The organism is Glaciecola punicea (genome assembly GCF_001756615.1).
GTDB lineage: Bacteria > Pseudomonadota > Gammaproteobacteria > Enterobacterales > Alteromonadaceae > Glaciecola > Glaciecola punicea.
In genome coordinates this window covers 1-115,343 of sequence record NZ_LZXY01000003.1, presented here as the reverse complement: position 1 = coordinate 115,343, position 115,343 = coordinate 1, and the positions used below count along the sequence as shown (strand labels likewise).

Annotated in this window: 93 protein-coding genes and 1 tRNA gene (1 of these 94 running past the window's edge); 37 read left to right on the top strand and 57 right to left on the bottom strand. The window is 43.3% G+C overall.

Annotation, left to right across the window (positions count from 1 at the left end; all coding sequences use genetic code 11):
• Nucleotides 1-778, top strand: partial view of a carbon-nitrogen hydrolase family protein gene (locus BAE46_RS04700; RefSeq protein ID WP_006007110.1) — the 3' portion only. The gene continues 98 nt to the left of window position 1, outside the view; the window shows 778 of its 876 coding nt (coding positions 99-876); its start codon lies beyond the left edge, outside the window; the stop codon is at nucleotides 776-778.
• A gap of 115 nt (nucleotides 779-893) precedes the next feature.
• On the opposite strand, the gene BAE46_RS04695 is transcribed toward BAE46_RS04700, so the two are convergent.
• The 3 genes from BAE46_RS04695 to efp all read right to left on the bottom strand — a co-directional run bounded on the left by BAE46_RS04695 (nucleotide 894) and on the right by efp (nucleotide 4,135).
• Entirely contained in the window at nucleotides 894-2,318 is a 1,425-nt protein-coding gene (locus BAE46_RS04695; protein ID WP_070111878.1) for a nicotinate-nucleotide adenylyltransferase, read from the bottom strand.
• 197 nt (nucleotides 2,319-2,515) lie between these two features.
• On the bottom strand, nucleotides 2,516-3,526 hold the full coding sequence (epmA, locus tag BAE46_RS04690) for an elongation factor P--(R)-beta-lysine ligase (protein ID WP_070111877.1): 1,011 nt from the start codon (nucleotides 3,524-3,526) through the stop codon (nucleotides 2,516-2,518).
• A gap of 39 nt (nucleotides 3,527-3,565) precedes the next feature.
• Entirely contained in the window at nucleotides 3,566-4,135 is a 570-nt protein-coding gene (gene efp, locus BAE46_RS04685) for an elongation factor P (RefSeq protein WP_006007117.1), read from the bottom strand.
• A 35-nt stretch (nucleotides 4,136-4,170) separates the two neighbouring features.
• On the opposite strand from efp, the gene epmB reads away from it, so the two are divergent.
• Nucleotides 4,171-5,274, top strand: coding sequence for an EF-P beta-lysylation protein EpmB (epmB, locus tag BAE46_RS04680; RefSeq protein ID WP_006007119.1), 1,104 nt, complete (start codon nucleotides 4,171-4,173; stop codon nucleotides 5,272-5,274).
• A gap of 69 nt (nucleotides 5,275-5,343) precedes the next feature.
• On the opposite strand, the gene BAE46_RS14740 is transcribed toward epmB, so the two are convergent.
• Nucleotides 5,344-5,511 (bottom strand): hypothetical protein, encoded by a 168-nt coding sequence (locus BAE46_RS14740; protein ID WP_006007121.1) that lies wholly within the window; start codon nucleotides 5,509-5,511, stop codon nucleotides 5,344-5,346.
• A 90-nt stretch (nucleotides 5,512-5,601) separates the two neighbouring features.
• Between BAE46_RS14740 and BAE46_RS04675 the strand changes: the two genes are divergently transcribed.
• On the top strand, nucleotides 5,602-5,910 hold the full coding sequence (locus BAE46_RS04675; protein ID WP_006007123.1) for a hypothetical protein: 309 nt from the start codon (nucleotides 5,602-5,604) through the stop codon (nucleotides 5,908-5,910).
• Nucleotides 5,911-5,943: 33 nt separating this feature from the next.
• Here BAE46_RS04675 and BAE46_RS04670 read toward each other — a convergent pair whose 3' ends face one another.
• On the bottom strand, nucleotides 5,944-6,813 hold the full coding sequence (locus BAE46_RS04670; RefSeq protein ID WP_006007126.1) for a TraB/GumN family protein: 870 nt from the start codon (nucleotides 6,811-6,813) through the stop codon (nucleotides 5,944-5,946).
• A gap of 362 nt (nucleotides 6,814-7,175) precedes the next feature.
• Between BAE46_RS04670 and BAE46_RS04665 the strand changes: the two genes are divergently transcribed.
• Nucleotides 7,176-7,544, top strand: coding sequence for an acyl-CoA thioesterase (locus BAE46_RS04665; protein ID WP_006007128.1), 369 nt, complete (start codon nucleotides 7,176-7,178; stop codon nucleotides 7,542-7,544).
• Between the two features lie 139 nt (nucleotides 7,545-7,683).
• On the opposite strand, the gene upp is transcribed toward BAE46_RS04665, so the two are convergent.
• From upp to nudF, 7 genes are all read right to left on the bottom strand, one after another.
• Nucleotides 7,684-8,310, bottom strand: coding sequence for a uracil phosphoribosyltransferase (gene upp / locus BAE46_RS04660; RefSeq protein WP_006007129.1), 627 nt, complete (start codon nucleotides 8,308-8,310; stop codon nucleotides 7,684-7,686).
• Between the two features lie 9 nt (nucleotides 8,311-8,319).
• Nucleotides 8,320-9,600 (bottom strand): YfiM family lipoprotein, encoded by a 1,281-nt coding sequence (locus BAE46_RS04655; RefSeq protein WP_070111876.1) that lies wholly within the window; start codon nucleotides 9,598-9,600, stop codon nucleotides 8,320-8,322.
• 410 nt (nucleotides 9,601-10,010) lie between these two features.
• Nucleotides 10,011-10,400: a sodium:calcium antiporter gene (locus BAE46_RS04645; protein WP_051987351.1), complete on the bottom strand. Its 390-nt coding sequence runs from the start codon at nucleotides 10,398-10,400 to the stop codon at nucleotides 10,011-10,013.
• A 46-nt stretch (nucleotides 10,401-10,446) separates the two neighbouring features.
• The gene (parE, locus tag BAE46_RS04640; RefSeq protein ID WP_006007133.1) at nucleotides 10,447-12,336 is read right to left on the bottom strand and encodes a DNA topoisomerase IV subunit B; all 1,890 of its coding nucleotides are present in this window, start codon (nucleotides 12,334-12,336) and stop codon (nucleotides 10,447-10,449) included.
• A gap of 101 nt (nucleotides 12,337-12,437) precedes the next feature.
• Complete coding sequence (locus BAE46_RS04635) at nucleotides 12,438-13,022, bottom strand: YqiA/YcfP family alpha/beta fold hydrolase (RefSeq protein ID WP_040521100.1); 585 nt, start codon at nucleotides 13,020-13,022, stop codon at nucleotides 12,438-12,440.
• A 39-nt stretch (nucleotides 13,023-13,061) separates the two neighbouring features.
• A complete protein-coding gene (locus BAE46_RS04630) occupies nucleotides 13,062-13,421 on the bottom strand; it encodes a DUF1249 domain-containing protein (RefSeq protein ID WP_006007137.1) in 360 nt (119 codons plus the stop codon).
• 152 nt (nucleotides 13,422-13,573) lie between these two features.
• Nucleotides 13,574-14,203 (bottom strand): ADP-ribose diphosphatase, encoded by a 630-nt coding sequence (gene nudF / locus BAE46_RS04625; protein WP_070111875.1) that lies wholly within the window; start codon nucleotides 14,201-14,203, stop codon nucleotides 13,574-13,576.
• 327 nt (nucleotides 14,204-14,530) lie between these two features.
• On the opposite strand from nudF, the gene tolC reads away from it, so the two are divergent.
• Nucleotides 14,531-15,940: an outer membrane channel protein TolC gene (tolC, locus tag BAE46_RS04620; RefSeq protein WP_040521077.1), complete on the top strand. Its 1,410-nt coding sequence runs from the start codon at nucleotides 14,531-14,533 to the stop codon at nucleotides 15,938-15,940.
• Nucleotides 15,941-16,102: 162 nt separating this feature from the next.
• A complete protein-coding gene (gene nei, locus BAE46_RS04615) occupies nucleotides 16,103-16,930 on the top strand; it encodes an endonuclease VIII (RefSeq protein WP_070111874.1) in 828 nt (275 codons plus the stop codon).
• A gap of 46 nt (nucleotides 16,931-16,976) precedes the next feature.
• On the opposite strand, the gene BAE46_RS04610 is transcribed toward nei, so the two are convergent.
• Nucleotides 16,977-17,783, bottom strand: coding sequence for an ion transporter (locus BAE46_RS04610; protein ID WP_006007145.1), 807 nt, complete (start codon nucleotides 17,781-17,783; stop codon nucleotides 16,977-16,979).
• Nucleotides 17,784-18,536: 753 nt separating this feature from the next.
• On the opposite strand from BAE46_RS04610, the gene BAE46_RS04605 reads away from it, so the two are divergent.
• The 6 genes from BAE46_RS04605 (at nucleotide 18,537) to BAE46_RS04580 (ending at nucleotide 29,699) form a co-directional block, all read left to right on the top strand.
• Nucleotides 18,537-20,291: a DEAD/DEAH box helicase gene (locus BAE46_RS04605; RefSeq protein ID WP_070111873.1), complete on the top strand. Its 1,755-nt coding sequence runs from the start codon at nucleotides 18,537-18,539 to the stop codon at nucleotides 20,289-20,291.
• Nucleotides 20,292-20,422: 131 nt separating this feature from the next.
• Nucleotides 20,423-21,847, top strand: coding sequence for a siroheme synthase CysG (gene cysG, locus BAE46_RS04600; protein WP_070111872.1), 1,425 nt, complete (start codon nucleotides 20,423-20,425; stop codon nucleotides 21,845-21,847).
• 232 nt (nucleotides 21,848-22,079) lie between these two features.
• On the top strand, nucleotides 22,080-25,460 hold the full coding sequence (locus tag BAE46_RS04595) for an amidohydrolase family protein (RefSeq protein ID WP_006007156.1): 3,381 nt from the start codon (nucleotides 22,080-22,082) through the stop codon (nucleotides 25,458-25,460).
• 415 nt (nucleotides 25,461-25,875) lie between these two features.
• A complete protein-coding gene (locus BAE46_RS04590) occupies nucleotides 25,876-27,243 on the top strand; it encodes an HlyD family secretion protein (RefSeq protein ID WP_070111871.1) in 1,368 nt (455 codons plus the stop codon).
• On the top strand, nucleotides 27,240-29,459 hold the full coding sequence (locus BAE46_RS04585; RefSeq protein WP_070111870.1) for a peptidase domain-containing ABC transporter: 2,220 nt from the start codon (nucleotides 27,240-27,242) through the stop codon (nucleotides 29,457-29,459). Before BAE46_RS04590 ends, BAE46_RS04585 begins: the two co-directional genes overlap by 4 nt.
• Before the next feature lie 24 nt (nucleotides 29,460-29,483).
• Nucleotides 29,484-29,699, top strand: coding sequence for a response regulator transcription factor (locus BAE46_RS04580; RefSeq protein WP_006007163.1), 216 nt, complete (start codon nucleotides 29,484-29,486; stop codon nucleotides 29,697-29,699).
• 54 nt (nucleotides 29,700-29,753) lie between these two features.
• Here the strand turns inward: BAE46_RS04580 and BAE46_RS04575 are convergent, their stop codons facing one another.
• Both BAE46_RS04575 and BAE46_RS04570 read right to left on the bottom strand, forming a co-directional pair.
• Entirely contained in the window at nucleotides 29,754-33,788 is a 4,035-nt protein-coding gene (locus BAE46_RS04575) for a translocation/assembly module TamB domain-containing protein (RefSeq protein WP_070111869.1), read from the bottom strand.
• A 2-nt stretch (nucleotides 33,789-33,790) separates the two neighbouring features.
• Nucleotides 33,791-35,605 carry an autotransporter assembly complex protein TamA gene (locus BAE46_RS04570; RefSeq protein WP_040521078.1) on the bottom strand — a complete coding sequence of 605 codons (1,815 nt, stop codon included), beginning with the start codon at nucleotides 35,603-35,605 and terminating at the stop codon, nucleotides 33,791-33,793.
• Nucleotides 35,606-35,671: 66 nt separating this feature from the next.
• On the opposite strand from BAE46_RS04570, the gene BAE46_RS04565 reads away from it, so the two are divergent.
• Together BAE46_RS04565 and BAE46_RS04560 are read left to right on the top strand one after the other, a co-directional pair.
• Entirely contained in the window at nucleotides 35,672-35,905 is a 234-nt protein-coding gene (locus tag BAE46_RS04565) for a hypothetical protein (RefSeq protein ID WP_070111868.1), read from the top strand.
• A gap of 351 nt (nucleotides 35,906-36,256) precedes the next feature.
• The gene (locus BAE46_RS04560; RefSeq protein ID WP_083256795.1) at nucleotides 36,257-37,732 is read left to right on the top strand and encodes a capsule assembly Wzi family protein; all 1,476 of its coding nucleotides are present in this window, start codon (nucleotides 36,257-36,259) and stop codon (nucleotides 37,730-37,732) included.
• A gap of 119 nt (nucleotides 37,733-37,851) precedes the next feature.
• Here the strand turns inward: BAE46_RS04560 and hslU are convergent, their stop codons facing one another.
• The 4 genes from hslU to BAE46_RS04540 form a co-directional block, all read right to left on the bottom strand.
• Nucleotides 37,852-39,180 (bottom strand): ATP-dependent protease ATPase subunit HslU, encoded by a 1,329-nt coding sequence (hslU, locus tag BAE46_RS04555; protein ID WP_006007177.1) that lies wholly within the window; start codon nucleotides 39,178-39,180, stop codon nucleotides 37,852-37,854.
• A gap of 55 nt (nucleotides 39,181-39,235) precedes the next feature.
• Nucleotides 39,236-39,760, bottom strand: a complete 525-nt coding sequence (gene hslV / locus BAE46_RS04550) for an ATP-dependent protease subunit HslV (protein WP_006007179.1) — start codon at nucleotides 39,758-39,760, stop codon at nucleotides 39,236-39,238.
• A gap of 228 nt (nucleotides 39,761-39,988) precedes the next feature.
• Nucleotides 39,989-40,615 (bottom strand): SPOR domain-containing protein, encoded by a 627-nt coding sequence (locus tag BAE46_RS04545; protein ID WP_070111867.1) that lies wholly within the window; start codon nucleotides 40,613-40,615, stop codon nucleotides 39,989-39,991.
• 93 nt (nucleotides 40,616-40,708) lie between these two features.
• Nucleotides 40,709-43,006: a primosomal protein N' gene (locus BAE46_RS04540; protein WP_070111866.1), complete on the bottom strand. Its 2,298-nt coding sequence runs from the start codon at nucleotides 43,004-43,006 to the stop codon at nucleotides 40,709-40,711.
• Between the two features lie 330 nt (nucleotides 43,007-43,336).
• Here BAE46_RS04540 and rpmE point away from each other — a divergent pair, with 330 nt between their 5' ends.
• Nucleotides 43,337-43,549, top strand: a complete 213-nt coding sequence (gene rpmE / locus BAE46_RS04535) for a 50S ribosomal protein L31 (protein ID WP_006007185.1) — start codon at nucleotides 43,337-43,339, stop codon at nucleotides 43,547-43,549.
• Nucleotides 43,550-43,878: 329 nt separating this feature from the next.
• Here rpmE and ahpF read toward each other — a convergent pair whose 3' ends face one another.
• The 3 genes from ahpF to BAE46_RS04520 form a co-directional block, all read right to left on the bottom strand.
• The gene (ahpF, locus tag BAE46_RS04530; protein ID WP_006007187.1) at nucleotides 43,879-45,483 is read right to left on the bottom strand and encodes an alkyl hydroperoxide reductase subunit F; all 1,605 of its coding nucleotides are present in this window, start codon (nucleotides 45,481-45,483) and stop codon (nucleotides 43,879-43,881) included.
• A gap of 363 nt (nucleotides 45,484-45,846) precedes the next feature.
• A complete protein-coding gene (gene ahpC, locus BAE46_RS04525) occupies nucleotides 45,847-46,410 on the bottom strand; it encodes an alkyl hydroperoxide reductase subunit C (protein ID WP_006007189.1) in 564 nt (187 codons plus the stop codon).
• Between the two features lie 223 nt (nucleotides 46,411-46,633).
• Nucleotides 46,634-48,136 (bottom strand): CYTH domain-containing protein, encoded by a 1,503-nt coding sequence (locus tag BAE46_RS04520; RefSeq protein ID WP_070111963.1) that lies wholly within the window; start codon nucleotides 48,134-48,136, stop codon nucleotides 46,634-46,636.
• A gap of 133 nt (nucleotides 48,137-48,269) precedes the next feature.
• On the opposite strand from BAE46_RS04520, the gene BAE46_RS04515 reads away from it, so the two are divergent.
• Nucleotides 48,270-48,920 (top strand): TIGR04211 family SH3 domain-containing protein, encoded by a 651-nt coding sequence (locus BAE46_RS04515; RefSeq protein WP_070111865.1) that lies wholly within the window; start codon nucleotides 48,270-48,272, stop codon nucleotides 48,918-48,920.
• A 68-nt stretch (nucleotides 48,921-48,988) separates the two neighbouring features.
• Here BAE46_RS04515 and putA read toward each other — a convergent pair whose 3' ends face one another.
• Complete coding sequence (gene putA, locus BAE46_RS04510) at nucleotides 48,989-52,798, bottom strand: bifunctional proline dehydrogenase/L-glutamate gamma-semialdehyde dehydrogenase PutA (RefSeq protein ID WP_040521080.1); 3,810 nt, start codon at nucleotides 52,796-52,798, stop codon at nucleotides 48,989-48,991.
• Nucleotides 52,799-53,051: 253 nt separating this feature from the next.
• Between putA and ftsB the strand changes: the two genes are divergently transcribed.
• The 6 genes from ftsB to BAE46_RS04480 are packed head-to-tail and all read left to right on the top strand — an operon-like array spanning nucleotide 53,052 to nucleotide 57,286.
• Nucleotides 53,052-53,333 carry a cell division protein FtsB gene (gene ftsB, locus BAE46_RS04505; RefSeq protein WP_006007199.1) on the top strand — a complete coding sequence of 94 codons (282 nt, stop codon included), beginning with the start codon at nucleotides 53,052-53,054 and terminating at the stop codon, nucleotides 53,331-53,333.
• A gap of 5 nt (nucleotides 53,334-53,338) precedes the next feature.
• Nucleotides 53,339-54,097 carry a 2-C-methyl-D-erythritol 4-phosphate cytidylyltransferase gene (gene ispD / locus BAE46_RS04500; RefSeq protein WP_006007201.1) on the top strand — a complete coding sequence of 253 codons (759 nt, stop codon included), beginning with the start codon at nucleotides 53,339-53,341 and terminating at the stop codon, nucleotides 54,095-54,097.
• A 57-nt stretch (nucleotides 54,098-54,154) separates the two neighbouring features.
• Nucleotides 54,155-54,631 carry a 2-C-methyl-D-erythritol 2,4-cyclodiphosphate synthase gene (ispF, locus tag BAE46_RS04495; protein ID WP_006007203.1) on the top strand — a complete coding sequence of 159 codons (477 nt, stop codon included), beginning with the start codon at nucleotides 54,155-54,157 and terminating at the stop codon, nucleotides 54,629-54,631.
• Complete coding sequence (truD, locus tag BAE46_RS04490; RefSeq protein ID WP_006007206.1) at nucleotides 54,625-55,722, top strand: tRNA pseudouridine(13) synthase TruD; 1,098 nt, start codon at nucleotides 54,625-54,627, stop codon at nucleotides 55,720-55,722. Before ispF ends, truD begins: the two co-directional genes overlap by 7 nt.
• Before the next feature lie 13 nt (nucleotides 55,723-55,735).
• The gene (locus BAE46_RS04485; protein ID WP_040521082.1) at nucleotides 55,736-56,374 is read left to right on the top strand and encodes a protein-L-isoaspartate(D-aspartate) O-methyltransferase; all 639 of its coding nucleotides are present in this window, start codon (nucleotides 55,736-55,738) and stop codon (nucleotides 56,372-56,374) included.
• 33 nt (nucleotides 56,375-56,407) lie between these two features.
• Nucleotides 56,408-57,286 (top strand): peptidoglycan DD-metalloendopeptidase family protein, encoded by an 879-nt coding sequence (locus BAE46_RS04480; RefSeq protein WP_244884983.1) that lies wholly within the window; start codon nucleotides 56,408-56,410, stop codon nucleotides 57,284-57,286.
• A 27-nt stretch (nucleotides 57,287-57,313) separates the two neighbouring features.
• Here the strand turns inward: BAE46_RS04480 and folA are convergent, their stop codons facing one another.
• From folA to rplU, 4 genes are all read right to left on the bottom strand, one after another.
• Nucleotides 57,314-57,811, bottom strand: a complete 498-nt coding sequence (folA, locus tag BAE46_RS04475) for a type 3 dihydrofolate reductase (protein ID WP_006007214.1) — start codon at nucleotides 57,809-57,811, stop codon at nucleotides 57,314-57,316.
• 67 nt (nucleotides 57,812-57,878) lie between these two features.
• Entirely contained in the window at nucleotides 57,879-59,054 is a 1,176-nt protein-coding gene (gene cgtA, locus BAE46_RS04470; protein WP_006007216.1) for an Obg family GTPase CgtA, read from the bottom strand.
• 216 nt (nucleotides 59,055-59,270) lie between these two features.
• Entirely contained in the window at nucleotides 59,271-59,528 is a 258-nt protein-coding gene (gene rpmA / locus BAE46_RS04465; RefSeq protein ID WP_006007218.1) for a 50S ribosomal protein L27, read from the bottom strand.
• A gap of 81 nt (nucleotides 59,529-59,609) precedes the next feature.
• Nucleotides 59,610-59,921, bottom strand: coding sequence for a 50S ribosomal protein L21 (rplU, locus tag BAE46_RS04460; RefSeq protein ID WP_006007220.1), 312 nt, complete (start codon nucleotides 59,919-59,921; stop codon nucleotides 59,610-59,612).
• Between the two features lie 233 nt (nucleotides 59,922-60,154).
• On the opposite strand from rplU, the gene ispB reads away from it, so the two are divergent.
• On the top strand, nucleotides 60,155-61,126 hold the full coding sequence (ispB, locus tag BAE46_RS04455; RefSeq protein ID WP_006007223.1) for an octaprenyl diphosphate synthase: 972 nt from the start codon (nucleotides 60,155-60,157) through the stop codon (nucleotides 61,124-61,126).
• A gap of 32 nt (nucleotides 61,127-61,158) precedes the next feature.
• Here ispB and pepQ read toward each other — a convergent pair whose 3' ends face one another.
• Nucleotides 61,159-62,487, bottom strand: coding sequence for a Xaa-Pro dipeptidase (gene pepQ / locus BAE46_RS04450; RefSeq protein ID WP_070111864.1), 1,329 nt, complete (start codon nucleotides 62,485-62,487; stop codon nucleotides 61,159-61,161).
• A 109-nt stretch (nucleotides 62,488-62,596) separates the two neighbouring features.
• Complete coding sequence (locus BAE46_RS04445; protein WP_070111863.1) at nucleotides 62,597-64,567, bottom strand: transglycosylase SLT domain-containing protein; 1,971 nt, start codon at nucleotides 64,565-64,567, stop codon at nucleotides 62,597-62,599.
• A gap of 4 nt (nucleotides 64,568-64,571) precedes the next feature.
• Between BAE46_RS04445 and BAE46_RS04440 the strand changes: the two genes are divergently transcribed.
• The 3 genes from BAE46_RS04440 (at nucleotide 64,572) to fadA (ending at nucleotide 68,428) form a co-directional block, all read left to right on the top strand.
• Nucleotides 64,572-64,787, top strand: a complete 216-nt coding sequence (locus BAE46_RS04440; protein WP_070111862.1) for a hypothetical protein — start codon at nucleotides 64,572-64,574, stop codon at nucleotides 64,785-64,787.
• A 291-nt stretch (nucleotides 64,788-65,078) separates the two neighbouring features.
• Complete coding sequence (fadB, locus tag BAE46_RS04435; protein WP_070111861.1) at nucleotides 65,079-67,229, top strand: fatty acid oxidation complex subunit alpha FadB; 2,151 nt, start codon at nucleotides 65,079-65,081, stop codon at nucleotides 67,227-67,229.
• Nucleotides 67,230-67,264: 35 nt separating this feature from the next.
• Nucleotides 67,265-68,428, top strand: a complete 1,164-nt coding sequence (gene fadA, locus BAE46_RS04430) for an acetyl-CoA C-acyltransferase FadA (protein WP_070111860.1) — start codon at nucleotides 67,265-67,267, stop codon at nucleotides 68,426-68,428.
• 76 nt (nucleotides 68,429-68,504) lie between these two features.
• Here the strand turns inward: fadA and cspE are convergent, their stop codons facing one another.
• The 9 genes from cspE to orn form a co-directional block, all read right to left on the bottom strand.
• A complete protein-coding gene (gene cspE / locus BAE46_RS04425) occupies nucleotides 68,505-68,714 on the bottom strand; it encodes a transcription antiterminator/RNA stability regulator CspE (protein WP_006007234.1) in 210 nt (69 codons plus the stop codon).
• Nucleotides 68,715-69,032: 318 nt separating this feature from the next.
• Complete coding sequence (ilvN, locus tag BAE46_RS04420) at nucleotides 69,033-69,530, bottom strand: acetolactate synthase small subunit (RefSeq protein ID WP_006007237.1); 498 nt, start codon at nucleotides 69,528-69,530, stop codon at nucleotides 69,033-69,035.
• Nucleotides 69,530-71,248, bottom strand: a complete 1,719-nt coding sequence (locus BAE46_RS04415; protein ID WP_040521083.1) for an acetolactate synthase 3 large subunit — start codon at nucleotides 71,246-71,248, stop codon at nucleotides 69,530-69,532. Before BAE46_RS04415 ends, ilvN begins: the two co-directional genes overlap by 1 nt.
• Before the next feature lie 185 nt (nucleotides 71,249-71,433).
• Complete coding sequence (locus BAE46_RS04410) at nucleotides 71,434-71,823, bottom strand: MaoP family protein (RefSeq protein WP_006007241.1); 390 nt, start codon at nucleotides 71,821-71,823, stop codon at nucleotides 71,434-71,436.
• Nucleotides 71,824-72,015: 192 nt separating this feature from the next.
• Nucleotides 72,016-72,426: a DUF4442 domain-containing protein gene (locus BAE46_RS04405; RefSeq protein WP_238528984.1), complete on the bottom strand. Its 411-nt coding sequence runs from the start codon at nucleotides 72,424-72,426 to the stop codon at nucleotides 72,016-72,018.
• Between the two features lie 87 nt (nucleotides 72,427-72,513).
• Nucleotides 72,514-74,742 (bottom strand): DNA helicase RecQ, encoded by a 2,229-nt coding sequence (recQ, locus tag BAE46_RS04400; protein ID WP_006007246.1) that lies wholly within the window; start codon nucleotides 74,740-74,742, stop codon nucleotides 72,514-72,516.
• Between the two features lie 240 nt (nucleotides 74,743-74,982).
• Complete coding sequence (locus BAE46_RS04395) at nucleotides 74,983-75,564, bottom strand: acyl carrier protein phosphodiesterase (RefSeq protein ID WP_006007248.1); 582 nt, start codon at nucleotides 75,562-75,564, stop codon at nucleotides 74,983-74,985.
• Nucleotides 75,565-75,632: 68 nt separating this feature from the next.
• Nucleotides 75,633-75,708: transfer RNA gene (locus tag BAE46_RS04390), tRNA-Gly, on the bottom strand.
• A gap of 121 nt (nucleotides 75,709-75,829) precedes the next feature.
• Nucleotides 75,830-76,375, bottom strand: coding sequence for an oligoribonuclease (gene orn, locus BAE46_RS04385; protein WP_006007249.1), 546 nt, complete (start codon nucleotides 76,373-76,375; stop codon nucleotides 75,830-75,832).
• A gap of 104 nt (nucleotides 76,376-76,479) precedes the next feature.
• Between orn and rsgA the strand changes: the two genes are divergently transcribed.
• The 3 genes from rsgA to BAE46_RS04370 all read left to right on the top strand — a co-directional run bounded on the left by rsgA (nucleotide 76,480) and on the right by BAE46_RS04370 (nucleotide 79,368).
• Complete coding sequence (gene rsgA, locus BAE46_RS04380; protein ID WP_070111859.1) at nucleotides 76,480-77,529, top strand: small ribosomal subunit biogenesis GTPase RsgA; 1,050 nt, start codon at nucleotides 76,480-76,482, stop codon at nucleotides 77,527-77,529.
• Nucleotides 77,530-77,607: 78 nt separating this feature from the next.
• Nucleotides 77,608-78,468, top strand: coding sequence for an archaetidylserine decarboxylase (gene asd / locus BAE46_RS04375; protein ID WP_070111858.1), 861 nt, complete (start codon nucleotides 77,608-77,610; stop codon nucleotides 78,466-78,468).
• A 9-nt stretch (nucleotides 78,469-78,477) separates the two neighbouring features.
• Nucleotides 78,478-79,368: a DMT family transporter gene (locus BAE46_RS04370; RefSeq protein WP_070111857.1), complete on the top strand. Its 891-nt coding sequence runs from the start codon at nucleotides 78,478-78,480 to the stop codon at nucleotides 79,366-79,368.
• Nucleotides 79,369-79,386: 18 nt separating this feature from the next.
• Here BAE46_RS04370 and BAE46_RS04365 read toward each other — a convergent pair whose 3' ends face one another.
• The 3 genes from BAE46_RS04365 to typA form a co-directional block, all read right to left on the bottom strand.
• Complete coding sequence (locus BAE46_RS04365) at nucleotides 79,387-79,797, bottom strand: MerC domain-containing protein (protein WP_040521109.1); 411 nt, start codon at nucleotides 79,795-79,797, stop codon at nucleotides 79,387-79,389.
• A 789-nt stretch (nucleotides 79,798-80,586) separates the two neighbouring features.
• Nucleotides 80,587-81,711, bottom strand: coding sequence for a MalY/PatB family protein (locus BAE46_RS04360; RefSeq protein WP_006007264.1), 1,125 nt, complete (start codon nucleotides 81,709-81,711; stop codon nucleotides 80,587-80,589).
• Between the two features lie 288 nt (nucleotides 81,712-81,999).
• Nucleotides 82,000-83,823, bottom strand: a complete 1,824-nt coding sequence (gene typA, locus BAE46_RS04355) for a translational GTPase TypA (RefSeq protein WP_006007268.1) — start codon at nucleotides 83,821-83,823, stop codon at nucleotides 82,000-82,002.
• A 492-nt stretch (nucleotides 83,824-84,315) separates the two neighbouring features.
• On the opposite strand from typA, the gene glnA reads away from it, so the two are divergent.
• From glnA to BAE46_RS04330, 5 genes are all read left to right on the top strand, one after another.
• Nucleotides 84,316-85,725, top strand: coding sequence for a glutamate--ammonia ligase (gene glnA, locus BAE46_RS04350; protein ID WP_070111855.1), 1,410 nt, complete (start codon nucleotides 84,316-84,318; stop codon nucleotides 85,723-85,725).
• Nucleotides 85,726-85,943: 218 nt separating this feature from the next.
• Nucleotides 85,944-86,396 carry a hypothetical protein gene (locus BAE46_RS04345; RefSeq protein WP_070111960.1) on the top strand — a complete coding sequence of 151 codons (453 nt, stop codon included), beginning with the start codon at nucleotides 85,944-85,946 and terminating at the stop codon, nucleotides 86,394-86,396.
• Nucleotides 86,397-86,538: 142 nt separating this feature from the next.
• Nucleotides 86,539-87,654, top strand: a complete 1,116-nt coding sequence (gene glnL / locus BAE46_RS04340) for a nitrogen regulation protein NR(II) (RefSeq protein ID WP_006007273.1) — start codon at nucleotides 86,539-86,541, stop codon at nucleotides 87,652-87,654.
• A complete protein-coding gene (gene glnG, locus BAE46_RS04335; protein ID WP_006007275.1) occupies nucleotides 87,651-89,057 on the top strand; it encodes a nitrogen regulation protein NR(I) in 1,407 nt (468 codons plus the stop codon). Before glnL ends, glnG begins: the two co-directional genes overlap by 4 nt.
• Nucleotides 89,058-89,161: 104 nt before the next feature.
• Nucleotides 89,162-89,965 (top strand): peptidylprolyl isomerase, encoded by an 804-nt coding sequence (locus tag BAE46_RS04330; protein WP_083256793.1) that lies wholly within the window; start codon nucleotides 89,162-89,164, stop codon nucleotides 89,963-89,965.
• A gap of 2 nt (nucleotides 89,966-89,967) precedes the next feature.
• Here BAE46_RS04330 and panP read toward each other — a convergent pair whose 3' ends face one another.
• The 4 genes from panP to BAE46_RS04310 all read right to left on the bottom strand — a co-directional run bounded on the left by panP (nucleotide 89,968) and on the right by BAE46_RS04310 (nucleotide 94,604).
• On the bottom strand, nucleotides 89,968-91,590 hold the full coding sequence (panP, locus tag BAE46_RS04325; RefSeq protein ID WP_006007279.1) for a pyridoxal-dependent aspartate 1-decarboxylase PanP: 1,623 nt from the start codon (nucleotides 91,588-91,590) through the stop codon (nucleotides 89,968-89,970).
• A 497-nt stretch (nucleotides 91,591-92,087) separates the two neighbouring features.
• Entirely contained in the window at nucleotides 92,088-92,840 is a 753-nt protein-coding gene (trmB, locus tag BAE46_RS04320) for a tRNA (guanine(46)-N(7))-methyltransferase TrmB (protein WP_006007284.1), read from the bottom strand.
• Nucleotides 92,841-92,862: 22 nt separating this feature from the next.
• The gene (locus BAE46_RS04315) at nucleotides 92,863-93,642 is read right to left on the bottom strand and encodes an ABC transporter permease (protein ID WP_070111853.1); all 780 of its coding nucleotides are present in this window, start codon (nucleotides 93,640-93,642) and stop codon (nucleotides 92,863-92,865) included.
• Nucleotides 93,642-94,604 carry an ABC transporter ATP-binding protein gene (locus BAE46_RS04310; protein ID WP_006007288.1) on the bottom strand — a complete coding sequence of 321 codons (963 nt, stop codon included), beginning with the start codon at nucleotides 94,602-94,604 and terminating at the stop codon, nucleotides 93,642-93,644. Before BAE46_RS04310 ends, BAE46_RS04315 begins: the two co-directional genes overlap by 1 nt.
• A 346-nt stretch (nucleotides 94,605-94,950) precedes the next feature.
• Between BAE46_RS04310 and BAE46_RS04305 the strand changes: the two genes are divergently transcribed.
• A complete protein-coding gene (locus BAE46_RS04305; protein WP_006007289.1) occupies nucleotides 94,951-95,427 on the top strand; it encodes a hypothetical protein in 477 nt (158 codons plus the stop codon).
• A 29-nt stretch (nucleotides 95,428-95,456) separates the two neighbouring features.
• Here BAE46_RS04305 and BAE46_RS04300 read toward each other — a convergent pair whose 3' ends face one another.
• On the bottom strand, nucleotides 95,457-96,527 hold the full coding sequence (locus BAE46_RS04300) for a CNNM domain-containing protein (RefSeq protein WP_070111852.1): 1,071 nt from the start codon (nucleotides 96,525-96,527) through the stop codon (nucleotides 95,457-95,459).
• Nucleotides 96,528-97,103: 576 nt separating this feature from the next.
• On the opposite strand from BAE46_RS04300, the gene BAE46_RS04295 reads away from it, so the two are divergent.
• Entirely contained in the window at nucleotides 97,104-97,541 is a 438-nt protein-coding gene (locus BAE46_RS04295; protein ID WP_006007295.1) for a DUF2721 domain-containing protein, read from the top strand.
• Between the two features lie 6 nt (nucleotides 97,542-97,547).
• Here the strand turns inward: BAE46_RS04295 and BAE46_RS04290 are convergent, their stop codons facing one another.
• The 11 genes from BAE46_RS04290 to rplK form a co-directional block, all read right to left on the bottom strand.
• Nucleotides 97,548-97,796: a DUF3297 family protein gene (locus BAE46_RS04290; RefSeq protein ID WP_006007297.1), complete on the bottom strand. Its 249-nt coding sequence runs from the start codon at nucleotides 97,794-97,796 to the stop codon at nucleotides 97,548-97,550.
• Nucleotides 97,797-97,986: 190 nt separating this feature from the next.
• On the bottom strand, nucleotides 97,987-99,168 hold the full coding sequence (gene tuf, locus BAE46_RS04285; RefSeq protein ID WP_070111851.1) for an elongation factor Tu: 1,182 nt from the start codon (nucleotides 99,166-99,168) through the stop codon (nucleotides 97,987-97,989).
• A gap of 58 nt (nucleotides 99,169-99,226) precedes the next feature.
• Nucleotides 99,227-101,329, bottom strand: a complete 2,103-nt coding sequence (gene fusA / locus BAE46_RS04280) for an elongation factor G (protein WP_070111850.1) — start codon at nucleotides 101,327-101,329, stop codon at nucleotides 99,227-99,229.
• 156 nt (nucleotides 101,330-101,485) lie between these two features.
• Nucleotides 101,486-101,956, bottom strand: coding sequence for a 30S ribosomal protein S7 (rpsG, locus tag BAE46_RS04275; RefSeq protein ID WP_006002739.1), 471 nt, complete (start codon nucleotides 101,954-101,956; stop codon nucleotides 101,486-101,488).
• A 73-nt stretch (nucleotides 101,957-102,029) separates the two neighbouring features.
• The gene (gene rpsL / locus BAE46_RS04270; RefSeq protein WP_006002740.1) at nucleotides 102,030-102,404 is read right to left on the bottom strand and encodes a 30S ribosomal protein S12; all 375 of its coding nucleotides are present in this window, start codon (nucleotides 102,402-102,404) and stop codon (nucleotides 102,030-102,032) included.
• 489 nt (nucleotides 102,405-102,893) lie between these two features.
• Nucleotides 102,894-107,102: a DNA-directed RNA polymerase subunit beta' gene (rpoC, locus tag BAE46_RS04265; RefSeq protein ID WP_006002741.1), complete on the bottom strand. Its 4,209-nt coding sequence runs from the start codon at nucleotides 107,100-107,102 to the stop codon at nucleotides 102,894-102,896.
• Nucleotides 107,103-107,224: 122 nt separating this feature from the next.
• Complete coding sequence (gene rpoB, locus BAE46_RS04260; protein WP_070111849.1) at nucleotides 107,225-111,253, bottom strand: DNA-directed RNA polymerase subunit beta; 4,029 nt, start codon at nucleotides 111,251-111,253, stop codon at nucleotides 107,225-107,227.
• Nucleotides 111,254-111,591: 338 nt separating this feature from the next.
• A complete protein-coding gene (gene rplL, locus BAE46_RS04255) occupies nucleotides 111,592-111,966 on the bottom strand; it encodes a 50S ribosomal protein L7/L12 (RefSeq protein ID WP_006002745.1) in 375 nt (124 codons plus the stop codon).
• A 53-nt stretch (nucleotides 111,967-112,019) separates the two neighbouring features.
• Nucleotides 112,020-112,538 (bottom strand): 50S ribosomal protein L10, encoded by a 519-nt coding sequence (gene rplJ / locus BAE46_RS04250; protein ID WP_070111848.1) that lies wholly within the window; start codon nucleotides 112,536-112,538, stop codon nucleotides 112,020-112,022.
• Between the two features lie 331 nt (nucleotides 112,539-112,869).
• The gene (gene rplA / locus BAE46_RS04245; RefSeq protein ID WP_006002749.1) at nucleotides 112,870-113,568 is read right to left on the bottom strand and encodes a 50S ribosomal protein L1; all 699 of its coding nucleotides are present in this window, start codon (nucleotides 113,566-113,568) and stop codon (nucleotides 112,870-112,872) included.
• 4 nt (nucleotides 113,569-113,572) lie between these two features.
• Entirely contained in the window at nucleotides 113,573-114,001 is a 429-nt protein-coding gene (gene rplK, locus BAE46_RS04240; RefSeq protein WP_006002750.1) for a 50S ribosomal protein L11, read from the bottom strand.
• A 750-nt stretch (nucleotides 114,002-114,751) separates the two neighbouring features.
• Here rplK and BAE46_RS04235 point away from each other — a divergent pair.
• Nucleotides 114,752-115,255 (top strand): fasciclin domain-containing protein, encoded by a 504-nt coding sequence (locus BAE46_RS04235; RefSeq protein ID WP_006002754.1) that lies wholly within the window; start codon nucleotides 114,752-114,754, stop codon nucleotides 115,253-115,255.
• Nucleotides 115,256-115,343: the final 88 nt, after the last annotated feature.

Genomic DNA, 115,343 nt, shown 5'->3' with positions numbered 1-115,343 from the left:
CGATAAAAACAATGACAGCCAACATAAGCTTGTGGTACTTCCAGAGTGTTTTTCAGTCTTTGGTATATCCGGCCTTCGAATGCTGGAACATGCTGAAACACAGGGCAGTGGTTATATTCAAACTAAGCTAAGTGAGCTAGCCAAACAATTACAATGCTATATAGTAGCAGGCACTACCCCAATTATAGACGCCGACATTACTCGCGACCCCTATAAATACTACGCTGCGAGTTTAGCCTATAGCCCCTCAGGAAAATGTATAGCGCGCTACAACAAAATCCATTTATTCGATGTTGAAGTAGAAGATGAAACCAAGTCGTATAAAGAATCTAGATATACCCTTGCTGGTGAGCATCTATCACTGTTTAAAACGCCCTTTGCTGAAGTCGCCCAGAGCATATGCTATGATTTGCGTTTTCCCGATATGTTTTCGGCCTATTGCCGCTATACACTCACCCAAAAGGCACCCGACATTATCGTTGTACCAAGCGCTTTTACCCATAAAACAGGCAGTGCTCACTGGCATGCTTTACTCAAAGCGCGCAGCATTGAAAATCAATGTTATATTGTGGCGCCAAACCAAGTAGGCACACATGCGGATAAACGCCAAACATTCGGGAATAGCTGTATTTATTCACCCTGGGGCGAATGCTTAGACATAATTGAACACGGGGAAGGATTTGCAATGGCCACATATAATAAGGTTGTAGTAGAGTCTGTTAGAAGGAAAATGCCAGTACAGTCTCATAAGCAAAGATCATATAAAGTTAAACGCTAGTTGTGAGTCATAAAGGAAGACTTACACTATTTTCAAAGAAGCTAGCTAGAACTCAAACGCAAGTTTTCTAAGCCTCGCGCCATTATTATTTTAGATAAACTACATCATAAAAAAACTATGCACGTTTCTTTTTAAAACCAAAGAAACCATGCTCAACTATCTTTTCAGCGACAAGTTTAGGCACCATTTCTTCCCAGTCACCTCTGCCCGCTTTTAGACTTTTCAAAACGTCGCGTGAATAAATTTCAAATAACGCGAGATTACTTGCTTCAAGACCCGTCAAGAAATTGTTTTCTAGTAAATGACGATATAAAAAGCGCAGGTGCTCAGCTACTTTTAAGTTTGAAAAGTCACGCACCTCGTTTTCTAGGTTAATTTCTGGGTAAATAAACATGCGCGTGTCGTCTTCAAATAATTTGCCCAAGCCTTCCATAATGCCACCTGGAACACCACGATACGAATCTTCGTCAAAAATTTGTTTGAGGTTTTTCATACCTACCACAATGCCAATTTCCATTTTAGTGTACTGACGGAAGTAGGCACGCAGCGAAAAGTAACGAGTGTAATCTGAAATCATTACATTGTAGCCTAAAGAATTTAGCAACTGTACGCGCTGTACTAAGTCTTCTTCTGGTACGTGGTTGTCGTTACCTTTAGCATCGTTAAGTGAAATTTCGGCAATAGCAACGGTGTTTTCGTCAGTAACGCCTTGTTGTTTAAAGAAGGCTTTTTTACCCTGCTCTATCATATCTATGTTGAGGTTGGTAACGGGCCTGAACGAGCCGCGAATGGTAATCACGTTCTTTTTGTATAACATTTCTGCCGGCACACAAATGCTGCCATCGGGTCTGAACATTATGGCACGTGTTTTCCAACTGCGGATTAAATGAAGGTTAATTGCGCGATTATCGAGATCTTCAAAGTATGGACCGATAAATTCGATTGAATCAATTTCAATTCTGTCCGCTTCTATGCCATCGGTAAGCGAATCAATCATCATTTTGGGGTTCTCAAAATAATAGTAGGCAGCATAAATTAAATTTACGCCCAATATACCAAGCGCATGCTGCTGTGCTTCGGCATTGTCATCGCGCATACGCACGTGTACTTTAATATTTGAAGGCTCTGCGCCAGGATACATTTGAACACGAATACCACACCACGCATGACACTCGTTTTGACGGCCAAAGCTTTTTGCCGCTACTGTGGCAGCATAAGCAAAATAGCGTGAAGATTTTGAGCGCACATCTTTGACTCTTTCAAGCACCAAGTCGAGTTCTTGCTCCATCATAGCTTTGACACGGCTTTTGCTTACATATCGGCCATCGTTTTGCACGCCGTATATAGCGTCCGAAAACTTCATGTCATAGGCAGACATGGTTTTTGCTATGGTACCGGCAGCAGCACCCGCTAAGAAAAATTGCCGAGCGACTTCTTGCCCTGCGCCTATTTCAACAATAGTACCGTACTTTTTGTCGTCAAGATTTAAACGCAGTGCTTTTTGCGAAGTAGAACGAGAACTGACGTCTTTATGCTCCATAGGGTCTCCTGAAAATATCCAAGGTTTTATAAAATGTTTATCGCTTTGTCTTGTCGCGAAAGGCCGGCATTTTACCTTAATTTATCACTGAAATGCTTATCTCATTTAGATAAATTCTATTTAAACAACCAAACGGCATCAAAAAAGAGCCCGTGTGTCAAAAAACTAGCTTGTCTGAGGTTTTTATACGCTTAATATTAGCAGTTACGCTGACTAAAACTCATCACCTCTTCTATGGTGTTTTTTTGTAACGCCAACATTAGCAGGCGGTCAACGCCAAGCGCAACGCCCGCGCACTGCGGTAAACCACTAAAAAGCGCTGCCATAAAATGCATATCAATAGGCTTTATAGAAAGCCCCAAGACGCTTCGTTTTTGGTTATCTTGTGCAAACCGCAGATGCTGGCTTTGTGCATCGGTTAATTCGTCAAACCCATTGGCAAGCTCTATGCCTTTGTAATAAACCTCGAAGCGATTGGCCGTTCGTCCATTTTCATGTAGGGTTGCTAACGACGCTTGGCTAGCCGGAAAATCAACCACCACCGTGGGGTAGTCGATACCAATAAGTGATTCTATATGCGTACTAAACAAAACTTGTAATATACTGTCTTTTAGCAGTACGCTTGCGTGTGTATTTTCATCATCTGCCAAATTAGCCCGCAAACTGCCAACGTAGTCTTGTAATCCTAACTTAGCGCATATTTCAAACAATGAGGGCAAGTCTACCTCTAAGGGGTTAAAAGCTAAATGCCTCTCAAACAATACGCTGTAGCTTGACTGGTTCACTGCGTCGACCTTTAATGTAGCCATTAATAAAGATCCCACTTCATCAATTAAGTGCTGCAGCGAAAACCCTATTCTATACCACTCCAACATAGTAAATTCTGGGTTATGAATGCGCCCAACTTCGTCGTCGCGAAATGCTTTACACAACTGAAAAATATCGCCGCTGCCGGCAGCCAACAAACGCTTCATTGCATATTCGGGCGATGTTTGTAAGTAAAGCTTGCTTGAAGTAAATGCACCGCCCTGGGTATGCAAAGTGTGCATGGCCTCAAGATAAGGGTCGGTAATAGTGTGGCTTGATAACGCGGGGGTTTCGACTTCAAGCACCTTACGTTGGGCAAAAAACACTCTTATCTGATGCAAAAGCGCCGCACGTTTGCGCAGCGTTTCGATGCTTGCGCTTGGCTGCCAAGACTGATTCATTGATAGCTTACACTACATTGATAGGCATATTTAAGCAGACTATTTTTGCGCACGCGAGGCATATTCTCCGCTGCGAGTGTCTACTTTAACCACTTCGCCTTTTTGCACGAATAGAGGAACACGCACAACCGCTCCCGTCGACAATGTGGCCGGTTTGCCGCCTGTACCTGCGGTGTCTCCTTTTAAGCCCGGATCAGTTTCTACAATTTCTATTTCAACAAAGTTTGGTGGCGTGACCACAATTGGGCTACCATTGAACAAAGTAAGCGTACAAACATCGTTTTCAACTAGCCACTTTACGTTATCGCCTACCGCTTTTTGGTCGGCGGCTATTTGCTCAAAGGTTTCGTTATTCATGAAATGCCAAAATTCACCATCAGTGTACAAATATGCTAAGTCGGTATCCATTACGTCGGCGGCTTCTACTGTTTCGCCCGAGCGCCATGTCTTTTCGAGTGTTTTGCCAGAAACAAGCTTACGTATTTTGGTGCGGTTGAATGCTTGGCCTTTACCCGGCTTAACATATTCGTTTTCTAAAATGTTGCATGGCTCGCCATCCATCATTATTTTTAAGCCAGCTTTAAACTCGTTTGTACTGTAATTAGCCATTCAATCCTCTAATACCTTGGGTCAATAATATAAACATGCTGATAATACCTAAAAAAACACCGCCTGTAGAGACTCATTGGCAAAAAGAATTAGCAAACTCTTTCACCACGTTGGATTCATTGCTGGAATATTTGCGGATAGACCCTAGTTCACTGCCACCGGCTTTATCGAACGATGCGTTTTCGAATAACAACAATATAAACATTATTCCCACTCAAAACGATATCAGTATCATTGAGCAGCACAACAACGCGCGCCGTCTTTTCCCAATGCGGGTACCTAAGCCCTTTGCAGACCTTATGCAACAATCAAATTGGTATGATCCTTTACTTCAACAAGTTGTGCCCCAACAGGCTGAATTTGTCGATAAGCTTGGCTTTGTAGCCGACCCATTGCAAGAACAAAACGGCACCACAGCGGGCCTAATCCACAAATACAAAAGTCGTGTTTTACTGCTTGTTAGAGGCGGTTGTGCAATCAACTGTCGCTACTGTTTTAGACGTCATTTTCCCTATCAAGACAACCAGCTTGGACAAGCTCAATACCAGTCGGTATTAGAATATATAAATAATGATACCAATATAAATGAGGTCATTTTTTCCGGCGGCGACCCCCTAATGGCGAACGACAAGCAACTAGCGAAGCTTGCACAAAAAGTAGACAATATTACGCATATTAAAAGACTGCGAATTCACACCAGACTGCCTGTAGTGATTCCTTCTCGCGTGAATAATGAGCTATTAGCATGGCTTACTAATTTACGTATAAAGCCGATTATAGTGCTACACATAAATCATAAAAACGAAATAGGTGAAGCACTAATAGAAAAAACAAAAATGCTGAAACAGGCCGGTGTAACCTTACTTAATCAGTCGGTATTGCTAAAAAATATTAATGATAGCGCTGAAGAAATTTGTGAGCTGAGCGAGGCTTTGTTTGAAGCGAATATTTTACCGTACTATTTACATATGTTTGATCCGGTAAAAGGTGCAGCGCATTTTGATGTGAGTAAACCCGATGCTCAAAAAATTATGGCTAAGGTAATAACGCGCTTACCGGGATTTTTGGTGCCCAAGCTAGTGCAAGAACTGCCAAGACAACCCGGTAAGACACCAATCGATTTAGGACTTGAGCCTTAACGTAAATGCGTATCTAAAGACAAACATAAATGAACGACTATAAACACATTAAAACTTCGGCTTATACTGCTAAGCATAAGTATTTATTGAACTCCCTACGCTAGACGTATTTGACACAGGCGCCGACTGCAGCAATGCTAAAACCGCCTGCTCTTCCTGCTTTTGTTTATTGTTTGCCATTACGGCAGACCTTATTGCAAGTGCTTGAGCAACGCCAGATGTACCTTGCATATCCATTGCGCCTCCTTTTTTCATATTTGCTTGTAGCAAAAACTAAATACAGGCACAATTGTCCGCATTAGAAATATCGGCAACTTTGGGAGATTCATGAGTAAAATAATAGAGGCGTTAAACGAAAACTTACGCGTTATTTATCGCAAATCGGTAGACGCCGACGCAGCCCTTAATACCCTGCAGGCAAAAGGCAAAGGCAAGTTTGATAGCGTTTTTGTTGATGGCTCAGGTTTTACAACACGTAATAAACGCTTTGGTCCTTACGTGGAAGAACTTGCTGGGGAAGTAGCCCAGTTAGTTGACGCTGACCCCAGCACCTTGAATAAAGAACTTCCAGCCATCGTGAAAAAAATCGAGCTTTTGCTGACAACCTTAACGCAGTTTAAAAAGACGGTATCGTAAAATTTGTTATTGCCTAAAACACATTAGCCACTGCTACAGTTTTTCAACAGTATAGCCTTTATTGGTTAATTGCGTAAGCACACCGTCTTCACCGGGTAAGTGCAGTGCGCCTACAAGTATAAACTCGGTACCTTCATCACCAAACATCGCTTCAATTTTAGTCATCCAGCTGTTGTTTCGCTGCACCAGCAGTGCATCGTAAACGTCAGGATAGCCCTCAAAGCTGTCTATACCTAGGGCTGTTAAGGTTTCCATGTCTCCAGAGCGCCAGCTTTCATGCAGAGGCTTTACGACAGCATCAAAATTTTCGATTTCGTCTAAGGTGTAATTAATTAAGGCATTTGGCTCTTCATCGTCAAAGCTATCAATGATTGCTAGTTGCTGGTCTGGCGTTTCAAACCAGCCAATGGTTTTATTGTCTGCTTCGGCTTTTTCAAAATAATATTTGTCTACTCCTTGGGCAACAAAACCGCGCGCTTGATATTCCATAATAGTAATAGTGAACATTACGCCCGTGGGATTTAAGGCATTTAACTGCATGGGATCAAGCTGTCTCGATTTTGCATATTCGACAAAGCGCGCATACGTTGTCGCATTAAGACCCGACTGTAAAGTACTGCCATCTTGGTACAATAAAACACCCAAGCTCTTACGCTGAAACTCCGGCGTCTTTAATGCGTTAATATCGGTTTCAAAATAAAGCTCATCGGCCTGCTCATAGGCTTTTTCAAAGGCCTCAGGAAGCGGATAATCACCCTCTGTAAGTAAGTGAAAGGTGCCGCCAATATAAATTGTTTCACCGTCTTTGCTGACTTTGAATACAGGCGCGGAGACCACCGAGGTACTAAGTACTAATACGAATGAACACAAACAGACAAGCGTAGGTAAGAAAGACTTGGTCATTAACGATCCTTTTAGTTTCGATATAAAAATAAGCATTTGTACAAAATCTACGTAAAGTTAATGGTGCTGGGAGCATTTAAACTAAATTAGAGTATTAAAGGTTAGCACATACTAGTTAGCTTAAAACCTTGTACCGAAGATCAGTATTAACTATTTACGCCAGGATAACGAGCAATTAAACACCACTCTACCATTGAGGCTAAAACGACAGCGTCTAGAGTTTCACAAGACTTTGTTGTGTCATTATCAAAAGACCTTATAATATTGCTTTATTCCTACGCTTTTAACCTAAAGGCTTACACGCCATCAAAAAATCTGACAGTTTACAGCCTTCTGGTAGGCTTACTACACGCACGCTAGCAATGCCTGCTGACACCAACGCAGCAGGCGATATATTTGGTGGCTGGGTTTTATCTCAAATGGACATTGCCGCGGGTATCTGCGCCGGACAAAGAGCACAAAGCCGCGTAGTTACCGTTGCGCTAGATAGCATGAGCTTTATAAGGCCCGTAAAAGTGGGTGACATTTTGGGCATATATACACATGTTTGCGAGCTCGGCCGAACTTCTATGGCGATACATGTTGAAGCATGGGTAAGACGCGACAGAATTGGCCTAAGGGAAAAAGTCACTGAAGGTAAATTCAAATTTGTATCTATAGATAAACACGGTAACTCAACCCCAATTCCTCACGAGGATGAATTACCTGACTATGTTCGCGACGGTGTTTGACAAGACCTTATACGCTACACATTACAGCCAAGAATAGTGGCTTACGCAAGGGTTCATAATGCAGTGATAGGCAATATAGCGACCAGCATTATTGCCTAATGCTTACGCAGAACACGCATTGCCATACTAATCGCTATTACTAGGTGCCAAATATCTTATCACCAGCATCGCCTAGACCGGGTAATATGTAGCCTTTTTCATCTAAACAGTCGTCTACAGAGGCCAAATAAATATCAACGTCGGGGTGCGCATCTGTGACGGTTTTAATACCCTCTGGGGCTGCAACGAGGAATAAGCCTAAAATATGCTTACAGCCTTTGTCTTTTAACAAGCTAATAGTTGCGTTTAGCGTGCCGCCTGTTGCCAGCATAGGATCGATAATAAGCGCTATGCGTTGGTCAATATCGTTGGCGACCTTGTCAAAATATGCTACCGGCTGAAGGGTTTCTTCATCGCGATATAATCCAACCACGCTAATTTTAGCGTTAGGTAATAGCTTTAGTACACCGTCTAACATACCCAAGCCAGCTCTTAAAATGGGCACAACGGTAATTTTCTTACCTTTAATTTGCTCAATATTAATGGGCGTACCTGTCCAGCCTTTAATAGACTTTGTTTCGACGTGTAGATCTCGGGTGGCTTCGTAGGTGAGTAAGTTAGCAAGCTCACTGGCAAGTTCGCGAAAATCTTTACTGCTAACGCCATAGGCTCGCATTAGCCCTATTTTGTGCTGTATAAGCGGGTGTTTTATTTCATGTACAGGCATTGTAATGTCCTATTGAGAGATCGGTAAGTTAGAAATTCGCACGTTTATGTCATCCACAACCTTTTGGTACAGTGGCGTGTCTACCCCCCCATACTTTTCGGTAAACTGAGTTTTATTGAGTCCTTCATCTAAGTCATTAATAGACACCATAAACAAGCTTTCGTTTGCTGCACTGCCCATTACTTGCTGCAGGTGTTTTGCACGCTGGGTGTTTACCGCTAAATCAGCGAAATGCGCGCCAGATAAATCGGCGGCTAAGTCTATAAAACTATAGCCTGAACCGCCTTTCCCACGATCCATTAGCTCTTTAAACTCCCCAACAGCGATACTCACGCCTTTTTCAGAAAGTAGCTTAATTGCCGCAGAGTAAATAAAGTGCAGGCTCAAGTCTTGCCTATTTGCTAGCACCGGCTTTGGCGATGCGCTTGGAATGTTGTCAATGGCAAAGCTTAAGTCACCTATTATGGTGGTAAAACGACCACTACCTGCGTAGATCGCAAGGGCTAAAATAGCCGCTTCGTTTTCAAGCGGGGCAGAGCTTTGCTGACTTAGGGCAGCTGCTTCTTGCATGACCGCGTGCAAATAAATACTTAAAGAGGTTAAGCCTGCATTGTCAGAATCATTTGCCACATACATACCGTCTAGCAGACGTAAATAATGTGCAATTCTTATTTTCAAAATTCGAGAGTCTGCTCGGCTGCTGCCTGTTTCTATGTTTTTAAATTCTTTAAGTAGGGCGTCCAACGGCGCAAGGGTGACCTGCATAGCACTGTTTTCTACTACCACTGATTCAACACTGGCGATGGCTTTCGTAGCCACTTGAGAAGAAGTATATGCGTTGGTAAAAGACTCAGCAAGTCCCAAGGCAAAGCCGCCAGGCAGTTTCAGATCGCCCACACGTACGGTCTCTATCTGCAGTGCGTTGCCTTCGCGCACAAGTGCTTCAATATTAAGATAAAGTGGAAAAAGACCAGTTTGAATCTCATAGGACAGCGCAATATTCACTTTGTCGTTATTAAACGTAACGTGAGCATCAACTTGGCTGCGCGCGCGGTTAATAAAACCTGCTAGGCTATTTGCTTGGGCCGCACTAACATTAATTTGCTGCGACTCGTAGCGGCTTCGTAAACTTTGTTTTAGCTCGTCTATAAGAGGCTGCACTGTGTCTGCATTATTCACCTGTGCTGACGAACTTACTTCTACAGAAGAGGATATGTCAAACACCAATACCATTAATACTATCGTTATTAGCAGTAGTAAAGCCACTAGCCCTTTAATTGTTTTTCGCATTGCTTCCCTTTCGCTAAGCTTGCTTTAACCGTGCTCTTTTGCGTAAACACAGGTACATAGCTCATATTTATGTATTACCCTAGTGATCGGGATACGGTTGAGTATATCAATGCTTGAGCACTTGTTTAAGCATTACTAGGCAAAATCAAACACAGTGTAAACAATATAAGACTCACGGCCGCTGAAAAGTAATTCTTACATGCTAGCTTACTGGGCTAACACTCCGCTTTATTTTCTAGGAGCTTTTATTTTTAAACGCTTTTAGAAAGGTAAACAATACATAAACACCTAGTATTGGCAGTAAACCAAACAAAATACCCTTTTGTAAATTTTCTACATATGTAAATTCGAGCGACACCGAAATTAAAAACCATGTGTAAAAGACATAAAGCAATAAGAAAAAGCCACCTTCAACTCTGCTCAATTTTTCCGAGTTGGCCGTCTTGTACAAATAGCACCAGCACTAAGCTCAGTCCGACCATAATAGGCAGGTCTTGACGCACCAGCTGGTTAGCGATGGCCAGAGGAAGAATGATTGAAGAAATGCCTAGTATAACGAGCACGTTAACGATGTTGCTGCCTATTACGTTAGCAATGGCTAGTTCGGCTTCGCCATCGAAAGCGGCCTTTACACTGACTGCCAATTCTGGCGCGCTAGTGCCAAATGCCACAATGGTGAGTCCAATAACCAAACTTGGCACACCAAAAAAAGTGGCTAATCGACTCGCGCCTTTTACCAACACCTCTGCACCCAAAATAAGTAGCACCAGTCCAGATAACAGGGTTAACCAAATTATCACTTCAAATTTCCTTCGAAAAAGAAAAAACTTAATTAAGGCAGTATGGCTACACTAAAGCCAAATTACCCTTACTTTCTAACCAAGCCTTACGATCGGGCGCGCGCTTTTTAGACAGTAACATATCCATTAGTTCAAGCATGCCTTGGGCATCTTCACTAGTGAGCCTAACCAGCCTTCGAGTGTTAGGGTCCATAGTAGTTTCGCGCAACTGCAGCGGGTTCATTTCACCCAATCCTTTGAAGCGCTGAACGTTTACTTTACCGCGCTTTTTTTCGGCTTCTATACGATCTAATATGCCTTGCTTTTCACTTTCATCAAGGGCGTAATACACATCTTTACCCACGTCTATGCGAAACAAGGGCGGCATCGCCACATATACATGCCCCGTGTCGACTAACTTTCTAAAATGTTTGACGAATAACGCACACAGCAGTGTGGCAATGTGCAAGCCGTCTGAATCAGCGTCGGCCAGTATGCATATTTTGCCATAGCGAAGGCCACTTAAATCTTCAGAGTCGGGATCTATGCCCAAGGCTACCGATATATCGTGTATCTCTTGCGACGCCAGCACTTGCGACGAGTCAACCTCCCAACTATTCAGTATTTTACCGCGCAGCGGCATAATCGCCTGAAACTCTCTATCGCGGGCTTGTTTGGCTGAACCACCGGCTGAATCACCTTCCACTAAAAATAGTTCAGAGCGGTCGTTGTCTTGCGTTGAACAGTCGGTGAGTTTACCCGGCAGTGCAGGACCTGATGTGATTTTTTTGCGCGCGACTTTTTTACTTTGACGCAGTCTTCGCTGTGCGTTATTTATGCACATTTCAGCGAGTAAATCTGCTACGTCAGTATGCTGGTTTAACCATAGGCTGAAGGCGTCTTTAACAATCCCTGACACAAAAGCAGAGGCTTGTCGTGACGACAAACGCTCTTTGGTTTGGCCAGCAAACTGCGGATCTTGCATTTTGGTTGACAATATATAGCAGCAGCGGTCCCATATGTCGTCGGCAGTAATTTTAACACCTCGTGGCAGCAAGTTTCTAAACTCACAAAACTCGCGCATGGCGTCTAATAAACCTTGGCGTAAACCGTTTACATGGGTGCCGCCTTGCGCGGTTGGTATTAAGTTAACGTAGCTTTCAGTGACCATGTCACCGCCCTCTGGCAGCCACATTATAGCCCACTGAGCAGCCTCACCATTACCTGAATAACTGCCTACAAAAGGCACGTCACCCGGCACCGTAATATACTCTTTTAAGCCTTGTAATAAATAATCTTGAAGACCGTCTTCATAATGCCATTCGTAAGACTCTTTACCAATTTTGTCTTCAAACTTTATGCGTAAACCGGGACACAGCACCGCTTTTGCACGCAATATATGCAGTAGCTTACCGACGGAGAATTTGGACGTATCGAAATAGATGGGATTGGGCCAGAAGTGGACGCGGGTTCCGGTGTTGCGCTTTCCGCAGGTGTCAATAACGGCAAGTTCCTCTTTTTTGTCACCGTTTTCAAAGGCTATTTGGTGCACCTGCCCGCCTCGACGAATGGTAACTTCAACGCGTGTTGACAGCGCATTTACCACTGAAATACCCACGCCGTGTAAACCGCCGGCAAACTCATAGTGTTTATTTGAAAACTTACCTCCCGCGTGCAGTTTAGTCATAATAAGTTCAACGCCGCTCATGCCCTCTTCAGCGTGAATGTCTACGGGCATGCCACGGCCATCATCAACCACTTCTAATGACTGATCTTCGTGCAGAATAACCTTTATGTTGGAGGCATGACCGCCAAGCGCTTCATCAACGCTGTTATCAATAACCTCTTGGCTCAGGTGGTTAGGCCGAGTGGTATCGGTATACATGCCGGGGCGGCGCTTCACTGGGTCAAGGCCGTTTAAAACCTCAATAGCATCTGAATTATATTGTTGTGACATGATTTGCACTCGTGTGGGGCTTGGTCAAATAAACACCTGTATATAAATCCAATAGTAACAAGCGAATAGGGATTGAGCAACCACGCTGTCTCGCTCTTTTTTTACGCAAATAAAAACTTAAAAACACTTGGCAGGTGGACTTCATAGCCAACAAAACTGTGATTCCCGCCTTGTTCAATAACCAGATCACTAGCCGCATACTTTTTTGCTGCTAATGTATAGTCAAGCGTTTCGTCATGGGTTTGCAATAACACTTTATAGCGTGCAGGCGCGGCTAATTCATTTACATACAACTGCTTTAATTTAACAATATGCTGAGGCACAATAGCAAATGCTTTATTAGTATAGGGATTTACATGTTGCCCTAAGTAATTGCCTAGCAGCTTGAAAGGTTCAACAGCTGGATTAACTAATACCGCTTTTGGGCTATTACCAAGTGCATACTTTTCAACGCAGTACGTCGCCAAAAACCCACCCATCGAACTACCAATGAAACCGGTATGACTTAACGCCAGTGTGGCTAGCAAGTTATCTATAAGCTCTATGGCTTTATTTATGTCACCGGGTAATTCCGGCACATGTACATTAAGATTTGGAAAATGTTTGTTAGCAAAAGAAATGGTCTGCTGCGCTTTTAGCGAATGCGGGCTCGACAAAAATCCGTGTAAATAAACTAAGTGGTGCATATATGGCTTTGTTTGACTAATTGACGCCATAAACTAAAACTAATTGGCAGTAGACGCAAGCCTTTGAGACAGACAAAAATGTAACCATTCTGCTAAAAACACATTCACCATATGTTTCTCATTGCGCTGGTGCATATTTAGATTTGGGTATTCGTACACCGGTTTTAAGCGCGACGTTCGCTGGGCTTCAAGAACCTCGGCTACTTTTGCATCGTGATATAGGCGAACTACCATTTTAGGCTGCAAGAATGCAGGCGTGCTATTGCTTAGTTGGGCCATTTTTAAGGTGCTTGTATAACGGCTCGAATCGACGATTTGTATGCGATATTTAGTATCACGACCAACTTCAAACTCATAGTGCAAGTCACGCGTGTCGCAGTCGGGCAACAATTTTAGCATGCACGAATAATTATGCTCACAGGTTGCGAGAATAGTCGGCAGATGAGGTACATATTTTTTGCGTAAAATGTGTGAATTACCTTTTTATGTTAGTGTAATGAACGCTGGCAAAATGCATTAAGTTTCAGTTGCTGCTAGGGTATTTACCTTCTTCACTCTGTCGCTAGCCACTGCTGGCGAACTTTCTGTTTATTCAGCATAAGCCACTGAATGGCGATAATAGCGGTGCTATTGTCTATTTTACCTTCTTGCAACCACGCTACCGCTTGTTCAAAAGGCACTGTGAGAACCTTTATATCTTCAGATTCGCTGTCTAATCCATGAATGCCCTTTGCGGTGCTGGCGTCTACATAGCCTAAATAGACATGGATTCGTTCAGTGCAGGCGCCGGGTGAGGCTAAATAAGAGCTTACTTTTATAAGCTGACTTACGAGTATGCCCGCTTCTTCTTGGGCTTCACGAATGCATACCTCTTGCGGTTGTTCGCCATGTTCAATAATGCCGGCAACCACCTCAATTAACCAAGGCCGGTCACTCGTTTCCATTGCCGGAAATCTGAATTGTTCAAGTAGTACGAGCTCGTCACGAATTGGATCGTAAGGTAATACCGCAGCGGCATGACGTCTTTCGAACACTTCACGCACGACTATTTTACTTTGTGATCCATCAAATAACTTATGCTTCAGATGGTAACGATTTAGCTCAAAAAAACCCTTATACAGTGATTCTTTTTTGATAAGCGTTACATCGGCTTTTGTGAACTTAGGGTAGGCTGTCGTCATGAGAAGGGGTCCAAATAATCTAATTCCTGTAAGCAAGTAGTTTACCCATCCACTGCAAATAAGCTAGTCACCCGTTACAAATATGCTTAGGTGAAGTGAGCACGCAAATATACACTTACTGCTGATGCGCCATAAAAACAGTCGCTTGAAACCCCATAGTTTATTCCAGACCCTATTTAATAACAGATGTTTAATCTGCAAATACATTACATTCTGTTACACTTAACCATCACTTGATATAAGCATTTTATACGCATTCAAGCGTGGGTGACTTACACTACACGCAATATTCGCGTTAACCCCTACAATACCGCAGAGCACCCATCAATGAAAAAAACGTTCATTTCCCTAGTTATCGGACTCACTCTTTCAAGCTCAGCCTTTGCTGATGACTTAGCCACTGTTTATGAGCTGGCGCAAGCTAATGATCCTATTGTAAATAGGGCCAAAGCACAAAAAGATGCTGCTTACGAGGGTATTGACATTAGTCGCGCTAATTTGCTACCACAAATAACAGGCAGTATTAGCTATTCAGATGGGACCCGAGAAACCGAAATTAATCAACCTGTTTTTGACGCCAACAACAATCCCGTAGTCGATGAGAATGGGGGAAGAGTCGTTATTAATGCCATTGCAGAAGTTGAGACTACTGGAATCAACTATGGTATTGACCTAAATATGTCTTTATATGACCACGCAAATTGGTTAGGTATGGACCGCGCAGAACTTATCGCTCAGCAAAGTGACGCGGTGTTAGGGGCAACCTTGCAATCCTTAATGTTGCGTACCGTTAATGCCTACCTTGCTGTACTGCGTGAACAAGACAACGTTGAGTTTGTAAAAGCCGAACTAGAAGCCATTGAAAGACAGTTAGAGCAGACCAAACAACGATTCGAAGTAGGCTTAACCGCCATAACCGACGTGCACGAGGCGCAAGCCAACTTTGACAATACAGTTGCACGCCAAATACGCGCTGAGAACTTGCTTGAGGAGCGCCTCGAGCAATTAAGAGAGATTACCGGTAAATACCATGACCAAATTGCCGTGCTTGATACGCAAATATTTACTGCTGTGCAGCCCGACCCTAGCACTGCTAGCGCCTGGTTAGACCTGGCAAAAGAGTCAAACCTGAATTTATTGGCACAGCGCTTTCTAAAAGACGTGGCCAAAGAAGAAATTGCCTTAGCCAAAAGTGGTCACTATCCTACCTTAAGATTCGGCGCTTCGTTTGATGTGAACGACTCTGAAACCGTTTTTAATGGCGGCCAAGCTAGTCAACCCGGCGCATTGAACCGCAGCTCAATCGGCCTTACCTTGAACATTCCTATCTACCAAGGCGGAAGAGTGTCAGCAAGCACTCGGCAAGCCCGCGCCAATTATGTCATAGCAAGTGAAAACTTAGAGCTTACGTATCGCCAAATGGTCCGCCAAGTGCGCAGCTCATTCAATGATGTTAACGCCTCAATAGCGACTATTCGCGCGCTCGAACAGTCGGTCGTTTCAGCCAACAGTGCATTACAAGCAACCGAAGCGGGTTTTGATGTAGGTACACGAACCATTGTTGATGTCCTTAACAGCACGCGAAACCTGTTTGATGCCCGCCGTAACTTAGCCGATGCTCGTTATAACTTTATTGCCGCTATTGTTAGCTTAAAGGAAGCGTCAGGTACTTTAACGCAGCAAGACTTGATGGATATTAACAGGGTATTAAAGCCAGCGCCTGCTGCTCAATCTTAGGCTATAGCACATAAAGAGACCCTCTTAGCGAGTGTCTCTTTGTTTATTCTGATTCGCTTAGTGTTTGCTTCTTAGTAATGTCTTGTGTTACCCGTAAACATTTTTTAGTTAATACTTATTCGCAACATTCGCTCTAGCAAATCAAAATAGGTAGACATAAAAATGCCTGAAGGCCCTGAAATTAGAATTGCCGCCGACAAAATAGCTAAAATTATAGAAAATCAAGTTATTGAAGACATAGACGTAGGTCTGCCGCGACTAAGCGCAGCTGCACTTAGTCTTAAAGGTAATGTAGTCACGAAGGTTGAAACACGCGGCAAAGCGATGCTGATTCACTTTGCAAATGGGCTCACGATATATTCTCATAACCAGTTGTATGGCGTGTGGCGCACCTGTAAACGAGGTAATCTGCCACAGACTAAGCGCTCGCTGCGCTTAGCTTTGCACACAAGCACACATAGCGCGCTGTTATATAGCGCCTCAGACATTGCAGTGTATGAACGAGCCGATTTGATAAACCATCCATTTTTACAAAAAATTGGCCCCGACATCCTGCAAAAAGATATAGACTGGCAGACGATCGCCCTGCGGCTAAAAGCCAAGCGATTTTGTAAGCGAAGACTGTCTATTTTGTATCTGGACCAGGCCTTTATTGCCGGTATTGGCAACTACTTGCGCACCGAGATTTTATTTGCGGCCGGTGTTCATCCAGACTTAAAGCCTAAAGAGCTCAGCCAAGAGCAAATTGAAACATTGTCAAAGCAAACCCTTATTATTTCCAAACGTGCATATAGCACCAAAGGCTATACACTCCCTGACGAGCTAAGAAAGCAGCTTAAAGAGACAAAAGGAAGCTACGAAAGCGTGCGCTTTATGGCGTTTAACCGCGAAGGGCTGCCCTGCCGTGAATGCGTGTCTAATATTGTGAAAGGGCTAAGAAATGGCCGGCGTATATACTGGTGTGAAATTTGCCAGGCTGTGCTGAATTAGCCATAGCGAATTAGCTACTGCAATAAGTGAAACGCCGATATTCTTTCTATGGCATCTTATCAGGCTTACCCTTAGTCAACTGTTCAACCTGCTGACTTAACAGTTCAATCTGTTTCTGCAGATCTAGCATGCTCGGCTGACCTTCATTTCGCTCTTTGGTGTGCTCCTCATCCATGACCCCTACCACTATCCCAATCACCATATTTAAAAATGCGAAGGCAGTGAAAAATATAAATGTCATGTAGAATATCCAGCTAAAACGATATACTTCCATCGTTTCATACTGAATATCGGTCCAGTCTTCAAAGGTCATTACCCTAAATAAAGTGAGCATTGAAATAGCAATATCGCCCCACAGTACCTGGTTGATGTCACTAAACCAGTAGCTACCAACAGCCGCATATATATAGAATATTATAAACATCAGTAGCACCACGTAGCCCAAACGTGGCAGCGCTTTAAGCAAGGAGTTTATAAGGATCCGCAGTTCAGGGATAATCGAAATCATTCTTAGCACTCTGAAAATTCGAATTAATCTGGCAAGTAATGCCATCTCAGATTCATCAACAGGAATTAAACTGATGACAACGACCAAGGTGTCGAAAATATTCCAACCCGATTTAAAGAAATTCTTTTTTTCTTCTTCACCAATAAATCTGACCAGTATTTCACATAAAAAGAAAATGGTGATGAACACATCTAGGTACTCAAGGATAAAAATTGCCGCGTCTGATAAATCGTAAGTTTTAGCCCCTATTTCTAAGGCCGAAATAATGATCACCGCCACTACTACAAGTTCAAATATTTTGTTACTACGCAGTTTTAAAAATGCAGTTTGTATGGTTTTTATCAAGTGCTTTACTCTTAGTCTCGTTTTAACATAGCCATGAAGAGACTATGTTAACTGTGTTATTAATCTGTTTACACTAAAAAGGCTCACGTTTAGTCAACTTAACGTTAACACGTGAGCCCTGTTCAGAAAGTTGTTGCTAGTTTAAATATTTGTTCTTTAATTCAGCAATTGCCATATTAGCGCCCATTTTCTGCAACGCAACCATAAGAAGTGGTACCCCTTCATGTTCAGGATACCCTAACTCTTTTGCACGACTCAGCTCTTTTTCGGCTGATTCGAAATCATTTAGTTCTAGGTACCGTTTACCTCGTTCAAATCGCGCAAGATTTGAACGCGAGACTTGCAGTACTGCATTTTCAAGGGCAACAACCGCGGCCTGGTTGTTTGTGGCTGTCGCAAACTCGGCGGCTTCTTGAATATTTTCTTGTGATGTTTTCTTTTAGCAAGCAGCTATGAAAAAACAATACAAACCAGGGCAACTAACTTACATAAACGTAATGACAATCGGAAAGTATGTGTGTTTGAGCAAAGATTTTGCATACTTATTTGTGCCTTATTATCCCTGATAACCATTAAAAATTAAAAAAAATCGTAATTACTTGTACTGTAACTAATTGTGGGACATTTAACCACAATTTTGCGAATTAGTTTGATGGTATCTGCTATCACTTTCGAGTATACTACATGGTCAATTAAGGGCGCTCGTGTATTCACTGCTTTGCCTTTTTGTTCTTTCATTATTCAGGATATACCATGACCGACAGTGTCGACATCACATTTAAAGATTTAAACTTGCCGAGTGCCCTTCTGCAAGCGGTTGAAAAGGTAGGCTACGAGAAGCCTTCACCCATTCAGGCAAAAAGCATTCCACTGCTTCTAGAAGGCCACGATTTACTAGGTCAAGCACAAACAGGAACGGGCAAAACAGCTGCGTTTGCCCTACCTATGTTAGCTAACATCGACCCTGACGAAGCTTACACACAACTATTAGTATTAGCTCCCACACGCGAACTTGCGATTCAGGTGGCAGAGGCCTTTCAGGTGTATGCAAGCTTTTCTAAGAAAATCCGCGTATTGCCAGTATACGGTGGCTCATCATACGATAACCAAATTCGTCAATTAAAGCGCGGCGTTCAGGTAGTGGTAGGCACACCAGGTCGTATTATTGACCATATAAAACGTAAAACGCTTAAACTCGATAAACTGCGCTTTTTAGTGCTTGATGAAGCCGACGAAATGTTGCGCATGGGTTTTATCGACGACGTCGAACTAATCCTAAGCCATGCACCAGCGACACGTCAAACGGCTTTGTTTTCTGCGACAATGCCCGACCAGATAAAAAAGATTTCGCAAAAATATCTTAATAATCCAAAGCACGTTAAAATTGAGTCGAAAGTGTCTACTGCAAGCACCATTCGCCAGCGCTACGTGCAAGTAGCAGGTCATCATAAGCTTGAAACCCTCACCCGAATTCTAGAAATAGAAGAGTTTGAAGGCGTTATTGTTTTTGTGCGCACAAAAACAGCTACGCTTGAACTTGCTGAAAAACTATCTGCCCGCGGTTACGACGTTGAAGCTCTTAACGGTGATATCGCACAAGCCGCGCGCGAACGCACCGTTGAAAGACTCAAGCAAGGTAAAATAGATATTTTAGTGGCAACCGACGTTGCCGCCCGTGGCCTTGATGTTGAACGTGTAAGCCATGTTATTAACTACGATGTGCCTCATGACACAGAGTCTTATGTACATAGAGTTGGCCGTACCGGTCGTGCTGGCCGCAAAGGTGATGCAATACTATTCATCTCTCACCGCGAAAAGCGTATGCTATTCGCAATAGAGCGAGCCACTAAGCAAGAAATTACCATGATGGAAATTCCGTCTATTGGTGAGCTTAATGAATCTCGTTTAGGTCGCTTTAAGAAAAGTGTGATAGACGCATTAGCCCATGAATCAATTGAGTCATATATGCCCGTCATTGAAGCTATTATCAGAGAATCTGAAGCTTCACCGGAAATGGTTATGGCGGCGCTAGCAAAAGTAGCTCAAGGCAATGAACCTTTGTTACTCAGCGAACAAGACCGACCTGACGTGCATGCTAAACCCTCATTTAAAGATCGTCCTGAAAGAAGTGACAGAGGCGGGCGCAACGAACGCAGTCGCAGCCCAAGTCGAAGTGGTCGCGACGGCCCCAGTGAAGGCGGGCGTGAACGCAAACCATCGCGTCCACGCTCAAATCCTGAAGCAGGCATGAAACGCTTTAGAATTGAAGTTGGCTATACACACGGCGCAAAACCCGGCAACATAGTGGGTGCGATTGCTAACGAAGGCGATATGAGCAGTAAAAATATCGGCGCGATTGACATACACGACAGCTTCACACTCGTAGATTTGCCAGACAGTATGCCTGAAAAAACAAAAGAAACGCTTATGAAAACACGCGTTGCAGGACAACGTCTTAACATGCGTGAGTGGAGTGAAGAAGCCCCTAATAAGCGACCTAAAAATTAGCTAGTTAGCCAAACTACGCTTATATTGTGAGTCTAGTAATTTAGTATATCAAAAAGGAATAAAAATCTGATTTTTATTCCTTTTTTTGTTTCTGGTTTATGGCACACTTCTTAGCTATTAAAAGAGGCCATATGAAATATTTTCCGATATTTGTTGATGCACAACACATCCACTGCCTAGTGGTAGGCGCAGGAGAAGTGGCTGCGCGTAAATGCGAGCTGCTGTTAAAAACACCGGCCAAAATAACCATTGTGGCGCCTTGGGTAAGCAACACCGTTGAAAAGTTAGCACATTCAGCAAATGTAACGCTTATAAGGCGTGAATATGAGAAAAGCGATTTGGACAACAAACAAATGGTTTTTGTGGCTACTGACAGTGAATCAACTAACCAGCAAATACATGATCAAGCTCATGCCTTACACATATTGGTAAACGTAGTAGACAATACGCCGCTGTGTAAATTTATTACGCCTTCAATTGTTGACCGCTCACCTATTATAATCGCCATGTCTAGCGGTGGTGTAGCGCCGGTATTATTGCGCTATTTACGACAAAAACTCGAATCGGTGATACCACATAACATCAAACGACTAGGCACATTTTCAGAAAAATTCAGAAATACGGTTAAAACCTCACTGAGTAGCGTAACCGACAGACGCTATTTTTGGGAAGACGTGCTTGACGGTGATATTGGCGAAAACGTGCTGCAAGGCAATAAACAGCAGGCTGAACAGCAACTCAATAGCGCGCTCGAAAAATATGTCGGCGGTGACAAACCTGCAGGCCAAGTGTACCTAGTTGGCGCCGGGCCCGGCGATCCTGATTTACTCACTTTTAGAGCGCTGCGCTTAATGCAAAAAGCCGATGTGGTAGTTTACGACCGGCTAGTGTCACCAGAAATTTTAGAGTTAGTGCGCCGCGATGCTGAGAAGATTTATGTGGGCAAAGAGCAAAGTAATCACACTATACCTCAGCAAGAAATAAACCAGTTGCTTGCCAATTTAGCCAAAAAAGGCAACAGGGTGGTACGTCTAAAAGGTGGCGACCCGTTCGTGTTCGGCCGTGGCGGTGAAGAAATAGAAACCTTAATTGAGCAAGGCATTGAGTTTCAAGTGGTTCCGGGTATTACCGCTGCCACGGGTGCTGCAAGCTACGCGGGGATCCCTCTGACGCATAGAGAGCATGCGCAATCGGTTACTTTTACTACCGGGCACCTGCGCAATAACACCATTAATTTGGACTGGGCCTGCATGGTAAAACCCAACCATACTTTAGTGTTTTATATGGGGCTTACCGCCTTGCCTATTATTTGTGAAAAGTTAATAGAATATGGCATGCCTGCTAGCACCCCAATTGGCTTAATTCAAAGCGCCACACGTGTCGACCAAAAAGTAGTAACGGGCACACTTATCGACATTATGAGCAATAAGGATACGGCGAGCCTTCAGCCGCCTACCCTCATTATTGTTGGCGGCGTGGTAAGTTTACATAAAAAGTTAAACTGGTTTGGTGACAAAAGCTTCGACGAAAGCAGCACTCAAAGCACCCACGCCTAAGCCCTGTCATTAAAAACATACTCGTAGGTAAAAAGGCACTCATAAATGGGTAAACAAATATGCAACCGTTGCCGTTAAGCTAACATAAAGTCTTAATGTCGCTTATTAAAACGGGTGTAAATAGTATTAGATAAAGAGATAGCGCGCATAATGTAATGAGAAGGCTTGCCAAAGCTAGGCTATACAATTATGGTAATTAACAGATTAAGACCATAACAAGACCACTTTATCCATGATTAAACGACAAACCCATAATTTGCTAGCGATATTATTTGGCTTAAGTTGTAGCTTTGCTAGCACTTCTTTATATGCATTTAGCATTAATCCAAAATTAAGCAATGAGACTCAATTCACAAAAGAATCACTTGAAAAAGATCCACTAAAGCAATGGAATGTTTTAGCACCGCCCATGGACTTGAAAAAAGTTAACATCAGCACAGATGAAACCACATGGTCAAGCTTAGACATTTCACCCGATGGCAAACACATGGTATTTGACATGCTAGGCGATATTTTCATTGTGGATGCGAAAGGCGGTAAGGCTATTGCGCTTACCCAAGACTTTGCGTGGAATATTCAACCCTCCATTAGCCCAGACGGTACTAAAATAGCGTTCATATCAGATAGAGACGGTTTGTCAAACGCATGGATAATGGATATAAACGGCGCGAACTTAACGCAAGTCACCAAAGAAAAAATCAATCTTATTCACGCGCCCAAGTGGAGCCCCGATTCACAGTACATAGTGGTCACAAAAGGCATTGTTTCATCGCGTTCAATCCCAGCGGGTGAAATATGGCTATTTCATCATACCGGTGGCACGGGCATAGCCATAAAAGAGCGCGAAAACGGCCGAGTAGAACAACAAAATATCGCCGACCCTGCTTTTTCCCCAAACGGCCAATACATTTATTATACCCAAAATATAAGCCCTGGCTCTCAATTCGCATATAACCGCGACCCATTAACGTCTATCTTTGCAATAGTGCGCTACAATCGTGAAACAGGTACCGAAGAACGCTATATTTCAGGTACCGGCGGCGCAGTTGTGCCCACACCGTCGCCCGATGGTAAGCACGTCGCATTTATAAGACGCGTAAAAAACAAAACCGTTTTATTCCTCAAAGACATTGAAACAGGCCTAGAGGAACCGCTATTTTTTGATTTAGAACGCGACATGCAAGAAGGCTTTGGCTCTGAAGGCTACTTTGCCTATTTTGATTGGACACCAAATTCAGAAAATATCGTGTTTTGGACAGGCGGCAAATTCCATTCTATTAATGTGCAAAGCCAAGACCTCACCACCTTAAATGTAGAAGTGGAGACCACCATAAGCTATGCAGAATCACTTCGCTTTGAAGTAGATGTTGCCCCCGACAATTTTGACGTGAAAGCGGTGCGCTGGGCGCAGAAATCACCCGATGGGGAGTCAATTTTATTTCAAGCCTTGGGCAAACTGTATCTACACGATATTAAATCGGGCAAGGCTGAGCGCTTAACTAAGCAAGACGCTAAGCAAGACGATCATGACGAATATTATCCGCGCTACTCACACGACGGCAGGCGCATTGTGTACACCACTTGGAACGATGAAACATTAGGCGCAATCAGAGTCGTTTCAGCCCGCGGTGGCAAGGGTAAAGTCGTTAGCACGAGTCCCGGCCATTACATAGAGCCTAGCTTTTCCACCGACGGCAAAATGATAGCCTATCGCAAAATTACCGGCGGCTTTTTGCTCAATCCTAAATATTCAAATGATCCTGGTTTATACGTGCTCAACATTGACGAAAAAACCACGAAGCGCGTGTCTAGAAGCGGCTTTGAACCTCACTTTAGCGGCGACAACACCCGTGTTTACTTTACTGAAAGCGTGTTTGATGCCTACCGAGAAACCCGATTTTCAAGCGTTAATTTGAACGGAAAAGACAAACAGGTACATTTAAACGGCGACGACAAAGTGAGCGAGTATCGCTTATCCCCTAGCGGTGAATGGGTAGCGTTTGTGCATCAGTTTAAAACCTATGTTGCACCTTTTCAAACTAACGGTAAGACCTTTAATATTGCACCTGATATGAGTGCGTTACCGGTTAAGCAACTCTCGGCTCATGCGGGTAATTATATGACATGGCGAGACGATAATTCTACTGTAGGGTGGTCACATGCAGCCACATACTATGAACGCAGTCTTAACGAAGCCTTTGATTTTGTTGCTGGCGCAAATCTACAAAGCATGCCTAAGCCGGTCGATAAGGGCTTAAATGTAAGTTTTAGCCAAGCCAGTGATAAGCCAAATACTGTTACCGCTATAGTAGGCGGCAAGCTTGTAACCATGCGCGATGTTAACAATCAACAAGAAGTGATTGAGGACTCAGTAGTATTAATTGAAGGGAATCGCATAAGCGCGGTAGGTAAGCAAGGCGATGTAAGTATTCCCCAAGGTGCCTTGCTAATTGACGCCACCGGTAAGACAGTTATTCCAGGCTTAGTCGACGCTCACGCACATGGCTCACAGGGCACTGCGCAAATAATACCTCAACAAAACTGGGGACAGTATTCTAGCGTGTCTTTTGGTGTAACCACTATTCATGATCCCTCAAACGACACCCGCGAAATAATGGCCGCGGCAGAATTACAGCGCGCTGGGCTGCGCGTTGCACCGCGCATATATTCAACCGGCACCATTTTATATGGCGCTGAAGCCTTAGGTTTTAAAGCTGTTATCAATGACTATGAAGATGCTTACTTCCACGTAGAACGTTTACGTGATATGGGTACAATTTCAGTCAAAAGCTATAATCAGCCACGCCGCGACCAACGCCAGCAGCTACTAGTAGCGGCTGACAAACTGGGCATGATGGTAATGCCAGAAGGCGGTGGTAAATTGCAGCAAAACATGAGCATGATGGTAGACGGCCACACCGGACTTGAACACAATATACCCATTGCACGAGGCTATAACGATTTAACCCAGCTGTGGAAAGCCACGCAGTTCAGCTACACGCCTACGTTTGTAGTGTCTTTTGGCGGCCTAATGGGGGAAGAATACTTTTATGACAAAACTGAGGTGTGGAAAAATGAACGCTTATTACGCTACACTCCCGCATTCTTAATTGACCGACGTGCAATAAGACGTCCCACCGCGCCTGAAAATCAGTATAACCACATAGAAGTAGCCAAATACGCTAAAGTCCTGCGTGATGAGGGCGTACGCGTCATGATTGGCGCCCACGGACAGCGCGAGGGCTTAGGCGCCCATTGGGAAATGTGGATTATGGCACAAGGCGGATTCACACCCTTTGAAGCCCTACGTGGCGCCACTATAGACGGCGCTACCCATTTAGGCATGGATAAAGACATTGGCAGTATTGAAGTGGGTAAGCTAGCCGATATGGTAATTATAGACGGTGACGTGCTAAGCGATATCCGAAGGAGTGAATACGTTAGCCACACAATCCTTAACGGACGAGTGTTTGAAAGTGCCACAATGAATCAAGTGGGCAGCAAAAAACAACGAAAAGAGTTCTTCTTTGAAAATAACAATACCTTGTTTATGCCCGAGCAAACTTCTACGATGATGGAAGAAAAGTCTCAGCACTTCCACTGGGTACATTAGCATTAGGTCCACTAGCGGTGGGTACGTCATTGAATGTAGTAACACTGTTTTAGCAAGAACGTTTATAAGCTTAACCATACTAGAAGCTGGCGCTGTCTTTTTCGCCAGCTTTTTTATGCGTCTGCTTTGTATCCGTCTTTTGCCTCCGCTGGGTTTATATTAGGCGGTTTTGTATGTAGCTGTTTTGTATGTAGCTGATTATCACTAAAACCTATCGACTAATGTCATTAAACCAGCACAACCTGCCTCAATGTTCAGCCATAAAATGAAGACTATCTACTTCACAGAACAAAATTAACATACATTTGTCCCATATCTGACAGCCATCACGCACCTTATCTCCTAGGCTACAAATTAATCAATGACGGCGATAGCTTGTACACCCTTCGCCGAATAGCTTATGAAAAGGATTTTGATGAAGCAACCTACTTCTGCTGAAACGAGCAAACATGAAGACCTAGATAACAGCAAAAATCCCGGTCCCCATCAGCGTCAAAACAAAAAGCCAGCACCTTCTATGTTTAGGCAAGACGCTATAGATGCAAGCTTTTTACAGCAATACGGTGATGTATGTATGCTGCCTAAGCTTAGTCAAGTGATGCTGTCTATATGCAGCCTTACCCTGCTGATAGCCATTGTTATATACCTTAGCACGCAGTCCTTTTTTGAAACCATTAATGTCACTGGCTGGATAAATACTAAAACACCCAATATTGAAGTACGTAGCCAAGAATCGGCTGGCATTGTAAAGCAAGTATTGGTCAGCAACGGCTCGTTAGTTGAGGCCGGCGAAACTATTGCCATAATTGCCCGCTCAATGGGACAAGCACTTGGCGATGTCGGCGTTGAAGCTAAGCGCACACTAATTTTACAAGAACAAAGTAATCGCTTGGCTATTTTACAGCAAAATAGCGCATCTGCGATGCTTTCACTGCAAGGGCTTGTTTTACGCTATGCCCAAACGGGCGAACAACTGGCCAAAATAGAACACCATCAGCATAAACATCAAATTCAGCTAGATACTGCTAAACAAAGATGGCAGATGGTAAAAAATTTAGTGGCTCAAGGCTTGATTTCTTTAACGCAGTTAGAGCAAAGCGAAATACAAATGCTGTCGCTGCATCAACAAGACTTTGAGCTGTTTATGCGCGCTCAAACGATCCAAACAAACCACTATGATTTACGCGAACAGCAGCTCACTAATAAGCAGCAGCAAACACAAATTGATCACGAAATAAATTTACTCAATATTCAAACCCAGCAGCAATTAGATGCACTGCTAAGCGATACCCAAATTACCGTCACCGCGCCCAGTAGCGGGCTTGTTGACAACTTGCAAATTGCTGTGGGGAAAAGTGTTTCTTTTGACCAAGTAATCACGCAAATTGCGCCTGTATACCCAAACTACTTTGTACAGCTTGCTATTGCTTCGCATCAGGTCGCTTTTTTACAGCTTGACCAGCAGGTGCAGATCAAAGTAGATGGCTTTTCTTATCAAAAATTTGGCAGTTTAAGCGGTACTGTTTCGCACATATCTGAGCAGGTTATTGCGCCTCAAGACATAGACGGAGTAACGATTAATACCAACCAAGCGCTATATTTAGTCAATGTCGAGCTTGACTATACACCGCCATTATCTAGCATTGACAGCATATCGCTGCGCTCAGGCATGAGCATAAGTGCCTCGATTAATAAACAAGAAAGCACTATTTTGACTTGGCTACTGAAACCCTTATCTGACATTGCTCGCCCTGAATTTACGGCTAAGAACGTAGTCATATGAACGCCAGTGCCAGTGATAGCGGCAATACTAGCGCGCAGTGGTTTTCTAAACTACGCTTTACGTGGCCAAGAAGCGTCTCTCTCGTCATGCAAAGTGAAGCAAGTGAGTGCGGCATTGCCTGCTTAAGCATGGTTAGCTCCTATTTTGGCAAGCATATACTGCTTAGAGAGTTACGCGCCATCATGCCCGCTAGTCAGCAAGGCTTAAGCATGCACCAGCTAATTAACTATGCACAAACCTTAGGTATGTCCTGCAGGGCATTAAAACTAGATCTAAAGGAACTAAGTCAACTGCAGCGACCGGCTATTTTACACTGGGATTTTTCGCATTTTGTGGTGCTCACAAAAGTTAGCAGGCGCTATGTTTACATTAGCGATCCAGCCATTGGAGAACGTAAGCTCAGCTGGTCACAAATTAGTAAGAGCTTCACCGGCGTTGCCTTGGAGCTAAGGCCAGACCATAAATTTGCGCCTAATGCAAAACCTAACACCTTGTCTTTGTGGGACTTTGCTAAGCCCATACAGGGCATAAAAAAGCAGCTTGGCTTTTTGTTTGGGCTGTCATTACTGATTCAAGTGTTCGCCTTAGCAGCGCCGTTTTATATGCAAACCGTGGTAGATAAAGTATTAACGACTTCGTCACAGTCTCTGCTTTTGGTGCTAGCCTTGGGTTTTGCATTATTGCTAGTCATAGAAAGTGCGACTACTTGGCTGCGCGAAGTCGTCTTGCTACGCTTTTCCAACGCGTTTAACTTACATATCTCAAGCAGTGTATTGGCACATTTATTAAGCTTGCCTTTGGCCTATTTTCAAGGCCGTCATATGGGCGATATTGTCAGCCGATTTGGCTCACTTCAGCCAGTGCGCGATACCTTAACCCAAGGTTTAGTAACAGCATTAATTGACGGACTGCTGAGCATTGCCACTTTAGTCGTGATGTTCATGTACTCACCCACGTTGGCCTTTATCGTTATCGCAGTCGTCGTGCTATACAGCCTTGGCCGCTGGGCCTTATTTCATCCCATTAAACAACTCAATCAACAAATTTTGCAAAGCGATGCGCAGCAGCAAAGTTTTTTTATGCAGTCTATAAGAGCAGCTCGTACTATAAAACTAGCTAACACAAGCGCCCCCACCCACGCAAAATGGCTTAACTTTTTTATTAGCAACATTAATCAGCGCATTAAATTGGGGCAGTGGAATATCGGCTTTTCTATTGGCAATAAGGTGCTTTTTGGCATTGAAAATATTGTCGTGGTTTACGTAGCAGCAACACAGGTGATGGCAAACGAATTTACAATAGGCATGCTTTTTGCGTTTATGAGCTATAAATCGCGTTTTGTGGGTTCATCTATTAGCCTAATTGAAATGTGGATAGACTATAAAATATTGAGCGTGCATTTAAACCGTATTGAAGACATTGTGCATCAAGCTCCCGAGATCCCTAATGATCATCTAAGCGCAATCTCAGCGCATGCACAAGCACAGTTAAGTAAACTACGTGCTGCGAAACAAAGTGGCGCAACTATAAATGTTAGCAATATTGGCTTTCGCTATCACAGCAACCAGCCTTGGCTGTTTGAACATTTATCTATTCATATCAATTCTGGCGACTTTATTGCGATTGTGGGCGCAAGTGGCTGTGGTAAAACCTCACTGTTGAACTGTTTACTGGGCTTAATGGCCACCGACAAAGGCCATATTTCTTTCAATGGTGCAGCATTTTCTCCAAAAAGCAGAACGCATCAGAGTATTGCCGCCGTCATGCAAGACGATCAGTTACTTAGCGGCAGTGTAATAGAAAATATTTCACAATTTGCTGAAAAAGTCGACATTGGCCGCGTAGTCGAAGTAGCCAAACTTGCTTGTATAGACAGCGATATTATGGCCATGACTATGCAGTATCAAACCTTAATTGGCGACATGGGCGACAGCTTAAGCGGCGGTCAAAAACAACGTATCTTATTAGCAAGAGCGCTGTATCAACAGCCCGATTTACTGGTGCTAGATGAGGCAACTAGCCACCTAGATCTTGTAACAGAGGCGCAAATATGTGCCCACCTAAAGACCCTACACACCACTATTGTAATGGTGGCGCATAGACCACACACTATCGCCACCGCCAATAAAGTGTTCGCGTTATCGAATAATGGTTTAGCCGAAATTAACTATGCCATCGATAATTTACCCCTCATCAATAACCCAACGTCAACCTAAACTACACGTAAAAGGAAGAGTACTATGCTCAGTAATATAGAAGTATTGTCAATTAGAGAGAAGCAAATTGCATTAAAGATTGTGGATGGTTTGCCCAATAAGTTAATTGCCTGTGACCTATTCATAAGCGAGCGCACAGTGAAGTTTCATTGCGCCAATATTTACCGCAAACTCGACATTCGAAATCGCCATGCACTTGTGGCTAGGTACTACCGTGAACTGCTAAGTAAAAGCGCTTAACACGCTATTGCAACATGTTAAAGTCAACACTACCTTGCTGCGGTTTTAACGTTATTATTCTCGGGTTGTCCACTCGTAAAACACATCAACAGCGCTAGTTGCACCACTTTTCGCCTCTAAATACATTTGAGGCAGCAGTTGGTAGCGCAAAATAACTTGGGTAGCCTGGTCGAATAGTCCAACGCCATAAATCACTTGAACATTGTCTGATATCCTACCCGTTAACTGCACCTGTGTATTGGTGCCCTGCCCTGCGGTTTGCACATTTAGCGAATCAAACCCTAAACTTTTACCAAACCTGTTTACACCGTTCTCGCTGTTGCCAACGCCAAAGTTAACCAGCATGTTTACCAGCATGACATCTTGGACCTGACCCTCACCGCCGCTAATATCGGTGCCTTGCAGTAAATAAGACAGCTGTCTGGCTTGGATCATAACGGGCTCAGAGAACAGCTCAACTTTGGGCACCACCGGATTACCGCTTATGCGAATGCCGGCCACAACGTTGTCAGCGGTGTTTAAAGGATTGCGAACTGCGGTTATATCAAACTGCGGTAAACTGGGCGCACCGCTGAAAAAGATCGCACCTTTTTGAATTTGCAAGTTCTGCCCATAAGCTTCATAGCTACCGTTTAGTACATTTAACGAACCATACACATACGTTTCAAGTGGTGAAAACTCATTCGTTTCTGGGTTTTGTTTTTGCCTCACCTGCACGCGTAAATCACCCGCTAAACTGGCTTTTAAATCGAGTGCGTTTATAGTTACCCGCTTAAGTTTTGGCGGGTCAATTATGAAGCGTACGTCTATGTCTAGGCCAATAGGCAAAATAGGCGGTTCTTGCACTTTACCGATAATAATGGTGTCGCGGCTGGGTGATTTTGCGGTTTCTGGTAATTCATCAATTTTTATTTGCGCGTTTGGAATAGTCACCTCGCCTTGTAAGCTAAAGTTACTGGGGTCTAAGGCAATTTTCAAGGAAGGAGATGCCAACACTTCATTGCCAGCAAACGCAAGCTGCATGCCTACTCCGTCAATTTCACCTACAAACGAAAAAGGCTTGTCTTGATCAAATAAAGTTAACACACCCGAGTAATTTGCAGTGCCTGCGCCTAGCTCAAATTCTCCTTCAATGTTAGCTTTTTTATTAGAAACAATAATGGTTTGATTAAAGTTGGTCAGCGGATACGGATAATTATCAGCCACCAGTTCTACATCACTTATGCGCAATTCGCCGTTTAAATCTGGCTCAAGCACTGGGCCGTCGTACAATAAGTTGCCCGCCAATGTACCTGTTAACTTTTCTATGTTGGGAATAAAACGCTGCAGCGGCGATAGCATGAAGTTGTCAATGCTCAAGTGCCCTGTGTGTGTCGTGTTATTCAGGTCTAAACTTAATGTTGAATTAAGACCAATGGCCCCCGTTGATTTGGTGCCTGCAAACACATTAGTTTTTAGGATTTGATCCTTTAAGTTTGCGTTAGCCACTACCGCTACCAACTCTATATTGTGTTTACTACTCGTAATATTGGCCTGAGTCATTAGCATGTAGGCCTCAAGATCGATGCCTTTAAGCGGCGAGTAGTCGAGCTCTATGTCGGTGGTAAATGCCAAGCTGGTGCCTTGTTTAACGATGTCTGGGAAATAATGCAGCAGTGGCACTTTCAGATTATATGCCAGCTTAGCGTTAATTTGGGTAAGTTCACTCGAGTACTGCAGTTGTTCAATGCATAATGCCTTGTTACTGTTATTTGAAAATGTACTAGCGGATATCGTATTTGGCGCGCTGTTGCTATTTGCAGCGCCATTGCTTAGCACCCTAGACAACCAGCAGTGTGGCCTAAGACTAGCGCTATGTTGACTAATGCGAATATTACTTGGCTTCTCTAGTGTGAAAGTATCAAAAGCAGCGCTAAATTCGCCTTTGTCCCAGCTTCCTAACCAGCGCCAATTGTCTTCATTCACGATGGCTGCGCCGCTAAATTCATGAGTAAGTGAGTAATTTGGGTGCATCAAGCTAACACTAAGGGTATGTGATAATAGATTTCCTTGTAAGCGTGCGCTTACCTGTTGCGCTAGCATCGACTCAAGCCAAATTTCTTGTGACACAACGCTAACATCACTTTGCCAGTTATCTGCCGCGTCTATGCTAATGTCTATTTGCGCTTGTTGAATGCCAATCTCGCCAAACTGGAACTTTTCAATGCTCGCATTTGCGGCAATAACTGGCTTGTCCGCCTGACCCATTACCTGAATTTTGCCTAACACAGCGCCTTTAGCGCTAGGGTGTAAACTGGATAAATCACGTAGATCAAGATCAAACAGAAGGTCCGTCGTAGTGCGCGCAGCCCACCTTGAGTCTACATTGCTGCTTGACGTGCTTGATTGACTCGCTGCGCTTGATTGGTTCGATGCGCTTAAGCGGCTCGTGTGTAAACCCTCGGGCAGCTGAAATTGACCATTTCCTTTAATAACATTGTCACCTTGGCTAAGATTAAGCGCGTTAACCTCAATCAAGCCAGCTTTACTAATGGCGACATCACACAGCAAGGATAAATTGTAGCCTAGCAGCATACCCTGCACTTTGCGACAGTTTAGGCTGCCCCATAGCTGTGTGGGGGTTATATTTGCGTTAACACTTATATTGCCGTTAAGTTGACTGTCAACTTGCGGCACTAAAGGCTTCAACTGCAGCTTTTCAAACCCAAGTTCACTCGCTATAGATACGCCATCTACTTCCCCAAATTGGCTTAACTTAGCTTCAAAGCTAGCGGTCAAAATACCTATGTCACCGCTTGTCGTTAACTGATTAATTCTAATATCTTTGTCGCTTAACGACACTACGCCATTTAGCTTTATATCACTGGCCTGGCCACTGTCAATATTCGCTGAAACGATAACTTCATAAGCGGAAATATTACCTGTTATTGACGCTGTTACGCTTGAAATAGGCACGCTCAACGTGGGTACCCAAGCACTTATCACGTCCTGGTAACGCTTAGCAGCCAGTTCAATTTTAAGAGGTAAATTAGGATCTGAAACATTGAACTGAGCAATTAAGGTGAGTATGTTATCTCTAACTTTTGCTGAGTATATACTGACGCTAGCTTCGCTAACATTGCCCGTAAGATTCACAACTAAAGGCTCTGCCTGTTTTGAACTGTATTGACTGTTGGGTAGTAAGCGTACGCTTATGTCGTGTGAAAATGCATCAGCAAGGTCGACTGTGGCATCTACATTAATACTCGACGCTATTTGCTCGATGGGTTTACTGACTAAATTAAGACTAAGCGTTTGGCTCTTTGCACTTGCACTTATTTGGGTTTGTCCCGTGCACCTTGCTTCGATTTTTGTATCACTGGGCTGCAAGCAAAAATTCGCTATAGTGAATTTTTGTACTTCTGCATTGATGGGAACGAATATATTTGGCAGCACTATTGGCGTGTATTGTGCACTTTTAATTACATCAATCCAGTGCTGCGGCTTTTTGCTCTGCTGTGGACGTTTCGCATTAGTCGCATTTGCTGATTCGGCGCTAAGCATAAGCGTAAGGTCTTCTACATTGAGTTCGTTAAGCACCAATTGTTTATGCATAAACGCAGCCGCGCTTAGATTTTTTAGTTTCGCTACCAATACCTTTTCTGCTTCAATTTTTTGGGCATAAACTGTCAACTCAGTCAAATGGAGCCGACTCAAATAGGCGGCAACAGGCAGTTCTATATATGCGCTAAACGGCGTTGAAGGTTCACTTTGCGCTGTATTTTCAATCAGCACAACTTCTAGCTTAACCGCACTTATATTATCGATACACGCTTTCACCGAAAATAAACAATGAAGTCCAAGCTCAAGCTCAAGCGCATCTCCCGTAATGTTAATTTGGGGGCTAGCGTATATGACTTTGCCTATGCTCACCTGCGAATAAAAGCTACCAGAAACATTCTCAATCGTTAGTCCTTGCTGATCATTTGCAAACCCAATGAGTGCTTTGACGCCAAAGGGCGAAAGGATGAGCATTATCACCAAGCTCAACAGGGCTAATACGGCTAAAAATGCGTAACTGAGGTATTTAGTAACACTGACTACTTTCATGTTTATAAGCCCGGACCAATTATTACGTGCAGCCGCCAACTGCGTTCAAAGCTTGACTCACCGCGCGCGACATATACTTGCACATCACCTATAGGCGAGAGCCACTGAGCGCCAACGCCGACGCCTGTTGATATATCACTGGCAAACTTACTGTTGGCACTTCCAGCGTCTATGAAAACGGCCGCTCGCCATTTTTCAGCCACCCTGTAAGCGTACTCTGCGCTTGCCACCGCTAAGTACTTGCCTCCTACTAACTCCTTTTCAAGTTTACCGTCTATTTCGACCATTTCAAATTCAGACACTTCGTTATATCCAAAACCACGAATACTTTGGTCACCACCGGCAAAAAACCGCTGGGTTGAGGGCACCCGCGTGAAATCACTGGTGGCAATAGCACCAGCATCGGCTCTGAGCGTAAAGCGGTGCTTATCAAACTGCCTGATCCACTTTGTCTTTGCCATCACTTTTAAAAAATCGATATCTGAAAGCACACTCTCACTCGCGCCCTGCACGGTAATCTGCTGACGATCGCCCCAGTTCACAAAAATATCACCGTCTTTACGGGTTCGGTTATATGTAAAACCGGGCATAACTAAGCGCGTGGTTCGCTTATCTTGCAAGCCTTGTATAAACGATTCTTGCTCTACCTTCACAAAGCCTATTTTATCCCAGTCGTTGTCTTGTTCTGCGCCCCACTGCCTCAACACTTCAAAGCTGACGTTATCACTTTGGGTCTGGTTTTCATCTGTCCTTTTAAGGCTAATTCGATAGTTTAAAAAGTCATTTAATGGATTAGCCTTAGGGACTCTGTATTCAAGACTCAATGCTTTTCTAGGGTTCGATAAATACACGTTAGCGCCAAGCGAGTGACCTTCTAAATTTACCCATGGGCGTCGCCAGTCGAAACTAATTCTAGCTTTTGTATCAGTTGAGAAACCAAGTCCTAATTGATACGAATCTTTGGGTTTGGGCTGCAGTATTAATTCAATTGGCACCATTTTATCAACACTTCTACTGGCGTTTGCTCGTGCAATCGCATTATCGAAGTAACCAGTGCTGGCTAAATCTATTGAATATTGACCAATTTTGGACTGATCAAAAAACGCACCTTTAGTGAAAGGCTTTACATTTTTAGCAATTGTTTCGCCACGAGTTTCTTGCAGAAATTCGACATCGCCAAAACGATAGCGCTCGCCTAAATTAAACAACCAATGCACGGTTGCCTCGCTGGCACTGCCGTTAGCATTTGGCAGAATAATGAGCTTATGTAATAAAAATTTAAAATCGAAATAACCATATAACAAAGCAAATGTACTTAACTGTCCTTTTAAGCTCTCATACAAATCGTGATTTAGTGGTTTGCCTTGCATAGCGCGAACCTGCTCAATTACACTCAATAGTTTTTGCGGCATATTTTGTGTTTGCTCGTTTGAAGAGCGCATAAAGTCGGCCTGAAGTATTACTCTATTTACGACCGTAATTTGCTTAAGCGTAATATTCAGCGTAAGCGTAAAGTCACCATTTTTGGCATATTGAACAGGCATTACATCAATATCAGCGTTGTAGTAGCCAAATGCTTGGATCGCTTTCTGCGCTTTGTTAGTGGCTTTGTTCTCAAAGTCGTCAACATCAAATTCAGACACAGGCAAATCAAGCTGTTTTATAAATAATGTGATGTTTTCTCTTATGTCCGAGGAATCGACGCCATTAATAGCAACGTCAATCGCCCGGCTTTTGAGGGGCACTAAGCTTAACGTCAGCAAGATCAGCAAGCTTAGGCTTAGGCTCAAAACCCGTTTTTGTGTAAGAGAATCCACTAACTTCCTTTTTATTTATGTAAAATAACATTCAAGCCTTTTGGTCAGTTACGTGAAAGGCTCTCCTTGGCTAGTATAATAATCACTGCAAGGACGCAGATAACAGCACAAGGATGTGTAATTCAATTAATCATTACTCGCGTTTCACATTTTAACACTTTTGCTCAACATCCACTATGGAGAGTAATTATTAAAACGCAAACAACGCAATTATCGTTAATCGACACCAAGCAAGTAAACGGCGCTTGGGGCGGCGGTTGGAGCGGTCCAGGCCCCATACAAAGCTTCACCGAAGATTGATATTATGTTAGGTCAGGAAACCTCAGTAGAAGTTCAATTTATTGCAGCAGAAATTGAACTTCAGGGCAACATTGCCATTATTATCGACACCCGCAATTGAAAATAGCAGGTCTTTGCCCAGTCGCAGGCAAAATGTGTCAATTCTGTTAGTGCTGTTAGTGCTGTTAAGTTTCATAACTTCAGCTAAAATGGCCGGCACGCTCATTATGAGAAATAAACTGACATACCAAATACTGTCACAATCTTGTCCAGTATTATCGGGGTAAAGTAATGCACTGTTGAGCATATTTGGGATATAATTTAAGGAACTACTTTTTACGTTTTTCTGCAAGCACTTTTCAAGGACATAGTTTGATTCTCAATCGTTTTTCATTGTTAGCGGCCCTTATTCTCGCCTGTATGTTATTGAACCCAAAAGCACAGGCTTCTGCTTACATTGGCACCCAAGACAAACAGCTTCATTATGATCTGCAAACCTTGGTTGAATGGGGTTATTTAGACACCACCGTAAATACTTTTCCTGTGCCGTGGAAAGGCGTGGCGATTGCTTTGTCTGATTTATCTACAGATGGAATGTCCTTTCGCCCTTTGCAGGCCTACTTGCGCCTAAATCACTATTTATATCTAAACAAACAGCAGCAAAATCGTCGTTTCATTAGCCTGCAAGGCGCTAGCGACACCGTACGATTCCGTAGCTTAGACGACGGTGTAGAGGGTACAAACAAAATTACCGCTTCGAGTGAATTTTATTTTGGCCGTTTCTCGGGTCAGTTAGCAATGTCACATACTAACAGTGGCTCAAGCAAAACTTACTTAGACAACAGCTTTATTGCCTATCAGTTTGGCGACTGGAATTTACGCTTAGGCTCTATCGACCAGTGGTGGGGACCGGCGCAATCATCAAGCTTAATACTAAGCAACAATGCACGCCCCATTAAAGCTCTTGCACTTTCTCGCTCGGTTAACACAGCCTCACAAAATCCATTCTTTAGCTGGATAGGTCCTTGGTACTTCACCACGCAGATAGGTCAACTTGAAAAGGACCGTGCAGTGCCAAACGCAAAAATATTTATGAATAGATTAAACGCCCGGCCTATTAAAGGCTTAGAGCTTGGCTTATCTTGGGTGGCGATGTGGGGCGGCGACGGTGTGAATAATGGCTTTGAGGATTTTTTAGACGTGGTTACCTTTCAAACACTTTGCGTAAACGGCAGTGAGCAATGCGATGAATCGCTGCGCGGCAAGTCTGGCAATCACATTGGGAGCTTTGATATAAGCTACACGGCACAATTATTCGAGCGCCCGGTCACTTTTTATGTTCAGCGCGCAGGTGAAGACGTCTCAAATCACTTTAAAGTGAGCGACAATGCCAACCTAATTGGCATTTCAACTTACTTTAAAGGTGCAAAAGTGTTTCTAGAAACCAGTGATACAACGGTTTCGTGCAGTACGAATGCGCAAGTAAACGACTGTTTTTATGAAGATAGCCAGTATACCGATGGCTATCGGCTATATAAGCGAGCCATAGGCAGCACCTTTGACAGCGACGCGAAACAAATCACCCTAGGCACAAATTTTCGCTTCCAAAGCGGCGATACTGTGGAGTTATACCTCAGAAGCGTAACGCTTAATGAAGATGCTAGTAAACCCTCACCCGTAATTACCACCGGCAATACCGAAGAAGTGCTTGAACTATCAGGCTTTTATCAAAAACCTGTTGGAAACTGGTTGCTTAAAGTGGGGGGGTCCGTCGCTAAGCGTTCATTTGCTATGCAAAGCGATAGCGTTGATAGTGTTGTTTATGCAAAAGCTCAGTTTGCTTTTTAGTGAAGTATCTGCTTACGTTGCTTATCCTAAGCTGCTTTAATTTTGTTAAGTCTCACATAAAAAAGCCTGTGTTAGTTTTGCTAAACACAGACTTGTAAGGCATCAGTTAACACACTAGCTTACAAAATAAAGCGTGATAAATCCTCGTTGTCTACCAGCGCTTGTAAGTGCTCATTTACGTAGCTTTCATCAATAATATATGATTCACCCGACTTGTCAGAGGCTTCAAAGGAAATATCTTCCATCAAGCGTTCTAGCACGGTATGCAGCCGCCTAGCCCCAATATTTTCAGTTCTTTCATTCACTTGCCAAGCAGCCTCTGCAATACGCTTTATGCCCGACTCATCGAAAGTAACCCCGACGCCTTCAGTGGCTAGCAGTGCTTTGTACTGCTCAGTTAACGACGCTTTTGGCTCGGTTAGTATTCTCACAAAATCACCGGTTGTTAAGGCTGACAACTCTACGCGAATAGGTAAACGGCCCTGCAATTCAGGAATAAGGTCAGAGGGCTTTGACATTTGAAACGCTCCCGAGGCAATAAACAAGATATGGTCAGTTTTAACCATACCATGCTTAGTCGACACCGTAGAGCCTTCCACTAAGGGCAATAAATCACGCTGTACGCCTTCGCGTGATATATCGGCGCCGCTGTTGTTGCCGCTCTTACATATTTTGTCAATTTCATCTATAAATACAATGCCGGTTTGCTCTAAAGATTCAATGGCATTTTCTTTTAAGTCTTCATTATTAATGAGCTTAGCAGACTCTTCTTCTACTAAGAGTTTAAAGGCGTCTTTAATTTTAAGCCTTTTTTTCTTCTTTTTATCACCCGACAGGTTTTGAAACATCCCCTGAAGCTGGTTGGTCATTTCTTCCATGCCAGGAGGCGCCATTATTTCCACGCCCACTTGAGGCAACGATACGCTTATCTCTATTTCCTTGTCATCAAGCGTGCCTTCGCGCAACTTCTTACGAAATACCTGCCGAGCGCCTCTGTCTTCAGCGGGCGCTTTTTCACCTGACGGACTCTCTGCTGGCGGAATTAAAATATCTAAAATACGCTCTTCTGCCGCCTCTTCGGCGCGATGTCTAACTTTTACAGCGGCACTTTCCTTGGTCATTTTTACCGCAATGTCGGCTAAATCACGAATAATAGATTCTACTTCTTTGCCTACATACCCCACTTCGGTAAATTTAGTTGCTTCTACTTTAATAAAGGGCGCGTTAGCTAACTTAGCTAGACGCCGTGCAATTTCCGTTTTACCTACGCCCGTAGGGCCAATCATTAAAATATTTTTAGGCGTGACTTCTTGACGAAGCTCTGGCTCAAGCTGCATTCTTCTCCAGCGGTTACGCAGCGCAATTGATACAGCCCGTTTGGCATCGGCTTGACCTATAATATGCTTGTCAAGCGCGTGTACAATTTCTCTAGGCGTCATTTCAGACATCAGTATTCCTTATAGGCAGACTTGTCAGCGCGATAAAAGCGCGACTCAGTAGCATTTAGTAATCGAGGGTTTCTATGGTGTGGTTGCCATTAGTAAATACGCAAATATCGCCTGCTATCGACAGCGCTTTGTGGGCGATGTCCATTGCGCCCAGCTCAGTGTTGTTTAATAGAGCAATTGCCGCAGCTTGAGCAAATGGGCCGCCCGAACCTATTGCAATGAGGTCATTTTCGGGCTGAATAACATCGCCGTTTCCCGTAATTATCAACGAGGCCGAATGATCAGCCACCGCTAACAAGGCTTCCAAGCGGCGAAGCGCGCGGTCAGTACGCCAATCTTTAGCGAGCTCAACCGCTGCTTTCGTAAGATGACCCTGATGTTTTTCAAGTTTGCTTTCAAAACGTTCAAATAAGGTAAATGCATCGGCGGTGCCGCCAGCAAAGCCCGCCAGTACTTTGTCATGATATAAGCGACGGACTTTACGCGCGTTACCTTTCATTACTGTATTGCCAAGCGATACTTGCCCGTCACCGGCTACTACAACTTGATTGCCTCGGCGCACTGAAACAATAGTGGTCATTCTTATCTCCTGTGGAAAGCGCAAATAAGGGCGCAGCCCTCTTTTTCAAAATGATGTGTTCACATAGAAAACCTAAGCCTAAAAATGCTTTTGACGTAATCCAAGCAACATAAACGTAGTAAAGAGGTGGGGGAATTGTTTATATTTTCAAGCCGTTTACCACAAGATATTATGATTTGTGTGTATTGACTTGGTGTAAAACGATTACAACAAGATAACCAAGCTTTACTACCAAATTTTACATTCGTTTATATTTGCGCTGCGAAGCTGATGACGTTGCCTTTCTGCTTCACGTTTACGCTCATACGGCCCAAGCACTACTCTGAACCAAATGCCATTGCGACCATCGCTTTTGATTATCCTTGATTCCAGTCCTTGAAATGCGATTTTCGCTCGCAAGGTTTCGGCTCGCTCTATCGTCCTAAATGAACCACACTGTAATATAGAGTCTTGAGAGCTTTGCTTTGGTCCTGTGGCATCTACTTCCACCGAGTAATCGGGTAGGGAATCTATATACGCCCACTCTTCCTCACCCAGCACGGGCAGTTTTTCAAGCTCTAGGGGCTCATCTTCTATCACAGTCTCCAGCGTGTTTTCATTCATTTGGGCTGCGTTTAAATCATTGCCATCATTGTTTTGCCTATCCACAAGGGGTTCACTTACACCCCCAGCGCCTACATCGCTTGTCGTGCCAAGTCGATAGAGTCCAAAAATAAACAGACCCACCACGCATAGAGCAGCACCAACCTTTAACCAAGGCACAGGGGCATTAGTTGACGAACTGCTGTTACGAGCACTGCGTTTCGCCGCCTGCTTTTTTGCTTGAGATCTTTGTACGTAATCTTTTTGAGCCATAATATGATGCTACTTTTTTATGATTGTGAATACGCGATAATGTAATCGTGGTCGCACAGTATAGGAAATTTACAGGAAGATTGCTGTAGTATTTTAACTAAAATCACTGGGCATTACGTCTATGCTCCAGCGCATTCTCGCCGCTAACTTGTGTTCTCCTAAAGCCTGCTTTGCCTGTGTCATAGCACGGTTTAAATACTGACGAGAACTACTTTGCACCACAGTGATGAAGCGATACCGCGTTTGCTTCTTTTCAACGCCAGCGGGAAAAGGACCCACATAGCTTAGCTGGCTAAATTGCGCCAATAGCTGGTTTGCATACTGCATAAACAGCATGATAAGCGCGGTGTCGCTGTGCTCGACACGCAAAGCTATTTGCCATGCTAAAGGCGGTAAATTAGCGCGATTTCGCTCTTGTAACAGTAGCCGAGAAAACTGTTCGTAGCCATTATTGACTAAATCTTGCAGTAAAGGATGGCCCACCTGATAGCTTTGTAACCATACCTCGCCTGGTTTATTCGCCCTGCCCGCGCGACCGCTAAACTGGGTAACAAGCTGCGCCAGTTTTTCAGGTGCCCTAAAGTCGCTGCTAAACAAAAAAGCGTCAACGTTTAAGATAATAGCCAAGGTCACATTGGGAAAGTGATGACCTTTAGACAAAATTTGCGTGCCAACGAGCAACTGGTGTTTATTTTGCCCAATGGCGCTCAACAGTTCGTTTAACTTTCGTTTACCCCTGGTGGAATCGCTATCAATGCGCACGCATGAATAGTTGGCAAAGCGCTTGGCTAACATATCCTGAATTTGCTCTGTACCGATCCCCTGAGTGGTGATATTACTTGAATGACACGTGCGGCATTTGTACACATAATCTTGATATTGACCGCATCTATGACACTGCAAATTATGTGAACTCAAATGCACCGTGTATGGATTATCGCAGTCTTTACAACTTTCAACATGACCACACTGTTTACATATAAGCGCCGGCGCGTAACCTCTTCTATTAACATAAACAAGCACTTGGTTGCCTTGGCTTAACTGCTGTTCAATTCGCACCAGCATGCTGGGCGCAAGACCAGCCTCAACCGGCACACCTGTTAGATCAAGTAGATGCTGGGTAGGTAAACTGGCGCTGCCAGCGCGTTTTTTCAAGCTCAAGTGCCTAAATTTATGGCTAAGCGCATTATGTAAACTTTCAAGGCTAGGTGTGGCGCTACCTAACACTAAACTTATGTTCGCCTGCTTAGCCCGGTAAGCCGCTACGTCTCTGGCATGATAACGCAGAGTGTCTTGCTGCTTAAAAGATTCATCGTGCTCTTCATCCACAATAATCATACCCGGCTTTGCTAAAGGCAAGAACACCGCAGAACGCGTGCCGATAACAATGCCTATTTGGTTATATTTTGCCTGCTGCCACACAGTTAAGCGCTCAAGATCGGTCAGTGCTGAATGCCAAACCGCAACAATATTACCGAAGCGTTGTTCAAAACGGCGCAACGTTTGTGGTGTTAATCCAATTTCCGGGACTAAAATTAGCACCTGCTTACCTTGCAGCAGCACTTCTTCAATAACCTGTAAGTAAACCTCTGTTTTACCGCTGCCGGTGACCCCTTCGAGCAAGAACGCCGTAAACTCAGTGGCTTGATTTATGCTAGCAATAGCTATGGCTTGTTCCGGATTAGCACGTTTTTTCTCAGCTAAAACAGCTTGTGTTGGCCACAAACCTAGTTCAGGCGGGGTTTCTTCAATATACGCGTGGCACTTGTCTATCAGCCCTTTTACAATAGTTGGGGAGTAATCAGCCTTCGCTTGAGAAAGCGCCAGTGGCTGTTCTTTTAGTGCTTGAAATAACGCAAACTGACGTTTACTTTTATGCAGTTTTTTGATGTCTTCTTCGCTGACTTGATGCGCGCATAATTGTGCAAGTAGAGGCAGTTCTGCACTGATAGTTTTTAATTCTTCATTGGTATCAGCTTTTGTGTCTTCATTGATGACTTTTTTTGCCAGCGCCTTTGTACTGCTTACCTTTCTCAATAAAACAGGCAGCATACTGGCATATACTTCGCCCACGGGGTAAATATAAAAGTCAGCTAGCCAGTTCGCCAGTTTTATCATACTTGTTGAAAAAACAGGTGTTTCATCTATCAAACTAGTGAGGGGCTTTATTTTTGCGAGATCGTAATCGCTCTTATCTGCGCTACTAACGACTACTCCCACAAGGCTTTTCTTACCAAAAGGCACCACAACTCTACAGCCATTTTGAAAGGCGTGTAAATTTTTCGCAGAGCACGAATACTCAAACAATCTATCCAGCGGCACAGGTAGCGCCACCTGCACAAAGGCAAGCTCAGCAGCAGATTTCGATGTTTCTGTTTGGCTTAGTAACATAAAGATAGAATTAAAAACGAACCTGTTAACACGCTTTCGCGGATAAATTTACTGTTGTATTATAGCCTGACTACATCACTAGTACAGTGTAAATTATGATGCTTACAAACTATCATATTTTTATGTCATTAGGCACGCACTTCAAATAATTTTTGTGTCGCTTATTTATTTGCCTCATAAAGATAATCCTTGCTCCACAGGTTTAATTTGTATAGTATTCGTGCTCAAATTTTCAAGTATAGAATAATCTGTGCTTACATTTAATTAACATCGCTTGGTGTGCAACTTCGGGTTGTATAGCGAGGCGGCCTTAAATAAGAAAGGTATCCCATGAAAGCTAATATTCATCCTACGTACGAAGTAATGACAGCAACGTGTTCTTGTGGCAACATCATGAAAATACGCTCTACTTTAGGTAAAGATATTAATTTAGACGTCTGTTCAGAGTGCCATCCATTCTATACTGGTAAGCAGCGTACCTCTGATACTGGTGGTCGTGTTGACCGCTTCAAGAAGCGTTTTGGTGCGATTAGCAAGAAGTAAATATACGGCGTGCCGTCTACTTTGTCGCAATAAAAAAGCCGCACATTCTGCGGTTTTTTTATACGCGCTATATTATTCAATATTTCAACGCAAATATAGCAAGGCCATACTTCTTCTTCGCAACATGATAAAAAGTTCAGTTCATCAAGCCCTTAGCGTAGCAAATTTTAAGATGAATGAAATACTTTTTGTGTAACTAAAAAAGTTTACTTAATAATGCTTAAGTAAATGAATAATTACGCATTAGCAGTTGTGTTGAAGTGGGAGGTTTACAAACAAAAAACGCCGCTATCTCTAAGATAGCGGCGTTTACTATAAGCCTAAACGTACTAGGCTGCTTGCTCGTCTAGTTCCTCTACCTCAACTGGGGCGGGATTCATCAACAAATAATCAAATGCGGCTAAAGATGCTTTAGTACCTTCACCTATTGCCACCACAATTTGCTTGTAGGGAACAGTCGTTACATCGCCACAGGCAAATATGCCAGATTCACTCGTTGCGCCTTTTTCGTTAATAAGTACCTCGCCGTGCTTGGTTAAATCTACCACGCCTTGGAGCACTTTTGAATTTGGCACAAGCCCAATTTGCACGAATATACCGTGTAGTTTCTGCTGGTGCACTTCGTTGGTCGCACGGTCGATGTATTCAATGGCGGTTACTTTACCATTTTCAGCAATAACCTGTTTAGTCGCCGCGTTTTTCACAACCGATACATTTGTGCGCTTGTAAAGTTGGTCAATTAATACTTTGTCAGCCTTTAATTCAGGCATAAACTCATACACTGTGACCGATTTAACAATGCCTGCCAAATCAAGAGCGGCTTCTACGCCAGAGTTACCGCCGCCAATTACCGCCACATCTTTACCCTTATAGAACGGACCATCACAGTGGGGACAATAGGCTACGCCGTTGCCAATATTTTCTTTTTCACCAGGTACTCCCAACTCACGCCAGTTGGCCCCTGTGGCAATAATGATGCTGCGGGTTTTGAATACCTCGCCGTTGCTTAAGGTAAGGGTTTTAATCATTCCTTTTTCAATTTTGTCTACCCGCATGTGCTCTTTTTTGGTGATTTCATGCTGATCTAAGTGATTTACTAATGAACCTGTTAATTCTGGCCCTGTGGTGTACTTCACTGAAATTAAGTTTTCAATACCCATAGTGTCTTTGACTTGACCACCAAAACGGTCAGCCACAATAGTCACCTTAAGGCCTTTACGCGCTGCGTATATCGCTGCTGATATGCCAGCAGGTCCTCCGCCTATGACGGTAACGTCTTGCATCGGCATTTTAGGCGCGTCAATGTCAGAACCAACGGCTAATATTTCTGGCTGTGCGGCGCTGAGCTTTTCGATAATTCCCGCGATTTCTACTTTACCACTGGCAAATACTTTACCGTTCATAAACACCGTGGGCACGCCTTGAATTTTGTTTTGCTCAACAAGATCAGGATATACGCCGCCATCAATCATTTCAGCTTCAATATTTGGGTTTAACAAAGCAAACTGATTCATTGCTTGCACTACATCGGGGCAAGCATGACAGCTAAGGCTGATATAAACTTGAAATTTGAGCTTGTCTTTTACTTTTTTGACCATGTTTTGAATGCTCTCATCGAGCTTAAGTTTACTGCCGCCGGCTTGCAAAATAGCCAGTATTAAAGAATTGAACTCATGACCACCGGGTACGCCAGAAAAAGTGATGCCAGTATCTTTGCCGTTAGCCTGGACGGCAAAGCTCACTGCGCTTCGAAGTACGCCGCTGCGATCTTCTTCCACTACTGAGATTTTACTTGAGGTGGTGGCTAGCTGATTCAGCATTTCCATTAGTTCGCTGCGCTTTTCGTGCTGGCCTGTTTGTACAACAAACGTAATGTCGTTTTTTAAGTCTTTCATATAACCCTGTAGGGCTGTCAAAATGTCTTGTGTTAGCATGTTGTAAAACTCCTGTGGTAATTACTAAACAGCGAAACGTTTAATGCTTTCGCCTGTAAATGTGTATGCCTTAACTGCTATTTTTTGTAAAAACTCGCTTTGAATAGTAAAGATCATCTGAGTTTTTATATTTCAGCAGTATTAATGCTGAATAAAATATGTCGAGAAATAAAAAGATGTTGTCGTTTTTGTCGTTATTGTCGTTATTGTCTGTAATGACGCTATAACTTTCGCCATCTACAGACACAACAGCAGATTTTTATTTCCTGAGCTTATAATTGTTAGCGCTGACTTACCCGTAACCTTAAAAAAGAATACTCGCAGGGGAACCTGCGAGCGTCTAATGAATATCTCTAGATACGCTTAGATTTTTCCGACTAGATCTAAGCTCGGTGTTAAGGTTGCTTGACCCTGTTCCCATGCGGCTGGACATACTTCTCCGTCGTTGTTGGCAACATACTGAGCGGCTTTTACTTTGCGAAGCATATCTTTGGCGCTGCGTCCTATGCCTAAGTCATGAATTTCAGCTACTTTTACAATACCGTCTGGGTTAGCTAAGAAAGTACCACGAAGAGCACGACCTTCTTCTTCAATTAATACGTCAAAAGCACGAGACAAGACAAATACGTTGTCTGACAACAGTGGATATTTTACTTTGCTAATGGCATCAGAGGTGTCATGCCAAGCTTTGTGTACAAAATGCGAATCAGTAGATACGCCATATACCTCGACACCAAGTTCATTTAATTCGCTGTGAATTTTGGCCATATCTTCTAGCTCAGTAGGGCATACAAAGGTAAAATCTGCTGGGTAAAACAAGAAAATTGACCACTTGCCTTTAACGTCCTCGCTTGTGATAGTCTTGAATTCGCCATCGTGAAAAGCGTCTACAGAAAAATCGGGGATCATTTGGTTAATTATTGACATTACTAGTTTCCTTTTTGGTTAAAATTAACAACATATGAGTAAATATATAAAGCGGTAATAAATGTGCATTGCGTTGTGTTTGAATCAACCTGCAGTTTGCTAAAACGCTTTTTCATATGTCTTTACGTTGAGCGTGAATATACAGATGTTTTTGTACGTAATAAAATGAAAAGAAACGATGCGCTTAATCTAAAAAAACGATTAACGCCTTCATTAAATTATGCTACCAGTATGTGTCGGCATCCATAGCCACTTCACGAGTCTGCTCCATCACCTTCACTACACTGTTAACTTTATCGTTAATCCAAGATGAAAAGTCTGCTTTGTCTTCTGTATCAAGATCGCTAAGTGCATCTTGGAGAAGATTAAGACACTTAAGCTCTCTTACGCCTGTGGCTAAATCAAGCCAAGGGGCTCTAAAATGACCACGACTATCCATGAATAGATCAGCCAGTAAAAAGCCCTTGAGAAGCGAATGTCGAAGCAGCGCATCGAGCGCTAAATACTGCTTACTGTCTATACTTGTATCTTTTGGGAGCGACTGCTGCACCGTTTGCCACGACTGTGACAGCCAGCCCTTAGCGTGCTTTTTCACGTTAACATCATGATGGCCTGAGTTTTGCGCCCGCCATGGCTTGTCGAGCAGTACACGCGAAGCAGCGAGCTGGACACCGGTGCTAAGCACCGACATATTTAATTCATTTGGTTTGTGGGCATTAAGTAAACCTTCTCGACGTCCCATTAAATAGTTCATAAGATTTTGATTGCGCGGAATTTTGCGACTAAACGGCCCTTTTTTGGACCGCAGTTGGTGAATACTTTCTAGTTGCTCCTGCCAAGCCCAAGCTTGTGCAAGCGTTAACAGCTGTTTATGTAGATCAAGTAACTCTTTACACTGCAGTATAGGCAAGTATAGCGCGATCCCTTGCAGCAACAACTGTACGCTTTCATAAATTTCACGCAGCGCTTTTCGGTTGCGGCTTTGTGAGTATATCTGCTGATGATGCTGCCAGTGATTCAGCGCAAGTTCTACTGTTTTACAAAAGGCCCGCTCGCAGCTGTCATTCATATCCAATGGTAAAAACAACGGTAAGGATGTAATTTCAGGAATGCGCCCATGCAGCAGTTGATAGCCCCGAGCTGCTTTGGTAACGTTGCTGAGCCTGCATGGTACATGCTTAATAAGCTGCTGGGCTATATCGAATAATGCCGTAGGATCCCCTCTCACCAACTCAAGTTCTATTTCACAAATAGGCAAGCTGTCTTTACCTTTTTTCACTTCGCCCAAGTCAAACACTAGCTCAAGGCTGTATTTATCCGTACTTATATCAAATGTGGTGCGTTCAAAGTGAGTTGAAAAAAGCCCTTGAAGCTTGTCGTTCACGGCTTTAATATCAATGTCTTGGGTCCAAATTTGGGGATCAAACTTGCTCAGATCTGGGATCGCAGAGTCTAAGTCAACGTTATATTCTGGGCGCTGATGCAAACCGCCTTCTGCCGTACCTTTCGTTTTTATAGTTTGTTCATACTGTTGATTGCGCGAGCGCACTCTGCAGCCCATTTTTCTTTTGCCAAAAAACTCATCTGGGGTATCATAGTATTCATTGTATAAATGCGCGTGGCTTTGTTCTATTTGAATATTTTGTTTGCGTAAGGTGGGGAGCACTTTAGCTTCAAAAAGCGATAGGGCGTTTTGATTTGATATAAGTTTAAGTTCTATTTCCATAAAATATACTACAGGCTTGCGCATAAGCGACTATAATCAGTATATAAAATCATAGCACATTCATTAGCTTGTTATTAACATTACCTGAGCTTACTCTTTTTAAATATTACACCATTGGAATAAATACGCATCTATGCAAAAGCCTGCCTATCTTGCAATTTTAGTTTGTCTTACTTTACTATATAGCGTAAGTGGCGAAAGCCAAGCGCAAACAGACGCCGTTAGCAATGAAGCCGAAAAGCGAAACCAACCCAGCGACCAAAATGGCGACTTTAGATGGGTTTCTGACAAGCTATTTACCTATTTGCGCGCAGGTCCAGGCACCAACTACCGCTTACTAGGTTCAATTACCGCTGGTACTAAAGTGCAACTACTACAGACAAACAGCGAAGACGGTTTTGCTGAAATTATTGATGATAGACAGCGTACCGGCTGGATAGAGCTAAAGTTTGTCAGCCCTAGTCAATCAGCCAAAGAGCAGCTTGAAGATGTTGCAGCTTCGTTAACACAACAAAACACAAAAGTGACGAACCTGCAGGCAGAGTTAAGCGCTAATGCGCTTAACCTTGAATCGCTTAATACACAAAAGAATAAGTTCAACAGACAAGTGACACGGCAGCTAGAAGAAATTGCGCGTTTAAACGAAACCATAGAAAAACGGGGGCGATCAAACAGCATTGAGTGGTTCACCCGCGGTGCAATACTCGGGGTTGTTGCCTTGCTTATTGGCTATATCCTTGGCTTATTTGGACGTAAGCGTAAGTCAAGCGGCCGACTAATATAATAAAAATGCCCGTTTAAAAAATATTAAACAGGCATTTTAAAGCTTCATTTGACCATCAAAGTTTCAAGCTACTCGTCGTCTTCCGTCATGGTCATTAGCGACGTATTACCGCCTGAGGCAGTAGTGTCTACGCTAACTGTTTTTTCAGTGAGTAAGCGACCAATCATATTGTCGTTATGCTCAGCAGTAATAACCGGTAGTATTGCACCATCTCTTAAGGCCATCTTTTGCACAAAACGAGAGGTTCTAGACGTACTGCTATCTACTACCATGCCCGCAATATCTTTGTGTTCAAGTAAGGCTTCAAGGTGCTTCAAACGTGCCACTTGGAATACGCCTTTTGGCGCCCCCGTGCTCTCAAATTTATCTTTATACGTAAGCGCTTCTTCATAAAACAAGTCAGACACTACCGCAACCACCACATTTCCGGTAGCAAGTGCGGTTACAATAGACAGGGTCCAATACTCAAAGGCCACTTCTTTGTCGGCGAAGGTGACCAAAATACCTCTTGGCTCTAAATGTAGAGTGTTGCTTTCACCCGTTGGCCCAGGCAGCACCTGTGGCTTCTTCAAGCGCTTTTCAACAGACAGTAGCTGGGAACGGGCGCTTGCTAAGGTAGAGTTTAAATCTTCCGCAAGCTCCTCAACAATGTCGACCGTTGCAATTTTGGCCAACAGTTGGCGAACCGCCGACAATCTTGACGTTAAGGTGCTTAATCGCCATTCTTGCACTACTTTATTAGCTCGCGTCATCATGTCAGCTACTTCGCTATGCGACTTTTCATCGCTCATTAAGGCCGGATCATGGGTAAAGCCGTCAGCAAACTCTTCACCAACGCCGACTAAATTAGGCGTAACTTTTTCCATCATTAAGCGCGGCAAGTAGTTCGGTCCGCCTGCCTTAGGGCCGGTGCCGGACAGGCCGCGTCCGCCAAAGGGTTGTACGCCAACTATTGCTCCAATCATGTTGCGGTTGATATACACATTACCCGCACCTGACAGTTGCGCTAACTCGTAGGCCCGCTCTTCAATGCGCGTGTGAATTCCCATTGTTAAGCCATAGCCAGTGGCATTTATTTGGTCCATGACTTTCAGTAAGTCACCGCCTTTATAACGCACAATATGTATGCAAGGTCCAAATACTTCTTTTGTTAATACGCTCAAATCACTAATTTCAAATAAATGCGGTGCAAAGAAAGTACCGTCTAAACTCGCGTCTAATTCGCATTTATATAAAAGCTTGCCTTTTTGCTGCATAAAAACTTCGTGCTCGGTAAGCGCTTTTAAAGCTTTTTCATCAATAACAGGACCAAGATCAGTCGACAACCACTGTGGGTCGCCTATACTGAGCTCTTTCATCGCCCCAATAATCATTTCAATAATGTCATCGGCAACTACGTCCTGTAAAAATAAAACACGCAGAGCCGAGCAGCGCTGGCCAGCGCTTCTAAAGCCCGACGTCACCACATCATCTACCACCTGCTCTGGCAGCGCTGTAGAGTCAACTATCATGCAGTTTTGCCCGCCAGTTTCAGCAATAAGCGGCACTTGCGTAGAAGCACGTTGGGCCAAGGTGCGTGATATTAACGTGCCTGTTTGGGTGGAGCCTGTGAATATTACACCTGCAATACGTTCGTCAGGCAGTAAGGTGTTGCCAACCTGCGGACCGGTAGAAATGACCATTTGCAGCGCCTCTTTTGGCAAGCCAACGGCATACATTAACTCAGCCGCACGCATAGCGATTAAGCTAGTTTGTTCTGCTGGTTTAGCCACGACGGTGTTGCCAGTTGCCAACGCCGCCACTACCTGGCCTAAAAAGATTGCCAAGGGGAAGTTCCAAGGGCTTATACATAAAATAACGCCGCGTGGTGTGAGCCTATTATCAGGGTCTATTTTTTGTGCTTCAACGGCATAGTAGCGCGCAAAATCGACCGCTTCGCGTACTTCATCCACGCTGTCTTCGGTAATTTTACCGGCTTCTTTTATGCATAAACCAATCAGCTCGTCCATGTGGCGCTCTAAAATATCAGCCACACGCATGAGTATCTCACAGCGATGGGTGACTGGCGTGTTCGACCAACTGGCAAAAGCATCATGCGCAATAGCAAGTTTGGCTAGCATTTGCTCAGGGCTATCAAAATGGTGGTGGCCCACAATTTCAGACAACTTAGCGGGGTTGCGCACAATATAGTCTGCGCTATCGCTTATTTGAAGACTGCTGGTATGTAAATCAAACCATTTAGCGATGTTAGCTGACATATCCGTTAACTTATTAATGTCGTAAACATCGAAACCTTTAGAGTTTAAGCGGCTATCGCCATACAGGTTAATCGGCATTGTTATTTGAGTGTTGACTCTTTTAGCCAGTCTTTGGGTAAATTCTACGGGGTCACTTAATAATTCTTCAACTGCTTTCTTTTCGTCCACTATGGCATTAACAAACGAAGAGTTCGCCCCGTTTTCAAGTAATCTTCTGACCAAATAGGCGAGTAAGTCTTCGTGCTGACCCACTGGTGCATAAACACGGCATTGAATCCCTTCTTCCTTTACGATTTGGTCATATAATGTGTCGCCCATACCGTGCAAGCATTGAAACTCAAAACCTTCTTTGTCGTCTCCAGCAAGTTCAATAATGACCGAGGCGGTATAGGCATTATGTGTTGCAAACTGCGGATAAATAGAGTCGCGGTAAGCAAGTAAGCGGTTGGCACATGCATGATAAGACACGTCGGTGGATGCTTTTCGGGTAAACACTGGAAAATCTTCATATCCGCCTTGCTGGGTGTGTTTAATTTCGGTATCCCAATAAGCACCTTTTACTAGGCGCACCATCATCTTTTTATTGACTCGGGTGGTAATCTCACGTATCCACTCAATCACAAAAATAGCGCGTTTTTGGTATGACTGAACCGCCAAGCCAAAGCCCTGCCAGTCGTCAAGGTCGGGATCACTAAACACTTTTTCAATAATATCTAATGATATTTCCAAACGCTCCGACTCTTCCGCGTCGACCGTTAAGCCGATGTTATGTTTTTTAGCCTGTAGGCACAGCTTCTTTAAGCGATCGCAAATTTCCGGCACTACCTTTTCGTACTTCACATAATCGTAGCGCGGATGAATGGCTGAAAGTTTCACCGAAATACCAGGACTACGACGAGGACCTTTGCCTGCACCTGCTTTTCCGATGACTTCTATGGCATCACTGTAGGCCTTGAAATAGCGGTCTGCGTCGGCAAAAGTCCGAGCGCCTTCGCCTAACATGTCGTAAGAATATACATAGCCCGCTTTTTCTTTGTCTTGTGCGCGCTTTACAGCGTCTTCTATGGTTTCACCCATCACAAACTGCTTGCCCATTACTTTCATAGCAATGTTCATAGCACGGCGAATTACAGGCTCGCCCATACGGCCTAGCGTTTTCTTTAACAAGCCAAACTGCGCTTTTTTACGCACGTTGGTATAGTTCACCATGTTTCCGGTAAACATGAGTCCCCACGCAGCTGCATTGACGAACATCGAGTCGCTGTTGCCTAAGTGACTCGACCACTGACCGTTAGCTAACTTGTCTCTTATAAGTTGGTCTTGCGTGTGCTTGTCTGGCACGCGCAACAAAGCTTCAGCCAAACACATTAGCACGACGCCTTCTTCTGAAGATAGTGAATACTCTTGAAGCAGCGCATCTACCCCGCCGTGACCTTCTTGTTCTTTACGGATCCGCAATACCAAGGTACGAGCACGCTCCCATGCACGACTTCTTGCCCTCATACTTACCTCAGCTTCTGGTAAAATATGCTCCACAACCTGAGCTTCATTAATCCGATAAAAGTCTCGGATTTTTTGCCTAGTAGTCGAATGGGTCGCAAGACTTGTGTTTATGAGCATGTAGCACCTCTAAATAATGGTAAAAGTCGTATTTAAAACAATGTGAACGTGTTAAATTTCGCCGTACAATAATCGTTATCAATGTAATAAGCTACCTAAGTCGAATATTTTTTACAAGTAGCTAACTAGTCTCTGTCAACTTACGGAAACTGTATACATCGCATGCTATTATTATGGCGTATAGAAGCGTCAAAATAAGTGTTTTTTGTTTACACGGCACAGGCACTTATCTTTGGTTTAAGCAGAGGCATATATGAAAAAAAAATGGATTGCGCTGTTGTTAATTGTCATGCTTAGCGCATTGCAATACAGGCTCTGGTTTGGCAAAAACAGTGTCTATGACTTTCAATTTAAGCAAGACCAAATTACCACGATAAGCGAACAAAATGCGAATTTACGGCAGCGTAATCAACTCCTTAGAGCCGACATAGAAGATTTACAATTGGGCTTAGAATCCATGGAAGAGCGCGCGCGTAACGAATTAGGCCTGATTAAAGAAGGCGAAACTTTCTACCGTATATTGCCCAAAGAGTGACTGCCTTGCCATCTACCTCTATATTCCCTGTGATTATCCCCGCGGCAGGAATTGGCAGCAGAGTGGCTGCCGCTACTGCAAAGCAATATGTCAGCATTGGCGGAAAAACAATATTAGAGCACACCGTGCAGATCTTTTTATCACATAATCAAATTGGTAAAATTATTGTAATGTTGCACCCTGAAGATTACACTTTCACCACTTTATCAATTGCTAATCACCCACAGGTTATGGCGGTTATTGGTGGCTGTGAGCGCGTAGACTCTGTGCTACAAGGCTTACGCTGTATTGTTAACTTCCAAGACCCAACACAATTTGTGTTAGTTCATGACGCTGCAAGACCTTGCGTCAACGCGCAAGACATAACACGACTTATTGAAAGGTGCACGGCTATTGCACCAAGCGATAATGTCTGTGGCGCAATACTGGCGTGTCCCGTTACCGATACTATTAAAAAAGCCGCTTCTACAAAAATATCTTCAGGACATTCACAACACTTTTCTATAATAGATAATACGATAGAGCGTTCTTTGCTGTGGCATGCACAAACGCCGCAGATGTTTCGCATGAATGAATTGATACACGCAATTGAAACAGGTTTAGCTAAGGGCACAAAGCTAAGCGATGAAGCCTCTGCTATGGAAAATTGTGGAAAAAGCGTGTTATTAGTAGAGGGGCCTTCTAGCAATATAAAAATTACGAAACCCAGCGATATAGCACTTGCTACATTTTACTTAAGCGCCATTAACAAGAGCAATAAATAATACGCGCTTTATATATGAACGTTAAAACAACGGTTATGCCATACAGGACAAGCAACAATGATACGAGTAGGACACGGTTACGATGTACATAAATTTGGCGGTGAAGGCCCCATCACTTTATGCGGTGAAAAAATTGACCATACCCACGGCCTTATTGCGCACTCCGACGGTGACGTGGCAATACATGCTTTGTGTGATGCACTATTAGGTGCTCTAGCCCTTGGTGACATAGGTAAGCATTTTCCTGACACCAGCGCTGACTTTAAAGATGCTGACTCAATGCACCTACTGACGCATGTATACGGCCTGATTAATGACAAAGGTTATACGCTGGGAAACGCAGATATTACCATCGCCGCGCAGGTGCCTAAACTTGCCCCTTATATACTTAATATGCGCAGCAACATAGCCAAACAGCTAAAGATAAGCGTTGATAACATAAGTGTAAAGGCAACCACCACCGAAAAACTTGGTTTTGTGGGGCGTGAAGAAGGTATTGAAGCACACGCAATGGTCTTGGTTTGCGCATGCTGAATTTACAGGTAGACCCTTGGACACACTTACACGGTGGTGCGCTTTTTAACGCCACTATAAAAACGCAACTAAGCGACTTCAAAGTCTTTGAAACATTAAGCTTTGAGCCCAATAGCAGCGGTGAGCATACACTTATTCACATTGAAAAAACCGGCTTAAATACTGCGTTTGTGGCCGAAGCGCTGGCTAAATTTGGCAAATTACCCTTACGTAATGTTAGCTACGCTGGTCGCAAAGATAAATACGCCATCACCTCACAGTGGTTTGGCATTTATCATGGCGGCAAAGCTAAAACCGATTGGTTAACATTTGAAATGCCCGGCGTTCGCATTATCGAGACGGTGCAAAATGAACGAAAGCTGCGCACCGGCGCAATAAAATCTAATAAATTTGAGATTGTAATGCGCGATATTGACACGCTAGACCAAGCTGCCCTGTTGAGCCGAATAGAGGCCATAAAGGTGCGCGGCGTGCCAAACTACTATGGCAACCAGCGTTTCGGCGAGCTTATTAAATCCGATGGCAGCGTGATACTGGGCGGCAATTTACAACTGGCAGAAAAACTAGTAAACGGTGAAGAAATCCGTAACCGTAATAAACGATCAATGGCAATTTCAGCCCTTAGAAGTTGGCTTTTTAATCACTTTGTCAGCAATCGCATCAGCCAACTTGCCTACCAGGCATTGCTTGACGGTGATGCCTTGTCGTTAAGCGGCAGCAATAGTTTTTTTATTCACGCGCAAAATGATGAAGCACTCCTAGCGGCAACGACCGACAGACTTAAACGAGGCGATGTGTTAGTTACCGCGCCTTTATGGGGAGAAGGTGAACTAGATAGTCAAGGCCAAGCAAGAACCTTTGAACAATCAGCAGCAGATGAGTATTCACAGGTTTGTGATACTTTGGTGCGCTTGCAATTATCTCAACAAAGACGACCGGTATTGCTCTTTGTTGAAGATTTTTCGGTACAAATAAGCGATAATTCAGCCGTACTTTCATTTAGCCTGCCGTCGGGTTGTTTCGCCACCTCGGTACTGCGAGAAATAGCGAACGTTAAAGTAGGTTCGCATGCGCACGTTATAACATCTTAATATAGCTGGAAGCATCAGTATGACATCACGTAAAGGCTTACAGTTGGCCGGGGTATTAAAGCAAGAGGGCATTACCAATGAAGCGGTGATGGCAACTATCGCTAGCGTTCCCAGAGAAATATTTTTACCGGCAGCGCTGGCGCACAAGGCGTATGAAAACATCGCCCTACCGATAGGGCAAGGACAAACCATTTCCCAACCTTATATTGTCGCCAAAATGACAGAGCTGCTCTTAAGCGGTATTGGGCCTGCGGCAAAAGTATTAGAAGTGGGCACAGGTTCAGGCTATCAGACCTCGATTTTAGCCAAAATATTTGCGCAAGTATGCAGTGTCGAGCGTATTAAAGCGCTACAGTTTCAAGCAAAGCGCCGTTTAAACCAGCTTGATTTACATAACGTAAAATTGAAACACGGTGATGGTTGGCAAGGCTGGGCGAGTAAATCTCCCTTTGATGGCATTATAGTCACCGCGGCAGCCGCCAATATACCTGAGCAGCTTATAAATCAATTGGCCGACGGCGGTCGCTTAATTATCCCCGTAGGCGGCAAGCAGCAGCAGTTGCTTTGTATTGACAAGCAAAACGGAAATTTGTCCAACACCGTCATTGAAGTCGTCAATTTTGTGCCTCTCGTTGCAGGGGATATAATATGAAATTGTTAACCGCTTACACGATATTTGACTAACATGAGTATAACCGTATTTAATAAGCTTGCGCTAATTCGCCTGTTAAGAAAAACACGCCGCCACACCACAATGTTGGCATTACCACTATCGTTAGCATTATTCATGAGCGCCTGCTCCAACAATTTTGTACCCGCGCCTGTGGTGCATTTGTCGACCAAAACTGCCACTGTGGAAAACGTAACCCAAATCACTGGTGACACCTACATAGTAGAGCCAGGAGACACCCTATTTGCTATCGCTTTTTACAGTGGAAACGACTACCGAGAACTAGCTAGGCTAAATAACATATCGCCCCCTTACACAATTAAATTAGGCCAGAAGCTGCGTTTAAACCCTGTAAAGACTAAGCAAGTTACGGCGAAAACCAGTGAAGCGCGAAGCACTGAAAACAATGTAAGCATGAACAAAGTTAAGCAAACAAAACAGCAGCAATCTACTGCAAAAAAGCCGGCGCCGACAAGTGAAAATCAAGTCAGCAATCATGTAGCTTTAAATACCACTAACAATCAATTGGCCTGGGCATGGCCTGCTAGTGGAAATCGCACTATCGCGACGGTTGGGAGCGACGGCAGTAATCGTGGATTAGATATTAAAGGTATGCTAGGCGCACAGGTACTAGCTGCGGCTGATGGAAAAGTTGTTTATGCTGGCAATGCTTTAAAGGGCTACGGAAATTTAATTATCATAAAGCATAACAACGATTATTTGAGTGCATATGCACATAACAACACCATCTTGGTGAGCGAGCAAACATTTGTTAAGCAAGGACAGAAAATCGCCACTATGGGCAGTTCAGGTGCAAGTGAGACAATGCTGCACTTTGAAATTAGGAAAAAAGGAAAGTCAGTTGACCCTTTTCGCTATCTGCCCGGGCAATAGCATTGCTTTATTATTGCTAGATGTGCTTTATTTTGAGCGTAAAAGGGTAATAAACTCATACTCATGCGCATTCTTTTCATCAGGCTGATGAGTTTCACGCTCGAGCACTTTCCATGAAGCCATTTTTTCGTAATCAGGAAATTGAGTATCTCCTTCAATGTCTATATTAATGAAGGTTAAGAATAGCTGTTGGGCTTTTTGCAAAAAAGCTTCATATATCGCGCCACCGCCAATGATCATTACCTCGTCCGCTTCTATTGAAGCAATCCTTAGCGCAGAATCACAGTCATGCACGACAATAGCATCGCTTAAAGTATAAGCTTGGTTGCGCGTAACCACAATGTTTTTGCGACCAGGCAGGGCTTTGCCAATGGATTCATACGTTTTACGTCCCATAACCACAGGCTTCCCTAGGGTTACTGATTTAAAGTGCTTTAAATCAGCAGGTAAGTGCCAAGGCATTTGATTATCTTTACCGATTACTCTGTTTTTTGCCATTGCGGCAATCATACTAATTTTTATCATAATTCAATGCTTTATTGATGCCGTTTGGCATAATTATAAAAACTGCTGTACAGCCAAATTACTAATTCTATTCGTTCACATATACAACGTTAGGATGGTCGTCATCTTCATCATCGTCATCGTCTTCGTCGTCAAAATCGTCGTTATCAATGCTTTCTTGCGCCTTGCTAGCCACTAGTGCACTGTCCCATGTAAAGCTCATTGGTTCATTATCTTGCTCATTTTCTTCTTGCGGCGGCAGGGTAAGCATAAACTGCATGATATCTTGACACAGCTCCATTGAACCATACTTGTTAATTGCTGACATTTGATAATAGTCGTCTTCCCAACCCATTTGATCCGCTATTTGCTCACAAAGGGCATCAGCTTCTTGCTCAAGCATTAGGTCTACTTTGTTAAAGACCAACCAGCGCGGCTTAGCGGCTAGCTTTGGATTATAAGTTTCAAGCTCGTTGATAATGGTCAGTGCATTTTCGACTGGGTCACTGCCGTCACTGGGCATAATATCAACCAAGTGAAGCAGTACGCGACAGCGTTCAAGATGCTTTAAAAATTGAATACCTAAGCCAGCCCCTTCAGAGGCACCTTCAATCAAACCAGGGATATCGGCAATAACAAAACTTGCCTGCGAGTCGAGCCTGACGACGCCCAGATTAGGCACAAGAGTGGTAAAAGGGTAATCAGCAACTTTTGGCTTAGCCGCTGATACAGAGCGTATAAAAGTAGATTTACCAGCATTTGGCAAACCTAATAGGCCTACGTCAGCTAGCAACAACAACTCTAGGGTTAAATGGCGAATTTCACCCTTAGTACCGTCTGACTTTTGACGAGGCGCTCGGTTAGTGCTACTTTTAAAACGTGCATTGCCTAAACCATGAAAGCCTCCTTGGGCTACTTTCATCGTTTGCCCGTGCACGGTTAAGTCGCCTAGCACTTCACCCGTTTCTTTGTCGGTTGCGCGCGAGCCTACCGGTACTTTTAAATAGAGGTCTTCGCCTTTACGCCCTGTGCAGTCGCTGCCTTGACCGTTTTTACCGCGCTCAGCGCGGTGGAAACGTTCAAATTGGAAATCGATGAGCGTATTTAAGTTCTCATCGGCTTCAAGATAAACACAGCCGCCGTCACCACCATCGCCGCCGTCAGGACCGCCATTGGGTATGTATTTTTCGCGTCTAAATCCAACTACGCCGTTACCGCCGTCTCCAGCTTCTACGCGTATTTCTGCTTCATCTACAAATTTCATTTACTTGGCTTAATCCTGTATGACTGTGTATAAATCACTGACCTTGTGTGGAGAGTATATCAGCTTTATTAATGTTCGATAACTAGGCGCTTCAACTTCATATTACGAGGTGAAAAACGTAAGTTGCGTTAACTACTATGAGTGTGGTGAAAACCAAACCATTAAAGCAAAAAAAACCCCGCAGCTGCGAGGTTTTTGTATTAATTACCAACCGTATTATGCAGCAACTATGCTTATAAATTTCCGGTTTTTAGGGCCTTTCACTTCAAACAGAACTTTACCGTCAGTAAGAGCGAAGAGGGTGTGGTCACGACCAATACCCATGTTTTCCCCAGGGTGGAACTTAGTCCCACGCTGACGCATAATTATGTTACCAGCTAACACGTCTTGACCACCAAAGCGCTTAACACCTAAGCGCTTACTGATTGAGTCGCGACCGTTTTTGGTACTACCACCGGCTTTTTTATGTGCCATGAGTTCGTCTCCTAATACTTGCTAATGAGCGATTAACGATAGTCATACTACAATGCTACCGTTAATAATTCTATAAAATAGTTACGCGCTTATCGCTGTAATTTTCACTTCCGTGAACCACTGGCGATGTCCTGTTTGAGTCCTAGAATTCTTTCTACGACGAAACTTAACAATTTTAATCTTGTCGCCACGACCATGGGTAACGACTTCAGCGGTGACTTTACCGCCGACTACTTTAGGTGTGCCAATTTTAATATCGTCACCGTTACTGACCATCAAGACTTCATCAAACTCTACGGTTTCACCCGGAGCAACTTCGATTTTTTCTAGACGAACGGTTTGACCTTCGGCCACACGGTGTTGTTTACCACCACTTTGGAAAACCGCGTACATATATTTCTCCGCACTGCGCATTCATGCGCTTAATTCAAAAAACAGGGCGCGAATTATAGGTAAAGTTTCGTTTCGTTACAAGCAGAAATTGCACTTAATTCACACAATATCGGTCTTGTTATCAATTTACACTCAAGCAAGGCTTATTTTTCATCTAAAACATCGACATAACTAGAGATACATGGCGTTTAATGTAAAATAGCGGTAATCCAATAAATAATATAAAGAGTGGCATGGATCTTACCAGCATAAAAACCTTGAGCGAATCTGACATGAACGCGGTTAATAAACTCATACAGCAGCAAGTGGCTTCAGATGTCGTATTGATTAATCAGCTTGGGTTTTATATCGTCAACAGTGGCGGTAAACGCATTCGTCCGCTCATCACGATACTTGCCGCGCGCGCACTTGGTATAAACAACAACAATCATCATACTTTAGCGGCTATTATTGAATTCATTCACACCGCGACCCTACTGCACGACGACGTGGTGGACGAATCTACCATGCGTCGAGGACGCGAAACAGCAAATGCTGTGTTTGGTAATCAAGCCTCGGTCTTAGTAGGTGATTTTTTATATTCACGCGCGTTTCAAATGATGGTCGCCTTAAAGCGAATGCCCGTAATGGAAATACTGTCAGACGCTACCAACCGAATAGCCCAAGGTGAAGTCATGCAGTTAATGAACTGCAATGATCCCAATACCACCGAAAAAAGCTATTTAGACGTGATTTATAGTAAAACTGCGCGCTTATTTGAAGCGGCGACTCAGTTAGCGGCAGTGCTAACAGACCAACCTGAAATAATAGAAAAAGCAATGCAAGACTATGGCAAACATTTAGGCACCGCGTTTCAACTGGTAGACGACGTACTTGACTACGTCGCTAATGAGCAAGACATGGGTAAAAAAGCGGGAGATGACCTAGCGGAAGGTAAACCTACGTTGCCGCTACTTCATGCGATGTGGAACGCATCTCCTAGCGACGCTGTACTTATTCGAAGTGCAATTGAAAATGCTGACGGTATGGATAATTTTGATATTATTTTGGGGCTTATGCACCAGTCTGGTTCAATTAAATACACCCAAGATTTAGCGCTAGAAGAAGCAAGCAAAGCAAAAGAGGCCTTGTCGGTTATACCTGAGTCGCAATACAAAAGTGCTTTACTCGGGCTAGCCGACCTTTCCGTAAATAGAATCAGCTAAAACCTTATATATTTACGCATTTACCGCATGACTTAGCCTAAGCCAGCCTCTCGCGTCATGTTCTCGTTGCGCAGTTGGTGCACAATAACGTTATCCTCAATTCTCACACCACCAAAAGGTCGCATGTGGTCAATCACATTCCAATTAACATATTTTGAATGTTCGCTGCCTTTTAAATTAGCTAATAATGACTCAATGAAATATACGCCTGGCTCGATAGTGAAGACATGTCTGGCTTCTATTATGCGAGTGCATCTCAAAAATGGGTGCTGCTGTGGTGGTGGGTTTTGCGTAGCTCTATCATCGCTTGCATGCCCTAAAACATCGTGTACCTGCAAGCCTAAATGGTGCCCCACGCCATGCGGGAAAAACGTGCTCACAATACCTAAATCTACAGCATCTTGGGGTGGCATATTAAGCACCCCAAAGTTAGTCAGAATGTGTGCCACGCCTAAATATGCGGCCTTATGAATATCGACATAGCCGACGCCTGGTTTCATTTTATCAACCAAGGATAGATTAAGTGCACTCACCGCTTTTATTAAGTCAGCAAATTCATGCCCAGCCTTTGTGGTGTAGGTACGAGTAATGTCTGCGGCATAACCTTGAAAGCTGGCGCCTGCGTCAATTAAAAAAGATAAATTTTGTGCCGGCTTACTATTTTCAAGTGCGGTGTAATGCAGTATTGAACTATGCTCGTTTAGCGCCACAATATTGCCGTAAGGCACTTCATTGTCACCCTGTTTAGCGGCCAGCAAGTAAGCTTGGTTAATTTCAAATTCACTACTGTGCTCCATAAATGCTTTAGCTGCCGATTTATGAGCACCTACTGCGATACGGTTTGCTTGGCGCATACACGTAAGCTCATAATCAGTTTTATAGGCTCTATGGTAGTGCAAGTAGTGCATTACTCTATCGGGATTGACTACGTCAAAGCCCAAGGCTTTTGCCACTTCAATATACTCGCCAATGTAGGCATAACGAGACTTGTCGTAGGGCAGATGTTTTTCGACGGTATTGGCCTGCTTTAAGTAAACAATGTCAAAGTATTCGACCCAGAAGTCAGTGGGCGTTTGCGGGACTTTATGCCAAAAATCTACTGGCTGGTAAAACACCAGCTTGGGTTTGTCTACGCCATTAACAATTAACCAACAGTTTGGGTTGTCGATTATTGGCAACCAAGCTTTAAATTGGGGGTTTACCCTAAATGGATAAATGGTATCGTCTAAAAAGTGCTTTTTGCCTTGACCAGAATGAATCACCAATCCGTCAATGCTTTCGCGCGCTAGCGCTTCTTGTGTGCGTGTTTGTAATGTGTCGATATGTTGGGCGTACATCGTCGCCATTGCGTCGTTTGACATACTTTATTTATACCTTCTACTATCGCTTCTGTTATCGTTTCATGCTGTCACAACGCAAGCATGCGTGCGAAATGATAAAGCGCTAAGCCATGTAAGTTTGTATCGACAACTAAAGCGAGACAGGGATTGGCGTAGCAATAAATCTTTCAAAAACAGAGGCCTTTGCCAGCGCCATTTCACCAGGCAACACCACTTCATTATGCAACTGTGCATAATAAATTTGTTTGTAGGCGGTTACGGCTTTCACGTAATTGCGCGTTTCACGAAAAGGGATCAGTTCTACCCAAATATCGGAGGCAAGTGCCTCGACTTGTGGCAGCCATTTTTGCACGTTTCGCCACCCTGCATTGTAGGAAGCAGACACCAAAATTTGATTGTTATCTAACTTGTCCATGAGATAACGTAAATACTTATTGCCAAGCCTAACGTTTGTTTCTGCGTCTAGCAATCTTTTTGAACTGATATACCTTTTCTCTAAATATTTGGCGGTACTGGGCAATAACTGCATCAACCCTCTGGCATTGGCAGGCGACACAGCATCGGGCATAAAGGAGCTTTCTCGGCGAGCAATGGCGAATGCCCATTCAGGATCTATGTCCTTTTTGTTCGCTTCGCGCACCATAATATCGGCAAATGCGATGGGGAAACGCCGAGTCACATCGTTCAAATAACCGTGCCGTGAAAATGTAAAAATGGCTTGGTCGGGCCAATCCCAAGCGCTTGATATTACAGCTGTTGCCAGCTTCTCATCTTCATCCAATTGGCCTTGGGTATGACGCCACTCTAAACGAGCTTCGTGCTGGCGACCTAACTTACGTAACTCATATGCTCGCTGACTTGACGCCAACGACTTTACTTTGAAGACAAGTTCATCGGGTACCACCACAGGCAAATTCTCAAGCTGGTAAGGCAGGCCTACTCGTGCACTGGCTAGAAAGCCATAGTAATGCCGATGAGTGGCTACCTGTTTATACAGTATATTGGCTTCATCTTGCCTGCCAAGCTGCTCGTACGCCCGCGCAAGCCAGTAGCTGTATTTTTTTGCGGCTACTTTTTGTGGGGCAGCGTTTTCAATCAAGAGTACAACCCGCGCCCAGTCTTGCTGACGTAATAGATACGCAAGATGCCACCGCATTACTTCTGGATCATCTGCTCCAGCTGCGGCTTTTAACAAATACTCTTCGGATGCCTCATGGTCGTCAATCGCTAGCTTTATACCAAAACGAGAGTATATATGGGCCCGCTGTGCTTGTGTAAAAACCATGCTTGTCTCAGCTTTTTGCATAATCTGCACAGCTAAGTTACGGTCGCGCCATACCAGACGAGTCAAGCCATAGCTCATAATGTCAGCTTCAATTAGCGGATACTGGCCTATAAACGCTTTACTATTTTTGACATAAGCAGGATTTCGCCGAGTATTTTGCCATAGATCGGCTAAGTACTGCTTTTCTTTGGGCAGCAAAGTGCGCAGGTAAGGAATGAGAGTGTGTTGTCCGCCGTCGGCCGCTTTTTGAATGCGCAGCAGCACGAGGTCTTCACTTAACTGATTTGCCGCAATCCACTTTTTAAAAATGCCGTCGCATTGCTTAGGCTGCGATTCGGCAACGGTCCATAGCTCAGCAATTTGTGAGTAAAGCCTGGTAATATCGGTTCCCAGCGCTACTGTAAAATCAAGATAAGCGCAGGCAAGCGCTGCGTCACTTGTCGCTGTGTAAAATTCCACGAAAAGTGCTGCACGCTGTCTTTGTTCTAAATATTGTAACCAATTGCGTCTTAGTTTTCGTGCCAAGGGTGTGCCCTCATATTGCACTAAAAAAGCACGCACCTGTTCTTCATCAGACAACTGCAGGCGATCGCTTAGTTTACGTTCAATTAAATAAGGAATAAGTGGGTAGTCGCTCAGAGATTGCACCGTTTCCATTAACGCAAAATTGTCCATTTGCCAAACTCTCTTTTCAGCGCGCACAAATGCCGCGCGCTGTGCCTCTCTATCAGGCATGGCGAACAAATCATCAGCAGCGCTTGTCTGAGCAAAGCCAACAGCACTAAAAACACACAAAATAAAAAATGAGCTCAACATCAATATGGACCTGTTTATCATAAAAGTCGGCTGCCCTTTTTCAACCAGCAAAGACGACCCACACGAATTATATGCGATATTGAGGACAAATTTTGCCCTAGCGAAAAGATTGATGGATGTTCTCCTGAATGTTTTTACAAATGTTGTTATGGTTACCCTCGTCACCACTGAACAAAATATTTTAGAAACAATATATGCGCTAGTAAGAATGGCAATGTGAAAGAAAAGTAAGACCTATCAAAGGTTAATTGTGTATTATCTGCTGCCGTATTATTTATACAATAAGTAATCGCAATAGTTCTGTGCAGCGAAAGAAAAAGTCTGTAAGCAACAGCATTGAACATGCCAAACATCCATTCTTTTCATTTTTGGAACCTATTTAGCGTTAACGAATATGGATCTACGGTATCACGCTAAATGATAGTCATAAGGACTTTATGCTGTAAGCTATTGCTGATCATTAGTGGTTTTATTTTGTAACAATCTATACATTCACTTAAAGGAGATAACCATGGTTTACGAAGGCAAAAGTCTTAGCGTAACAATGACTGATGGCGGTATTGCCGAGTTAGTTTTCGATGCCCCAGGCTCGGTTAATAAATTTGACCAACAAACAATATCTGAGCTTGACCAAGCAAACGCCGCCATTAAAGACAATAGCAGTATTAAGGGTGTCTTAGTTCGCTCGGCAAAATCAAGTTTCATCGTAGGCGCAGATATTACCGAATTTACTGATTTATTCAGTCTGCCTGAGCCTGAAGTTCTGGCTTGGGTGGCTAAAACATCGCAGGTATTTGACCACTTTGAAGATTTACCCGTGCCTACTATATGCGCAATTAATGGGTTTGCACTGGGCGGTGGCTTTGAAATGAGCTTGGCCTGCGACCTGCGTTTAGCGGATGAAACAGCGCAAGTGGGCTTTCCGGAAGTGAGTTTAGGCTTAATGCCAGGCTTTGGCGGTACTGTACGCTTACCTAGAGTCATAGGCGCTGACAATGCACTGCAGTGGATGACAACAGGCAAGCCTAGAAAGGGCCAGCAAGCGTTAGCAGAAGGCGCTATTCAGGGCGTAGTTGCAGCGCAGCAGTTACATGAAGGTGCCCGCACCATGCTGCTTAGCGCTATCAACGGCAAACTAGATTGGCAGGGGCGTCGTGAACAGAAAAAAGCGCCGCTTAAACTGAATAAGAATGAAGCAACTATGAGTTTCTCAACGGCGGCTGCTATGGTTGCTGCCCAGGCTGGCAGACATTACCCAGCCCCTCATAAGGTGGTTGAAACCGTTCAAAAAGCAGCACGAAGTGGCCGCAACGAGGCTTTAAAACTTGAAAACGAAGGTTTTGTGGCATTATCCAGAACCGACGCATGTAAAGCGCAGGTAGGTATCTTTTTAGCTGATCAAGCTGTTAAAGGCAAAGGTAAAAAGCTGGCTAAAAGCGCCGCTAGAGTCATAAGGCAGCACGCTGTTTTAGGCGCAGGAATAATGGGCGGTGGTATCGCATATCAAGGTGCCATAAACGGTGTACCCACCGTTATGCGCGACATTGCGCAACCAGCGCTAGATTTAGGCTTAAACGAGGCTTCAAAAATATTAGTAAAAGGGATGGAGCGCGGTAAAGTAGACGCTAAGAAAATGGCCACTACCCTCAACAACATTACTCCTACCCTAGATTTAAAGGCCATTGCTAATGCCGACCTTGTTATTGAAGCGGTGGTTGAAAATCCAAAGGTAAAAGCGGCGGTGCTTAAAGAAGCAGAAGACACGGTCAGCGAAGATGCCATTATTTGCTCGAACACATCCACAATTTCTATCGATTTACTGGCTGAGTCTTTACGCAAGCCTGAACGCTTCTGCGGCATGCACTTTTTTAACCCCGTGCATAAAATGCCATTAGTTGAAGTTATTCGCGGCAAGGCCACTAGCGATGCAACCATCGCTGCGGTTGTGTCGGCGACCTTAAAAATGGGTAAGACGCCTATTGTGGTTAACGACTGCCCCGGCTTTTTAGTTAACCGTGTATTGTTTCCCTACTTTGCCGGTTTCAGCAAACTAGTTATTGACGGCGCCGACTTTACCGCAATTGACAAGGTAATGGAAAAAGTATTCGGATGGCCCATGGGCCCCGCATACTTATTAGATGTGGTTGGCATGGACACCGCCGAGCACGCTGCTGGCGTAATGTCTAACGGTATACCACAGCGTATGCAAAAAATTGATAATGACCCTGTGACATTGCTATATAGCAGCTCCCGATTGGGCCAAAAAAACGCCAAAGGCTTTTATAACTATGGTATCGACAAACGTGGGCGTCCAAGTAAAGTTCCCGCCGATGAAGCTTATGCCTTGTTTGCTTCGCATGGAGGGGCTAAGCGTGAGTTTGACACACAAGAGATTATTGCTCGCGTGATGATCCCCATGGCTAATGAAGCCATTCGATGTTTGGAAGAAGGCATCGTAGGCAGTGCAGCAGAAGCTGATATGGCCTTGCTATACGGCTTAGGCTTTCCTCCCTTTAGAGGCGGAATATTTCGCTATATTGAGACCATGGGCTTAGCGAACTTTGTGGCACTTGCCGATAAATACGCAAGCTTAGGCCCGATTTACCAAATTAGCGACGGTGTGCGGGAAATGGCCGCATCAAACAAGTCATATTTTGCATAGACAAGCGTCTTTGTTTAGGCAATAAGGAGAATAAAATGAAAGATGTAGTGGTAATTGATTGTATTCGTACGCCAATGGGGCGCTCTAAAGGCGGTGTTTTCAGAAATGTGCGCGCCGAGACTTTATCGGCCCATCTTATGAGTAAGCTATTAGCGCGTAACCCCAATGTCGATCCTAGTGAAATAGAAGATATTATTTGGGGCTGTGTACAGCAAACTAAAGAGCAAGGTTTTAACGTTGCGCGTAATGCGCAGTTATTAACTGATATTCCTAGAAGTACTGGTGCGGTAACGGTAAACCGTCTGTGTGGCTCTTCAATGCAGGCCCTGCACGATGCTGTTTCTGGTATTATGAGCGGACGCGGCGACGTATATATGATTGGCGGTGTGGAGCACATGGGGCACATTCCCATGGATTACAACATTGACTTTCACCCTGGTTTGTCAATCAAGACAGCTAAAGCTTCTGGCAGCATGGGCATGACCGCCGAATTGTTAGGCCGTCAAAATGGTATTAGCCGTGAAATGCAGGACGAATTTGGCGCACGATCTCACCAAAATGCGCATAAAGCGCATTTGAATGGCGGCTGGGATAACGAGATAGTACCTATTGAAGGACATGACGCTAACGGCCTACTCACGCTAGTTGAAAGTGATGAAGTGATCCGCCCTGACACCACCACGCAAACGCTTGCCGGTTTACGCCCGGCGTTTGACCCAGTTAACGGCACAGTAACGGCCGGCACATCCTCGGCTATTTCTGACGGTGCGTCAGCTATGTTGATAATGTCGGGCGAGCGCGCAAAAGCATTAGGCCTAAGGCCTCGCGCTAAAATTAGAGCCATGGCGGTGGCTGGCTGTGACCCTGCGATTATGGGTTTTGGTCCAGTACCTGCCACTCAAAAAGCGCTTAAGCGCGCCGGCATGACGATGGATGACATAGAACTGGCTGAATTTAACGAAGCTTTTGCCGCGCAGGCACTTTCCTGTATTAAGCAGCTTGGTTGGTTAGATGTATACAATGAGAAAGTAAACTTAAAAGGCGGCGCGATTGCATTAGGTCACCCTTTAGGTTGCTCGGGGTCGCGTATTTCAACCACCTTAATAAACGTACTTGAAGACAATAATAAGTCGGTTGGTTTAGCTACCATGTGCATTGGCTTAGGGCAAGGTATTGCGACCATATTCGAAAGAGTATAAAACGTAGATGTAAAAATGGCACGCAATGCGTGCCATTTCATTTAGAAACTTGGATAGTTTCTGATTTTCATAAAAACTAGATAGTTTCGACGTTTGCAGCTTGCAAGCCTTTTTGGCCTTCTTCTACTTCAAAAGATACTTTTTGACCTTCTGGAAGCGTCTTGTAACCTTCTGCAACGATTGCACGAAAATGAACGAATACATCCTTGCCGCCATTATCTTGTGTTAAAAAACCAAAACCTTTTTCAGGATTGAACCACTTAACTGTGCCTGTGACTTTAGACATGTAAACCTCTAATAAAAATAAATAAAACGCGTAAAAATTTACGCAATTGAATTTTTTGCAAGAGTCTTTCAAGAATTAATAACTTAGGAATAAACAACGTCAAACACTGGAACTGCGGTTGGAGCATGTGGTTATATGTAGCTACGAACGAACTTTCAAAACATTGACTTACTAAAAACATTTTGAGTATAGCACGTATTTCTCAACAAGCATGTTAAATTAGCTATTTTCGTGCACTTAGTGATCTATGTCAGTTAATTATCAAAAAAGGCACATTTAAGTGCCTTCTTATACCTTGCTCTGCGCAAAAGAATGCTATTAAGGTCGCAGCGCGCGATCGCCTCTGGACAAACTACATACACCGGTTCTTGCCGACTCTGTAATATCAGCGCAATGACCCATTACGTGAGCAAACGCGCTGAGCTTATCGCTAGTACCCGTTATTTCAATGGTGTAGTGCTGGGCAGTCACGTCAAGAATACGTGCTCTAAAGATATCTACGTTGCGATTCACTTCAGCGCGTGCAATTTCGGTTCGCGTTGCCACTTTTATGAGCATGAGCTCGCGTTCAACGTGCGGTGCTTCTGACAGCTCGGCAACGCGCAGTACGTCGATCAGTTTGTTCACCTGCTTAGTGATTTGCTCGGTTACCTTGTCGTCAGCTTGAGTAATAATGGTTAAGCGCGACAAGCTATCGTCGCTCGTAGGAGCGACGCATAGTGAGTCTACATTATAACCACGCTGCGAAAAGACGCCGGCAATTCGAGAAAGCGAGCCTGGAGCATTTTCCATTAATACAGAAATAATACGCCTCATTAGGTGCGCTCCGTTTTACTTAGACGTATATCATCCATAGCGCCATACTTTATTTGCATAGGGTATACGTGCTCGTTTTGATCAACCAAAATATCCATGAATACCAGTCTGTTTTTCTCGGCAAAGCAACGCTCCATGGCCTCGTCTAATTGGTCAAGTTTATCTACCTGAATGCCAATATGCCCATAAGCTTCCGCGAGTTTCACGAAGTCGGGCATTGAGTCCATGTATGAACATGAATGACGACCTTTGTAGTTCATGTCTTGCCATTGTCTTACCATGCCCAAGGCACGGTTATTAAGTGAAATAACCTTAATCGGCAAGTTATACTGCAGGCACGTTGACAGCTCTTGAATATTCATTTGAATACTACCGTCGCCCGTTATGACCACCGAACATGCGTCTGGGAAGGCGAATTGAACGCCCATGGCGGCCGGCAGGCCAAAACCCATAGTGCCTAAACCACCTGAATTAATCCATCGCCGTGGTTTAGCAAAGGGATAATAAAGCGCCGCAAACATTTGGTGCTGACCCACGTCTGAGCTTATATAAGCGTCACCTTTAGTATGCTTATAAACCGCTTCAATCACTCTTTGTGGTTTTATCACCTCAGCGCCCTGTTTGTAGTCTAAACACTTGCGAGCACGCCATTCGTTAATTTGCGCCCACCAGTCTTTAAGCTTCTCTTTTTGGGCCTCAGTATCTACATCTTCCATTCGGTCTAAGAATTGTTTACAAACGACATCTACCGAACCAACCACCGGAATATGCGCCTTCAGGATTTTAGAAATTGATGCAGGGTCAATATCAACGTGAATGATATCAGCATGCGGACAAAATTTATCTACGTTATTGGTCACTCGGTCATCGAAGCGAGCGCCTAATGCGACAATACAGTCAGCGTTGTGCATGCTTTTATTGGCTTCAAGCAGACCGTGCATACCCAACATTCCAACAAACTGCTCATGTACACCTGAGAATGCCCCAAGCCCCATAAGTGTACAGGTAACCGGCGCATTTAACTTTTCTGCTAGCTGTGTCACTAAACCGTCAGCTTCAGCTATAATAGCGCCGCCACCAACATAGATCACCGGACGTTTTGCGCTAAGCATGCACGCAACCGCTTTGGTTATTTGCTTGCTATGCCCCTTAACCGTAGGATTGTAAGAACGCATAGTCACATCGTCAGGAAAAACATAAGGGTGTTTGTCTTGCACGTTTACCAAATCTTTCGGTAAATCAACTACCACAGGGCCCGGACGTCCGGTGTTCGCAATGTAATAAGCTTTTGCAATCGCCATGGGAATATCGGTGGTTTTCTTGACTAAAAAGCTATGTTTTACGATGGGTCTTGAACAACCTACCATATCCGTTTCTTGGAATGCATCTTCACCAATGTGCATTGACGGCACTTGGCCCGACAACACCACCATAGGGACAGAGTCCATATAAGCAGTTGCAATGCCGGTGAGCGTATTTGTAGCGCCTGGGCCTGAGGTTACTAAGACAGTGCCGGTCCTGCCCGTTGCACGAGCATAACCGTCGGCCATGTGTGCTGCACCTTGTTCATGACGTACTAATATGTGTTTTACGTCATCTTGTGCAAACAAAGCATCGTATATATCTAAGACCGCTCCGCCGGGATAACCGAAAACATGCGAAACACCAACTTCTTTTAAGGCTTCTACTACCATAGCAGCGCCTGACATCATCCTCACCAGTATGACTCCTTAATTTATCAATAAATAAGTTCGCAGTGAATATACCTCAGCCTAGGTAAAGAAAAAACCTTAAAAAGGGATATATAACAACAAAGCGAGATATTTATCCCAATATAGCTTTTTTTTAGGATGAACGTAACGTTTAAAGGGGGAATTTACAGATTAACTAGTACTCTATCCTATTAATCGTCGAAATCCACATCCTCATCGTCATCGGTGTGATTTACCAGTTCATTTTGTTCTTGCAGTACTGTTTTTTTCGACCCGTATATACTATCAGTTTTTGGTCGGTTAATACGCTTTTGATACTTTACCCATGCACGCTGCGCGGTGTCCTTAGGTTCTATATCACCAAGCAGTGCCAGCAGTAATGTATCGTCATCACTGCTTTGCGGTTTAATTTGACCACTAACTAAGGCGCTAAAATAACAACCATATGCGACTAAAGCCTTACTCTCTGCAATTGAAAAATCACCTGAGCGGGAGAACCCATAGGGATAGTTTTTAGGGTCGTTGAACACACTTTTCAGCAACTCTTCTTTTGATAATGGTAAATTAGGTATAGTTGTCACCTTGTAATACTCCGATAAGCAAATGTTAAGCCAGTTTCGTAACGATTTAAGCGGCGAATTTGATGCCGCGTTTTCGTCTGCACATTTACGCTTGAATATCGGTGATGTCAACTAAATCATTAACTTTACAGTCCAATAATCTAAAAGCGTGTAAAAGCTTCAAATTTAGGCATAAAAACGCGTTGGCTTGCGCTAGCTTTTTTGTTTTTCAATCCATGCCCAATTCATTTCACACACTATCGGTTCTTCATTGCTCTGGTCAGTTACGGTCACAGGCACCATAATATCGCCTCTTTCGAGTGTCTGCATTTGCTCTATTTGTTCATCGCTTACCCATGCAAGCGCTTTCATTGAACCAACTGAGCGGCGCACATACTTTAGGTTCATCGATTTAATTAAGGGCAGTTTATTACTCGGTAGGTTAAGTCCTACCACAAAACCGGTAGCTGACTCTGCAAGCAATGCCATGGTGGCAGCATGCACCTGACCAATATGATTGCGCACCCTACTGCGGTTCTTTACGAAGAAGGTTACCGTTTGTAAGTCAGTGTCAATAATTTGAATTTTAGTCGTGCCCTCTAGTTTACCTTTGTATCGAAACACTAGTGTAAGTATTGGCAGGGAAAGAGCTTGGAGTATAGCATGAGACTTATAACTATTTTTATAAGCCTATTTGACATTGCAATCGCTTTATTTGCTGTTTGATTTTTGCGCTACAAACAGCACCCGCAACATATGCAGTTGGTCGTAGGAAAGCACTGCGGCCAATTCATCATATACTGGCTTTAGCCGCTCATACCCGCACTTTTCAAACGCCGCTATGCCGGCGATTAAACTGTCTTTAGAAATAGATAATTCGGCCAGCAGTGCTTCATCACCCATAAACTTTTTACCTGCCTGTGCATATTTATACAAGTGCGTATAAATCGTGTTTGTTTTTACTTTATGCTGCTGTGAGAGATCTAACACTGAGGTTCCCGCCATAAATTGCTCTACTATTTCTATGGTTTTAGACGCTAGGACGTTACCGTCTTTTTTCGGACTCGTTGTACTGGTTGCTTTGGCATCATTGCTCACCTCGGTTTTGCCATGCTCGCGGCAGTATTCCACAATAATAGTTAAGAAAATAGCACCGTACTTATCTAGTTTAGCTTGACCAACGCCGTGGATCTTTAACAAGCTGTCGTGAGATTGCGGAAAAAAATGAGCCATCTCATTAAGCGATCGGTCTGCAAAAATAGCATAAGGAGGAACAACCCCCTCATCTGCAAGTTGTTTACGTTTTCTTTTTAGCGCATCAACTAATGCTTGCTCAGGCTCTAATTGTAAAGCGTCTAGATTCGTGGCTTTAGTCTTAGCAGAACCAACTGCGCTAGCTTGCTGCAACAGTGCTAAAAACGGGGCCTTACCTTTCAATACGTCGCCGGCAAGTTGGGTAAGACGCAAACCTCCGTAAATTTCTTCCTGCTCTATTAAGCCTTTAGCAATAAGCTGCCTAGACAGTGTCATCCACTGCTTTTTAGTGAGTTCGCGCCCTATATTGTATGTCGATAGTAAGTTGTGCTGATTTTGCAGTATTTTTTCAGCGTTTGAGCCTCTAAGGACATCGGCAATATAAGAGGCGCCAAAACGCTGCCCTGTGCGATGTATACACGATAAAAACTTTTGCGCGTGCACGGTTAAATCTGATGCTTCCTTGCCTTCATTTAAGCAGTTATCACAGTGCTGACAGTCTTGTGAAATATTTGTCTCGCCAAAATATTGCAACAGTACTATACGCCTGCATTCTTGGCTTTCAGCCAGGGCTAACATGTGTCCTAAATGCATTGTAGCTAAGCGCTTTTGCTGCGCGTCTCGCATTTGGTCAATAAAATAACGGATTTTGCCCGTATCTCCGTAGCCGAACAAGAGCAGACAATCTGCGTTTAGTCCATCGCGCCCTGCCCTGCCAATTTGTTGATAGTAACCTTCAATATTTTTGGGTAAATCGTAGTGAAGCACATAGCGAACATCAGGCTTGTTTATACCCATGCCAAATGCAATGGTAGCTACAATAATATCGACATCGTCATACACAAATTTATGTTGATAGTCGCTGCGCTTTTGACTGTTTAAACCCGCATGATAAGGCAACGCTTTGTAACCATCGTTTTGTAATTTGGTGGCTAATTCGTCAACCCCAGAGCGTGATTGGCAGTAGATAATACCAGACTGCTTAGGATGCTTGTTTATAAATGCTTTAGCTTGTTGGTATGGTTTTTCCTTATGAGCGACCTCTATGTACAAGTTAGGACGATCGAAACTGGCCATAAACTCAGCGTCTTCACTAATTAATAGCTGGCGCTTTATGTCTTCGCGCACTCTTGGCGTTGCAGTTGCGGTAAGCGCTATTACGACCGCTTTAGCAAAGTGCTCAACAAGCTGGTGCAGTTGCCTGTATTCTGGCCTAAACTCGTGCCCCCATTCAGAAATACAATGCGCCTCATCTATAGCAATACAGGCAACATCTACATTTTTCAACACCGAAATGATACTAGACTGCAGCACTGTTTCGGGGGCCAAAAATAACAGCTTTGTGTGGCCACTTACAATACTGTCTAGGTTGTGTTGATATTCTTGTGAGCTAAGAGCGCTATTAAGCACACAGGCACTGACATTGAGCTCCTTAAGCTGCCTTACTTGATCTTGCATGAGTGATATAAGCGGAGATATAACCAAGGTGAGCCCATCAAATACAATACCAGGAAGTTGGTAACATAAAGACTTGCCCCCACCGGTAGGCATAATAGCGAGCGTATTTATGCCATCAAGCACATTTTCTATAATAGGCTGCTGGGACGCTCTGAATTGATCAAAGCCGAATACTTCTTTAAGCGCTTTTTTAGCGGATGCTACCTGAGACATTTTAGTGTTGGACATAGAGCGGTTACACGTTTCCTATCGAAGTTTGTCAGTACGCTCAGCTTCGTAAATGGCTAGCGAAATGTATCTGCAGATCGTAAACCTAATATACAAGGTTACCTGCTACTATGGGTGATGACGGTGTGATGACGTAGTAACGACGGTGTCAAAAACACTAATTGGGCTATGATAGCACAAGCTCTTATTGAATAAACTAAACCAACGGACAGTCTCAAAGCACAGGTAAGCACAACAATATTAGCCACTCTTATCGTGGCAATAATCAACTAAAGCTGGGTAAAACTGGGTAAAGGCTTGGTCAAATTCTTCTTGAGCACTGCTAATAAATTCAATCGACTCTTGCGCAAACTCTACGCGGTGCTTAAGGCGTCTTTCTATTTGAAAAAAAGCACGGTTTACGGCCTCTTTATGTGCATACTCATGCAACCATTGATGGCTCAACAAACCATCTTTCACATCGTTAAATCTGCCATCAATACGCACTTTACTATTCGCAAGCTCACGGTAAAATTGCTTTAGTACGCTGTGAACACAATGTTTACTATACTGTTGCCACCGAAGACTTAATAGATGATCAAAGTAAATATCAATAGTGATGCCCGACATTCTCCGAATACTGATGGGGAACTGTCGTTTTAAGTATTTAACAAGCGTGTGTTGGTCAGTGAAGGTGTCAATCGCGCGATGCAAGCGCACACCATGTTGAAGTTTAAGCGGCAGATGTTGTAAATCACTTCCTTTTACAAAGTCACCTAGAAAATTGCCTAAAAGACTTGTTTGGGTAACGTGAGCTAAATGGATATGCGCTAGGTAATTCATAGGGTGCAAACAGATAAAGGAGGTGAATGATGATTACTATGCTAACGTCTTTCGTGGAAGAAAGAAATTGGAGCGGGAAACGAGATTCGAACTCGCGACCTCGACCTTGGCAAGGTCGCGCTCTACCAACTGAGCTATTCCCGCAATTTGGAGGCGCATTATAGAAAATTTTGCGAGGGGTGCAAGGATTATTTTAATTTTTTTTGAAATAATCATAAAATGAGGAAATATTAGTCATTAGTACTAATACCTCCAGCATAAGTGTCTAAATCTTAAACACTGTCTCACGATAGTATTTCATTTCTTCTATCGATTCTATTATGTCATCTAAGGCCAAATGCACCCCTTTCTTTTTGAATCCTTTCAAAATTTCAGGCTGCCACCTTGCCGTTAGCTCTTTAACGGTGCTAACATCGATATTACGATAATGAAAATAGGCTTCAAGCGTTGGCATATATTTCACTAAAAAGCGACGATCTTGACCAATCGTATTTCCACACAGTGGGGATTTCCCTGCTGGCACATAGTTTTTCAAGAAGTCTATCGTAAGCTGAGATGCTTGAGTGACGTCAACTTCACTTTCTTTACAACGCTGAGTTAAGCCTGTACCACCATGAATATTCACGCACCAGGGATCCATGTTATCAAGAACATCAGCACTTTGATGTATCGCTATCACCGGTCCCGTGGCTATCACGCTTAACTGTGCGTCGGTGACTATTGTGGCAATTTCAAGCACCACGCAGGTGTCAGGGTTAAGCCCTGTCATTTCCATGTCTATCCAGACAAGATTTTGTTCGTTTACCGACATTTAGCTTCCTACTTATTTATACTGATCAAGTCAGTGCACTAGGTTAAATCTACACAACAAGGTATCATGTTGGACAACATTCGCCAATATGCGCCTTTATTTACGTGTCCAAAAAAACAAAGTTATCTAAAAACCAACAGCGGCAAATTGCTAAAAATCGAAGTAAACGTCTTAACACTAATATAACTCATGCTTCAGGCAAACCTGAAGATACCAGCTCGTTAGGCGAATTAATTGATGGCCGCGTCATAAGTCGTTTTGGTAAACAAGCCATTGTAGAAACAACAAGTGCCGATAGAGACCAGCATAAGTGTTATATTCGACGTACTATCAAATCTGTGGTGTGTGGCGATCAGGTCGTATTTAGGCCAAGCACAACGCTTGAGGAACGCGACCGCGGTATTATTGAAGTGGTTATTGACCGTAAAAGCGAGCTTTCGCGCCCAGATTACTACGACGGCTTAAAACCAATTGCCGCAAACATTGACCAAATCATAGTAGTTGGTTCCATTGTACCGGCTTTATCAACGCATATTATAGACCGATATTTAGTGGCCTGTGAGCATGCACGTATCTCCCCTATCATTGTCATTAACAAAGTAGAATTACTCACAAACGAAGCCCTAGTGCAAGTTGAAAAAGACCTTGAGGTGTATACTCAAATTGGCTACCGCGTTATTATGGCTAGCTGTGTTAGTCAAGCAGGGCTAGACGCGCTAAGCAGCGTGCTTAAAGATAAAGTAAACGTGTTGGTAGGCCAAAGTGGCGTGGGCAAATCAAGCCTAATTAACCAATTACTTCCCGACTCGCAAGAAACAGTGGGTGAGGTGTCGGGAAATTCTGGCTTAGGGCAGCACACCACTACCGCAGCAAAACTTATCCCATTCAGCTTAGGCGGCGAACTTATTGATTCACCCGGTGTGCGCGAATTTGGCCTATGGCATTTACCTGTGCAGGACATAACCCAAGGGTTTGTAGAGCTTAGAGAGTACTTGGGGGGCTGTAAGTTTAGCGACTGCACGCATAGGAATGACCCTGGTTGTTTAATTCGCGAAGCGGTAGAGCTCAATAAAATTAATAACGAACGCTATCAAAGTTATCTAAAAATTGTTGATTCCTTAGAGCAGAACCGTCCAACATATATTAAAGAATGAGTGTTTAAGAGCTTGTAAACACTGCCTTAATTTACACCATGTTATACAATGAACAGCTTGAAAATCGGAGATAAATGAGTGATAGACTGGATTAAAGTACGCATACAATATATTTTGCCAAAGCATTTTCTGTCGCGTCTAATCGGCCAACTGGCCGCTGCTGAGGCAGGCGCAGTAACGCAATTTTGTATAAAGCGGTTTATTAAAGTGTATAATATCAATATGAAAGAAGCGCTGCATGAAGACCCTAGTGCTTATAAAAGTTTCAATGATTTTTTTACCCGCGCTCTCAAACGCGATGTTCGCCCAATAATTGAAGGCGACGATATTCTATGCCAACCGGTAGACGGTAACGTGAGTCAGTATGGCGATATAATTGGTGATAAAGTATTTCAAGCAAAAAGCCATTACTATAGCGTAACCACGCTGCTAGGGGGCAAGCCAGAAATAGCTGAGTGCTTTAAAGGCGGCAAGTTTGTCACTATTTACCTTGCACCAAAGGACTACCACAGAATTCATATGCCTATTGCAGGTAAACTTACCGATACCCTGCATGTGCCAGGAGAATTGTTTTCAGTTAATCCCTTAACCGCTCGGAACGTGCCGGGCTTGTTCGCCAGAAATGAACGAGTTGTTACCATTTTCGACACATCCGTGGGTAAAGTTGCGGTAGTATTAGTTGGTGCAACGGTAGTGGCCAGTATTGAAACTGCTTGGGCCGGCAATATTACCCCACCGGCGAGCAAATATGTGCAACATTGGCAGCATAGTCAAGACAATATCACCTTAGAAAAAGGCCAAGAAATGGGGCGCTTCAAATTGGGCTCCACTGTTGTACTATGCTTTGAGTCTGACAAGATTTCATTTAAAGATTTGTCAACAGGTGATGTAACGCGTTTAGGTGAAGCGCTCGCAGTAAAATATAAGCAAAAGAAATAGGAAACATTCTTGAATCCTGTTAAGCGAAGCCTTATTAGTTTGCACTTTACCGTGATGCTACTAGGAGGCACCGCATTATTCTCAAAGCTCATTCCTCTTTCAGCCACTGATATTACGTTTGGACGATCCTTGTTTGGATTTATTGCGCTATTTATTGTGGTGAAACTTAGCGGAGAGTCGCTGAAATTAAATAATAAGAAAGATTATTTTGTTGGCATTGGTTTAGGCATAATAATGGCTGCGCATTGGGTTACTTATTTCGCTGCCATGCAATACGCCTCGGTCTCTGTCGGTATAATCGCACTGTTTACCTTCCCCGTTATTACCGTTTTAATTGGACCTGTATTTGAAAAAATAAGAATATCTTGGCAAGATATCGTTAGTGCACTAGTGGTATTAGTGGGCATTGGTTTTATTGTACCAAGCGCATCGCTAACTAACGATGTGACCTTAGGCGTGATTATTGGCGTGTTTTCGGCGTTTTTGTACGCTGTTCGAAACTTAAGCCACCGTAAATACTTCTCTCATTATTCTGGCTATAAGGCCATGGCCTATCAAATGATGGTGATTTGCCCATGCTTACTGTTTTTCGTGTCAGATGAATTTACCTCGATGAATACCAAAACAGCGCTAATGCTAATATTGCTAGGCACTGTCTTTACCGCACTTCCCCACACTATGGTTGCCAATGCCTTAAAGCATTTGCGCGCCAAAACGTTTTCGCTAGTGGCCTGCATGCAGCCCTTTTATGGTGTTGTATTTGCAATAGTATTATTGAATGAATCGCCCACTTGGCAAACGCTTGTAGGGGGCTTGTTAGTAATTTCAGCTGCAGTATACGAGACAGTGAACGCTCATAAAGAACAAAAAACCTTGAAGGAACAGACGCCTAATAGTTAGTTATATTAGCAAGTCTCTTTAACAGGTTTCACACGTTTTACATTTTTTGCATAAACGTAAGTTGGTAACGTGAGCAATGATAATTAGTAATGCACCTACCGCTATTGTGACAGGCTCATATGCCTCGCCGAACATATGTTTATTCCAATAAATAAGTGCCCCTAAAACAAGCGAATAAATGGGATATAACTGACGGTGATATTGATAAAAACCAATAAATAATGCCGCAAAGCCAACCAGAATAGAGCCGCTTAAAATAACACGTTCAAACCAAGCGTCGGCTACAAAAGAACTGGCAATTAGTGGTGCTAAGGGAATAAGGATTGGCAATAACAAACAATGCAGTGCACAAAGACTCGCGAGCCACACGCCAAGCCGGTCTAGTTTGCCGTTGTTTTTCACAATAATAGTGGGGATATCACTCGACATGCGGGTGCCCGCAAGGCTGTTAGTCATATCCTGTGATTTTATGTCTACTATTTTCAATCGAATAAGCCTGTTGATAAGTCTAAAAGAAGATAAACAATAAAAAGTGAACTTAAGCTATTCAGCCGCTCTTATGATGTTATAGTATAACATTTAAGGCAGAAATGAAATAGTATTGCATTAATTTTTAAGTACTGACCTCCACATATTTGCCAAAAGTTGGTTTACCTTAGCAAGACTTAAGCATCGTTGCTGCTTCTTATTAGTCTCTTGCAAATATTCACTTACCGCAACGAGTCCTATATCACTAGGTAGGTTAGACAATGCCTGCTGTAAGAAGGTAAGCGTTACTGGATAAGGATGAGCAATTAGTAGAGTAGTGAGTGTGCGGCAATATCGAAAATGTAATATTTTTGGGTAGCGAAAGCGCATCAGCAGCCTATGCGCCTGTGTCATCTATTATAATGGCAAGCTGCATTTTTTTTGCTGCACTGGGGCAATGGGAGCAGCGCGCATTAAAATCTTTTCACTAATATGGCTTTCAGGCACAGTCAATATCAGCGCTGAAAAAGCTAGCGCTGTTTCTTCCAGTCTAGGTCTTCATCTTTAATAAAATAAAAAGGAGGTGCTGCCATTAACTGGTTAACGTGGGTTTAATTTAAATGCATATCGGTCTATCCACGCTTTTTTGACGCAAATCAGTGATAGAATTTAAGCACTGCTTGCCATGTTTATTGCCTCTACTTGATAAATGAAGCGCATGATAATTTTTTATCAAAAACGGCTACTGTATTATGCTTGCATACGCTTTATTATCTGCTGTAGATAATCATGAGAACAACCAAAATTTAAGCGGAAACAACTGCTGTCACCGAAGTCTTTGCCGGGCGATGGCCCTACACCCTTATCTTCTATCCACGTTTGTGTGTTATCTACACCTAAGTCGCCAGCGTTAATCCATAGCAAAAATGTAGCTTGAGGTGACACCGCACTTAAACCAGAAATTTCATTTACGGCCTTTACCAAATAATCTCGATTACTGCGCAGGTATGCCAACTGTTGCTTACGCCAGTCATCGCATTCATTGAATGCGGCTTCAACCGCAACTAAACCCAGCACATTTGGCCACGGCACAATCCCGCCCATAGCGTTAACGAAACGGGCTCTTACCTTTGCATTAGGAATAATGGCGAACGAGGTACCCAAGCCGGCTACATTAAAAGTTTTGCTAGCGGCCATCAGCGTAATTGAGCGCTCACTAATGGCGTCTACTGCGCCTGCCGGAATATGTGCAACATCATCTAAAATTAAATCGCAGTGGATTTCATCGCTGCACAATACAACCGAGTGCTCATTGCAAATTGCCGCGATTTTGTCTAACTCTTGTTTTTGTAAAACTGAGCCGACAGGATTCATAGGATTACACAGTAAAAACAATTTGCACTCAGGTTTTGCAGCCTGTTTGGCTAATTCATCAAGATCGAGCGTATAACGGTTATTGTCTAATATAGTGCCTATACACACTTGCTTTAGTCCATTTAAAGCAGGTGCTGCTAAAAGAGGCGGATAATTAGGAGTTTGCACCATAACCGAGTCGCCTGGCTGGCAGTAAGCTTTACACGCCATATTAAATGCAGGCACTACGCCTGGCGTCCACACAATCCAACTTGTTTCTATTTGCCAACCATATTGCGCAGCGCACCAATTAGCAATGGCTTCACTTGCAGGTGTATAGTGCTTAGGTAAGGTATAACCAAGCGCTGAGCCGGCAATACGTTTCGTTAAAGCCTCTGCTATTGGAGGTGCACAAGGGTATTCGGTGTCAGCAATCCAAGCCGGGAGTATGTCGCGCCCTTTGTACTTTTCCCACTTATACGCATAGGAGCCCTCTCGAGAAGGCGTATTGTCAAAATTCATAATTTGGTCTCAGTAGAATATAAAGTAGGCTAGCAGCCACTGTAAAAAATTTAATCAAAATTTAAGGTTACGCTAAATAGACCTAGATGATAAGCGCAAACAATAAAAAACAGCTTTTGATTAAAAAAAGATTACCTTACGGGTGGTGTATCAATGCAGCATTGTTTTATACGGCAGTGGTATTTTACAAGAAAGCGATGCATTGGGAGTGAGAAATAATAATGTTTGTTACTGCAAAAGATTCACGCGCAAGTGAGTGCTTGCGCGTGAATTGTGCTTATTAATATCCTATTTTTTAGCGGGGCGTGAGAAACGCTTGCGTTCGTTTTCGGTTAAAAGTTTTTTACGAATACGAGTGCTTACGGGTGTTACCTCAACTAACTCATCGTCATCAATAAACTCTAAAGCCTGTTCCAATGTGTACACAATTGGCGGCACTAATGTTTGCGCTTCGTCGGTACCTGATGCACGTACGTTAGTTAACTGCTTACCTTTAAGGGCGTTTACCGTTAAATCATTTTCGCGAGAATGGATACCAATTACCATACCTTCATACACTTCAACACCGTGACCAATAAACATGCGACCACGCTCTTGTAGGTTGAAGATAGCGTTAGTAAGCGCTTTGCCGGTCGCGTTGGCGATCAATACACCGTTTTTACGCGAACCAATGTTTCCGCCTTTGTGCGGGCCGTAATGATCAAAGGTGTGATACAACAAACCGGAGCCAGACGTCATTGTCATAAAGTCGGTTTGAAAACCAATTAAGCCACGGCTTGGAATAATAAAGTCTAGGCGTACGCGGCCTTTTCCGTCCATAGACATGTTCGCCATTTCCGCTTTACGTAGGCCAAGCTGTTCCATCATAGTTCCCTGATGTTTTTCTTCAACGTCAACCGTCAGAGTTTCGAATGGTTCAAGCAGTTTCCCGTTTTCTTCCTTAAGAATGACCTCAGGGCGAGAAACGGCTAACTCAAATCCTTCGCGACGCATATTTTCAATTAATATGCCTAAATGTAATTCACCACGTCCTGACACTCTAAATTTATCAGGGTCAGCGGTTTCTTCAACACGCAAAGCAACGTTGTGAATAAGTTCGGTTTGTAAACGCTCTAAAATGTTTCTTGAGGTAACGTACTTACCTTCTTTACCTGCAAACGGCGAAGTGTTTACTTGGAAGGTCATCGTAACGGTTGGTTCATCTACCGATAATGGTTTTAACGCTTCTACTTTGCTTATATCGCACACTGTGTCAGATATTTTAAGTTCGCCTAAGCCGGTAATAGCAACAATATCACCCGCCTCGCCTGACTCTACATCATAACGATCAAGACCTAAGTAGCCTAATACTTTGCTCACTTTAGCGTTACGTTTTTGGCCTTTTGCGTTAACTACGGTGACTTGCTGGTTAACTTTAACAACACCACGAGTAATACGACCTATGCCAATTACACCTACATAAGAGTTGTAGTCTAGCTGAGAAATTTGCATCTGCAGGGGCCCTTCCGGGTCAGCCACTGGCGGTGCTACCTTTGCAACAATGGTTTCAAACAAAGGTGTCATATCGTCGTGTTTAACGTCAGCTTCGTTTGATGCCCAGCCATTAAGAGCTGATGCGTAAACAACATCGAAATCGAGCTGCTCGTCAGTGGCACCTAAATTATCGAACAAATCAAAAACTTGATCTAAAACCCAATTAGGACGAGCGCCCGGTTTGTCTATTTTGTTGAGCACAACAATTGGCTTTAAGCCTTGAGCAAATGCTTTTTGGGTGACGAAGCGAGTTTGCGGCATAGGACCTTCTTGCGCATCTACTAGCAATAGAACGGAATCGGCCATCGACATGACGCGCTCTACTTCACCGCCAAAATCAGCGTGCCCTGGGGTATCGATTATATTAATGCGATAGCCATTCCAGTTTAGAGCGGTATTCTTAGCAAGTATTGTAATGCCGCGTTCTTTTTCAATATCGTTCGAGTCCATCACGCGCTCTTCAGCTATGCCACGACTTTCTAAAGTGCCTGATTGTTGCAGAAGCTTGTCTACCAGTGTAGTTTTACCATGGTCGACGTGCGCTATGATCGCGATATTGCGAATATTTATTACTGACATTACAGATTCTCATTAGGGGCCGCAGACGCAATTTTGTGCGTATTCAGCTCATTGTGATAGTTAAGATGGGCGCGGATTGTACAGATTTATTGGGAAATAAGCGACAAACTTTGCGGTTTTATCATTAAATAATCATTTATAAGGTTTACGCCCCACCTTTGAGGCATACTATAAGCCACGGTATTGTGAATCGTTCAAGGTCTAGTGCACCTTAATTGTGCACTGGACGCATCACAAGCACTACAGTGGTGCATTTTATGCGCTGTAAGGCTAGACGCGGCTCGCTACGACGCTGTTTTCACTGGTCTGTAGATAGTTGTAAAAATGGCACGTTTATCGCTTAACTTGTGATTTGTGCGCCACCAGTTAAATTGTGCAATTAGTCTCAAAGACTGTAATAATAAATAGATGTTTTACTCAGCATTGCAGTACTGGCAATAAAAGTGTGCCTGGTCTGCAAACTCACAATAGTCACGAAACGGGAGTACCTTTATGTCATATGAGTCAGTAATGGAACTGATCAAAGAAACCGAAGCAAAATTTATTGATTTACGCTTCACCGATACCAAAGGCAAAGAGCAGCATGTTTCGATTCCTTCGCATCAAGTTAACGAAGACTTCTTTGAGGAAGGCAAGATGTTCGACGGTTCATCTATTGCAGGTTGGAAAGGCATTAATGAATCTGACATGGTCCTTATGCCTGACCCGTCAACCGCGGTTTTGGACCCATTTGCTGAAGAAACTCAAATTAATATTCGCTGCGATATATTAGAGCCTACTACCATGCAGGGTTATTCACGCGATCCACGTTCTATAGCGCGTCGTGCCGAAGAATATTTAATCTCTACGGGTATTGGTGACAAAGTTTTAGTGGGACCTGAGCCCGAATTTTTTATGTTTGACGATATACGCTTTCATACTGATATGTCTGGTTCGTTCTTCAAAATAGACTCTGAAGAAGCAAAGTGGAACTCGGGCGCCGAATATGAAGGAGGCAACTTAGGACATCGCCCTGGCGTAAAGGGCGGCTACTTCCCGGTACCTCCAGTTGACTCAGGCCATGATATTCGCGCTGCTATGTGTATGGTTATGGAAGAAATGGGCTTAACTGTTGAAGCGCATCACCATGAAGTCGCCACTGCTGGACAAAACGAAATAGCCTGTTTGTTTAACACACTAGTAAAAAAAGCCGACGAAATTCAAATATATAAGTACGTTGTTCATAATGTTGCGCACGCCTATGACAAAACGGCTACTTTTATGCCGAAACCAATTGTGGGCGATAATGGCTCTGGCATGCATGTTCACATGTCAATTAGTAAAGATGGCAAAAATGTGTTTGCGGGTGACACCTACGCCGGCTTGTCTGAAGATTCACTTTTCTTCATCGGTGGCATTATTAAGCATGCTCACGCCATTAATGCATTCACAAATGCATCAACTAACTCTTACAAGCGCTTAGTACCTGGATTCGAAGCCCCGGTTATGTTGGCCTATTCAGCCAGAAACCGCAGTGCATCTATTCGCATACCGTATGTAAACAGTGAAAGAGCACGTCGTATCGAAGTGCGCTTTCCTGACCCTACAGCTAACCCTTATTTGGCTTTCACAGCCCTACTAATGGCGGGTCTCGATGGTATTAAGAATAAATTACACCCAGGCGATGCAGCAGACAAAGATTTATACGATTTACCACCTGAAGAAGCGGCTAACATTCCGAAAGTAGCAGGTTCATTAGAAATTGCACTTGCCGCTTTAAATGAAGACAGAGCTTTCTTAACCGAAGGCGGTGTAATGTCTGACGAAATGATAGACGCTTACATCGCACTCAAATCTGAGGACGTACTAGCGATTAAACAGGCTGTACACCCACTCGAGTTTGATATGTACTACAGCGTATAAAAAATCATCGGTAAAAGTGTTTATGAACTAAGCATTTATTCGTTGATATACGAAGCCTGCAACTGCAGGCTTTTTTTTTAAACGATATCACGTAATATAAGGCAGTAAAGCAATTAAATTAGAAACTACCTGTGAATAAATTAAGGTTTAGTATATTTTCTACTGCAATTTTCGCTGCGTCACTGTTCGTCACAAGCGTGTCACAGTCAGCGAATAACATGAATCAACAAGTTTACAAAACCATTCATAGTGACGGTACGGTTACCATTTCTGATAAAGCCTCTAGCGATGCTGAAGCGATCGTGCTTAGTGCTCCAACGAGCACATTTGAGTCCAACGTCCCTGCGCTCAAACCGCTACTGCAAACTACACAAAAACTGAGTGTAAATTATAAGCTCAGCATATTAAGCCCCCAAAATGATGCGACTATTCGCAGCAACATAGGTGAATTGTCTATAGGCGCTTCTATTGATCCACGTATAGGCGGTTTTTATCGACTGCATATAAACGGTAAAGTACACGAGTCTGCTGCGGGCATGTTCGCGCTTCGCGATATGGAACGGGGCGCATATGAATATTCAGTAAAATTTATTAACAACTCAGGCAAGCTTATTGCATCAAGTGAAGCCAGGAGAGTATATTTACATCAAGCGTCAGCGTTAATTAACTAGTTTTTGTACATTTTATTTAATTAAGAGCTTTAGTACCCTTTTTAGACAACAAAGCGTCGCTGGTCTTGCTGTTTAAATACAGTTTGATGTTTGAATGCGCCATTACGGTGCAATGACTAATTAATTGCCCACGGAGCCACCCTTGATTGACGATCGTTATCACTACGAATTGTTATTAAATTCACTTAAAACAGCCCTCATTTTAGTCAATGATGAATTTGAAGTTAGTTTCGCTAATGAAGCTGCACTCAACTTACTTGAAACTGGTCTTAATCAAATAAGTGAACGTCCGCTAAGCGACTTTTTGGTGGACGACAGTGTCAATCAGCAGCAAATAATAAAAGCATTAGAAAACCAAGATGACTATCGTGAAACGGATGTTGTTATGTGCTTTAGAGATGGGCGCTGCACAACGGTTGATATCAATGCCAATATAATCACGGTAAACGGCCACATTATGGCCTTGTTAGAAATAAACCCTATTGACAAACAGCGAAAAATTAGTCAAGAATCTCAGCAATATGCACAGCAAGTGGCCGCTCGAGAACTTGTACGCGGGCTTGCTCACGAAGTTAAAAATCCCCTAGGGGGTATTCGAGGTGCAGCCCAATTATTGGAGAAAAAGCTATCTGGTGCTGATGACAGAGAGTTTACGCAAATGATCATTGACCAAGCAGATAGGTTGAGTAACTTAGTCGACAGGCTTCTAGGCCCCAATAGTTTGCCACACAAGCGCAAATTTAATTTGCATCAAGTGCTTGATAAAGTACAGTCGGTAATTATAAACGATCTAGCGTTTTCGATAGAGCTTCACCGAGATTATGATCCATCCATTCCTGAATTGTTTGCAGATCCTGATATGCTGCAGCAAGCCATATTGAATATTACTCGTAACGCTTCTCAAGCTCTGCAGGCTCAAGATAAAACCAAAGACTATCGGCCTAGAATTACCTTTAGAACAAGAATAGAACGTCAGTGCGTCATAAAAGGGGTAAGGCACCAATTGAGCGCAAAAATCAGCGTTATTGATAATGGCCCCGGTATACCAAAGAATTTAAAAGACACCCTTTTTTATCCCATGGTAAGCAGTAAACTTCACGGTAGCGGCCTTGGCTTGTCTATCGCTCAAACACTTATTGACCATCATAACGGTAAAATTGATGTGCAAAGTTTTCAGGGCTTTACAGAATTTAATTTATATATCCCTATAATAGATAAAAAAACATCGTTAAATCAACAAAAGGATAAACGTATATGAGTCGCTCGGTATGGATAGTCGATGACGATAGTTCCATTCGCTGGGTCTTAGAAAAGGCCTTTACTGCCGCGAATATAAACTGCCTGTCGTTTGACAACCCTGAAGATTTACTGCTACAAATTCAATCAGGTCAAGCCCCTATGGTAATTGTGTCAGACGTGCGCATGCCGCAAATGGACGGCATGCAATTATTAGAAGAAGTGCATAAACACTTTCCTGATCTTCCCTTTATTATTATGACCGCACATTCTGATTTAGACAGCGCTGTAAATGCATATCGCGGCGGCGCATTTGAATACTTACCTAAACCTTTTGATGTAGATGAAGCTGTCGCGCTTACGCAAAGAGCATTAGACAATGCAAACGATCATACCAGTGACACCAACTTTGAACCACAAGGCCCAGCTAAGGACATTATTGGCGGCGCACCTGCTATGCAGGAAGTATTCAGAGCCATTGGCCGACTATCACGCTCCTCTATTAGCGTATTAATTAATGGGCAATCAGGCACTGGTAAAGAACTCGTCGCGCAAGCCTTGCACAAACATAGCCCAAGAGCAAAACAAGCTTTTGTAGCCTTGAACATGGCCGCGATCCCCACAGAATTAGTTGAGTCAGAGCTATTTGGCCACGAAAAAGGCGCATTTACGGGAGCGCAAAACATGCGAACAGGCCGTTTTGAACAGGCTAATGGCGGCACCTTATTCTTAGATGAAATTGGTGACATGCCCATAGCGGTTCAAACACGATTGTTAAGAGTGTTAGCTGACGGTCAATTTTATCGTGTGGGAGGGCATAATCCAGTGATAGTAGATGTGAGAATTATTGCCGCTACTCACCAAAATTTAGAAGAAAACGTAGCCAACGGTAGTTTCCGCGAAGATTTATACCACCGTTTAAACGTCATTAAGATTCATATTCCAGCACTAAATCAACGTAGAGAAGATATTCCTTTGCTTGCCAAACATTTTTTGGCCAAAGCGGCTAAAGAGCTCGGCGTTGAAATGAAAAATCTAAGTGAACAAGCCGCGTATAAACTTACCGCGACTGAATGGCCGGGCAACGTTCGTCAACTAGAAAATACCTGCCGCTGGCTAACGGTGATGGCCAGCGGTCAAGAAATAAAGCCCAGCGACTTTCCACCAGAACTGTCGGTAGTTAAAGCGCTTGGGCAGAATGAGAAAAGTGAAAATGACTGGAGGATTTTACTGGCCAATTGGGCCGACGAGCAGCTGCTACAGGGCAAAAACGATATCCTCGACAGCGCCCTTTTACATTTTGAGCAAGTGCTGCTAACGCGTGCTTTGCATCACACTCAAGGACATAAGCAAGAAGCTGCTAAACGCCTTGGTTGGGGTCGCAACACCTTGAGCCGTAAGTTGAAAGAATTCAATATTAGCTGAGATAAATCGCGCAGATAATCATGCAGATAATCGCTAGTATTCGATAAATGAGTGCTATATGATCTCCAACCTAACATTCAACAATATCTTAAATGGAACCCATATTGAAAAATTCATCCCTTTTTAGCAGCATTTTCTTTTCGCTGGCTTGCTTACTCACGTCCTCTTATGCCAACGCAACGGTTGTAGAGATAAGAACTAACCTAGGTAATTTTGAAGTTAACTTATATGACAATGAGGCACCTGAGACAGTTGCAAACTTTTTGTCTTACGTAAGAGCAGGCGCTTATGCTAACAACACCGTTCACAGAAGTGTCGATGACTTTATTGTTCAAATGGGCGGGTTTCAATATGCCAGCAGCTTCCCCCCTGCGCCAATTGCAGTAGGTCTACCAGTTATAAACGAGCCGGTGTTATCCAATGTCCGCGGCACGCTTTCTATGGCGAAACTAGGTGGCAACGCAAACAGCGCAACGTCACAATTTTTTGTGAATCTATCTAATAATTCAGGACGCCCTTCTAATCTTGACACACAAAACGGTGGATTTACGGTTTTTGGGCAAGTACTTGACAACGGCATGCAGGTCGTAGACCAAATAGCCAGCTTGCAAACGTTCAATTTTGGAGGCCCTTTTAGCGAACTACCACTTAGCGGCTACAGCAGCACCGACGTTTCAAATAGTATTTTGCCAGACGAAGATAACCTAGTGATCATTGAGGATATTGTAATAAAAGATGGCACTGTACTAAGCAAACCGGGCTTAAACCCTGCTCGTAACACTTTGCTTAGCCCATCTTTACAACAGCCAGACAATAGTAGCTCAGGCGGCGGAAGCTTAGGGATGTTGAGTATTTTGGGACTCGCGTTTTTAGCAAGTCGTAGGCGCATGCTAAGCATCAAAGATTAGACTCAGGCAATGCGCGATAATACCTGCTGACTCAACTGCTGCCAAATCTCATGAGCCTCTGCTAACGCGACCTGTTCGTTCAAAATATTAACGAGGTCCTGTTCTGTAGTTAGTGGGTTTGCCAACACTACTCTAAACACAGTTATTGCTGCACCTTGGTACTGCGGTGCTTCAATACGGGTACGCGATACAAACGATTTACCCGCTTCGCGCTGCTGTTTTTGTATAGAAACAGTGAGCTTGTCTAATTCACTGTTAATATCTTTTACTTGACTTGCCGATGCCTCGCCCATAGCAGACAAATGAGCCGGACGCAGCCTATATGTAAGCAAAGACAAAACAGGTTCAGTAACAAGCTCAAAGTGTTTATGCTGATTAATCAATCTAGCAAAAGTTTGTGCCAAACTAATTGCTTTATCAATAAGCAGTTGGTAACCATTTCGGCCCAAAATATGCAATGAGGAATAAACCGTTAAGGCCATTCCATTTCTAGACCCCTCAAGGGTCGTTGCGCCTAAATCTTTTGAGCCTTCGCGCAGTATGTATTGGGCATGATGGCGCACCGCGTTCGCGTCGTGCGGATTTTTGAATAAAGCCATGCCGGCGCCCACAGGCACGTACATCTGTTTATGCGCGTCTATAGTAACAGAGTCAGAGCGCTCAATACCTTTTAAGATATGCTTGTGCGTATTTGAAAATAGCGTTGCACCGCCCCAAGCTGCATCTACATGAAACCACGTACCCAGTTCTTTAGCCACATCGGCTAGTTCATCGAGTGGATCTACATGGCCCGTTTCGGTGGTACCCGCAATACCCACAATTGCTAACAGCTTGTTACCTTGTGCTTGATATTGGGTACCTAACTTGAGCACACTTTCTGGCGATAAACGTAAATCGCTGTTATCGACCTTTAGCATGTTGTTACGACCAATACCTAATACGTCAACCGCTTTACCCAACGAATAATGCCCACGCTTGGAACATATAAGGCCCAGATTATTAATACTATGGTGCTTATAAGCGGCCATCAGACCCACTTTAGCCACCCCAGCAAAGTCTCTGCTTGGGCCCAACAGCTTATTTCGCGCAACCCAAAGCGCAGTAATGTTAGCAATAGTGCCGCCTGAGCAGAACGCGCCTAATGAATGCTTCGCACTGTGCAAATATTCGCCATAGAAGGCTTCATCGCAGTTGTACACCAAGTTGTGCATCATTCCCAGCGTTTGTCTTTCTAGCGGAGTAAACGCTTTAGATGTTTCAATTTTTACCAAGTTTTGGTTAAGACCCACTAAGAGCTTAGCCAAAGATAATTGAAAATAAGGTAGCGCCGAGGTCATATGGCCAATAAACGTAGGTGAATACGTGTTTACCGAGTGACTGACTAGTTTTTCTAACAGCAGCTCTGCGTGAGTCGAAACAAACTCAGGCTGATCTGGCACTAGGTGTGACATAAAATCTTGTTCAATTTCTTCTAAGGAGGTTTTTTTAGCCACCACATGGCGAGACAAAAAATCTGAAACATTGTCTGACAAATGACGCTCAATTTTAGCCAACGTAGAATCGTCATTTTCTGGCTTAGTAAACACTTTGAACAAATGCTCTAAGCTAACGTCTGCTTTTGACAAATCCAAAACCTCTAAGGTTTATGCAAATAGGGCGAAATATTACCCCATTAGCAATGCATTGACAATTTGTGTAATGCTTAAGTGGTAGATAAATTCACGAAGTGAATTTTGGTGTAGTATAAAACATCGCATTTAGCGCGTAAACAACTAAAGTTATAAGAGATTTTACGGATATCTAATATAAGCAGCAATAAATTAGGATTAAACATGCAAACAAAAACCGTGACAGATGCGTTCTCTATTGGGCAAATAATACCCAGTTAACGCAGCTTATGATTCAGATGAGCGAGGCCTATTGCTCTTGGAAAACGTCATAGCTAAAGGTGTTCATGCTGTTAAAATTAAAGGTACATTAATTACGTGCTTTGAGCAAACAATGGGAAAATAAGCGGCGATTAAAAGCACGCTGACACTCTGCCACAAAAGCGGATGTTATTTAATTGCTGAACATATTAAAGATGGCAACACATAACAAGCGGTATAAAGTTTAGACAGGGTTACTTTTTATCTCGCCCTGAGGAACGTATGACTAATTTAAAACAAGCTTGATTCGACTCCATGTATTTACGCTCAAACGGCGTATATGCTAGCGTACTGCCGTCAATGCTAATCTCACTTATATTGCCGCCTAGCCCATAATACTTAGCCCCCAGCAAACATTCCTCCAAATACAATCGCCAGTTCGAGCGCAGCTCAATGTTAGCAGACACGTTGACAATAACAGGAAATAAAGCTGAGCCATGCCAGCGCTTTCCAATTTGAGATTTCTTTGGATATGGATTCGGATACAAAATAAACTGCTTTGACACTTGCCATATTGGCTTATTTTCTTGTATGTATGTGGCTAGCAAACGCCAAAAGTCGTTTAAATCTGCCTGCAGCAGCAGATAGTTAGGGCCAACACTGTGGGTAGATTCACTACTCGTTTTATTTTTTTTAGCACTTAGTTGCAACGCATAGCTTTTGTGCTTGTCGAGTCGTACTATAGATTTGTCGACCCCAATAACTTTAGTATTTGGATACTGCGCCGCGATATTAATCGTGCTCTCACCAACCCCACAGCCTGCGTCTAATATAAGATCGCCGCTAAACGCGCCCAACCAAGCCAGCATATCGTTAAACGCCACGGCGGTGTGATGGGCAATTGGCCGCTGAAAATCGTTTAATTTGTGCCTCGCAAGTATTTTGTGTAACTCTTCATGCACCTGTGTTTGGTTAGTGCTTATACTACGAGCCTGTGAGGCCTTCATATTGATAGCTTCCGAGTGATTATTATGAGCGTATTCCCACGCCTTTTTTGAGTAATTGATAAACCACACTCAGCAGCGCAATATTAAACACAATTAGCAAGCCAATAGCGGTCCAATGATTCACATCAGATACCCCTAAAAATCCATACCGAAAGCCATTTACCATATACACAATGGGATTAGCTTGACTAACCACTTGCCAAAAATCAGGCAGTAAAGTCAGAGAATAAAACACACCGCCCAAATACGTAAGCGGTGTTAATACAAAGGTGGGAATTACACTAATATCATCAAAATTTTTCGCATAAATACCGTTAATCAGCCCCGCGGTGGCGAATAGTATCGAGGTAAGTACTAAAGTAACCACTATCACAAAGAAGCTATGAATTTTTACATCCACAAAAAACATCGACACACAGGTCACAAGCACTCCTATTATAAGTGCTCTAGCAACACCTCCCCCTACAAAGCCCATAATAACCACCCACGTAGGCACGGGTGCCACAAGAAGCTCTTCAACGTTACGCTGAAACTTAGCACTGAAAAATGAGGACGACACGTTCGAATATGAACTGGTAATAACAGACATCATAATTAGGCCGGGCACAATAAATTCCATGTAGCTAAACCCGCCCATTTCACCAATTCGTTTACCAATCAAATTACCAAATATGACAAAATACAAAGACATTGTTATAGCTGGTGGTACCAAAGTTTGTATCCAAATGCGCAAAAAACGCGTGCATTCTTTAACCCAAATGGTTTTAAGCGCTACAAAATTACGATTAGCTGCTATGTTCATTACGTCGGTTCTCCTTTTGCTATCGGCTCTGTGCTTGGTGTATTGTTGGCCTTAACAAGTTTCACAAATAATTCTTCAAGACGGTTGGCCTTATTGCGCATACTCATAACTTTTATTTTTCGCGCCGAAAACTCTTCAAAGACGACGTTTAGTCCACTGTCTTTAGGAACATCCACTTCAAGCGTCTGATCGTCTATAGCCCTGTGTTCAAATTCTGGAATGTTGATATTCTTTGCGCCAGAGGCTAAATCAAACACGAAAGTTTCGAGGTTTAAGGTTGACAGCAAGGTTTTCATACTGGTATTTTCAACAATCACACCATTGTCGATAATAGCGATATTTCTACACAGCATCTCAGCTTCTTCCAAATAATGGGTGGTCAAAATAATGGTGACACCCTGCTGGTTTATATCTTTTAAAAATGCCCACATTGAGCGGCGCACTTCAATATCAACGCCTGCGGTAGGTTCATCTAAAATGAGCATTTTAGGTTCATGCATCAGCGCTCTTGCTATCATTAGTCTGCGCTTCATCCCGCCCGATAATTCGCGCGCGTTAGCATTTCGTTTGTCCCAAAGTTCCAACTGCTTTAAGTATTTTTCTGCGCGTATTTTGGCTATTTTTCTGGGAACGCCGTAGTACCCTGCTTGATTGACTACAATTTGTAAAAGCGTTTCAAACTGATTGAAGTTAAATTCCTGTGGCACCAGTCCAATGCAGCTCTTAGCAGCAACTTCTTGAGTAACCGAGTCGTTCCCAAACACACTTATAGTGCCTGATGATTTGTTTACTAGTGAGCAAATAATACCGATGGTGGTAGATTTACCTGCGCCATTTGGGCCTAATAAAGCGAAGAAATCGCCCTGCTCAACTTGAAGGTTGATTCCTTTAAGCGCCTTAACGCCTCCTGCATATGTTTTTTCCAAGCCTTGAATATCAAGCGCTTTTTCAGTCGTAGACATGTGTACCTTTATTTGACGATAATGAAGAATATTTACAATCGGACGTATTATGTGACTTAGTCGCCCTGATGCATATTAACATTTTGTTGAGCGGATGTAAGTAAGTGAAATGTGGCTTAAATGACTCAAAGAGTTATTAATTAGAAATCTAGTGGCAAACAGCATCATCCATCTCAGTGGTGCGCACCACGTTAAACGCTTGTTGCCTATTGATAAGGCACTTAAGTCAAAGTGGAAGACATAAACTATGCAACTCAAAACAAGATTACGATATACTTACTATCATGATAAGTAGCTCTGCATAAATTGTCGTCTATACTACTTTAAATAACTACGGAGATAATAAATGGATGATTCAAAATTTGTTGACCCCAGACTCGTGGCTCGAGAGGCTTTATTTCAAAATTTGCATGTTAGCATTTTTGAAACTATGGGATATGTCAGTGCTATTCAAGCTTGTGTTGAAAAGACAGGACATGATATTGACGCAAGTAACCCTGAGTTCGTTCAACTTCTCCGGGATTATGAGGTTACTAAAAATCTGTCAAATATTGAACAATCCGACCTCAAGCAACTTTTTGAAAAGACCGACGGCATTCTTAGGAGCAACAGCAGCGCATTAGCAAACCGCGCGCAGCTCTGTGCCGCCGCCACTAGCGCCTTAAATCACTGGCGCATTCTTTATGAAGTACCCGACGATTTACGAGACACTGATACCGTCACAAAAACATTAAAAATTAAACTTCAACAAACCATGTATACATGGGAATGTATAGTTGACGACTTGAGCGGTGTAAAACTCTATCCCAGAAACACTAATTAAACCTATGTAGTACGCTCAACGCTCATACTTTACTTTTTTGCTTTACTGTGGGTATTAAATTGCGCCACCATCTTTTTCTCGCGTCGTTTCCACATTATTTTAGCTAACTTTTTCATGCTCACCGTAGTGTCTCGCTCATCGACTATTTCAATGCCCAGCAGGCTTTCCAATAAGTCCTCAAGGGTTAAAATACCTTCCAAACCTCCGTATTCGTCTACCACTAACAGCATGTGCACACGCGAATTCAAGAAATGATCAAAGGTGGTTGAAAGCGGCATATCACCAAGCAAAGTTACCAAAGGCTTCGCATAATCAAATAAAGGCTTTTCCTTATCACCGGCCGCCATTGCCAGCAATATATCGGTACGCATTATATATCCGGTAATACTCTCACTTTCATTATTCTCGTAAACAGGCACCCGTGAAAACGCAATGTTCGAATGTTTTTCAACGAACTCGTTCACGAGCATCTTCTCAGGCAGCGAAAAAACCACGGTTCGGTGGGTCATTGCATCTTTTACTTTGCGTTCATGAAGCAGCAACAAATTTTGTAAAAATAGCGCTTCTTGTTCCGCCAATTGGCCTTCTTTTTCAGATAATTCAGCCATTGCCAGTAGTTCACTTCTACTCAAGCCTTTTAAGGGGCTTTCTTCTGTAAATCCACTGGTCAATTTTTGAGACATCAACACAAATGGATAAAGCGCTATAATGAGATATTTAAGGAAAAAAGCCGTTCCGGGTGCAAGTTTCCTCCAATATACCGCGCCTAATGTTTTGGGAATGATTTCAGAAAACACAAGAATTAGCAGTGTGAGGACCGCCGAGATAACACCAATATAAGCGTCGCCAAATACTTTTGCAGCTTGAGCGCCAGCGCCAGCAGCGCCCATGGTATGAGCGACCGTGTTTAAGGTAAGAATTGCAGAAAGCGGCTTATTGATATTAGTTGTTAATTTGTTTAACAACTTGCCCGATGGTTTGTCGTCTTTTTCCAACAACGAAATATAAGCTTGAGATACGCTGAGAATAACGGCTTCTGCAACAGAGCATATAAAAGAAAAAAATAAGGCGATTAGTACATAGATGGCTAATACTAGCATAATATAAAAAACAAATTCTCTAACGGTAGTAGCTACTAGCTTACCACTTTTTCAAACCATGGGCGGCTTATTATTGCGACCTACACATGAAAATAAAAATATAAGCTATGACTAACGCTCAAGGTAATCACATCATACCTAAGCTTAAGATTTACACCAAACGTTTGCAGGCTAAAAAAAAATAAGCCAACACTAATAGGTAAATAGCTATTAAAATCATTACTAAAGTACGAAAAAAAACTTGAAATAAGTTCACGTCAATGTTCCAAGAATACAATAGCAATCTCTTGTTTTTGTTTCCTTTATACTGCTGTTATTGTTATTGCTTTTACACATATTAGAAATATGAGTATAGCGAAGTTTCAAAATATACAGAATATTTTAGATTAGCAAGACCTAACTATCTTTATCAATTATTTTCTGTTTAAAAATATTGGTTCTATTAATAAAAATGCTTAAGTTGACCAAATACGCACTAAGCTTGTATGCTTTGTAAACATAGCAATGGCATTTATACTCAGTATCGAACTGATGCCCTGTTAATTCCTCAACATTCAATATTAGGAGCATTGCATTTTGCAAGAACCAGTGAGCGCTATATTACTAATACAGCAAGCACTTACACCTGTTTTTTTAATTGTAGGCATAGGTACATTATTAAACTCGTTAACGAGTCGTTTAGCAAGAATAGTAGATAGGGTAAGGTGGTTTGATTTGCCCGAGGCCGCGAACTACCAGCACAAGCGCGTAAAAGAATTAAAAGCACTTTCACGCAGAATGAAATGGGCTAATTGGTCGATAAACTTGCTATGTGGCGCGGCGGTACTGGTGTGTATTAACATATTTTTGCTGGTAATTCAGGGCTACTTTGCCACCGTCATTACAGGCTGGATTGTCGGCAGTTTTATTGCAACCCTAGCGCTTCTCGCGCTAGGGCTAATATGTTTTTTTATAGAAGTGAGCATAGCTACAAGCTCATTGAGAGTGTCGGAATCTTTGATTGAGGACGAGTGAATATAATCACTTATAAAAGGCTTCAACGCTTCCTTTTCGCGACATTAGCAGCGGTTGACCTCGGCGATCTAAGGATTTGGGAGACGGTATTTTCACCCAACCTTGGCTTATACAATATTCTTCAACGTTGGTAAGTTCTTTGCTGTTTAAGCGAATACCAATGTTATGTTCGAAAATTTCTGCAATGTAAAATGGACTGCGAGAATTACTTGAAAGGCGATCTGGTAACGCTGGTGGTGCCGTGTTGTCAGTCATATTAGGGACCCAAATTGTATAATAATCCCTTATTATAGACTGAGTGTTTAGAAATGACCAAACAGAAAATAAAGTGTTTGAACCGAATTCCCCCGCTGTCATACTTGTTGTCGTCTTAGCTAATTCCTGTGATAAATACTTGACACAAAAAAGCCGCTAATATAGCGGCTTTTTTATTTCAGAGTAGTTACTACAGTATTTTAGCAACAACACCGGCGCCTACAGTACGGCCACCTTCACGGATTGCAAAGCGTAAGCCTTCATCCATCGCGATTGGAGCAATTAGCTCTACTACGAATTTAAGGTTATCACCAGGCATTACCATTTCTACGCCTTCAGGAAGCTCTACAGCACCTGTTACGTCAGTCGTACGGAAATAAAACTGTGGGCGGTAACCTTTAAAGAATGGCGTATGACGGCCACCTTCGTCTTTGCTTAAGATATACACTTCAGCTTCAAACTTGGTGTGTGGCTTAATTGAACCAGGCTTCGCAAGTACTTGACCACGTTCAACGTCTTCACGCTTAGTACCACGTAATAATATACCTACGTTCTCGCCGGCACGACCTTCGTCAAGCAATTTACGGAACATCTCAACGCCTGTACACGTTGTTTTAACCGTATCTTTTATACCGATTATTTCAACTTCTTCGCCTACTTTAACAATACCTTGTTCAATACGACCTGTTACAACCGTACCACGGCCTGAAATTGAGAACACATCTTCTATTGGTAGAATAAATGGCTTGTCTACGTCACGCTTTGGCTCTGGAATGTAGTTGTCTAGCGCATCTGCTAGTTCAAGAATTTTAGCTTCCCACTTTTCATCGCCTTCAAGGGCTTTGAGTGCTGAGCCTTGAATTACCGGTAAATCATCACCTGGAAAATCATATTCACTAAGAAGCTCACGCACTTCCATTTCTACTAGCTCTAGTAATTCTTCGTCGTCTACCATGTCACATTTGTTCATGAAAACGATCATGTATGGAATACCAACTTGACGACCTAGTAAAATATGCTCACGTGTTTGTGGCATAGGACCGTCGGTAGCAGCCACTACTAATATGCCGCCGTCCATTTGCGCGGCACCGGTGATCATGTTTTTCACATAATCGGCGTGTCCAGGACAATCAACGTGTGCGTAGTGGCGCTTAGGTGTATCATATTCGACGTGTGAGGTATTAATAGTGATACCGCGCTCGCGCTCTTCTGGTGCGTTATCGATTTGGTCAAACGCTGAGGCAGAGCCTCCGTATGTTTTTGCTAGAACTGAACTGATAGCTGCAGTTAGCGTTGTTTTACCATGATCAACGTGGCCAATTGTGCCAACGTTGACGTGCGGTTTCGTACGTTCAAACTTTGCTTTTGCCATTGCTTTTATTTCCTAAGTTTAACGCCCGTTCCAACATTAGACCGGACCAAATTCATCTTTACATGCGAACATCAATAATGGCTTTCGCTACATTACTGGCGACTTCTGCATAATTGTGAAATTCCATTGAATATGACGCCCTGCCCTGCGTTTGTGAACGCAAAGAAGTCGCATAGCCAAACATTTCAGAAAGGGGCACTTTAGCACGCACAATTTTTATGCCTGCAAGGCCATCTTCCATACCATCTACCATTCCTCTGCGGCGGTTAATGTCACCAACAACATCGCCCATCCAATCTTCAGGAGTAGTTACTTCAACTTTCATCATAGGCTCTAACAAAACTGGTTTAGCTTTTGCCGCGCCTTCCTTAAACCCCATAGACGCTGCAATCTTAAACGCCATCTCAGAGGAATCAACATCATGATATGAACCGTCATACAATGTGACTTTAATATCCAGCATAGGATACCCTGCTAGCACGCCATTTTGAAGCTGTTCTTCACAGCCTTTTTTAATTGCGGGGATAAACTCATTTGGTATAGTGGCGCCTACGATATCATTTACAAACTCAAATCCTGCACCCTCTTCTAATGGTTCTATGCGCAGCCATACATGACCAAACTGGCCGCGGCCACCCGACTGACGAACAAACTTTCCTTCAGACTCAACACTGTTGCGAATAGTTTCACGATAAGCCACCTGCGGCTTACCCACGTTGCACATAACATTAAACTCCCGTTTCATGCGCTCTACAATAATGTCTAGGTGTAACTCGCCCATACCAGAGATAATTGTTTGCCCTGATTCGTCGTCTGTGCGTACTTTGAAAGAAGGATCCTCTGCCGCTAATTTACCTAAAGCAACACCCATTTTTTCTTGATCAACTAATGATTTTGGTTCTACTGCAATAGAAATTACTGGGTCAGGAAAATCCATTTTTTCTAAGGTAATAATATGCTGCGGTGAACATAACGTTTCACCTGTTGTGACGTCCTTTAATCCTATGGCCGCTGCAATATCACCGGCATACACTTCTTTAAGTTCAGCTCGATCATTTGCGTGCATTTGTACCATGCGACCTATGCGTTCTTTTTTACCTTTAATAGGATTATAAACAGAATCGCCAGTTTTCATTACGCCAGAGTAAACTCTGAAAAAAGTTAAAGTTCCTACAAATGGATCACTCGCTATTTTGAACGCTAGGGCAGCAAAGGGTTCATTGTCGTCAGAATGACGTTCGGCTTCTGTTTCTTTACCGTCATCGAGTATACCAGTGATAGCTTTTACTTCTGTTGGAGAAGGTAAAAAATCAACAACTGCATCTAGTACCGCTTGAACACCTTTATTTTTGAATGCGGAACCGCAGGTGGCAAGTACAATTTCGTTATTAAGAGTGCGTGCGCGCAAGCCTTGCTTTATTTCTACTTCGCTTAGCTCTTCACCGTTTATGTACTTATCCATTAACTCATCATTAGCTTCAGCGGCGGCCTCTACCATTTCTAAGCGAAACTGTTTAGCTCTTTCAAGATGATCAGCAGGGATATCTTCGTATGTAAAACTTAAACCTTTATCTTCTTCGCTCCAGTTAATTGCCTTCATTTTAATCAGATCAATTACACCCCTGAACGCTTCTTCAGCGCCAATACTTATTTGGATTGGCACGCAATTAGCGCCTAAGCGTTTGCGAATTTGTTTCACTACGCGTTCAAAATCAGCCCCCGCTCTATCCATTTTATTCACAAACACGATACGCGGAACTTCGTATTTGTCGGCTTGACGCCAAACCGTTTCAGACTGTGGTTCAACCCCTGAAGAGGCACAAAAAACGACGACTGCACCGTCTAATACTCTGAGTGAACGCTCGACCTCAATAGTGAAGTCAACGTGTCCAGGGGTGTCTATAATATTTATGCGATGCTGCTCAAATTGCTGCTGCATACCTGACCAAAAGCAAGTAGTTGCAGCAGAGGTAATAGTAATACCGCGTTCTTGTTCTTGCTCCATCCAATCCATTGTGGCCGCACCGTCGTGCACTTCACCTAACTTATGTGAAATACCAGTATAGAAAAGCACACGTTCAGTGGTGGTAGTTTTACCAGCATCTACGTGAGCAACTATGCCTATATTTCGATAGTGATGAATGGGTGTTTGTCGCGCCATTTTGGTTTGGATTCTCTATTAACTATTGTAAAAGAATAAAAGGGGTGAAACATCTGTGGGCTGTTCGTTTTCCACTTCTTTTTTTCTCTCTTTAAAATTGCAAAACAGTCTGCCCTATTCAGGCAGACTGTTACAGTTTCTCTATTGACTTCTTTACTACCAGCGGTAGTGAGCAAATGCTTTGTTAGCTTCTGCCATGCGGTGAACGTCTTCACGTTTCTTAACCGCACTACCTTTGCTGTCTTGCGCATCAATCATTTCTGCAGCTAAACGCTGAGCCATGGATTTTTCGCCACGTTTACGTGCCGCTTCAACCATCCAACGCATACCTAGCGCGTTACGACGTACTGGACGAACTTCTACGGGTACTTGGTACGTAGAACCACCAACACGACGAGATTTAACCTCTACTGTGGGGCGGATGTTGTCTAGCGCGTCTTCAAACACGTCTAAATGTGGTTTGCCGGTTTTTTCAGCAACAATTTCAAGGGCACCGTATACGATTTTTTCAGCGGTCGATTTCTTGCCGTCGAGCATTACGACATTCATAAACTTTGCAAGCAACTCTGATTTAAACTTTGGATCTGGTAGGATTTTTCTTTGACCTACGACTCGTCTTCTTGGCATCTTAATTCTCCGTGGAATTCAGGGGTTTCCCAAAACTCTAATTTAATAGTTTGGCCTTACTAACGGAGAACCGTTAAGACTTCGGCCTTTTTGCGCCGTACTTAGAACGGGCCTGTCTGCGAGCAGTAACACCTGAACAATCCAGCGTACCGCGAACAGTGTGATAACGAACACCTGGTAAATCTTTTACGCGGCCACCGCGGATAAGTACCACACTGTGCTCTTGTAAGTTGTGACCTTCACCACCAATGTATGAAGACACTTCAAAACCGTTTGTTAAGCGAACACGACATACTTTACGCATGGCCGAGTTTGGCTTCTTTGGTGTGGTAGTATATACGCGAGTACATACGCCACGGCGTTGTGGGCAAGCTTGTAAAGCAGCTACGTTAGATTTTTCTACCGGCTTTTTACGGGGTTTACGCACTAACTGGTTAACTGTTGCCATTAACTAGCTCCTGATTATGACTAAAATTTCCGCTGGTTATTAACCATATGACGGATGCTATTTGCAAAAATATAAAACATTGATTTACTTTATAAATTTACTGCTCGGTTACCCTCTTAAAATTATTTAGCCTCGCTTTTTGCACCTCATATAAGGTACTGTAAGCGGTAGAGGCATAAAATTTGGGTCGCGGAATATTATAGATCAAACGCCTAGATGTCAAGTAAATTGAGCTGACATGGGGTCCTTAACTTAGGCAATATTGTAAAATAAAAAATCTAGTATAAAACAGCCGATTATCTTTTTCACATTCCATTTGTAAGCTTTTCATTACTACTGTTGGAGAAACAGGGTGAATCTCACTTTAATTGAAAGCTCCGTAGCCAATAAAAAAGCAAGGACTAGAATCAGACCTTGCTTTTAATGTTGCTGTAATTATTCCAGTAAGTACAAGCCTTACTATAAATGAGGCATCAAAGAATCATATTTCTATGCGTCGTCATTACCTGCATTTAAGGCTTCAGCAAGCTGAGCTTGAGCTTCATCAGCAGATACTGATATAGAAGCTTCTGCTCTTAATGCTGCTTTGCGTGCAGAACGCTTTTGGTGATAAGCAAAACCAGTACCCGCGGGTATTAGTCTACCTACAATTACGTTTTCTTTAAGGCCACGCAATTCATCTTCTTTTCCTTGTACTGCGGCTTCGGTAAGCACACGAGTCGTTTCTTGGAAAGATGCCGCAGAAATAAACGATTCTGTCGACAGCGACGCCTTGGTAATACCCAAAAGCTGTATTTCGTAAGTCGCAGGAATTTTACCTTGCTTTTCAAGTTCGCGGTTAGCAATCTTGACTTGTGCCACTTCAACCTGCTCACCTTCAAGCAAATTGCTGTCACCGGCGTAGGTAATCATACACTTACGTAGCATTTGCCTAATAACGACTTCAATGTGCTTATCGTTAATTTTCACACCCTGCAAACGGTAGACTTCTTGTACTTCGTTAACGATGTAGTTTGCTACTGCACTTACGCCACGTAAACGTAAAATATCATGTGGTGATTCAGGTCCGTCAGAAACAACTTCGCCTTTCTCAACCGACTCACCTTCAAAGACGTTAAGGTGTCGCCATTTCTGGATCATCTCTTCGTAAGCACCATTTGCGTTTAGGCTGACCGTAAGCTTCTGCTTACTATCGGGCTTAGGTGTAATGGTTAAACGCTTCTTGCTCTTAGTTTCGTTACCAAAACCAATAACACCCGAAATCTCTGCCAAAATTGCAGGTTCTTTAGGCTTGCGCGCTTCGAATAAATCAGCAACACGCGGTAGACCACCCGTAATGTCACGGGTTTTCGAACTCTCTTGAGGAATACGCGCTAATACATCACCTTCTTGCGCTGTTTTACCATCAATTGCTTCTATAGTCGTAAAGCTTGGAAGACGAATTTCCTGCAAAGCGCCACCTTCACTTTCGAGTATAAGCTTAGGTTCTTTCGCATTCGCTTTAGACAAATCTTTCACTACAACACGAGCTATACCCGTTAGCTCATCTTGCTGTGTTTCGGTGTTGGTGTCATCAATATCTGCAAATGTGATCTTAGAAACGCGCTCTGTAACAATCGGGTGACTATGTGGTTCCCATGCTGCTACGATGTCGCCTGAGGCAATGCCTGCACTGTCGTCTACCGACAATATAGAACCATATGGCAATTTGTAACGTTCTTTCTCACGACCTTGGTCATCAATAACCGTTAACTCACTTGAACGCGAGACTATTACGATCTTGCCGTCAGTATTACGTACAGTTTTGGCGTTATGCAGTTTCAAGGTACCGGTTGTTTTGACCTGTACGTTGTTTTCTGCCGACGCACGCGATGCCGCCCCACCAATGTGGAAAGTACGCATAGTAAGCTGTGTGCCTGGTTCACCAATTGACTGAGCTGCTATTACACCAACAGATTCACCTGAGCCTACCATGTGTCCGCGCGCTAGGTCACGACCGTAGCAGTTGGCGCATACACCGTGGTCGTTATCACAGGTAATGACCGAGCGTACAATAATTTCATCAACCGAATTCGTTTCAAGCATGTCGACCAAGTGCTCGTCTAGTAAAACGTTACGCTCTACTAAGACAACCGTTTTAGTACCTGGCTTAATTACGTCTACAGCAACTACTCGACCAAGTACACGCTCACGCAATGGCTCAACAACATCACCACCTTCGATAAGCGGCTTCATAATGACACCTTCATAGGTGCCACAGTCGTCATTGGTAATAACCAAATCTTGTGCAACATCAACTAAACGGCGCGTTAAGTAACCTGAGTTCGCTGTTTTAAGCGCGGTGTCGGCTAAACCTTTACGCGCTCCGTGAGTCGATATAAAGTACTGCTGTACGTTTAAACCTTCGCGGAAGTTAGCGATGATGGGTGTCTCAATGATTGAGCCATCTGGTTTAGCCATTAGTCCCCGCATACCTGCTAGCTGACGTATTTGTGCAGGGCTACCACGAGCGCCTGAATCAGCCATCATGTAAACCGAGTTAAACGACTGCTGCTGCTCTTCAACGCCATCACGGTTAATAACAGTTTCTACTTTCAAGTTATCCATCATCGCTTTTGCAACTTCGTCATTGGCACGTGACCAGATATCGATAACTTTGTTGTAGCGTTCACCTGCAGTCACTAAACCAGAATTGAACTGTTCTTGAATCTCAATTACTTCAGCTTCAGCAGCGGCAACAAGTTCTTTCTTCGCCGCTGGAATAACCATGTCATCTATACCAACAGACGCACCCGCAATCATCGCGTAATGAAAGCCGGTATACATTATTTGGTCAGCCGCAATAACGGTGTCTTTCAAACCAAGCGTACGATAGCAAGCATTTAACAACTTAGAAATTTGCTTCTTGCCCATCGCAGTGTTAATAATTTCAAAAGGTAAGCCTTTTGGTAAAATCAACGAGAATATAGCGCGTCCAACGGTAGTATCAGTTAGCGTTATTTTCTCTACTTTGGTGCCGTCTTCAGCAACATCATATTCAGTAATACGGACTTTTACGCGAGCATGCAGTTCAGCATGCTCGGTACGGTACGCTTTTTCAGCTTCGTTGGGACTGGTAAATACCATGCCTTCACCTTTACCGTTGACACGGTCGCGCGTTAGGTAATACAACCCTAATACAACATCTTGTGAGGGGACGATAATTGGCTCACCATTAGCCGGTGACAATATGTTGTTAGTAGACATCATAAGGGCACGTGATTCAAGCTGCGCTTCAATGGTTAACGGTACGTGAACCGCCATTTGGTCGCCATCGAAGTCGGCGTTGTAAGCTGCACATACTAATGGGTGCAATTGAATCGCTTTACCTTCAATTAAGATGGGCTCGAAAGCTTGAATACCAAGTCTGTGAAGCGTGGGTGCGCGGTTAAGTAGCACTGGGTGTTCACGAATAACTTCGTCTAAAACATCCCATACTTCTGGGGCTTCACGTTCTACTAACTTCTTCGCTGCTTTGATAGTAGTGGCTAAACCACGGCCTTCTAATTTGCCGTAAATAAATGGCTTGAATAACTCAAGTGCCATTTTCTTAGGTAGACCACACTGATGTAAACGCAGTGTAGGACCAACGGTAATAACTGAACGGCCAGAGTAATCGACACGCTTGCCTAGTAAGTTTTGACGGAACCGACCCTGCTTACCTTTTATCATGTCAGCAAGTGACTTAAGTGGGCGTTTGTTAGAGCCTGTTATAGCTCTGCCGCGACGGCCGTTGTCGAGCAAGGCGTCAACCGCTTCTTGGAGCATACGTTTTTCGTTGCGCACAATAATGTCGGGCGCAGCTAAGTCTAACAAGCGCTTTAAGCGATTGTTACGGTTAATGACACGGCGATATAAATCGTTCAAGTCAGACGTTGCAAAACGTCCACCGTCTAGCGGAACTAATGGGCGTAATTCTGGTGGTAACACTGGCAAAATTGTTAGAATCATCCACTCAGGTTTGTTGCCCGACTGTTGGAATGATTCTAGCAGCTTTAAACGCTTGGTGATTTTTTTACGTTTCGTTTCAGACGTTACGCTTGGTAATTCTTCGCGCATAGCTGCCACATCAGAATCTACGTTTAGGGCTTTTAGCAGTTCAAATACTGCTTCAGCGCCCATTTTAGCCTCAAACTCGTCTCCATGCTCTTCTAATGAATCAAGATACTCTTCTTCATTTAGCAAGCTTCCTTGAACAAGCTCGGTCATGCCCGGCTCAGTTACTACGTACGATTCAAAATACAACACGCGTTCAATATCACGCAAAGTCATATCAAGCATTAAGCCAATTCTTGAAGGTAGTGATTTTAAGAACCAAATATGTGCCACTGGGCTTGCAAGATCAATGTGACCCATGCGCTCTCTGCGTACTTTGGTTAACGTAACTTCAACGCCACATTTTTCACAAATAACACCGCGGTGTTTTAGACGTTTATACTTTCCACACAGGCATTCATAGTCTTTTACGGGACCAAAAATGCGTGCACAGAATAAACCGTCTCGTTCAGGTTTGAAAGTACGGTAGTTAATTGTTTCAGGTTTTTTAACCTCACCAAACGACCATGAACGGATTTGCTCAGGTGAAGCAAGGCCAATTTTGATATTATCAAATTCTTCGGTCTTGTTTTGCTGCTTAATAAACTTTAATAAGTCTTTCACATTTCTCTCCCAACGGAGTTTGTATTATCAGCCCTTGCTAGTGACTTATTAACCTTAATAACTCACTAACTCGGGCCAACCTGTAGATTTGCTAGGCTTTTTCAAGCACTTGGTAGCGCGGCCTACTGTTCTTCAAGTTCTATGTTAATACCCAATGAACGGATTTCTTTCAACAATACGTTGAACGACTCTGGCATGCCAGGCTCCATTCTATGGTCACCGTCAACAATATTTTTATACATTTTGGTACGACCGTTGACATCATCAGACTTAACAGTAAGCATTTCCTGCAAGGTATAAGCAGCACCGTAAGCTTCAAGAGCCCATACTTCCATCTCACCGAAGCGCTGACCACCAAACTGTGCTTTACCACCAAGAGGCTGCTGTGTAACAAGGCTGTAAGAACCGGTAGAACGAGCATGCATTTTATCGTCTACTAAGTGGTTCAGTTTCAACATATACATGTAACCAACCGTCACTGGGCGTTCAAAAGCACGACCCGTACGACCATCAAACAATGTAATCTGACCCGACTCTGGAATATCAGCTAGCTTCAACATTTCTTTAATTTCGCCTTCATTGGCGCCATCAAAGACGGGTGTTGCTACTGGTACACCTTTACGCAAGTTTTGCGCTAAGCGTTTTACAGCTTCGTCGTCAAAATCGTCAATGTTCACAGCTTGATGCGACTTACCCAGGCTATAAATTTCCTGTAAGAATACACGTAACTTCGCCACTTCCTGCTGCTCTTTAATCATGCGATCAATCTTCACGCCTAAACCATGTGCAGCCATACCCAAATGAGTTTCAAGGATTTGCCCAATGTTCATTCGTGATGGAACACCCAGCGGGTTCAGTACGATGTCTACCGGCGTACCGTCGGCATCGTAAGGCATATCTTCCACAGGTTGAATCGCTGAAATGACACCTTTATTACCGTGACGACCAGCCATTTTATCACCCGGCTGAATGCTACGTTTGACCGCCAAATACACTTTCACAATTTTCAGAACGCCTGGTGCTAAATCATCACCTTGGGTGATTTTGCGACGCTTAGTCTCAAACTTCTTATCGAAGTCATTTTTAATTTCTGAATACTGCTCAGCATTTTGATCAAGTTCGTTTTGTGCATCTTCGTCTTTAAGGGCAATATCGAACCATTTCTCGCGCGGCAAACCATCAAGTCTTGCAGGATCAATATCAAACTTAAGCAGTAAAGCATGTGCACGAGCGAATATGCCGTCTGCAAGAATACCAAACTCATCACCCAAATCTTTTTTGACTTCTCGAAGCTGCATGTCTTCAATTTCAAGCGCACGCTTGTCTTTTTCAACGCCATCGCGAGTAAATACTTGCACGTCAATTACGGTGCCAGTTACTGAATTAGGCACTCGTAAAGAAGTATCTTTAACGTCTGACGCCTTTTCACCAAATATGGCTCTTAGTAACTTCTCTTCTGGGGTAAGCTGTGTTTCGCCTTTTGGCGTTACTTTACCTACTAGTATGTCGCCGCCTTTAACTTCAGCGCCAATATAGACAACACCCGATTCATCTAGTTTTCCTAAGGCAGACTCGCCAACGTTAGGAATATCACCGCTTATTTCTTCAGGACCAAGCTTGGTATCGCGAGCAATACAGCTTAGTTCTTGAATGTGAATAGTGGTAAATCTATCTTCTTCTGCGACGCGTTCAGAAATGAGGATTGAATCTTCAAAGTTATAACCGTTCCAAGGCATAAATGCGATACGCATGTTCTGACCAAGCGCCAACTCACCTAAATCAGTAGAAGGACCATCGGCTAATACGTCACCGCGTACAACCGGCTCGCCAACATTACACGTTGGACGCTGGTTGATGCATGTGTTTTGGTTTGAGCGGGTGTATTTAGTTAGGTTATAAATGTCGATACCGGCTTCGCCAGGCAACGTTTCATCTTCACTAACTTTCACTACAATACGAGAAGCATCAACATAGCTTACCGATCCACCGCGCTTCGCCACAACCGTAACCCCGGAGTCAACCGCAACGGTTTTCTCCATGCCAGTGCCTACTAATGGCTTATCAGCTTTTAGTGTAGGTACGGCTTGACGCTGCATGTTTGAACCCATAAGTGCACGGTTAGCGTCATCGTGTTCTAGGAACGGAATAATACTGGCGGCAATGGATACTATTTGCTGTGGAGAAACGTCCATGTAAGAAATATCTTCTTTTTGCACAAGGATGTTTTCACCACGTTGACGACAAGCGATAAGCAAGTCAACAAGATTATTATTGTCATCAAGTGTAACGTTTGCCTGTGCAATCGCGTACTGACCTTCTTCAATTGCCGATAGATATTCAATATCGTCGGTGACCGCACCTTTAATGACTTTACGATAAGGGGTCTCTAAGAAACCAAAATCGTTTGTTCGGGCAAAGCTTGCAAGTGAGTTGATCAAACCAATATTTGGACCTTCCGGCGTTTCGATTGGACATACACGACCGTAGTGGGTTGGATGTACGTCACGTACTTCAAATCCAGCACGTTCACGAGTTAAACCACCTGGGCCTAAGGCAGAAATACGACGTTTGTGTGTCACTTCTGAAAGCGGGTTGTTTTGATCCATAAACTGCGACAGTTGGCTCGAACCAAAGAACTCTTTAACTGCAGCTGAGATAGGCTTAGCGTTAATAAGATCTTGCGGCATAATCGCATCAAGGTCACCTAAACTTAAACGCTCTTTTACAGCACGTTCGACGCGCACTAAGCCAACACGGAATTGGTTTTCTGCCATTTCGCCAACAGAACGAATTCTGCGGTTACCTAAATGATCTATATCATCAACTTCATCTTTGCCATCACGTATTGTGATTAGCTGCTGCATAACAGCAATAATGTCTTCTTTGCCTAAAATACCCGGGCCAGTTGGCACATCACGACCTAAGCGACGGTTAAACTTCATGCGTCCAACAGCAGATAAATCGTAGCGGTCTTCAGAGAAGAACAAGTTGTCAAATAAGTTTTCAGCGGCGTCTTTGGTAGGTGGTTCGCCAGGACGCATCATGCGATAAATTTCAACCAATGCTTCTAAACGATTGTTAGAGGGGTCGACATTTACTGTACTTGAAATATAAGAGCCATGATCAAGTTCATTAATGTAAAGCGTGTTGAATACTTTTATATCAGCGGCTTTAAGTGCAAGCAACAATTCAAGCGTTAGTTCTTGGTTTGCTTCTGCAACCACTTCACCTGTACTTTCATCTACATAGCTTTTATCTAGTACTTTGCCGACTAAGTATTCTGCTGGAACGACTAATTCTTTTATTTTAGCTTTTTCGAGCGCGCGAGTATGACGTGCCGAAATTCGACGGCCAGCCTCTACTATGACTTCGCCTTTTTTGCCAAGTATATCGAATTGGGCTGTTTCGCCGCGTAAGCGTTCTGGCACCACATCCATCATGTAGTTGTCGCCGTCTATACGCACCGACACTTTATCAAAGAAGCGATCGAGGATTTCTTCTGTGCCCATGTCTAAAGCACGTAATATGATAGTTGCCGGCAGTTTGCGACGACGATCTATACGTACAAACAAATTATCTTTGGGGTCAAATTCAAAATCTAACCAAGAACCACGGTATGGAATGACACGCGCGTTATAGAGTACTTTGCCTGACGAGTGAGTTTTGCCCTTATCGTGATCAAAGAACACACCCGGCGAACGATGCAATTGTGAAACAATAACACGCTCAGTACCGTTAATAACGAATGTACCGTTATTGGTCATTAATGGGATCTCGCCCATATAGACTTCTTGTTCTTTTATATCTTTTACAGTGCCTGCTGCTGCTTCTTTATCAAACAAAACTAGTCTTAATTTGACGCGCAGTGGCGCCGAATAAGTGACACCACGAATTTGACATTCTTTAACGTCAAAAACAGGCTCGCCTAGACGATAAGCTACATACTGTAATTCAGAATTACCTGAATAACTTTTTATTGGAAAAACTGATCGAAATGCAGACTCTAAACCATATTGGCCGTCAAGATCTTGTTCAATAAATTTCTTAAATGAGTCCAGTTGTATTGAGAGAAGGTATGGAATTTCCAATACCTGCGGGCGCTTGCCAAAATCCTTACGGATACGTTTTTTTTCACTATAAGAGTAAACCATGGGTTCCTCAGTCGTCTGATTTAAGACCCAACCTGTTACACGGCTGTCTGGTGGACAGCTTTAAATGTGCAACAAACTTCCAATACCCTTTAACTGCTTGGGTGGTAACTAAAGCTAAGACTCATACGAACAGTATTGATATGCACCACACACAAAATATAAGTTCATAAAATCCAAGCATTGTAACGATACCACGCAAACCATAAATCACAAATAAAGGGAGTAAACTTTGTAATTTACCTGCGCTTATTTTTATTTACACATAGCGCAAAAAGGCTGATGATTAGAAATCATCAGCCTTGACCGTTTTAACGGGTCAGTAGTTAGCAAAAAACTAATTACTTAATTTCAACTGTTGCGCCTGCTTCTTCAAGCGTCGCCTTCAGTGCTTCAGCGTCTGCTTTAGAAACGCCTTCTTTAATCGCCTTAGGAGCTGATTCTACAACATCTTTAGCTTCTTTTAAGCCAAGACCTGTAGCGCTACGTACAGCTTTGATAACACCAACTTTAGCGGCACCAAAGGAAGTAAGAATTACGTCAAATTCTGTTTGCTCTTCCTCTGCTTCTGCTGCTGCTGCTGGGCCAGCTGCTACGGCTACGGCTGCTTGCGCAGACACACCGAATTTTTCTTCAGCTGCTTCAATCAATTCAACTAAGTCCATTACTGGCATTTCAGCGATTGCGTTTAATATATCTTCTTTTGTTAGAGCCATTTCTCTAAACTCCTGGGTATAATGTTAAAAATTCAAATTGCCAAAAACACTAATTATTTAGTGTCTTTGATCGCCGCCAATACGCGTGCAAACTTAGTTGGTATTTCGTTAAGTGTTTGAACAAATTTCCCAACAGGTGCCTTGAAGGTAGCAAGTAACTGTGCCAATGCTTCATCTCTGGTAGGTAACGATGCCACTGCGTCTAATTTCTCTGGACCCAATAAACCATTGCCTAACGTTAATGCCGTTACTTTTAACTTTGGATTTTTCTTCGAGAAGTCTCTAAAAAGACGTGCTGCTGCACCAGGTGCATCAAGAGAAAAACCATAAATTAATTGACCGGTTAACGCAGAATCAATATCTGCAAACTTACTGTCAAACAAGCCACGTTTAGCAAGGGTGTTTCTAATAACTTTTAGATATACACCTTGTTCACGAGCCAGAATGCGAAGAGTAGTTAACTCTCCAACTTCCATACCACGGTATTCAGCGACGGCAACAGATAAAGCACGAGAAGCGACATCGGAAATTTCCGCGACGATTTCTTTTTTTGCTGCTAAGCCTAGTGCCACTGAGTTCACCTCATTTAATTTCTGCTATATTTTGCATTCACATGCATCGAATAACAGGATTACAGATTGATACATTCGTATACTATAAAACTACTCATGTACCGCTCTACGGTGTTCATTTCCCAGAGAGTCTGGGTTGAATTCACCATCTGCGCAGGAACTAATTAAGAACCACATTTACCTTTATAAAAAGAATGTAAAAGATCTCTTACGTCTTTTACTGCAGTTCGCCTGCGGTCTTGGACGGGAGCTTGTATTTACTACATGAACGTTACGAATAAGCTCATATATGTAAATTAGCTCCAACCCACAACCTTTTGTAAAAAGTAGCTTAAACCTGCGTTAGCGAACTTTGGTCAACAGTTAAACCTGCACCCATCGTTGTGCTTAAACTTACCTTTCCAATAAATATGCCTTTGGCAGAACTTGGCTTAGCTTTACGCAAAGCGCTCATCAATGCTTCAAGGTTTTCTTTAATAGCATTTGGCTCAAATGCTATTTTACCAATACTGGCGTGAATTATGCCATTTTTATCATTGCGATATCTAACTTGGCCAGCTTTTGCATTTTTTACAGCGGTGGCCACATCAGGGGTAACAGTGCCGGTTTTAGGGTTAGGCATTAAACCACGAGGACCTAAAATTTGGCCTAATTGACCAACCACACGCATTGCGTCTGGACTAGCCACTACTACATCAAAATTCATTTCGCCTTTTTTAACCAACTCAGCTAAGTCTTCCATACCAACAATGTCAGCACCGGCGGCTTTAGCGGCTTCAACGTTAGCGCCTTGAGTAAACACAGCGACACGTACATCTTTACCAGTGCCGTTAGGTAACACAGTTGCGCCACGAACGTTTTGATCAGATTTACGTGCATCAATGCCAAGGTTTACGGCAACGTCAATACTTTCCGCAAATTTAACGGTTGAAAGCTCTTTTAATAAAGCAATTGCTTCATCAAATTCATATTCTTTAGTGCTACTTACTTTTTCAGCAATGGCACGAGCGCGTTTTGATAATTTAGCCATCGTCTTATCCTTCTACCTTTAAGCCCATACTACGGGCAGAGCCAGCAATCGTTTTACAGGCTGCATCCATATCGGAAGCAGTTAAATCAGGTTCTTTAAGTGTCGCAATTTCTTCTAACTGCGCACGTGTTACCGTACCCACCTTCTCGGTATTAGGACGACCTGACCCACTTTTCACGCCAGCTGCTTTGAGCAGCAAATACGCGGCAGGCGGGGTCTTAGTTTCAAAGGTAAATGAACGATCTTCATATACGGTAATAACGACTGGAACCGGAGCGCCTTTTTCAAGTGCGTCTGTCTTAGCATTGAATGCTTTACAGAATTCCATAATATTTACGCCGTGTTGACCAAGTGCTGGACCAACTGGGGGACTCGGGTTTGCTTTACCTGCAGCAACCTGAAGCTTAATTAAGCCTGAGACTTTCTTCGCCATTGATTTATTTCTCTATTTTGTGGGTATAGCGCCTAAAAGATACAAGAGAATATCTTCTGTAACGGCTTCCCGTATGTAAATTGGGCGCGAATGATATGCTTTTAACAACATAAATGCAACCATGATTTATATGTTTCTAGTTGCGCTTTGTTTTTCAGCTGATTTGCTTTTCAACTGAAAAACATGCATACAAACAGATGCGGAGCTAGTCTATAGTGGAAATTGATTAAAATAAAGGCTTATTCACAGTCTTTTGATTTTAGTAAGTCTAGTACATTAATCTCTTTTTTGTGGGATTGATTGCTGTTTTATCGTAGGACTTCGGCCTATCTTATTTGCGTTTCAAAATCAGCGTTTCTAGCATAAACGTAGTGTTATGATTCTTATGAACAGTAAGAATGCCTATACTTATATCACCCGTGACTTTTATTTGCTGATTAATTTACACTAGTTCCAAAATCACATAGAGCAAGTGCTCGGCCAGTACCACAATTCAATCTGCGCTAGTTTTACTAACACTCATTAAAAATTGACCTCCTGGCGTTATTACATAACGAAGTGCTAAAGCAATATCAGAACTAAGTGTAAAAGCTCGGTTGGCAAAGCCATTTACACATGTTTCATCCTCTATTTTTCCTCTGAAAATTAAAAAATTGTAACAATACATCCGAAATTTAAGATTTGAGAGTATAAGTAAGGAGTGATTCACATGAATTACCAACAAAAAAATTAACCAGTTAAGGAATACACATGAAATTATTAAATATTAAATCTTTGTTTGTCGCAGTTGTTGCCACATTCGCTATCGTAGCAGCTGCACAGGCAAACCACCACGGGACCAAACAGGATATCGTAGACGTTGCTGCGAGTAACCCAGATTTTTCCACACTGGTAGCCGCTGTAAAAGCAGCTGACTTAGTTGATGCTTTGAAAGGTGATGGCCCATTGACGGTATTTGCACCTACAAACGCTGCATTTGCCAAATTACCTGCAGGAACAGTAGAAGATCTTCTAAAGCCAGAAAATAAAGACAAACTTGTGTCAATCCTTACCTATCATGTGGTGGCTGGAAAAGTAATGGCAGCTGACGTGGTTACTGTAGATTCTGCGACCAGCCTTCAGGGTCAGACAATTGATGTGACTGTTGACGGTGATAAAGTAATGGTAAATAACGCGAACGTAGTGGCGACAGACATTGCTGCAAGCAACGGCGTAATCCACGTAATTGATACCGTATTGTTACCAAAGTCATAATTTGTGAATTAGTCAGTTATTTAAGTAATTCTCTTTTATGATTGTTAAGATGTTCAGTAATACATAGAAAAAAAGCTAACGTACGTTA

Coding starts and splice junctions, on each gene's coding strand:
- BAE46_RS04695 (WP_070111878.1), bottom strand. CDS start 2,318: ATGGAGCATAAAGACGTCAGTTCTCGTTCTACTTCGCAAAAAGCACTG.
- epmA (WP_070111877.1), bottom strand. CDS start 3,526: ATGAATCAGTCTTGGCAGCCAAGCGCAAGCATCGAAACGCTGCGCAAA.
- efp (WP_006007117.1), bottom strand. CDS start 4,135: ATGGCTAATTACAGTACAAACGAGTTTAAAGCTGGCTTAAAAATAATG.
- epmB (WP_006007119.1), top strand. CDS start 4,171: ATGCTGATAATACCTAAAAAAACACCGCCTGTAGAGACTCATTGGCAA.
- BAE46_RS14740 (WP_006007121.1), bottom strand. CDS start 5,511: ATGGATATGCAAGGTACATCTGGCGTTGCTCAAGCACTTGCAATAAGG.
- BAE46_RS04675 (WP_006007123.1), top strand. CDS start 5,602: ATGAGTAAAATAATAGAGGCGTTAAACGAAAACTTACGCGTTATTTAT.
- BAE46_RS04670 (WP_006007126.1), bottom strand. CDS start 6,813: ATGACCAAGTCTTTCTTACCTACGCTTGTCTGTTTGTGTTCATTCGTA.
- BAE46_RS04665 (WP_006007128.1), top strand. CDS start 7,176: ATGCCTGCTGACACCAACGCAGCAGGCGATATATTTGGTGGCTGGGTT.
- upp (WP_006007129.1), bottom strand. CDS start 8,310: ATGCCTGTACATGAAATAAAACACCCGCTTATACAGCACAAAATAGGG.
- BAE46_RS04655 (WP_070111876.1), bottom strand. CDS start 9,600: ATGCGAAAAACAATTAAAGGGCTAGTGGCTTTACTACTGCTAATAACG.
- parE (WP_006007133.1), bottom strand. CDS start 12,336: ATGTCACAACAATATAATTCAGATGCTATTGAGGTTTTAAACGGCCTT.
- BAE46_RS04635 (WP_040521100.1), bottom strand. CDS start 13,022: ATGCACCACTTAGTTTATTTACACGGATTTTTGTCGAGCCCGCATTCG.
- BAE46_RS04630 (WP_006007137.1), bottom strand. CDS start 13,421: ATGCTAAAATTGTTGCCCGACTGCGACACGCGTGACTTGCACTATGAG.
- nudF (WP_070111875.1), bottom strand. CDS start 14,203: ATGACGACAGCCTACCCTAAGTTCACAAAAGCCGATGTAACGCTTATC.
- tolC (WP_040521077.1), top strand. CDS start 14,531: ATGAAAAAAACGTTCATTTCCCTAGTTATCGGACTCACTCTTTCAAGC.
- nei (WP_070111874.1), top strand. CDS start 16,103: ATGCCTGAAGGCCCTGAAATTAGAATTGCCGCCGACAAAATAGCTAAA.
- BAE46_RS04605 (WP_070111873.1), top strand. CDS start 18,537: ATGACCGACAGTGTCGACATCACATTTAAAGATTTAAACTTGCCGAGT.
- cysG (WP_070111872.1), top strand. CDS start 20,423: ATGAAATATTTTCCGATATTTGTTGATGCACAACACATCCACTGCCTA.
- BAE46_RS04595 (WP_006007156.1), top strand. CDS start 22,080: ATGATTAAACGACAAACCCATAATTTGCTAGCGATATTATTTGGCTTA.
- BAE46_RS04590 (WP_070111871.1), top strand. CDS start 25,876: ATGAAGCAACCTACTTCTGCTGAAACGAGCAAACATGAAGACCTAGAT.
- BAE46_RS04585 (WP_070111870.1), top strand. CDS start 27,240: ATGAACGCCAGTGCCAGTGATAGCGGCAATACTAGCGCGCAGTGGTTT.
- BAE46_RS04580 (WP_006007163.1), top strand. CDS start 29,484: ATGCTCAGTAATATAGAAGTATTGTCAATTAGAGAGAAGCAAATTGCA.
- BAE46_RS04575 (WP_070111869.1), bottom strand. CDS start 33,788: ATGAAAGTAGTCAGTGTTACTAAATACCTCAGTTACGCATTTTTAGCC.
- hslU (WP_006007177.1), bottom strand. CDS start 39,180: ATGTCTGAAATGACGCCTAGAGAAATTGTACACGCGCTTGACAAGCAT.
- hslV (WP_006007179.1), bottom strand. CDS start 39,760: ATGACCACTATTGTTTCAGTGCGCCGAGGCAATCAAGTTGTAGTAGCC.
- BAE46_RS04545 (WP_070111867.1), bottom strand. CDS start 40,615: ATGGCTCAAAAAGATTACGTACAAAGATCTCAAGCAAAAAAGCAGGCG.
- BAE46_RS04540 (WP_070111866.1), bottom strand. CDS start 43,006: ATGTTACTAAGCCAAACAGAAACATCGAAATCTGCTGCTGAGCTTGCC.
- rpmE (WP_006007185.1), top strand. CDS start 43,337: ATGAAAGCTAATATTCATCCTACGTACGAAGTAATGACAGCAACGTGT.
- ahpF (WP_006007187.1), bottom strand. CDS start 45,483: ATGCTAACACAAGACATTTTGACAGCCCTACAGGGTTATATGAAAGAC.
- ahpC (WP_006007189.1), bottom strand. CDS start 46,410: ATGTCAATAATTAACCAAATGATCCCCGATTTTTCTGTAGACGCTTTT.
- BAE46_RS04520 (WP_070111963.1), bottom strand. CDS start 48,136: ATGGAAATAGAACTTAAACTTATATCAAATCAAAACGCCCTATCGCTT.
- BAE46_RS04515 (WP_070111865.1), top strand. CDS start 48,270: ATGCAAAAGCCTGCCTATCTTGCAATTTTAGTTTGTCTTACTTTACTA.
- putA (WP_040521080.1), bottom strand. CDS start 52,798: ATGCTCATAAACACAAGTCTTGCGACCCATTCGACTACTAGGCAAAAA.
- ftsB (WP_006007199.1), top strand. CDS start 53,052: ATGAAAAAAAAATGGATTGCGCTGTTGTTAATTGTCATGCTTAGCGCA.
- ispF (WP_006007203.1), top strand. CDS start 54,155: ATGATACGAGTAGGACACGGTTACGATGTACATAAATTTGGCGGTGAA.
- truD (WP_006007206.1), top strand. CDS start 54,625: ATGCTGAATTTACAGGTAGACCCTTGGACACACTTACACGGTGGTGCG.
- BAE46_RS04480 (WP_244884983.1), top strand. CDS start 56,408: ATGAGTATAACCGTATTTAATAAGCTTGCGCTAATTCGCCTGTTAAGA.
- folA (WP_006007214.1), bottom strand. CDS start 57,811: ATGATAAAAATTAGTATGATTGCCGCAATGGCAAAAAACAGAGTAATC.
- cgtA (WP_006007216.1), bottom strand. CDS start 59,054: ATGAAATTTGTAGATGAAGCAGAAATACGCGTAGAAGCTGGAGACGGC.
- rpmA (WP_006007218.1), bottom strand. CDS start 59,528: ATGGCACATAAAAAAGCCGGTGGTAGTACCAAAAACGGTCGCGACTCA.
- rplU (WP_006007220.1), bottom strand. CDS start 59,921: ATGTACGCGGTTTTCCAAAGTGGTGGTAAACAACACCGTGTGGCCGAA.
- ispB (WP_006007223.1), top strand. CDS start 60,155: ATGGATCTTACCAGCATAAAAACCTTGAGCGAATCTGACATGAACGCG.
- pepQ (WP_070111864.1), bottom strand. CDS start 62,487: ATGTCAAACGACGCAATGGCGACGATGTACGCCCAACATATCGACACA.
- BAE46_RS04445 (WP_070111863.1), bottom strand. CDS start 64,567: ATGTTGAGCTCATTTTTTATTTTGTGTGTTTTTAGTGCTGTTGGCTTT.
- BAE46_RS04440 (WP_070111862.1), top strand. CDS start 64,572: ATGGACCTGTTTATCATAAAAGTCGGCTGCCCTTTTTCAACCAGCAAA.
- fadB (WP_070111861.1), top strand. CDS start 65,079: ATGGTTTACGAAGGCAAAAGTCTTAGCGTAACAATGACTGATGGCGGT.
- fadA (WP_070111860.1), top strand. CDS start 67,265: ATGAAAGATGTAGTGGTAATTGATTGTATTCGTACGCCAATGGGGCGC.
- cspE (WP_006007234.1), bottom strand. CDS start 68,714: ATGTCTAAAGTCACAGGCACAGTTAAGTGGTTCAATCCTGAAAAAGGT.
- ilvN (WP_006007237.1), bottom strand. CDS start 69,530: ATGAGGCGTATTATTTCTGTATTAATGGAAAATGCTCCAGGCTCGCTT.
- recQ (WP_006007246.1), bottom strand. CDS start 74,742: ATGTCCAACACTAAAATGTCTCAGGTAGCATCCGCTAAAAAAGCGCTT.
- BAE46_RS04395 (WP_006007248.1), bottom strand. CDS start 75,564: ATGAATTACCTAGCGCATATCCATTTAGCTCACGTTACCCAAACAAGT.
- orn (WP_006007249.1), bottom strand. CDS start 76,375: ATGTCGGTAAACGAACAAAATCTTGTCTGGATAGACATGGAAATGACA.
- BAE46_RS04365 (WP_040521109.1), bottom strand. CDS start 79,797: ATGTCGAGTGATATCCCCACTATTATTGTGAAAAACAACGGCAAACTA.
- BAE46_RS04360 (WP_006007264.1), bottom strand. CDS start 81,711: ATGAATTTTGACAATACGCCTTCTCGAGAGGGCTCCTATGCGTATAAG.
- typA (WP_006007268.1), bottom strand. CDS start 83,823: ATGTCAGTAATAAATATTCGCAATATCGCGATCATAGCGCACGTCGAC.
- glnA (WP_070111855.1), top strand. CDS start 84,316: ATGTCATATGAGTCAGTAATGGAACTGATCAAAGAAACCGAAGCAAAA.
- BAE46_RS04345 (WP_070111960.1), top strand. CDS start 85,944: ATGAATCAACAAGTTTACAAAACCATTCATAGTGACGGTACGGTTACC.
- glnG (WP_006007275.1), top strand. CDS start 87,651: ATGAGTCGCTCGGTATGGATAGTCGATGACGATAGTTCCATTCGCTGG.
- trmB (WP_006007284.1), bottom strand. CDS start 92,840: ATGAAGGCCTCACAGGCTCGTAGTATAAGCACTAACCAAACACAGGTG.
- BAE46_RS04315 (WP_070111853.1), bottom strand. CDS start 93,642: ATGAACATAGCAGCTAATCGTAATTTTGTAGCGCTTAAAACCATTTGG.
- BAE46_RS04310 (WP_006007288.1), bottom strand. CDS start 94,604: ATGTCTACGACTGAAAAAGCGCTTGATATTCAAGGCTTGGAAAAAACA.
- BAE46_RS04305 (WP_006007289.1), top strand. CDS start 94,951: ATGGATGATTCAAAATTTGTTGACCCCAGACTCGTGGCTCGAGAGGCT.
- BAE46_RS04300 (WP_070111852.1), bottom strand. CDS start 96,527: ATGCTAGTATTAGCCATCTATGTACTAATCGCCTTATTTTTTTCTTTT.
- BAE46_RS04290 (WP_006007297.1), bottom strand. CDS start 97,796: ATGACTGACAACACGGCACCACCAGCGTTACCAGATCGCCTTTCAAGT.
- tuf (WP_070111851.1), bottom strand. CDS start 99,168: ATGGCAAAAGCAAAGTTTGAACGTACGAAACCGCACGTCAACGTTGGC.
- fusA (WP_070111850.1), bottom strand. CDS start 101,329: ATGGCGCGACAAACACCCATTCATCACTATCGAAATATAGGCATAGTT.
- rpsG (WP_006002739.1), bottom strand. CDS start 101,956: ATGCCAAGAAGACGAGTCGTAGGTCAAAGAAAAATCCTACCAGATCCA.
- rpsL (WP_006002740.1), bottom strand. CDS start 102,404: ATGGCAACAGTTAACCAGTTAGTGCGTAAACCCCGTAAAAAGCCGGTA.
- rpoB (WP_070111849.1), bottom strand. CDS start 111,253: ATGGTTTACTCTTATAGTGAAAAAAAACGTATCCGTAAGGATTTTGGC.
- rplL (WP_006002745.1), bottom strand. CDS start 111,966: ATGGCTCTAACAAAAGAAGATATATTAAACGCAATCGCTGAAATGCCA.
- rplA (WP_006002749.1), bottom strand. CDS start 113,568: ATGGCTAAATTATCAAAACGCGCTCGTGCCATTGCTGAAAAAGTAAGT.
- rplK (WP_006002750.1), bottom strand. CDS start 114,001: ATGGCGAAGAAAGTCTCAGGCTTAATTAAGCTTCAGGTTGCTGCAGGT.
- BAE46_RS04235 (WP_006002754.1), top strand. CDS start 114,752: ATGAAATTATTAAATATTAAATCTTTGTTTGTCGCAGTTGTTGCCACA.